Annotated in this window: 107 protein-coding genes, 3 tRNA genes and 1 pseudogene (2 of these 111 only partly in view); 66 read left to right on the top strand and 45 right to left on the bottom strand. The window is 69.0% G+C overall.

What is annotated here, in order from left to right:
* A protein-coding gene (locus tag ASD30_RS17350) for a glycosyltransferase family 87 protein (RefSeq protein ID WP_056684130.1) crosses the window boundary here: on the bottom strand, positions 1-445 show its beginning. 977 nt of this gene lie to the left of the window's left edge; the window shows 445 of its 1422 coding nt (coding positions 1-445); it begins with the start codon at positions 443-445; its stop codon lies off the left edge, out of view.
* 7 nt (positions 446-452) lie between these two features.
* Positions 453-2717 (bottom strand): transglycosylase domain-containing protein, encoded by a 2265-nt coding sequence (locus tag ASD30_RS17355; RefSeq protein ID WP_082563906.1) that lies wholly within the window; start codon positions 2715-2717, stop codon positions 453-455.
* A gap of 166 nt (positions 2718-2883) precedes the next feature.
* Between ASD30_RS17355 and ASD30_RS17360 the strand changes: the two genes are divergently transcribed.
* Together ASD30_RS17360 and ASD30_RS17365 are read left to right on the top strand one after the other, a co-directional pair.
* Entirely contained in the window at positions 2884-3456 is a 573-nt protein-coding gene (locus ASD30_RS17360) for a PadR family transcriptional regulator (protein WP_056684136.1), read from the top strand.
* Positions 3457-3534: 78 nt separating this feature from the next.
* Positions 3535-4617: an inositol-3-phosphate synthase gene (locus ASD30_RS17365; RefSeq protein WP_056684139.1), complete on the top strand. Its 1083-nt coding sequence runs from the start codon at positions 3535-3537 to the stop codon at positions 4615-4617.
* A 255-nt stretch (positions 4618-4872) separates the two neighbouring features.
* On the opposite strand, the gene rocD is transcribed toward ASD30_RS17365, so the two are convergent.
* From rocD to ASD30_RS17405, 8 genes are all read right to left on the bottom strand, one after another.
* Positions 4873-6114: an ornithine--oxo-acid transaminase gene (gene rocD, locus ASD30_RS17370; RefSeq protein ID WP_056684142.1), complete on the bottom strand. Its 1242-nt coding sequence runs from the start codon at positions 6112-6114 to the stop codon at positions 4873-4875.
* Between the two features lie 31 nt (positions 6115-6145).
* Entirely contained in the window at positions 6146-7015 is an 870-nt protein-coding gene (locus ASD30_RS17375) for a GNAT family N-acetyltransferase (protein WP_056684145.1), read from the bottom strand.
* Positions 7012-7725, bottom strand: a complete 714-nt coding sequence (locus tag ASD30_RS17380) for an AIM24 family protein (RefSeq protein WP_056684148.1) — start codon at positions 7723-7725, stop codon at positions 7012-7014. Before ASD30_RS17380 ends, ASD30_RS17375 begins: the two co-directional genes overlap by 4 nt.
* 10 nt (positions 7726-7735) lie before the next feature.
* Positions 7736-8410, bottom strand: coding sequence for an AIM24 family protein (locus ASD30_RS17385; protein WP_056684151.1), 675 nt, complete (start codon positions 8408-8410; stop codon positions 7736-7738).
* A gap of 101 nt (positions 8411-8511) precedes the next feature.
* A complete protein-coding gene (locus ASD30_RS17390; RefSeq protein WP_056684154.1) occupies positions 8512-8979 on the bottom strand; it encodes an SRPBCC family protein in 468 nt (155 codons plus the stop codon).
* A 57-nt stretch (positions 8980-9036) separates the two neighbouring features.
* Positions 9037-10260 carry a zinc metallochaperone AztD gene (gene aztD / locus ASD30_RS17395; protein WP_056684157.1) on the bottom strand — a complete coding sequence of 408 codons (1224 nt, stop codon included), beginning with the start codon at positions 10258-10260 and terminating at the stop codon, positions 9037-9039.
* Between the two features lie 50 nt (positions 10261-10310).
* Entirely contained in the window at positions 10311-10931 is a 621-nt protein-coding gene (locus tag ASD30_RS17400; protein ID WP_156393685.1) for a hypothetical protein, read from the bottom strand.
* Between the two features lie 29 nt (positions 10932-10960).
* Positions 10961-12409, bottom strand: a complete 1449-nt coding sequence (locus tag ASD30_RS17405) for a CCA tRNA nucleotidyltransferase (protein WP_082563907.1) — start codon at positions 12407-12409, stop codon at positions 10961-10963.
* Positions 12410-12452: 43 nt separating this feature from the next.
* Between ASD30_RS17405 and ASD30_RS17410 the strand changes: the two genes are divergently transcribed.
* From ASD30_RS17410 to trxA, 7 genes are all read left to right on the top strand, one after another.
* The gene (locus ASD30_RS17410) at positions 12453-14609 is read left to right on the top strand and encodes a DUF6049 family protein (RefSeq protein ID WP_056684163.1); all 2157 of its coding nucleotides are present in this window, start codon (positions 12453-12455) and stop codon (positions 14607-14609) included.
* A 52-nt stretch (positions 14610-14661) separates the two neighbouring features.
* Positions 14662-16290, top strand: a complete 1629-nt coding sequence (gene murJ, locus ASD30_RS17415) for a murein biosynthesis integral membrane protein MurJ (RefSeq protein ID WP_056684166.1) — start codon at positions 14662-14664, stop codon at positions 16288-16290.
* A 65-nt stretch (positions 16291-16355) separates the two neighbouring features.
* Positions 16356-18167, top strand: a complete 1812-nt coding sequence (locus ASD30_RS17420) for a protein kinase family protein (protein WP_056684169.1) — start codon at positions 16356-16358, stop codon at positions 18165-18167.
* Positions 18164-18820 (top strand): RNA polymerase sigma factor SigM, encoded by a 657-nt coding sequence (gene sigM, locus ASD30_RS17425; RefSeq protein ID WP_156388765.1) that lies wholly within the window; start codon positions 18164-18166, stop codon positions 18818-18820. Before ASD30_RS17420 ends, sigM begins: the two co-directional genes overlap by 4 nt.
* 70 nt (positions 18821-18890) lie before the next feature.
* Positions 18891-19649 (top strand): hypothetical protein, encoded by a 759-nt coding sequence (locus ASD30_RS17430; RefSeq protein WP_056684172.1) that lies wholly within the window; start codon positions 18891-18893, stop codon positions 19647-19649.
* Between the two features lie 80 nt (positions 19650-19729).
* Entirely contained in the window at positions 19730-20734 is a 1005-nt protein-coding gene (trxB, locus tag ASD30_RS17435; protein WP_056684175.1) for a thioredoxin-disulfide reductase, read from the top strand.
* A 115-nt stretch (positions 20735-20849) separates the two neighbouring features.
* Positions 20850-21176 carry a thioredoxin gene (trxA, locus tag ASD30_RS17440; RefSeq protein ID WP_056684178.1) on the top strand — a complete coding sequence of 109 codons (327 nt, stop codon included), beginning with the start codon at positions 20850-20852 and terminating at the stop codon, positions 21174-21176.
* Positions 21177-21178: 2 nt separating this feature from the next.
* On the opposite strand, the gene ASD30_RS17445 is transcribed toward trxA, so the two are convergent.
* Positions 21179-21898 (bottom strand): GNAT family N-acetyltransferase, encoded by a 720-nt coding sequence (locus ASD30_RS17445; protein ID WP_235530145.1) that lies wholly within the window; start codon positions 21896-21898, stop codon positions 21179-21181.
* Between the two features lie 46 nt (positions 21899-21944).
* Between ASD30_RS17445 and ASD30_RS17450 the strand changes: the two genes are divergently transcribed.
* Positions 21945-22715, top strand: coding sequence for a lysophospholipid acyltransferase family protein (locus tag ASD30_RS17450; RefSeq protein WP_056684181.1), 771 nt, complete (start codon positions 21945-21947; stop codon positions 22713-22715).
* A 205-nt stretch (positions 22716-22920) separates the two neighbouring features.
* Here ASD30_RS17450 and ASD30_RS17455 read toward each other — a convergent pair whose 3' ends face one another.
* The 8 genes from ASD30_RS17455 to rpmH all read right to left on the bottom strand — a co-directional run bounded on the left by ASD30_RS17455 (position 22921) and on the right by rpmH (position 28074).
* Positions 22921-23985, bottom strand: a complete 1065-nt coding sequence (locus tag ASD30_RS17455; RefSeq protein WP_056684184.1) for a ParB/RepB/Spo0J family partition protein — start codon at positions 23983-23985, stop codon at positions 22921-22923.
* Positions 23982-24962, bottom strand: coding sequence for a ParA family protein (locus ASD30_RS17460; RefSeq protein ID WP_200950102.1), 981 nt, complete (start codon positions 24960-24962; stop codon positions 23982-23984). The genes ASD30_RS17455 and ASD30_RS17460 overlap by 4 nt, the downstream gene beginning before the upstream one ends.
* A gap of 116 nt (positions 24963-25078) precedes the next feature.
* The gene (rsmG, locus tag ASD30_RS17465; RefSeq protein ID WP_056684191.1) at positions 25079-25750 is read right to left on the bottom strand and encodes a 16S rRNA (guanine(527)-N(7))-methyltransferase RsmG; all 672 of its coding nucleotides are present in this window, start codon (positions 25748-25750) and stop codon (positions 25079-25081) included.
* A gap of 70 nt (positions 25751-25820) precedes the next feature.
* Positions 25821-26339, bottom strand: coding sequence for a Jag family protein (locus ASD30_RS17470; protein WP_442938246.1), 519 nt, complete (start codon positions 26337-26339; stop codon positions 25821-25823).
* Between the two features lie 8 nt (positions 26340-26347).
* Positions 26348-27295 (bottom strand): membrane protein insertase YidC, encoded by a 948-nt coding sequence (gene yidC, locus ASD30_RS17475; RefSeq protein WP_056685222.1) that lies wholly within the window; start codon positions 27293-27295, stop codon positions 26348-26350.
* Between the two features lie 33 nt (positions 27296-27328).
* Positions 27329-27577: a membrane protein insertion efficiency factor YidD gene (gene yidD, locus ASD30_RS26135; protein ID WP_082563911.1), complete on the bottom strand. Its 249-nt coding sequence runs from the start codon at positions 27575-27577 to the stop codon at positions 27329-27331.
* The gene (gene rnpA, locus ASD30_RS17480) at positions 27574-27912 is read right to left on the bottom strand and encodes a ribonuclease P protein component (RefSeq protein WP_056684197.1); all 339 of its coding nucleotides are present in this window, start codon (positions 27910-27912) and stop codon (positions 27574-27576) included. Before rnpA ends, yidD begins: the two co-directional genes overlap by 4 nt.
* Positions 27913-27936: 24 nt before the next feature.
* Positions 27937-28074, bottom strand: coding sequence for a 50S ribosomal protein L34 (gene rpmH / locus ASD30_RS17485; protein ID WP_056684200.1), 138 nt, complete (start codon positions 28072-28074; stop codon positions 27937-27939).
* Positions 28075-28663: 589 nt separating this feature from the next.
* On the opposite strand from rpmH, the gene dnaA reads away from it, so the two are divergent.
* The 13 genes and pseudogenes from dnaA (at position 28664) to ASD30_RS17540 (ending at position 42679) form a co-directional block, all read left to right on the top strand.
* Positions 28664-30130: a chromosomal replication initiator protein DnaA gene (dnaA, locus tag ASD30_RS17490; RefSeq protein WP_056684203.1), complete on the top strand. Its 1467-nt coding sequence runs from the start codon at positions 28664-28666 to the stop codon at positions 30128-30130.
* A gap of 357 nt (positions 30131-30487) precedes the next feature.
* Positions 30488-31633 (top strand): DNA polymerase III subunit beta, encoded by a 1146-nt coding sequence (gene dnaN, locus ASD30_RS17495; protein WP_056684206.1) that lies wholly within the window; start codon positions 30488-30490, stop codon positions 31631-31633.
* Between the two features lie 62 nt (positions 31634-31695).
* Positions 31696-32670, top strand: a complete 975-nt coding sequence (gene gnd / locus ASD30_RS17500; protein WP_082563912.1) for a phosphogluconate dehydrogenase (NAD(+)-dependent, decarboxylating) — start codon at positions 31696-31698, stop codon at positions 32668-32670.
* Positions 32671-32676: 6 nt separating this feature from the next.
* Entirely contained in the window at positions 32677-33936 is a 1260-nt protein-coding gene (recF, locus tag ASD30_RS17505) for a DNA replication/repair protein RecF (protein WP_082563913.1), read from the top strand.
* On the top strand, positions 33926-34552 hold the full coding sequence (locus ASD30_RS17510) for a DUF721 domain-containing protein (protein WP_235530146.1): 627 nt from the start codon (positions 33926-33928) through the stop codon (positions 34550-34552). The genes recF and ASD30_RS17510 overlap by 11 nt, the downstream gene beginning before the upstream one ends.
* Before the next feature lie 349 nt (positions 34553-34901).
* Positions 34902-37049, top strand: coding sequence for a DNA topoisomerase (ATP-hydrolyzing) subunit B (gene gyrB, locus ASD30_RS17515; RefSeq protein WP_082563914.1), 2148 nt, complete (start codon positions 34902-34904; stop codon positions 37047-37049).
* A gap of 57 nt (positions 37050-37106) precedes the next feature.
* Positions 37107-39842, top strand: coding sequence for a DNA gyrase subunit A (gene gyrA / locus ASD30_RS17520; RefSeq protein WP_056684209.1), 2736 nt, complete (start codon positions 37107-37109; stop codon positions 39840-39842).
* Positions 39842-40354: a DUF3566 domain-containing protein gene (locus ASD30_RS17525; protein WP_056684212.1), complete on the top strand. Its 513-nt coding sequence runs from the start codon at positions 39842-39844 to the stop codon at positions 40352-40354. The genes gyrA and ASD30_RS17525 overlap by 1 nt, the downstream gene beginning before the upstream one ends.
* 129 nt (positions 40355-40483) lie before the next feature.
* Positions 40484-40557: transfer RNA gene (locus ASD30_RS17530), tRNA-Ile, on the top strand.
* Between the two features lie 38 nt (positions 40558-40595).
* Positions 40596-40721, top strand: a complete 126-nt coding sequence (locus ASD30_RS27600) for a DLW-39 family protein (protein WP_235530147.1) — start codon at positions 40596-40598, stop codon at positions 40719-40721.
* A 39-nt stretch (positions 40722-40760) separates the two neighbouring features.
* A tRNA-Ala gene (locus tag ASD30_RS17535) sits at positions 40761-40833 on the top strand.
* Positions 40834-40980: 147 nt separating this feature from the next.
* Positions 40981-41343, top strand: a pseudogene (locus tag ASD30_RS27985) (Ig-like domain-containing protein); the annotation flags it as partial.
* Positions 41303-42679: an Ig-like domain-containing protein gene (locus ASD30_RS17540; RefSeq protein ID WP_268788296.1), complete on the top strand. Its 1377-nt coding sequence runs from the start codon at positions 41303-41305 to the stop codon at positions 42677-42679. The pseudogene ASD30_RS27985 and the gene ASD30_RS17540, both read left to right, overlap by 41 nt.
* Here the strand turns inward: ASD30_RS17540 and ASD30_RS17545 are convergent.
* A complete protein-coding gene (locus ASD30_RS17545; RefSeq protein WP_056684219.1) occupies positions 42668-43060 on the bottom strand; it encodes a nuclear transport factor 2 family protein in 393 nt (130 codons plus the stop codon). The two genes, ASD30_RS17540 and ASD30_RS17545, sit on opposite strands and share 12 nt — an antisense overlap.
* 87 nt (positions 43061-43147) lie before the next feature.
* Between ASD30_RS17545 and ASD30_RS17550 the strand changes: the two genes are divergently transcribed.
* The 5 genes from ASD30_RS17550 to ASD30_RS17570 all read left to right on the top strand — a co-directional run bounded on the left by ASD30_RS17550 (position 43148) and on the right by ASD30_RS17570 (position 46424).
* Positions 43148-43705, top strand: coding sequence for a TetR/AcrR family transcriptional regulator (locus ASD30_RS17550; protein WP_056684222.1), 558 nt, complete (start codon positions 43148-43150; stop codon positions 43703-43705).
* Positions 43706-43755: 50 nt separating this feature from the next.
* Positions 43756-44787 carry a hypothetical protein gene (locus ASD30_RS17555; RefSeq protein WP_056684225.1) on the top strand — a complete coding sequence of 344 codons (1032 nt, stop codon included), beginning with the start codon at positions 43756-43758 and terminating at the stop codon, positions 44785-44787.
* Positions 44788-44833: 46 nt separating this feature from the next.
* A complete protein-coding gene (locus ASD30_RS17560) occupies positions 44834-45139 on the top strand; it encodes a hypothetical protein (protein WP_056684229.1) in 306 nt (101 codons plus the stop codon).
* 161 nt (positions 45140-45300) lie between these two features.
* The gene (locus ASD30_RS17565) at positions 45301-46077 is read left to right on the top strand and encodes an SURF1 family protein (RefSeq protein WP_162250997.1); all 777 of its coding nucleotides are present in this window, start codon (positions 45301-45303) and stop codon (positions 46075-46077) included.
* On the top strand, positions 46074-46424 hold the full coding sequence (locus ASD30_RS17570) for a DUF3817 domain-containing protein (protein WP_235529988.1): 351 nt from the start codon (positions 46074-46076) through the stop codon (positions 46422-46424). Before ASD30_RS17565 ends, ASD30_RS17570 begins: the two co-directional genes overlap by 4 nt.
* 20 nt (positions 46425-46444) lie before the next feature.
* On the opposite strand, the gene ASD30_RS17575 is transcribed toward ASD30_RS17570, so the two are convergent.
* Positions 46445-47386: a sunset domain-containing protein gene (locus tag ASD30_RS17575; protein ID WP_056684234.1), complete on the bottom strand. Its 942-nt coding sequence runs from the start codon at positions 47384-47386 to the stop codon at positions 46445-46447.
* Positions 47387-47531: 145 nt separating this feature from the next.
* On the opposite strand from ASD30_RS17575, the gene ASD30_RS17580 reads away from it, so the two are divergent.
* Together ASD30_RS17580 and ASD30_RS17585 are read left to right on the top strand one after the other, a co-directional pair.
* Entirely contained in the window at positions 47532-48047 is a 516-nt protein-coding gene (locus ASD30_RS17580; RefSeq protein WP_056684237.1) for a peptidylprolyl isomerase, read from the top strand.
* Between the two features lie 101 nt (positions 48048-48148).
* Entirely contained in the window at positions 48149-48988 is an 840-nt protein-coding gene (locus ASD30_RS17585; RefSeq protein WP_235532614.1) for a rhomboid family intramembrane serine protease, read from the top strand.
* Between the two features lie 570 nt (positions 48989-49558).
* On the opposite strand, the gene ASD30_RS17590 is transcribed toward ASD30_RS17585, so the two are convergent.
* On the bottom strand, positions 49559-50053 hold the full coding sequence (locus ASD30_RS17590) for a cell division protein CrgA (protein ID WP_056684245.1): 495 nt from the start codon (positions 50051-50053) through the stop codon (positions 49559-49561).
* 69 nt (positions 50054-50122) lie between these two features.
* Between ASD30_RS17590 and ASD30_RS17595 the strand changes: the two genes are divergently transcribed.
* On the top strand, positions 50123-50872 hold the full coding sequence (locus ASD30_RS17595) for a DUF881 domain-containing protein (RefSeq protein WP_082563917.1): 750 nt from the start codon (positions 50123-50125) through the stop codon (positions 50870-50872).
* Between the two features lie 10 nt (positions 50873-50882).
* Here ASD30_RS17595 and pknB read toward each other — a convergent pair whose 3' ends face one another.
* Genes pknB through ASD30_RS17625 form a run of 6 tightly spaced genes read right to left on the bottom strand, consistent with a single transcriptional unit; the run spans position 50883 to position 58381 of the window.
* Complete coding sequence (gene pknB / locus ASD30_RS17600; protein ID WP_056684248.1) at positions 50883-52646, bottom strand: Stk1 family PASTA domain-containing Ser/Thr kinase; 1764 nt, start codon at positions 52644-52646, stop codon at positions 50883-50885.
* A 28-nt stretch (positions 52647-52674) separates the two neighbouring features.
* Complete coding sequence (locus ASD30_RS17605) at positions 52675-54150, bottom strand: peptidoglycan D,D-transpeptidase FtsI family protein (RefSeq protein ID WP_056684251.1); 1476 nt, start codon at positions 54148-54150, stop codon at positions 52675-52677.
* A complete protein-coding gene (locus ASD30_RS17610; protein WP_056684254.1) occupies positions 54147-55529 on the bottom strand; it encodes an FtsW/RodA/SpoVE family cell cycle protein in 1383 nt (460 codons plus the stop codon). The genes ASD30_RS17605 and ASD30_RS17610 overlap by 4 nt, the downstream gene beginning before the upstream one ends.
* 11 nt (positions 55530-55540) lie before the next feature.
* On the bottom strand, positions 55541-57166 hold the full coding sequence (locus ASD30_RS17615) for a PP2C family protein-serine/threonine phosphatase (RefSeq protein WP_082563918.1): 1626 nt from the start codon (positions 57164-57166) through the stop codon (positions 55541-55543).
* A gap of 4 nt (positions 57167-57170) precedes the next feature.
* Complete coding sequence (locus tag ASD30_RS17620) at positions 57171-57644, bottom strand: FHA domain-containing protein FhaB/FipA (RefSeq protein WP_056684257.1); 474 nt, start codon at positions 57642-57644, stop codon at positions 57171-57173.
* The gene (locus ASD30_RS17625; RefSeq protein ID WP_056684260.1) at positions 57641-58381 is read right to left on the bottom strand and encodes an FhaA domain-containing protein; all 741 of its coding nucleotides are present in this window, start codon (positions 58379-58381) and stop codon (positions 57641-57643) included. Before ASD30_RS17625 ends, ASD30_RS17620 begins: the two co-directional genes overlap by 4 nt.
* Positions 58382-58524: 143 nt before the next feature.
* On the opposite strand from ASD30_RS17625, the gene ASD30_RS17630 reads away from it, so the two are divergent.
* Positions 58525-58608 (top strand) — tRNA-Leu (locus tag ASD30_RS17630).
* A gap of 1180 nt (positions 58609-59788) precedes the next feature.
* Positions 59789-60301 carry a hypothetical protein gene (locus tag ASD30_RS17635; RefSeq protein WP_056684264.1) on the top strand — a complete coding sequence of 171 codons (513 nt, stop codon included), beginning with the start codon at positions 59789-59791 and terminating at the stop codon, positions 60299-60301.
* 419 nt (positions 60302-60720) lie between these two features.
* On the opposite strand, the gene ASD30_RS17640 is transcribed toward ASD30_RS17635, so the two are convergent.
* Positions 60721-60969 (bottom strand): SHOCT domain-containing protein, encoded by a 249-nt coding sequence (locus tag ASD30_RS17640; protein WP_056684267.1) that lies wholly within the window; start codon positions 60967-60969, stop codon positions 60721-60723.
* 207 nt (positions 60970-61176) lie between these two features.
* Here ASD30_RS17640 and ASD30_RS17645 point away from each other — a divergent pair, with 207 nt between their 5' ends.
* From ASD30_RS17645 to ASD30_RS17660, 4 genes are all read left to right on the top strand, one after another.
* Positions 61177-62007 (top strand): alpha/beta fold hydrolase, encoded by an 831-nt coding sequence (locus tag ASD30_RS17645; RefSeq protein WP_056684270.1) that lies wholly within the window; start codon positions 61177-61179, stop codon positions 62005-62007.
* A gap of 159 nt (positions 62008-62166) precedes the next feature.
* The gene (locus ASD30_RS17650; protein ID WP_056684273.1) at positions 62167-62679 is read left to right on the top strand and encodes a SigE family RNA polymerase sigma factor; all 513 of its coding nucleotides are present in this window, start codon (positions 62167-62169) and stop codon (positions 62677-62679) included.
* Complete coding sequence (locus ASD30_RS17655; protein ID WP_056684276.1) at positions 62676-63971, top strand: hypothetical protein; 1296 nt, start codon at positions 62676-62678, stop codon at positions 63969-63971. Before ASD30_RS17650 ends, ASD30_RS17655 begins: the two co-directional genes overlap by 4 nt.
* A 34-nt stretch (positions 63972-64005) precedes the next feature.
* The gene (locus ASD30_RS17660; RefSeq protein WP_056684279.1) at positions 64006-64446 is read left to right on the top strand and encodes a VanZ family protein; all 441 of its coding nucleotides are present in this window, start codon (positions 64006-64008) and stop codon (positions 64444-64446) included.
* On the opposite strand, the gene ASD30_RS17665 is transcribed toward ASD30_RS17660, so the two are convergent.
* Both ASD30_RS17665 and ASD30_RS17670 read right to left on the bottom strand, forming a co-directional pair.
* Positions 64397-64789, bottom strand: coding sequence for a hypothetical protein (locus tag ASD30_RS17665; protein WP_056684282.1), 393 nt, complete (start codon positions 64787-64789; stop codon positions 64397-64399). The two genes, ASD30_RS17660 and ASD30_RS17665, sit on opposite strands and share 50 nt — an antisense overlap.
* Positions 64783-65151, bottom strand: a complete 369-nt coding sequence (locus ASD30_RS17670) for a hypothetical protein (RefSeq protein ID WP_056684285.1) — start codon at positions 65149-65151, stop codon at positions 64783-64785. The genes ASD30_RS17665 and ASD30_RS17670 overlap by 7 nt, the downstream gene beginning before the upstream one ends.
* Positions 65152-65212: 61 nt before the next feature.
* Between ASD30_RS17670 and ASD30_RS17675 the strand changes: the two genes are divergently transcribed.
* Together ASD30_RS17675 and ASD30_RS17680 are read left to right on the top strand one after the other, a co-directional pair.
* Positions 65213-65815, top strand: coding sequence for a nitroreductase family protein (locus ASD30_RS17675; RefSeq protein ID WP_056684288.1), 603 nt, complete (start codon positions 65213-65215; stop codon positions 65813-65815).
* 26 nt (positions 65816-65841) lie between these two features.
* Positions 65842-66504 carry a hypothetical protein gene (locus tag ASD30_RS17680; protein WP_056684291.1) on the top strand — a complete coding sequence of 221 codons (663 nt, stop codon included), beginning with the start codon at positions 65842-65844 and terminating at the stop codon, positions 66502-66504.
* On the opposite strand, the gene ASD30_RS17685 is transcribed toward ASD30_RS17680, so the two are convergent.
* The 3 genes from ASD30_RS17685 to ASD30_RS17695 all read right to left on the bottom strand — a co-directional run bounded on the left by ASD30_RS17685 (position 66501) and on the right by ASD30_RS17695 (position 70067).
* Positions 66501-66977 carry an SRPBCC family protein gene (locus tag ASD30_RS17685; protein WP_056684294.1) on the bottom strand — a complete coding sequence of 159 codons (477 nt, stop codon included), beginning with the start codon at positions 66975-66977 and terminating at the stop codon, positions 66501-66503. The genes ASD30_RS17680 and ASD30_RS17685 overlap by 4 nt on opposite strands.
* 78 nt (positions 66978-67055) lie before the next feature.
* Positions 67056-69425, bottom strand: coding sequence for an MMPL family transporter (locus tag ASD30_RS17690; RefSeq protein ID WP_056684297.1), 2370 nt, complete (start codon positions 69423-69425; stop codon positions 67056-67058).
* Positions 69426-69479: 54 nt separating this feature from the next.
* The gene (locus ASD30_RS17695) at positions 69480-70067 is read right to left on the bottom strand and encodes a TetR/AcrR family transcriptional regulator (RefSeq protein WP_162250999.1); all 588 of its coding nucleotides are present in this window, start codon (positions 70065-70067) and stop codon (positions 69480-69482) included.
* Positions 70068-70174: 107 nt separating this feature from the next.
* On the opposite strand from ASD30_RS17695, the gene ASD30_RS17700 reads away from it, so the two are divergent.
* The 9 genes from ASD30_RS17700 (at position 70175) to ASD30_RS17740 (ending at position 78396) form a co-directional block, all read left to right on the top strand.
* Positions 70175-71557 carry an NAD-dependent malic enzyme gene (locus tag ASD30_RS17700; RefSeq protein ID WP_056684303.1) on the top strand — a complete coding sequence of 461 codons (1383 nt, stop codon included), beginning with the start codon at positions 70175-70177 and terminating at the stop codon, positions 71555-71557.
* A gap of 22 nt (positions 71558-71579) precedes the next feature.
* Positions 71580-72224 carry a PadR family transcriptional regulator gene (locus ASD30_RS17705; RefSeq protein ID WP_056684306.1) on the top strand — a complete coding sequence of 215 codons (645 nt, stop codon included), beginning with the start codon at positions 71580-71582 and terminating at the stop codon, positions 72222-72224.
* Positions 72225-72241: 17 nt separating this feature from the next.
* Positions 72242-72997 (top strand): maleylpyruvate isomerase N-terminal domain-containing protein, encoded by a 756-nt coding sequence (locus ASD30_RS17710; protein ID WP_056684309.1) that lies wholly within the window; start codon positions 72242-72244, stop codon positions 72995-72997.
* Between the two features lie 164 nt (positions 72998-73161).
* Positions 73162-74187 (top strand): ATP-binding cassette domain-containing protein, encoded by a 1026-nt coding sequence (locus ASD30_RS17715; RefSeq protein WP_056684312.1) that lies wholly within the window; start codon positions 73162-73164, stop codon positions 74185-74187.
* Entirely contained in the window at positions 74184-74951 is a 768-nt protein-coding gene (locus ASD30_RS17720; RefSeq protein ID WP_056684315.1) for an ABC transporter permease, read from the top strand. Before ASD30_RS17715 ends, ASD30_RS17720 begins: the two co-directional genes overlap by 4 nt.
* 217 nt (positions 74952-75168) lie before the next feature.
* A complete protein-coding gene (locus ASD30_RS27990) occupies positions 75169-76626 on the top strand; it encodes a fatty acid desaturase (RefSeq protein WP_056684318.1) in 1458 nt (485 codons plus the stop codon).
* Positions 76626-76817 (top strand): ferredoxin, encoded by a 192-nt coding sequence (locus ASD30_RS17730; RefSeq protein WP_056684321.1) that lies wholly within the window; start codon positions 76626-76628, stop codon positions 76815-76817. Before ASD30_RS27990 ends, ASD30_RS17730 begins: the two co-directional genes overlap by 1 nt.
* 23 nt (positions 76818-76840) lie before the next feature.
* Complete coding sequence (locus ASD30_RS17735; RefSeq protein ID WP_056684324.1) at positions 76841-77431, top strand: TetR/AcrR family transcriptional regulator; 591 nt, start codon at positions 76841-76843, stop codon at positions 77429-77431.
* A 107-nt stretch (positions 77432-77538) separates the two neighbouring features.
* Entirely contained in the window at positions 77539-78396 is an 858-nt protein-coding gene (locus ASD30_RS17740; RefSeq protein ID WP_056684328.1) for a methylenetetrahydrofolate reductase, read from the top strand.
* A 6-nt stretch (positions 78397-78402) separates the two neighbouring features.
* Here the strand turns inward: ASD30_RS17740 and ASD30_RS17745 are convergent, their stop codons facing one another.
* The 5 genes from ASD30_RS17745 to ASD30_RS17765 are packed head-to-tail and all read right to left on the bottom strand — an operon-like array spanning position 78403 to position 83481.
* Entirely contained in the window at positions 78403-79119 is a 717-nt protein-coding gene (locus tag ASD30_RS17745; protein ID WP_082563919.1) for a DUF1638 domain-containing protein, read from the bottom strand.
* Complete coding sequence (locus ASD30_RS17750; protein WP_200949904.1) at positions 79046-81082, bottom strand: ASKHA domain-containing protein; 2037 nt, start codon at positions 81080-81082, stop codon at positions 79046-79048. The genes ASD30_RS17745 and ASD30_RS17750 overlap by 74 nt, the downstream gene beginning before the upstream one ends.
* On the bottom strand, positions 81079-81960 hold the full coding sequence (locus ASD30_RS17755; RefSeq protein ID WP_056684331.1) for a dihydropteroate synthase: 882 nt from the start codon (positions 81958-81960) through the stop codon (positions 81079-81081). Before ASD30_RS17755 ends, ASD30_RS17750 begins: the two co-directional genes overlap by 4 nt.
* Positions 81961-82009: 49 nt before the next feature.
* Complete coding sequence (locus ASD30_RS17760; protein WP_200951170.1) at positions 82010-82705, bottom strand: corrinoid protein; 696 nt, start codon at positions 82703-82705, stop codon at positions 82010-82012.
* Positions 82702-83481, bottom strand: a complete 780-nt coding sequence (locus ASD30_RS17765; RefSeq protein WP_056684334.1) for an IclR family transcriptional regulator — start codon at positions 83479-83481, stop codon at positions 82702-82704. The genes ASD30_RS17760 and ASD30_RS17765 overlap by 4 nt, the downstream gene beginning before the upstream one ends.
* Before the next feature lie 121 nt (positions 83482-83602).
* On the opposite strand from ASD30_RS17765, the gene ASD30_RS17770 reads away from it, so the two are divergent.
* Positions 83603-85042: a trimethylamine methyltransferase family protein gene (locus ASD30_RS17770; RefSeq protein WP_056684337.1), complete on the top strand. Its 1440-nt coding sequence runs from the start codon at positions 83603-83605 to the stop codon at positions 85040-85042.
* A gap of 149 nt (positions 85043-85191) precedes the next feature.
* Here the strand turns inward: ASD30_RS17770 and purU are convergent, their stop codons facing one another.
* A complete protein-coding gene (purU, locus tag ASD30_RS17775) occupies positions 85192-86079 on the bottom strand; it encodes a formyltetrahydrofolate deformylase (RefSeq protein ID WP_056684341.1) in 888 nt (295 codons plus the stop codon).
* A gap of 102 nt (positions 86080-86181) precedes the next feature.
* On the opposite strand from purU, the gene ASD30_RS17780 reads away from it, so the two are divergent.
* The 13 genes from ASD30_RS17780 to ASD30_RS17840 all read left to right on the top strand — a co-directional run bounded on the left by ASD30_RS17780 (position 86182) and on the right by ASD30_RS17840 (position 104054).
* Positions 86182-86952 carry an IclR family transcriptional regulator gene (locus ASD30_RS17780; RefSeq protein ID WP_056684343.1) on the top strand — a complete coding sequence of 257 codons (771 nt, stop codon included), beginning with the start codon at positions 86182-86184 and terminating at the stop codon, positions 86950-86952.
* A gap of 132 nt (positions 86953-87084) precedes the next feature.
* The gene (locus tag ASD30_RS17785) at positions 87085-88557 is read left to right on the top strand and encodes an aldehyde dehydrogenase family protein (RefSeq protein ID WP_056684346.1); all 1473 of its coding nucleotides are present in this window, start codon (positions 87085-87087) and stop codon (positions 88555-88557) included.
* Positions 88558-88606: 49 nt separating this feature from the next.
* Entirely contained in the window at positions 88607-90337 is a 1731-nt protein-coding gene (gene betA, locus ASD30_RS17790; RefSeq protein ID WP_056684349.1) for a choline dehydrogenase, read from the top strand.
* Entirely contained in the window at positions 90334-91383 is a 1050-nt protein-coding gene (locus ASD30_RS17795) for a quaternary amine ABC transporter ATP-binding protein (protein WP_056684352.1), read from the top strand. The genes betA and ASD30_RS17795 overlap by 4 nt, the downstream gene beginning before the upstream one ends.
* Positions 91380-93419: an ABC transporter permease gene (locus ASD30_RS17800; RefSeq protein ID WP_057294120.1), complete on the top strand. Its 2040-nt coding sequence runs from the start codon at positions 91380-91382 to the stop codon at positions 93417-93419. Before ASD30_RS17795 ends, ASD30_RS17800 begins: the two co-directional genes overlap by 4 nt.
* 45 nt (positions 93420-93464) lie before the next feature.
* Positions 93465-94454, top strand: coding sequence for an ABC transporter substrate-binding protein (locus ASD30_RS17805; RefSeq protein ID WP_056684356.1), 990 nt, complete (start codon positions 93465-93467; stop codon positions 94452-94454).
* A gap of 166 nt (positions 94455-94620) precedes the next feature.
* Positions 94621-97143 carry a GcvT family protein gene (locus ASD30_RS17810; RefSeq protein WP_056684359.1) on the top strand — a complete coding sequence of 841 codons (2523 nt, stop codon included), beginning with the start codon at positions 94621-94623 and terminating at the stop codon, positions 97141-97143.
* Positions 97143-97916: an electron transfer flavoprotein subunit beta/FixA family protein gene (locus ASD30_RS17815; RefSeq protein ID WP_056684362.1), complete on the top strand. Its 774-nt coding sequence runs from the start codon at positions 97143-97145 to the stop codon at positions 97914-97916. Before ASD30_RS17810 ends, ASD30_RS17815 begins: the two co-directional genes overlap by 1 nt.
* Positions 97913-98926 carry an electron transfer flavoprotein subunit alpha/FixB family protein gene (locus ASD30_RS17820; protein WP_056684365.1) on the top strand — a complete coding sequence of 338 codons (1014 nt, stop codon included), beginning with the start codon at positions 97913-97915 and terminating at the stop codon, positions 98924-98926. Before ASD30_RS17815 ends, ASD30_RS17820 begins: the two co-directional genes overlap by 4 nt.
* 98 nt (positions 98927-99024) lie before the next feature.
* A complete protein-coding gene (locus tag ASD30_RS17825) occupies positions 99025-100239 on the top strand; it encodes a M15 family metallopeptidase (RefSeq protein ID WP_056684368.1) in 1215 nt (404 codons plus the stop codon).
* Between the two features lie 20 nt (positions 100240-100259).
* On the top strand, positions 100260-101231 hold the full coding sequence (locus ASD30_RS17830; RefSeq protein WP_056684370.1) for an NADPH:quinone oxidoreductase family protein: 972 nt from the start codon (positions 100260-100262) through the stop codon (positions 101229-101231).
* 67 nt (positions 101232-101298) lie between these two features.
* Positions 101299-103257, top strand: a complete 1959-nt coding sequence (locus tag ASD30_RS17835; protein ID WP_056684373.1) for a M13 family metallopeptidase — start codon at positions 101299-101301, stop codon at positions 103255-103257.
* Positions 103254-104054, top strand: coding sequence for a 2-phosphosulfolactate phosphatase (locus tag ASD30_RS17840; RefSeq protein ID WP_056684376.1), 801 nt, complete (start codon positions 103254-103256; stop codon positions 104052-104054). The genes ASD30_RS17835 and ASD30_RS17840 overlap by 4 nt, the downstream gene beginning before the upstream one ends.
* A gap of 11 nt (positions 104055-104065) precedes the next feature.
* Here the strand turns inward: ASD30_RS17840 and ASD30_RS17845 are convergent, their stop codons facing one another.
* Together ASD30_RS17845 and ASD30_RS17850 are read right to left on the bottom strand one after the other, a co-directional pair.
* Positions 104066-104770, bottom strand: a complete 705-nt coding sequence (locus ASD30_RS17845; protein ID WP_056684379.1) for a calcium-binding protein — start codon at positions 104768-104770, stop codon at positions 104066-104068.
* A gap of 128 nt (positions 104771-104898) precedes the next feature.
* Positions 104899-106230 carry an MFS transporter gene (locus ASD30_RS17850; protein WP_056684382.1) on the bottom strand — a complete coding sequence of 444 codons (1332 nt, stop codon included), beginning with the start codon at positions 106228-106230 and terminating at the stop codon, positions 104899-104901.
* Positions 106231-106350: 120 nt separating this feature from the next.
* Between ASD30_RS17850 and tpx the strand changes: the two genes are divergently transcribed.
* The 4 genes from tpx to ASD30_RS17870 all read left to right on the top strand — a co-directional run bounded on the left by tpx (position 106351) and on the right by ASD30_RS17870 (position 111240).
* Positions 106351-106845, top strand: a complete 495-nt coding sequence (gene tpx, locus ASD30_RS17855) for a thiol peroxidase (RefSeq protein ID WP_056684386.1) — start codon at positions 106351-106353, stop codon at positions 106843-106845.
* 124 nt (positions 106846-106969) lie between these two features.
* On the top strand, positions 106970-107461 hold the full coding sequence (locus ASD30_RS17860; RefSeq protein WP_056684388.1) for a glutathione peroxidase: 492 nt from the start codon (positions 106970-106972) through the stop codon (positions 107459-107461).
* A 66-nt stretch (positions 107462-107527) separates the two neighbouring features.
* Positions 107528-109663 carry a RecQ family ATP-dependent DNA helicase gene (locus ASD30_RS17865; protein ID WP_056684390.1) on the top strand — a complete coding sequence of 712 codons (2136 nt, stop codon included), beginning with the start codon at positions 107528-107530 and terminating at the stop codon, positions 109661-109663.
* Between the two features lie 116 nt (positions 109664-109779).
* The gene (locus ASD30_RS17870) at positions 109780-111240 is read left to right on the top strand and encodes a hypothetical protein (protein ID WP_056684393.1); all 1461 of its coding nucleotides are present in this window, start codon (positions 109780-109782) and stop codon (positions 111238-111240) included.
* A 104-nt stretch (positions 111241-111344) separates the two neighbouring features.
* Here the strand turns inward: ASD30_RS17870 and ASD30_RS17875 are convergent, their stop codons facing one another.
* From ASD30_RS17875 to ASD30_RS17885, 3 genes are all read right to left on the bottom strand, one after another.
* Entirely contained in the window at positions 111345-112901 is a 1557-nt protein-coding gene (locus ASD30_RS17875; RefSeq protein ID WP_056684396.1) for a DHA2 family efflux MFS transporter permease subunit, read from the bottom strand.
* A gap of 158 nt (positions 112902-113059) precedes the next feature.
* The gene (locus tag ASD30_RS17880; RefSeq protein WP_056684399.1) at positions 113060-113554 is read right to left on the bottom strand and encodes a glutathione peroxidase; all 495 of its coding nucleotides are present in this window, start codon (positions 113552-113554) and stop codon (positions 113060-113062) included.
* A 30-nt stretch (positions 113555-113584) separates the two neighbouring features.
* Positions 113585-114117 carry the final stretch of a GTP-binding protein gene (locus tag ASD30_RS17885; protein WP_056684402.1) on the bottom strand. 592 nt of this gene lie beyond the right edge of the window, so 533 of the gene's 1125 nt are visible here — the last part of the coding sequence; its start codon lies off the right edge, out of view — the gene reads right to left on this strand; it ends in the stop codon at positions 113585-113587.

The raw sequence follows: 114117 nt of genomic DNA on the forward strand, positions 1-114117 counted from the left end.
CCTCGACCGGCACCTGCGGCCTCGTGCCGATGTCGGGCGAGCCGCTGACCCAGTGCGTCACCCACGCGGCGCCGTAGGCGAAGTAGGAGATGCCGACCGGGTACTCCATGACCTCGAAGCGGTCGCGGCTCTCCTGGTCGTCGGTGTAGGGCCAGTTCAGCTCGACGAACCCGCGCCCGACGTACAGATAGGGCAGGTCGGAGTAGCACATGTGCGAGTAGCGGGTCTCGCCGTCCATCCAGTTGTCGGAGTAGCACGGTGCCTTCTGCACCATCCCGAGCGCGAAGACGATCGCGGTCATCGCGAGGACGACGCGCACCGGCGTCCACCACGGGTGGGGGGCGGCGTGCTCGCCGACCGGGCCTCCGATGCCCTCGCTCAGCGCGGCCGCCACCGGGTCCTCGCGGGTCGGGGCGGCCACGCCGTCGTGGTCGGGAGCGGTCACCCCGCGGTCACTCGATACGAGCGGCTGGCTGTGCCGACTTCGTCTGTCCCGGCGGATCCTCGTCACAGCCACCGAGAATGGTGCAGCTCTCGGTCGGCGACGGTTCGGTCGTCGGAGTCTCCGACGGCGGACCCGGGGTCTTCGTGGGTTTCTCCGACGGAGTCTCGCTGGGCTCCTCGCTCTTCGTCTTCGAGGGCTTGGGCTTCGGCTTCGTCGTCTTCTTCGGCGGGGGCGGCGGCGGCACGTACGGCGCGTGGCCGTCATCGGGTGCCTCGCCGTCGACGTAGACGGGCTCCGGGAAGTACTCGACGTCCTTGCCGTCCATGAGGCGGCTCATGATCGCGGTCCACGTCTGGGTCGGGTAGTTCGCACCGTAGAACGGCTCGAGGTAGCCCTCGAGGCTCTCGTTGCCCTTGCCGCGGACGTACATCACGGCGGTGGCCATCTGTGGGGTGTAGCCGACGAACCAGGACGACGACACGTTGTCGTCGGCGTTGGTCGCCGTACCCGTCTTGCCTGCGGCCGGACGGCCGAGGGCCTGGGCGTTGGCGCCGGTGCCGTTGGTCACCACCTGCTGCATGGCATAGGAGACGTCGGCGGCGATGTCCTCGTCGAGCACCCGCTTGGTGTGCACCTTGTGGCGGTAGAGCTCGGTGCCGTCGCGGTCCTCGACCTTCTCGATCACGTAGACCGGCGCCGCCTCACCGCCGTTGGCGATCGTGGCGTAGGCGTTGGCCATGTTGATCGGGCTGACCGTCGCCGAACCCAGCGCGATGCCCGAGTTGGCCTCCAGGCCGGGCGAGTCACGAAGGTTGTTCATGGTGCCCTCGCGCTTCTTCGCCTTCGGAATGCCCAGCGCGTTGGCCATGTCGAGGATCCTCTGGGGGCCGTCGGGGATCGAGTCGGTGAGGTCGGCGTACACCGTGTTGATGGACTCCTCGGTGCCCTTGATCAGGTTCACCGACGAGCCGTAGTCATTGCCTTCGCCATCGGGGCCGGTGCCCTCGTTGCGCGGGCCCTTGGTGCCGTTCTCGAAGTAGAACGGCGAGTTCCCGTCGAAGGTGTCCTTCAGGGAGAAGCCGGCCTTGATGCCCGCGGCAAGTGCGAACGGCTTGAACGACGAACCGGGCTGGCCACCCGAGACGGCCCAGTTGATCTGCGACTTCAGGTAGTCCTGGCCGCCGTAGAAGCTGCGCAGCGCACCGGTGCCCGGCTCGACGCCGGCACTGGCGACGTGCAGTTCCTTGAGCCCGTCGGGACGGGCCTCGTCGACGCCCTCCTCGGCGGCCTTCATCGCGTCCTGGTCGAGCGTGGTGGTGACCCGGAGGCCGCCGCCGTTGATCTCCTGCTCGGTGAAGTCGAGGCGCAGGAGCTCCTTCTTGATCATCTCCAGCATGTGGCCGCGCTGTCCGGCGTACGACGACTCGGACTTGACCTTGGGGAACTTCGGCAGCCGCTTCTCGGCCCGAGCAGCCTGGTCCGCGGGGACGGTGTCCATGTCGGCCATCTCGCCCAGGACGTAGTGGTAGCGCTCGAGGAGCGCCTCCCGGTTGGCCTTGCCGTTGGCCGGGTCGAACAGTGTCGGGTTGTTGATCACCGACGCGAGTACGGCGCTCTCCCGCAGCTTCAGCTTCTTCGCGGGCTTGTCGAAGAACGCGTGGGCGGCGGCGTCGATGCCGTAGGCGCCGCGTCCGAAGTAGATCGTGTTGAGGTAGCCCTCGAGGATCTCCTCCTTGCTCTGCTGGCGCTGCAGCTTCAAGGAGACGATCGCCTCCTTCACCTTGCGGGTGTAGGAGCGCTCCTGGCTGAGGTAGAGGATCTTGACGTACTGCTGGGTGATCGTGGAGGCACCCTGCTGCGCGTTGCCCTTGGCGTTGCTGAAGGCCGCCCGGAGGATGCCCTTGGGGTCAATGCCCTTGTCGGTCCAGAAGCTCTGGTTCTCGGCCGCGACCACCGCGTCCTTGATCGTGTCGGGCATCTCGTCGAGCGAGATCGAGTTGCGGTTCTGGGTCGCGAAGCTGCCGAGCTCGGCCTTGCCGTCGTCGTAGTAGACCTTCGTGGTCTCGGTCTGGAAGTCGGCGTTGGGGTCGGGGACGTCGATGGTGCGGTAGAGCACGACGAACGCGATCGCGCCGACCAGGGCGAGCACCAGCCCGCTGATCGAGGTCCACTTCAACGTCTTCTTGAGGCGTCGCTTCAGCGGGCTCTGGTCCGGCTTGCCTGCGGCGGGCTTCTTGCGCGCGGGCACGCCAGCCTTGCGCTTTCCTGTCACGTGGTGGTCTCCGTGGGGTGCGTCGTACCAACGTCGGGCACGGGTACTTCATGGGCCAGTGGAAAAGAGTACGCGGACTGTCCTCGTTCACCCGGATCAGTGACGCGCAACACCCCGGATTCACCCGCAGTTCTCACAGAGCGCGATATATCGCTACGATAGGTCTGTGGCAAGGCGCGGAGAGACCATCGAGCTGGCAGTCCTCGGACTGCTGCACGAGTCACCCATGCACGGATACGAGCTCCGCAAGCGCCTCAACCTCATGCTCGGGTGGGGGCGCGTGCTCTCGTACGGCTCGCTCTACCCCGCGCTGAAGAAGATGCTGCGTGCCCAGTGGATCGAGGAACGCACCGTCAAGAACCCGGGTGCCGTGGTCAGTCGGCGGCCCCGGATCGTCTACCAGTTGACCGAGACCGGTGACACCGAGTTCGGCCGGTTGATGTCGGAGGTCGGCCCCACTGCGTGGGAGGACGACAACTTCGACATCCGCTTCGCCTTCTTCGGTCGCACCGACATGGAGATCCGTCTCCGGGTCCTCGAGGGTCGCCGTACCCGTCTCCAGGAGCGGCTCGACAGGGTGCAGTCGCAGCTGGCCCTGACCCAGAAGGAGATGGACCAGTACGCCTCCGAGTTGCAGAGACACGGAGTCGAATCGGTCGAGCGGGAGGTCCGCTGGCTCTCGGACCTCATCAACGCCGAGCGGAGCCAGCAGAAACCACCGGTCGAACCACAGACCTGAGCAGCACCAGCACGACAAGTCAGCAGGACAAGCCCGAGGCGATGAAAAGCCTCGACAAGAGCAGGAAGAGGAAACCGAATGGGTTCGGTACGCGTAGCAATCGTGGGAGTCGGCAACTGCGCCACCTCCCTCATCCAGGGTGTCGAGTACTACAAGGATGCGGACCCGGCCAGCTCGGTTCCCGGGCTGATGCACGTCAAGTTCGGTGACTACCACGTCTCCGACGTCGAGTTCGTCGCCGCCTTCGACGTCGACGCCAAGAAGGTCGGGTTCGACCTCTCCGAGGCCACCCAGGCCTCCGAGAACAACACGATCAAGATCGCCGACGTGCCGCCGACCGGCGTCATCGTCCAGCGTGGCCCGACCCTCGACGGTCTCGGCAAGTACTACCTCCAGACCATCGACCAGTCGGACGCCGAGCCGGTCGACGTCGTCCAGGTGCTCAAGGACGCCGAGGTCGACGTCCTGGTGTCCTACCTGCCGGTCGGTTCCGAGCAGGCCGACAAGTTCTACGCCCAGTGCGCCATCGACGCGAAGGTCGCCTTCGTCAACGCGCTGCCGGTCTTCATCGCCTCCGACCCCGAGTGGGCCAAGAAGTTCGAGGACGCCGGCGTCCCGATCGTCGGTGACGACATCAAGTCGCAGGTCGGCGCGACCATCACGCACCGCGTGATGGCCAAGCTGTTCGAGGACCGCGGCGTGACGCTGGACCGCACGTACCAGCTCAACGTCGGCGGCAACATGGACTTCAAGAACATGCTCGAGCGCGAGCGCCTGGAGTCCAAGAAGGTCTCCAAGACCCAGGCCGTCACGTCCAACCTGACCGGCTCGCTGGCCGGCCTCAAGGACAGCCGCAACGTCCACATCGGTCCCTCGGACTACGTGGCGTGGCTCGACGACCGCAAGTGGGCCTACGTCCGCCTCGAGGGTCGCGCCTTCGGTGACGTTCCGCTGAACCTCGAGTACAAGCTCGAGGTCTGGGACTCCCCGAACAGCGCCGGCATCATCATCGACGCCGTCCGTGCCGCCAAGATCGCCAAGGACCGCGGCCTCGGTGGCCCGGTCATCTCGGCCTCGGCGTACCTCATGAAGTCCCCGCCGGTCCAGATCGAGGACACCGAGGGTCGCATCCAGCTGGAGAAGTTCATCGCCGGCGAGTGACCAACCGTGCATCCTTGATGCGCGAACCGTGCATCCTTGATGCGCGAACCGTGCATTCTTGACGTTCGAGCCGTGGATTCTTGATTCATCAGAACCGCCGCTCACCCCCTCAGGGGTGGGCGGCGGTTTCGCATTTCGCCGTACGGCGTGCGCGACCCGGTGTCGGCGTACGTCGGCGGGCGTGCCGCGTCAACAATCCACGGTTCGAGGCGCAAGAACCCACGGTTCGCGCATCAAAAGGGCATGGTTCGTGGATCAGGCGAGGAGCTCTGCGAGGACCTCGCCGAACTGGGTGATCGCCCACTCGAGCTGCTCCTCGGTGATCACGATCGGCGGGGCCAGGCGCACGGTCTGGCCGTGGGTGTCCTTGGCCAGGATGCCGCGGGCCAGGAGTCGCTGGCAGACCTCGCGGGCGGTGGCCACCTCGGGGTCGATGTCGACGCCGGCCCACAGGCCCTGGCACCGCACCTCGGTGACGCCCTTGCCCTCGAAGGCGCGGAGCCCGGAACCGAGCCGGGCACCGAGCGTCTTCGCGCGCTCCTGCATCTCACCGGTCTCGAGGAGCTGTACGACGGCGAGCCCCACCGCGGCAGCCAGCGGGTTGCCACCGAAGGTCGAGCCGTGCTGGCCCGGCTTCAGCACCCCGAGCACGTCGGTGTTGCCGACCACGGCCGAGACCGGCACGATGCCCGCGCCAAGGGCCTTGCCCAGCAGGTAGAGGTCGGGCACGACGCCGACGTTGTCGCACTGGAAGGTCGCGCCGCACCGGCCGAGGCCGGACTGGATCTCGTCGGCGATGAACAGCACGTTGTGCTCGCGAGTGATCTCGCGGACCCGGGGCAGGTAGTCCGCCGGCGGGATGCCCACGCCGGCCTCGCCCTGGATCGGCTCGACGAGCACCGCGACGGTGTTCTCGTCGATGGCCGCTTCGATCGCATCGGCGTCGCCGTAGGGCACGGTGACGAAGCCGGGAGTGAACGGGCCGTAGTTGTCGTGGGCCTCGGGGTCGTCGCTGAACGAGATGATCGTGGTGGTGCGCCCGTGGAAGTTGCCCTCCATCACGATGATGTTGGCCTGGTCGGCGGCAACGCCCTTGACCTCGTAGCCCCACTTGCGGGCCACCTTGATCGCGGACTCGACGGCCTCCGCGCCGGTGTTCATCGGCAGGATCATGTCCTTCTTCGCCAACCGGGCCAGCGCCTCGGCGAACGGACCGAGCGCCTCGGAGTGGAAGGCGCGACTGGTCAGCGTGACCTTGTCGAGCTGTTCCTTGGCGACCTTGGTCAGCTCGGGGTTGCAGTGCCCGAAGTTCACCGCGGAGTACGCCGCGAGGCAGTCGAGGTAGACCTTGCCGTCGATGTCGGTGACCGTGGCGCCGGTGGCCTCGGCGACGACGACGGGGAGCGGGTGGTAGTTGTGCGCTGCGTGGGCATCCACGACCGCGATGGCGGCCTGCTGTGCCTCACTGACTCCAGCGAGTTCGTCGTGGTTCGTCATGGGAGTGACGATAGTCACCGACCGACCGAAATCACGAACTCAGCCGGGCCCCCCAGGTGCTCGCCGTACGCCGGTAGCCCAGCGCCTCGTTGACCGCGAGCATCGGGACGTTCGCGGCATCGTTCCCCGTGAAACATCGGGTGACGCCCGCGGCGGCCAGCGCGACCAGCGAATGCCGCTTGGCGAGCGTGGCCAGGCCCTGCCCGCGGTGCGTCGGGCGGGTGCCGGTCATCGAGTTCCAGGACCGGTCGTCGGCAACGGTCACCGACCCGTAGGCCAGCACCATGTCGCCCGACATCACGGCACGACCGAGGTCGGGGCGGTGGTCGGGCTCGGCCCACTGCCCGACGGCGTACTCGTCGAACGGGATCCGCCGGGTCAGCCCCGACGGGTCGTCGCCTGCGGCCGCCTCGTGGCACTGCCAGACCGCCTCGACCCCCGCCTCCGAGAGAGGTACGACGACCAGCCCGTCAGGCACCACGCCGGGAGAGGCGACCGTGGACGGGTCCACCACAGAGATCGTGTGCTCGCGTTCGAGGGTGACGCCCCAGTGCGCGGCGACCGCGGTCGAGTGCTCGTCACCGTTGACGATGCCGGTCAGGTCGACGTCGCCGGCGACCGCGCGCATCCGGGCCAGCAGCAGGGAGCCCACACCGCGACCGGTGTGCGCCGGATCGACCAGGATCATCAGCCTGGCCTCGCCGGTGGCACTCGTGCGGAGCCGGCTGACGCCGAGCACCTCGCCGTCCTCGACGACCACGAAGCGCGCGAGCGTGTTCGGGTTGTGCGCCATCTCGTGGAGCACCGACGCCTCGGAGGTGATCAGGTAGGGGCTGGCCGCACCGGCGACCCGGGCCCATCCTTCTGCCGCACCCTGGGTGGCGAAGCGCAGCTGCCTCACGGGATCAGGTCGCCGATCGTGCCGAGCACACCGCCGCCCTTCTTCTCCGGGGCCGGCGGTGGCCGCCACTCGTAGGCCTGCACGACCACGAACCCGGGGCCGTGGAAGACCATCTGGACGGCCTCGCCGGAGCCGCCGCGCAGCATCGAGCCCATGTTCATCGAGTTGTGCGTCGAGGGGGTCAGCGACGCCGACCAGCACACGGCCGCGTTGCGGTCGACGTAGACCGGCTGCTGCGAGCAGTCGAGCACGATCGGCTTGCCGACCACCGAGACCGCCGCCGTGCCGGTGCCGCCGACCGTGGTGTTGAACAGGCCGCCAGCCATGAGTCCCGCACCCTTGATCCGGTTGATGTCCCAGGTGAGCGAGGAGTCGAAGGCGAGCAGGTTGCGGAAGTTGACGCTGATGCCCTCGTTCTCGAGGTGCAGCAGGTGCACGTAGCCGGCCTCCTGGGCGAAGAAGACCTCGCCCTGCCCGGAGACCCGCATCAGCGAGACGTCCTCACCGGTGACGACCTTCTTGGCCAGCTTGCCCATCGAGCCGGACTTCTCGTGGTGGAAGGCGAGCTGCCCCAGGAAGCTGACCATCGCGCCCTTGGTGGCCAGCACGTCGGGGCCCAGCCCGACGCGGAGCGTGCGGTTGTTCTGCAGGGCCCAGCGTTCGTCGCTGCGCACCGGCATGTTCTCGGCGTCGAAGATGCGGCTCTTCATGCCGAACCCCTCAGCCGCGGGCGCCGGTCGAGACCGGCGTCCATTCGAAGGACTGTACGACGACGAAGCCGGGCCCGTGGAAGACGTACTGGATGGCCTCGCCCGAGCCGCCGCGCAGCATCGAGCCCATGTTCATCGAGTTGTTGATGCCCGGTGCCAGGCCGGCCGACCAGCAGACCGCGGAGTTGGGGTCGACGAAGACCGGCTGCTGCGAGCAGTCGAAGACGGTGGGCTTGCCGATGCAGGCCACCGCGACGGTGCCGTTGCCGCCGACGGTGGTGTTGAACAGTCCGCCGGTCATCAGGCCTGCGCCCTTGACCCGGTTGATGTCCCAGGTGAGTGAGGAGTCGAAGGCCAGCAGGTTGCGGTAGTTGAGGCTGATGCCCTCGTTCTCCAGCTCCAGCAGGAAGACGTAGCCGGCGTCGGAGGCGAAGTAGACCTCGCCCTGCCCGGAGACCCGCATCAGCGAGACGTCCTCACTGGTGACGATCTTCTTGGCGAGCTTGGCCATGCTGCCGGACTTCTCGTGGTGGAACTGCACCTGTCCGGTGTAGGCAACCATGGCGCCCTTGGCGGCCAGGACGTCCGGGCCGAGCCCGACGCGCAGCATCTGGTCGTTCTGGAGGGTGAAGCGCTCCTGGCTCTGCACGCGGAGGTTCGACTGGTCGAAAAGGTCGCTCTTCATGGCGCCAAGCATGCCCCCATCGGCCGCGCCGACAAACCCGCCACCGTTGATCGGCGCGGCTCGGCCTCCGCAGGCCGGGCCGCATCACCCAGGCGGCTGACTCAGCCAGTGCCCTCGGCGTCGGCCTTGATCCGCTTCAGGGTCTGGCGCATGCCGCCGCGCAGCTCCAGCTGGAACGACTCCTGCCCACCCATCACGGCCTTGATCAGGGTGTCGGAGATCTTCGTCGTGCCATTCGGCACCTGGCGCCGCTGCACCACCCGGGTGCCGTTGGCGATGGGGTCGAGGCTGAACGACCAGACGGACTTGTTGTCCTTGATCCGGAACGCGAACTCCCGCTCGGGCTCGAACCGGATCACCTTGGACCGGGTCGGCCAGACCAGGAGTCCGCGCCGGTTGATGTTCACCGTGCGGGTGCCGAGGGCGATGCCGTCGCCGCGCACGATCGTCTTCACCACCTGCGGGCTCCACTGCGCCATCCGTGGCATGTCGGTCACCAGCGCCCACACGGTCGCCGGGTCGGCGTCGATGTCGATGGACTCCTCGAGAAGCTCCAGAACCTCAGTCATGACGACGGACGCTAGTGCACCAACAGGAACCTGTTACTGACGGGTCACACAGTGGGATCAGCCCGCCGACGCGACCATCTCGTTCGGCACCTGAGGCAGGTCGAGCGTGTCCGTCACCTTCCCGCGGGCCAGGTCGATGACGTGGACCGCCGAGGTGGCCGGGTCGGTGACGTAGGCCGTGCCGTCGAGCACCTCGAGGGCCGGCCGCGGCTGCTGCCAGTCGACCGGCTCCCGCCAACGGTCGAGGACCGGGATCGTCGCGGTGGTCCGGCCCGTGTCCACGTCGATGACCCGAAGCCTGCCGTCGGTGCCCAGCACCAGGCCCTCACCCTCCGGCCCCCGGCCCAGCGAGCGGAAGGTGTAGCTCGCCTTCACGTCGACCAGCCGGATGGTCCCCTTCCTCGTGTCGACCAGGGAGACCCGCGTCGGCCGCTCGAGCTCCGCGTCCGGGTCGGTCTTGTAGTCGCCGAGCAGCACCGGTGAGTCCTCCGATCCGGCCTGGTTGCCGATTCGTCCGTAGGCGTCGGGGCTGTCGACCTTGGTGATGGTCCGTCCGTCCACCAGGAGCGCGCCGTCCTCGCAGCCGAAGACCGCCACCTCGCCCGCGAACGCCTCGCCATGGACGCCCGGGCACGCGTCACTTGCGGCCAGCTCGTGGCCGGCCGGGGTGACCAGGCGTACGCCGGTGCGGGTCTCGGCGTCTCCGACGGTGTGGACCAGGTTGCCGTTCCCGAGTCGTACGGCGACCCCGTGGTGCGCCTGGTCCGCGGCATCCCGGTCGGTCTCCGGAGTGCCGTCCGCGAGGTCGTGGGGGTCGAAGACGGTCCACGATCCGGTGCCGTCGTCGAACAGCACCGTGTGCCCCTCGTGGTGCACGACGTGGCCCGGCTCCTGCGCCTCGAACACCGTGCCGGTCAGGCGTGGCTCCCCGATCCACGAGTGCCCGTGGTCGCCGTGGCTGTGCGTCCAGCTGCCCAGGTCGAGAGCCTCGAAGCCACGGCTCGTCGAGAGCAGCACGTGGCGGTCGTCCCCGGCGGGGTTGGCCCGCACGAAACCCTCGGCCGGGTGGTCGAGCAGCACCTCGCCGTCGCTGGCCCGCAGCACGAGCACGCCGCCGTCGTAGGTGACGGCGAGGCGCGGCTCGGGCCCGGCCGCCTCGACGGCGCCCGGCTCGGTGTCGTCACCCGACCGGCCCTCACTCGTGGGTTCGCCGGTCTCGGTGCCGCACGCCGACACGATCAGGGTGGCCAGCAGGACTGGGATCATTCTCCATCGCTTCATGAGAACGATTCTCAGATTTATTGAGAATGGTTGTCAACTGCCGGGTGGGACTAGGCTGCCGGCTCCATGCCCGCGACGCGCCACGTCGACCCGTCGCGCAGCACCACGAGGTTCACGTCGCTCGCGTCGGCCCGTGCCTCGTCGGAGGGTGAGCACTCCTCGGCGTCGGGCTCGTCGTAGCAGTCTTCGGGAACACCGACGTGAGCGTCCTCGATGACGATCACGGCCAGGTCGTCGGCGCCGAGCCCGTCGATGCCGGCCTGGGTGCCGACGCCAGAGATCTGGTCGTCGGTGAGGCCGACCTCTCGGGCACCCAACACCTTGGTGGGTTCGTCGGGCAGCACCAACAGGTCGTGCTCGAGCGCCCAGTGCTGGTCGTGCACGTAGTCGGCCGTGTCGGTGCGTTCCGGCGAGAGGTCGCTCCAGAAGCCGTCGCTGATCACGTCCCGGAAGGCGTCCACGTCGTCGTCCCGCACGGCCTGCGCGTACGCCGCATACGCCTCTTCGGCGCTCGCCTGCCCTGCGCGCGACCGGCTGCCCGAGTCGTCACTCCCGCCGGATGAGTCGCCGTCACCGCACGCGGACAGCCCGAGGGCGAGGACGGCGCAGGCCAGCACGGCGCTCGCTCGTGTGGAAGTACGGCGGGCTGACACTGCGGCTCGATGGGTCACGAGCGAAGGGTGTCCACGCCGGACGGGGATCAAACGCGGGCGGCCCACCACGCCAGCAGTGCCGCCTTGGCGGCCTCCTCGGACTGCGGGCCCTCGTCCATGCGCAGCTCGAGCAGGAACGAGTAGGCCTCGCCCACCTCGCGGCCGGGCGGAATGCCGAGGATCTCCATGATCTGCGTGCCGTCGAGGTCGGGCCGGATCGAGGCCAGCTCCTCCTCCTCCGAAAGCCGCGCGATGCGCTCCTCGAGGTCGTCGTACGCCTTGCGCAGCCGGGCCGCCTTGCGCTGGTTGCGGGTCGTGCAGTCGGCCCGGGTCAGGATGTGCAGCCGCTCGAGCTGGTCGCCGGCGTCACGGACGTAGCGGCGTACGGCGGAGTCGGTCCACTCGCCGTCGCCGTACCCGTGGAAGCGCAGGTGCAGCTCGACGAGCTTGGCGACCGCGTCGATCTCGTCGTTGGAGAACCGCAGCGCCTTCATCCGCTTGCGGGTGATCTTCGCGCCGACCACGTCGTGGTGGTGGAAGGTGACGACCCCGCCGTCCTCGAAGCGTCGGGTCCTCGGCTTGCCGACGTCGTGCATCAGCGCCGCGAACCGGGAGACGAAGTCGGGTCCATTGCCCAGCCGCTCCTCCTGGTCGATCGACTGCTCCAGCACGATCAGCGTGTGCTCGTAGACGTCCTTGTGCCGATGGTGCTCATCGCGCTCGAGGGCCAGGGCCGGCAGCTCCGGGAGGACGTAGGACGCCAGGCCGGTCTCGACCAGCAGCAGCAACCCGCGGCGTGGGTACGGCGCACAGATCAGCTTCACCAGCTCGTCACGGACCCGCTCGGCCGAGATGATCTCGATCCGCCCGGCCATCGCGGTCATCGCGGCGACCACCTCGGGCGCCACGTCGAAGCCCAGCTGTGCGGCGAAGCGGGCGGCCCGCATCATGCGCAAGGGGTCGTCGGAGAAGGAGTCCTCGGGACGTCCCGGCGTGCGCAGGGTGCGCGCGGCCAAGTCGACGATGCCGCCGAACGGGTCCTCGAAGCCGCGGTCGGGCACGGTCAGCGCCATCGAGTTCACCGTGAAGTCACGTCGGCCGAGGTCGCCGACCAGCGAGTCGCCGTACGCGACGTCGGGCTTGCGGGAGGTGGCGTCGTACTTCTCGGAGCGGTAGGTGGTGATCTCGACCTGCCACTCACCCTTGCGGCAACCGATCGTGCCGAAGTCGCGGCCCATGTCCCAGAGCGCGTCTGCCCAGCCCTTGAGCAGCTTCTCGGTGACGTCGGGATGCGCCGACGTGGTGAAGTCGAGGTCGTTCTGCAGCCGGCCCAGCATGGCGTCGCGGACCGGCCCGCCGACCAGTGCCAGCTCGTGGCCGGCGTCGCGGAACCGGGCCCCCAGATCGTCGATCAGGGGGGCGATCCGCTCGAGTTCCCGGGCGACCGTCTCTTGGACGTCGCTGATCAGGATCGGGGAAGGTCGGGCGTCAGGCACGGGAGACAGGGTAGTCGCCCGGCAGGCCGATAGAGTCGGCGCCGTGATCCGACCGCTGGCTGCCCTTCGCACGCCCGTGGTCCCTGTCCTTGCGGTCGCGTTCGCCTCAGCGGCACTCGTGATTCCCACCGCGACCGCGACCGGCGCGGTCGCCGCCCCGGTCTCGGGCGCGGTGTCGGGCACGGTCGCCGCTCCCGCCCGGGTCGGTACGACGAGCGCCGCCGAGGCCGACCCGTTGTCGGTGACCATCGACTCGATGACGCCGTCGGTGATCCCCCGCAAGGGACCGATCCGGCTGACCGGGTCGGTCACCAACACCAGCGACGACCCCTGGCTCGACGTCAAGATCTATCCCCGACTGTCGTTCTCACCGTTCACCACCTCCGCCGAGGTCGACCTGGCCGCCGAGTCCGACCCGCGCCTGCCGTTCGGTGACCGCATCACCACCGAGGGCCACTTCGACGAGTCCATCGCGTCGCTCGACCCGGGCGAGACCCGGGCGTGGTCGATCCGGGTGCCCCGCGAGGTGTGGGCGGCCAAGATCAGTGGCGCCGAGGGGATCTACCAGATCGGCGTCCAGGCCCTGGCCGCCAACACCGACGGGGAGCGCCCCGACAACGCCATCGGTCGGGCCCGCACGTTCATCCCGCTGGTCGACGTCCGACGGCCGGAGGTGCCCACCTCGATCGTGGTGCCGATCCGCGGGCCGGTGGAGCGCCATTCGGACGGCCGCCTCGCCGACGTCGACGGGTGGGCCACCGCGCTGGGCCCCAACGGCCGCCTGGCCCAGCTGGCGAGCATGGTCGACGGCTCCGACACCCTGCCGGTGACCTGGGCGATCGACCCCGCGATCGTGACCGCGGTGGAGCAGCTCGCCGACGGGAACCCGCCCCGCGACCTCGGCGTCCCCGACGAGGAGGCAGACGCCACCGAGGACGAGGAGACCGTCGACGAGGAGGTGCCGACCGGCGCAGCCCAGGCCTGGCTCGACGACGTCACTGCACTGGCCGATGCCCACGAAGTGCTGGCCCTCCCGTACGGCGACCTCGACGTCGCGGCCGCGTCGGCCAATGACGGCTTGCTCTACGGGTTGTCGCGCAAGCTCTCGAGCGATGTCTTCAAGCGGCTGAAGGTCAGCGCCACGCCCGCCGTCGCACCGCCGTCCGGGCTCCTCCCCGGGGCCGCCATCGACGAGATCGACCCGGGCACCACGATGCTGATGTCCGACGAGGCGGTTCCCGGCGCCGCTGACGACGAGGAGGAGTCCGACCAGCCCTCCCGGCTGCAGCTGGGCGACCACCAGATGTCGCTGTACGACGCCACGATGCTCAACGTTCCCGCAGGCGATGTCCAGAACGCGCTGACCGTGCGCCAGCGGACCCTTGCCGAGGCCGCCGTGCGCTCCCTGGCCGACGACACCGACCCACTCCTGGTGAACCTGCCCACCGACTTCGACCCCGGCACGTCGGCGTCCGACTTCTTTGCCGGCCTGGATCGACCCTTCGTCGACGTACGCCGTCTCTCCACGAACACCGGTGGCCGGACCCGTGAGGTGAAGCAGGTCGACTACCCGCGGCGCCAGGAACAGCGCGAGCTGGGCTCCGCGTCGTTCACCTCGGCCCGCGAGCTGATGGAGGCCGGCGCCACCCTCGACGACATCCTGGCCGACACCGACGGCATCGAGCGGCAGACCGCCGAGGAGGCGCTCACCTACACCTCCTACATGGTGCGCGACGACCAGTTCGCCGCCGAGCAGCTGGCCGACGGCGCGACCAGCTGGCTCGAGAGCCGCCTGCGTCAGGTCACGATCGAGGCGCCGTCGTTCGTGATCCTCTCCGCGGCCAACGGGCCCTTCGCGGTCAAGATCACCAACGGCCTCGAGGTCCCGGTCACCCTCTCGATCAAGGCGCACACCCAGGACAACCTCGAGATCCGGGCGCCGGGCACCATCGAGATCGGGGCGAAGACCTCTCGCACCATCCAGCTCGACGCCACCGCCAGCTCGATCGGGGTGCACCCGGTCGACCTCGTGGCCACTGACAGCCAGGGGCGCCCGCTGGGCAGCTCCGAGGAGATGAGCGTGCGCTCCAACTCGGTCGGCAAGGTGATCTGGGTGATCCTCGGCGTCGGGGTCGGCATCCTCTTCCTTGCCATCCCGGTCCGCCTGATCCGTCGCTACCGGAAGTCACGCGCAGCATGACCGCCACCCCAGACAAATCCTCACTGCGCTGCGGTTTGCCCAGGGACCCCGGATGACCGCCCCGAAGACCGTCATCGGCAACAGCGCCGTCATGGCGGCCGGCACCATCGTGTCCCGGTTCAGCGGCCTGATCCGGTCGATCCTGCTCGCCGCGGCCCTGGGCACCGGCGGTCACGCCGACCTCTTCAACATCGCCAACACGATCCCGAACATGCTCTACATCCTGCTGGCGGGTGGCGTGTTCAACGCCGTCCTCGTCCCGCAGCTGATCCGGGCGATGAAGAACGACGCCGACGGCGGCGAGGCCTACACCAACCGGATCATCACCCTGGCCGGGCTGTTCCTGGCCGGCGTCACGGCAGTGCTGGTCATCGCGGCGCCCTGGGTGATGGCGCTCTACCTCGACGGCGGCCACGCCGGAGCGGAACGCGAGAGCGTGGTCGACTTCGCCCGCTACTGCCTGCCCCAGGTCTTCTTCTACGGCATGTTCGTGCTGGTCGGCCAGGTGCTCAACGCCCGCGGCAGGTTCGGGCCGATGATGTGGGCGCCGATCGCCAACAACATCATCTCGATGGTGGTGCTGGTGGCCTACCTCGTCGTCTTCGGGCCGTCCTCGACCGGCGCCTACAGCAGTGGCGAGGAGCTGGTGCTCGGTCTCGGCTCGACGCTCGGCATCGCCGCCCAGTTCCTGATCCTGGTGCCCTACCTCAAGCAGGCGGGGTTCACCTACCGTCCGCGCTTCGACTTCCGCGGCTCCGGCCTCGGCCACACGCTGAAGCTGGGCATCTGGACGGTGCTGTTCGTGATCGTCAACCAGATCGCGTACACGGTCGTCGTACGACTCGCATCCGGCGGCACCGCAGACGGTGCGGACGGCACCGGCTACACCATCTACTCCGGCGCGTTCCTGCTGACCATGGTCCCCCACGGCATCGTGACGGTCTCCCTGGCCACGGCTGTCCTGCCCACCCTCTCCGCCAGCGCGGCCGACGGTCGACCCGCCGACCTGGCCCGCACCCTGTCCGACACCCTGCGCACCAGCCTGGCCTTCATCGTGCCGTTCACGATGCTGCTCCCCCTGCTCTCCCACGACATCGCCCGGGTGGTCTGGGGGTACGGCGCGGCAGCCGACAGCTACGACGACTACGCGCCCACGGTGGCGCTCTTCGCCCCGGGCATCCTCTTCTTCACCGTGCACTACCTCATGCTGCGCGGGTTCTACGCCCTCGAGCGCACCCGCACGGTCTTCTGGGTTCAGTGCGTGATCGCGGTGGTCAACATCGCCCTGGCCGTCGCGCTCGTCGCGGCGACCAACGCAGACTTCACCGCCCCGGCGCTCGCCCTCGCCTACGCCGGTGCGTACGGCGTGGGCGCGTGCGGCTCCTACGTGTTGCTCCGCCACCTGCTCGGCGGCCTGCAGACCCCGCGCCTGGTGCGGTTCCTGATCCGTGTCGTGATCGCCGGTGGCGGTGCCGCCGTGGCGGCCTACGCCGTGGCCCGCGGGTTCGACGCCCTCGTCGGCACCGGGGACGGACTGGTCTCGTCGGTCCTCTTCCTGGCCCTCGTGGCCGCGGTCGACGGCCTCGTCTTCCTGGTCCTGGCCCGGGTCATGCACATCCGCGAGGTCAACGAACTCGTCGAGACCGTGTCGCGACGCCTGCCGGTCCCACGTCGCGGCTGAGAAGCGGCCTACGATGAGCCCCGGAAGCTCATCTGGTTGATCGCGCGATGGGGAGGGAAGCGACGATGACGGCGTACCGGCGACCGGGCGACGTGATTGTCGACCGCTACCGCCTCATCGACCTGCTCAACGAGGCGCGCGGCGCCCGGTTCTGGCTGGCGTGGGACAACATCCTGGCCCGCCACGTCGCGGTGCACCTGATCAGCGAGGACGACCCTCGGGCCGACGAGCTGCGTGCTGCGGCCCGGCGCTCGGCCCGCCTCCTCGACCCGCGCCTGCTCCGGGTGCTCGACATCGGCACGATCGCGGGCAACTGCTACGTCGTCAACGAGTGGGGCGAGGGCGTCTCCCTCAACAACATGCTCGCCGAGGGGCCACTGGCACCCCGCCGTGCGGCGTGGCTGATCGGCGAGGTCAGCGAGACCATCGCCGCGGCCCACGCCTCGGGAGTGGCCCACGGCCGCCTGGTCCCCGAGAACGTCCTGATCGACGAGCGCGGATCCGTCAAGGTGATCGGCTTCGCCGTCGACGCCGCGCTGCACGGCCTGCCCGAGGGGCGCACCTCCACCGAGGTCGTCGACCTCGCCGGCCTGCTCTACGCCGCACTCACCGGCAAGTGGCCCGGCATCTCGACCTCCTCGGTCAAGCCAGCCCCGCAGGAGCACGGCCGAGCCCTGCGCCCACGCCAGGTCCGCGCCGGCGTGCCCCGCATCCTCGACACACTCTGCGACGAGGTGCTCAGCCCCTACCCCGGACCCCATGACCACGGCTACGACTCGGCCGCAGCGATCGCGACCGCGCTGATGGAGTACGTCGGCGACCCCGCGGCGATGGCGGAGGCCGAGGCGGCCAGCCGTCGTGGCAACACCCACCCGCGCCTGCCACGCATCGAGGCACTGGTGCTCGCCCCGGACCCGGTGCCCGAACCAGATCCCGAGCCTGAGCCTGAGCCCGAGCCCGAGCCGACGCCGGAGCCCGAGCCGCCTGCGCGCCCGAGCCCGGCGGAGGAGACCGTCGCCGGCGCGCCCGTGTTCTACGACGACTCCGGCGACGTGGGCTGGGTCAGCCCCAGCCCCGCGCCGCCACCCCCGCCTCCGCCGCCGTTCGAGGAGCAGCCGGCGCGACCGCTCTTCGCCCCCGACCCGCCCGAGGGCCGGGCGGTCCGCACACCCCGGCCCGGCGCCGAGCAGGACTCCGCGCAGTACTGGCCCTGGGAGACCGGCACCGGCGCCGTACCCCCGGCCCCGGACGACACCCCCGGCGAGGACGACTCCGTCCCCGGCCGCAACTGGATGCGCACCGCCTGGATCATCGCCGCCTCACTGCTGATCCTGGTCGCGATGATCTACGCCTTCAACCGCGGCCGCGACACCGACGGTGCCTCCGACGACGACGAGGACAGCCGGGCGACGACCACCACCTCCGCGCGCGCCGTGCTGAAACCGGTCGGCATCTCCGACCTCGACCCCTACGGCGACCCGCCCGAGGAGAACTCAGACCGGGCCCCGCTGGCCATCGACGGCGACGCGGCCACGGCCTGGCAGACCTCCGGCTACGACCAGAACTTCGGACCCGGCGGACTCAAGCCCGGCGTTGGCCTGGTCGTCGACCTGGGCGAGGAGAAACAGGTCGGGTCGGCCGTGGCCACCGTGCTCAACGACCCCACGGCTGCCGAGCTGTACGTCGTCGGCGGCGACTCCGCCCCGGCGAGTGTCGACGACCTCGACCCAGTCGCCTCGGCGACCTCGAGCCAGGGACGTCTTGTGCTCAAGCCCGGCGACGCCGCCACCGGCCGGTGGGTCGTGCTGTGGCTGACCTCGGTGCCGAACGACGGCTCCTACCGGGGCAGGGTCGCCGAGATCCAGGTGCGCGAGTGACCCGCTCCGACCACGACCTCCTGCGCGCCCACGTCGACGGTGACCCGGACGCGTTCGGGGAGCTGTTCGGCAGGCACCGGGACCGGCTGTGGGCAGTGGCCCTGCGCACCATGGGCAACCCGGAGGAGGCCGCCGACGCCCTCCAGGACGGCCTGATCTCCGCGTTCCGCCGGGCCGGCAGCTTCCGGGGAGACGCCGCGGTCACCACCTGGTTGCACCGCGTGGTGGTCAATGCGTGCCTCGACCGGATCCGGGCCAACAAGGTCCGGGCCGCCGGGGCCCTGCCCGACGACCTCGACGAGTACGCCGGACGCGGCACGCTCAGCACCTCCGACCAGGGTCCACTCCCCGAGGACGCCGCCGCCGACGGTGAGCGCCGGCGCGTGGTCCTCGACGCCCTGCGCACCCTGCCCGAGGAGCAGCGCGCCGCCCTCGTGCTGGTCGACATGGAGGGGTACGGCGTCGCCGAGGCGGCCGAGATCCTCGAGTGCGCGGTCGGCACGATCAAGTCCCGGTGTGCCCGCGGGCGAGCCAGACTGGCCCCGCTGCTGGGCGTGCTCCGCGAACCCGACGTGAGCCCGCCCACGCCCGGGAACCCGCCGGCCTCCTCCCCCGTCTCATCCTCGGACCCACCGCGCGGGCCACCCGCCTGACCGGCCACCGACCCCGTCCCACCATTCGATCTCCCGCCTCGCCACCCATCCACCCAGGAGGTGAATCGCCATGACCGACCCGGAGCTGACCCCCGCCCAGAACGAGGCGGTCCGCCGCCTGCTTGCCGACGCCCGCCACGACGAGCCGATGCCGGCCGAGGTCGCGGCACGCCTCGACGACGTGCTGGCCGACCTCTCGGGTGAGCGCGCCACCTCTCCCGAAGCCACGTCTCCCGAAGCCGCCTCCTCCGACGTCACGTCGGACGCCGACGGGGCTGTCGTCGTACCCCTCGCGGAGCGGCGTGAGCGCAAGGCCCGCCGCTGGCCCGCCGTACTGCTCTCCGCCGCGGCCGTGGCGGCCATCGGCCTCGGCGTCACCCAGATGCTCGACAGCTCCCCCGACGGCGACAACGGCAGCGCCGAGTCCAGGAGCGCCGACGACGGCGCCGCCAAGGACTCGCTCCAGGGCGAGGACGCTCCCAGCTCCTCCGACTCCGCAACCGAGGAGCCACCGACCACGGCACGCCTGCCGCAGAACCTGGACGACCTCGAGAGTGAGCTGACCTCCGAGCTCGGCCCGGTCACGTTCCGGGACGGCCAGGCGTACAAGGCCGACGTCACCCCGCGAGAGACTGCCACCCTGACCCGGCGCTGCGGACCCGACAAGGCGGTTCCCGGCGCCTGGCTCCAGCCCGCGACGTACCGCGGTCGCGACGCCCTGGTCATCTTCCACCCCCCGTCACCGACCGGGCGCCGGGTCGACCTCTACGTCTGCGGCCCCAAGAGCGGCCGCTACGTCGATTCGGTCACCCTTCCCTCCGGGGAATGACCCGCCCGTAGGATCGGTTGCACCCGACGTACCCAGATCGACCCACGGGATCGACCAACGGCCAGGGAGGCCTGCGCACCATGAGCACCGACGTCCGCAACGTGATCATCATCGGCTCCGGCCCGACCGGCTACACCGCGGCCGTGTACGCCGCCCGGGCCAACCTCGAGCCCCTCGTCTTCGAGGGCTCGGTGACCGCCGGTGGCGCGTTGATGAACACCACCGAGGTGGAGAACTTCCCCGGCTTCCGCGACGGCATCATGGGCCCGGCCCTGATGGACGAGATGCGCGCCCAGGCCGAGCGCTTCGGCGCCGAGCTGATCCCCGACGACGTGGTCTCGGTCGACCTGACCGCCACCCCCAAGGTGGTGCGCACCGCCGACGGCGAGTTCCGCGCGCGCTCGGTGATCCTGGCGACCGGCTCGGGCTACCGCAAGCTCGGCCTGCCCAACGAGGAGGAGCTCTCCGGACGCGGCGTGTCGTGGTGCGCCACCTGCGACGGCTTCTTCTTCCGCGACCAGAACATCGCCGTGGTCGGCGGTGGCGACTCCGCCATCGAGGAGGCCACCTTCCTGACCCGCTTCGGCTCCAAGGTCACCCTGATCCACCGCCGCGACGAGTTGCGCGCCTCCAAGATCATGCAGGAGCGAGCCTTCGCCGACCCGAAGCTCGACATCGCCTGGAACTCCGAGGTCGCCTCGATCAACGGCACCGACTCGCTGGAGTCCCTGACCCTGCGCGACACGGTCACCGGTGAGGAACGCACCCTCGAGGCCACCGGCCTGTTCATCGCCGTCGGCCACGACCCGCGCTCCGAGCTCCTGACCGGCCAGGTCGACCTCGACGAGAACGGCTACGTCCTCGTCGACCAGCCTTCCACCCGCACCAACATCGAGGGCGTCTTCGCCGCAGGCGACCTGGTCGACCACCACTACCGCCAGGCCATCACCGCTGCCGGCACCGGTTGCTCGGCCGCTCTCGACGCCGAGCGCTACATCGCCGCCCTCGACCACGCGGCCGCCACCGGTGCCGCCGCCGTCGAGTCCGAGACGATCACCCAGGAAGTCCAGACCGCCGGCGCGTGAGGCCGCGATCACCGGTCTCGCCGGGAATGATCGTCGGTGGGGTCGTGTTGAGTCAGGTGCACGACCCAGTCCAAGCTTCCAGCCCGGACAGCCCGGGAACCAGAAAGGGATAACCGTGGGCAACATTGCAGCCGTGACCGACGCCGAGTTCGACGCCGAGGTCCTCAAGTCCGACAAGCCCGTCCTCGTGGACTTCTGGGCCGAGTGGTGCGGCCCGTGCCGCCAGGTCGCCCCGATCCTCGACGAGATCGCCGGCCAGCACGGCGACAAGATCGGCTTCTTCAAGCTGAATGTCGACGAGAACCCGGTCACCCCGGCGACCTACCGCGTCACCGGCATCCCGACGATCAACGTCTACCAGAACGGCGAGGTCGTGAAGTCCATCGTCGGCGCGAAGCCCAAGGCCGCGCTGCTGAAGGAACTCGACCAGTTCATCAACTGATCTCAGCTCAGTCCCCCACGCGCCGGAGGCAGCCCCCCAGGGGCGGTCTTCGGCGCTGGTCGTTTCGGGCGCACCACACCCAGCAGGCGCTCCACCGCCTGCTCCACCTCGTCCTTCCAGGTGAGCACCGACCGGAGCTCCATCCGCAGCCGCGGGTGGGTGGGGTGCGCCCGTTGCGTCTTGAAGCCCACCCGGGTGAGGAACCCCGCCGGTACGACGCAGTGCCCCAGGCCCTGCTCACGCGTCGAGCCGAACGCCTCCACGGCACGCACCTCCCCGCGCTTGATCAGGTCCTTGGCCAGGCCCTGGATCAGCAACCGTCCGATGCCGTGCCCGGTCCACGCCGGGTCGACGTACACCGTGGTCAGGACCAGCGCATCGGGTGAGACCGGCGCCGTCGGGAAGGCCGAGACACCCGGCACCCAGGCGGTCGGTGCGTAGATCAGGTAGCCCACGGCCTCGTCGTCGACCATGGCCACCCGCCCGCACGAGCCCCACTCCCGGAGAACCTCGGAGATCCAGGCCTCCTTCTCGCAGGCCGACTCCTCGGCGTCGAGCCGGTCACGGCGTACCGGGTCGAGCTGCCAGAACAGGCAGTGCTGGCAGGGCTGGGGCAACCCGTCGAGGTTGTCCAGCGTCAGGGGCACCGTCTTGCGTGACATCACCGGCTCTCCGGGGTCGCGCCACGGTGTCAGGGCTCCCTGCCTGTGCGCGACCGCCATGCATCCCTCATGCTAGTGGTCACCATCACCCGCCGAGGAGCATCCGTTGCGCGACTTCACGTACCCGTCGATCATCACCACCGCCAAGGGCCTGTTCCGAGCCCTCGGCCTCAGGTTCACGATGACCGGCACCGAGCACGTGCCCCGCGAGGGCGGCGTGCTCCTGGCCTGCAACCACATCGGGTACGCCGACTTCGTGTTCGGCGGCCTCGCCGCAAACCCGTCCGGCCGCAAGGTCCGGTTCATGGCAAAGCGCGAGATCTTCGACCACAAGATCGCCGGGCCGGTGATGCGCTCCATGCACCACATCCGCGTCGACCGGGCCGACGGCCTCGACTCGTTCCACGAGGCGGTCCGCTACCTGCGTGAGGGAGAGGCCGTCGGCATCTTCCCCGAGGCCACCATCTCCCGGTCGTTCCAGATCAAGGAGATCAAGAGCGGCGCCGTCCGCATCGCCGCCGAGGCCGGCGTACCCCTCCTCCCGGTGATCATGTGGGGCACGCACCGGATCATCACCAAGGACCACCCCAAGGACTTCTCCCGCGGCAAGACCATCGCGCTGGCCGTGGGTGAGCCGTTGCACCCGACCGGCGAGGACCCGGTCGCCGAGGCCGCCGAGCTGAAGGCGGCCCTGCAGAAGCTGCTCGACGAGACGATCCGGGCCTACCCCGCCGCCGAGCAGCCCGGGGGCTCCTGGTGGCTGCCCAAGTCGTACGGCGGCTCGGCCCCCACGCTCGAGGAGGCCGAGGTGCTCGACGCCAACGAGAAGCGCGAGCGGGCCGCCAAGCGCGCCGCCAAGCGGGCCGCCAAGAAGTGATGCTGCAGGTTTCCCCGGCGCGCCGGGGAAACCTGTACTTCCCACGAGAGATCTGCCGTGGGGAGCGCGTGCTTTCCGTGGGATGTTCCCCGTGAAACAAGCGATATGTGGTTTTGTCGACAAAACCACATATCGATATCGTGACTTGTGACGAAACCAGAACGCCCGACCCCGTCTGATCGCCGGGGCCGGGCCTTCACGGAACTCAGATCGGGCGGTCCTGGCGGTTGCGGGGGTCCATGACATCGACGATGCGGCGCAGGTCCTCCATCGAGGCGAACTCGACGGTGATCTTGCCCTTGCTGCGTCCCAGGTCGACCTTGACCCGGGTCTCGAAGCGGTCGGAGAGCCTCTCGGCGAGATCGGCGAGGCCGGGTGCCGTCGGCTTGTTGCGCGCCGAACGGGTGCCCTTGCCGCCATGGTCGCCCACGGAGACGATCTCCTCGAGGCCCCGCACGCTGATCCCCTCGGCCACCACGCGCTGGGCGAGCCGGTCCTGGATGTCGCCGTCCTCGACCGCGAGGAGTGAGCGAGCGTGGCCCGCGGAGAGGACCCCGGCAGCGACTCGGCGCTGCACAGCGGGAGAGAGCTTGAGCAGCCGCAACGTGTTGGAGATCTGCGGTCGCGAGCGACCGATCCGGCCGGCGAGGTCCTCGTGCGTGCAGCCGAAGTCCTCGAGCATCTGCGAGTAGGCGGCCGCCTCCTCGAGCGGGTTCAACTGCGAACGGTGCAGGTTCTCCAGCAGCGCGTCGCGCAGCATGTCGTTGTCGCCGGTCTGACGCACGATCGCCGGGATGAACTCCTGGCCGGCCTCCTGCGAGGCCCGCCACCGGCGCTCACCCATGATCAGCTCGTACGCCGGCTCACCGTCGGCGCCGTCCTCGTCGAGGCGACGTACGACGATCGGCTGGAGGAGGCCGACCTCGCGGATCGAGTGGACCAGCTCCGCCATCGCCTCCTCCTCGAAGACCTGGCGCGGCTGACGGGCGTTCGGGGTGATCGACTTGAGCGGGAGCTCGGCGAAGTAGGCCCCCGCGACCAGGGGAGCCTCCACTGAGGGAGTGTCGCCGGCGTCGACTGCTGCGGCGCCCGCACCGTCCTGCGGCGTGGCTGCCGACGACATGGCGCCGACGGCGTAGTAAGTAGGGGTCGACGCGTGACCCGGCGTGCCGTCTGTTGACGGTGCGTCCTGGGGCTCCGCGGGAGCGGTCGGGATCAGCGCACCGAGGCCACGTCCGAGGCCACGTCGCTGGGTCTGCTTCTGGTTCATGCCTTCGCTCCCTTGGTCGCCATCTCGCGCGCCGCTTCCAGGTAGCTGAGTGCCCCCGGTGATCCCGGATCGTAGGTCATCACGGTCTGACCGTAGGAAGGGGCCTCCGAGACCCGGACGGAACGAGGGATCGAGGTCTTGAGCACCGTGTCGCCGAAGTGTTCTCGTACCTCGTCGGCCACACCTGCGGCCAGTCGCGTGCGGGCGTCGTACATGGTGATCAGGATCGTGGTGACGTCGAGGCGGTTGTTGAGGTGCTTCTTCACCATGTCGACGGTCTCGAGCAGCTGTCCGAGCCCCTCGAGCGCGTAGTACTCCGCCTGGATCGGGATCAGCATCTCCGCGCCGGCCACGAGCGCGTTGAGGGTGAGCAGACCCAAGGACGGCGGGCAGTCGATGAGCACGTAGTCGAAGCGCTCCTCGCCGGCCTCCGCCTCGGTGCCGACGAGGGGGTGCGCGTCGATCGCCTTCTGGAGGCGGCTCTCGCGCGCCACCACGGAGACCAGCTCGATCTCCGCGCCGGCCAGGTCGATGGTCGCGGGGACCACCGAGAGGTTCTCGAACTCGGGGCTCTGGCTGGCGACCTCTGCGAGGGGGGAGCCCTCGACGAGCATGTCGTACGTCGAGGGCACGCCGCGGTGGTGCTCGACCGAAAGTGCGGTCGACGCGTTGCCCTGAGGGTCGAGGTCGATGACCAGGACACGCTGGCCGAGCTGGACGAGCGCGGCGGCCAGGTTCACGGTCGAGGTGGTCTTGCCCACGCCGCCCTTCTGGTTGGCCACGACCATCACCCGGGTCTGGGCCGGGCGACCGACCGACGGGCGACCGAAGGCCGAGCGTCGAGCCAGGATGGAGTGCTCGGCGGCTCGCGCCAGCGGCGTGCTCTCGCTCTGGAAGGTGGGCTCCGAATCCGCGACCTCCGCGGCCGTTCGGACCACGAATCCGGGGGTGGAGGCCGATGTTTCACGTGAAACCACGGAATCCTCTTCCTGTGGAGAATGGACCTGACTCTGTGGAGAACCACGCTCAGCAGAGGTGTTTTCCCCGGTGGATAACTCTTGATCGGGTGCTGCAGGTGACTCGAAAAGGCCGCTCATGAGCCACGCCGGGCCTGCCGGCGGGAACGCTTCGAGCCACCACCTGCCGGAGCGTCCAAACGTACCGTCGGGAGGCCTGCCCATGCCACTCTCACGGCATACGTGAGCGGATCGACCAGGCCTTCGCCCAGCACGACTGTCTCAGGGGGAGTGCAGCCCAGCTTCGCAAGCACGGGGGCGGCCTCGACGATCTCGTCCTCGACCGAGGATCCCTTCATCGCCACGAGGGCTCCCTCGGCGGAGACCAGCGGCATCGACCACTCCAGCAACCGACCCAGCGGTGCCACCGCGCGGGAGGTGACGACGTCGAAGGTGCGACGGCCGTGCAGGGCGTCTGCACGGCCGCGGACCACCTCGACGTTCTCGAGCGCCAAGGCTTCGACGACTTCATTCAGATAGGTCGTGCGACGCAACAGTGGCTCTACGAGCGTGATCTGGAGGTCAGGCCGCGCGATCGCCAGCACGAGCCCGGGGAGACCGGCCCCGCTGCCGATGTCGCAGACGCTCATGTTCTCGGGTATCGCGTCACCGAGCACGGCACAGTTCAACAGATGGCGCTCCCACAGGCGGGGCGCCTCACGGGGGCCGATCAGCCCACGGACCACGCCGGCGTCGGCAAGGGAGGCGGCGTACGCCTCGATGAGGGGGAGTCGCGAAGATGCGAACACCCTCCGCGCCGCCTCCGGAGTCTCCGGGGGCGCGGAGGGTGTTTCACGTGAAACCACGATCAGGAGACCGTCACGCCGGAAGCACCACGACGAAGCGACGCGGCTCGGCGCCCTCGGACTCCGACTGCAGGCCGCCGGCTGCCACGGCGTCGTGGACCACCTTGCGCTCGAAGGGGGACATCGGGTCGAGGGACACCGGCTCACCGGTCTCCTTGACCTGCGCGATGGTCTCCTCGGCCAGCTTCACCAGGCTCGTCTTCTGGTCGGCCCGGTAGCCGCCGATGTCGAGCATCAGGCGGGACCGGTCGCCGGTCTCGCGGTAGACCGCAAGGCGGGTGAGCTCCTGGAGGGCCTCGAGGACCTCGCCGTTGGAGCCGATGAGCTGCGAGAGGTCGGCGCCGACGATGGACACGGCGGCGCGGTCACCCTCGACGTCCATGTCCAGGTCACCGTCGAGATCGGCGATGTCGAGCAGTTCCTCGAGGTAGTCGGCGGCGATGTCGCCCTCCTGCTCGAGACGCTGGATGCGGGAGGGACGCGTGGCGTCCTCGGTCACTTCTTCACTCACGTGTGGAACTCCTTGGTGCAATGGGTAGGTCAGGGACGCTTCTTCGGCGGACTCTTCTTCTTGTTCGTCCGCTGGCTGCGAGGCTGCTTCTTCGGCTGCACGCGGGGTGCGACCTTCGGCTCCTCGACGGCCTCGGTGAGGGTGTCGGTGGACACCTCGGCGTCGGTCTTCAGGCCCTTGCGGGCGGCGTGCGCCTTGTCGCGTTCCGCCTTGGCGGCGGCCGCGGGCGTGCCGGGCACGGGGTTGTTGCGGATCACGTAGAACTGCTGACCCATGGTCCACAGGTTCGAGACGGTCCAGTAGATGAGGACACCGATCGGGAACGCGACGCCACCGACGGCGAAGACCACCGGGAGCACGTAGAGCAGCATCTTCTGCTGCTGGGCGTAGGGGCCGGTCATCGCCGAGGCCGGCATGTTCTTGGTCATCAGCTGACGCTGCGTGGTGAACGTGGTGACCAGCATGGCCAGCACGAAGACCAGCGCCATGACCTGCAGGCGGTGGTCGCCGTCAGCCTTGAGGAATGTGCCGGCGAGGTCGACGCCGAAGAGCTTCGAGTCGCCGAACTGACGCGCGGCGGTCTCGTCCAGGACGCCGTGCGCCTTGCCCTTCTTCGCCGCCTGGTCGAGCAGGCGGAAGAGGGCAAGGAAGATCGGCATCTGCAGCAGGATCGGCAGGCAGGAGGCGAACGGGTTGGTCCCGGCCTCCTTGTAGAGCGCCATCGTCTCCTGGGCGAGCCGCTCCCGGTCGTGGCCGTACTTCTTCTGCAGCTCCTTGACCTTCGGCTGCAGCAGCTGCATGTTGCGTGAAGACTTGATCTGCTTCACGAACAGCGGGATCAGGGCGGCACGGATCACGAGCGTCAGCCCGACGATCGACAACGCCCACGCGGCACCGCCAGCCGGGTCCATGAACGTGCTGAACAGCTTGTGGAAGCCCACCAGCACGACGGAGATCACGTAGTACAGCGGGACCATGATGAAGTGGCCGATGTCGCCGAGGAAGGACACTCAGGCTCCTTGGAGAGGGGCGGGTGGGGCAGGACGATTGGGTGGCACGGGGTCGTATCCGCCGGCGGCCCACGGGTGACAGCGTGCCAGACGGCGCACAGCCAGCCAGCTTCCGCGAATGCTGCCGTGACGGGTGACCGCTTCGAGCGCGTACGCCGAGCACGAGGGGTGATAGCGGCAGACCTGCCCGTAGAGCGGGCTGATCAACAGGCGATAGGCCTTGAGGAACCAGATCAGGGGGTACTTCACGCGCTCACCCGGCCGAGGGTTCGGGCGAGGTCGTCGGCCAGGTCGGCGTACGACGCCTCGGCCGAGGCGGGCAGCGCACGGACCACGAGCACGCCGAAGTCCGGGAGCGACGAAAGTTGCTCCCGGACGAGGTGTCGAAGTCGACGCTTCACGCGATTGCGGATGACCGCATTCCCGACTGCCTTGCTCACCACGAACCCGACACGGACCGGTGCGTCGGTCGCGTCGTCCACCCAGAGGTGTACGACGAGCGTCCGCGAACCGGCACGGCGGCCGTTGCGAGATGCGGAACGGAAGTCAGCGCCGGTGGTGAGGCGGTGCTCCCGGGGCAGCACGGCCGCGCAGATTCAGCAGCGGGCTCAGACAGCGAGCTTGCTGCGACCCTTGCGACGGCGCGTGGACAGGATGGCCCGGCCGGCGCGGGTGCGCATGCGCAGACGGAAACCGTGCACCTTGTGACGGCGGCGGTTGTTCGGCTGGTAGGTACGCTTGCTCACGAGCTTTATCTCCCCTGGAGGATGGGTGTTCAGGACTGACGTTCTGATCTGATCGTTCTGGACTGGCGTTGTGGCCATTCCGCTGTTGTTCACACGGTGCCCAACGCGACGGGCAGCTATTCGGCTGGCACCGCCCACCCACGCAAGGCCCTGCAGGCAGGGCAGTCGTGGACATGCGGCACCGGTCGACACCGGGGTGACCAAGTAACGGTACGCGTTGCGCGAAGAGAGGGTCAAACTCACCATCCACCAGCCTGTGGATGACGGGTTGATCCGGGGGCCTTCCGCTTGTTACGTTCGCCTCTACCGAGGTTCCCCACGACCCCGATTCCGGATCAACGGGCATGCGTCCGTGACCCCCGTCACATTGTCCCGAAAAGGGCCTCTGAACTGGGAAAACGCACCACGATCGATTGCTCCGGAGCGGAATGGGGCCGGGTTCTCCACAAGGAACACCCGGCGTTCACAGCCTGTGGACAAAGTTGTGGAAAGATTTCCGCCGACCTCGCCGAGGAACGGCGCAGCAGGACGATGTGAGGCAATCGGCGGCTCCGGCCGCCCCGCGAGCAACAAGTTGGGGGATCCACAGGTGGACAACAGCGACGGCGCAACTCCCGGGCAGCCCACGCTCCACGAGGTCTGGCGCACCCTCGTCGACGACCTGCAGCCGAACCAGCGCGCGTGGCTGCGCTCGAGCGAACCGGTCACCCTGCACGAGCACACCGCCATCATCGCCGTGCCCAACGACTTCACCAGGGGTCAGCTCGAGGGCCGGCTCCGCACCCGCCTCGAGGACTCGCTCACCGAAGCACTGGGCCACCGGGTCCGCATTGCGGTGACTGTCGACCCGCAGCTCGACGAAGCGACGTTCGACGACCAGGCCGTGACACCGCCGCCGGTCCCGGACACCCGCGACGACCTGCACCACCAGGGCGGCGGCCGCGCCGACCACCCGATCGACGACATGCAGACAAGTGGACTTGTCGACATGTCGACAAGTGTTCAGGGGAGTGTGCTCGAGACCCGGCTCAACCCGAAGTACACCTTCGAGACGTTCGTCATCGGCTCCTCCAACCGCTTCCCGCACGCCGCGGCGGTGGCCGTGGCCGAGGCCCCGGGCAAGGCGTACAACCCGCTCCTGGTCTACGGCGACTCCGGGCTCGGCAAGACCCACCTGCTGCACGCCATCGGCCACTACGTGCGCTCGCTCTACCGCGGCGCCAAGGTGCGCTACGTCTCGTCCGAAGAGTTCACCAACGAGTTCATCAACGCCATCAAGGACAAGCGCCCCGAGACGTTCCAGCGGCGCTACCGCGAGGTCGACGTACTCCTCATCGACGACATCCAGTTCCTCGAGGGCAAGACGCAGACGCAGGAGGAGTTCTTCCACACCTTCAACGCGCTGCACAACGCCAACAAGCAGATCGTGCTCACCTCCGACCGGGCGCCCAAGCGGCTCGAGGCACTCGAGGACCGGCTGCGCAGCCGGTTCGAGTGGGGCCTGATCACCGACGTGCAGCCGCCCGACCTCGAGACCCGCATCGCGATCCTGCGCAAGAAGGCCGCGATCGAGCGGATGACCGCGCCACCCGAGGTGCTCGAGTTCATCGCCAGCAAGATCCAGACCAACATCCGCGAGCTCGAGGGCGCGCTGATCCGGGTCACCGCCTTCGCCAGCCTGAACCGCCAGGAGGTCGACCTGACCCTGGCCGAGATCGTGCTCAAGGACCTCATCCCCGAGGGCGGGGAGCCCGAGATCACCGCGGCGGCGATCATCGCGCAGACCGCGGCGTACTTCGGGGTCTCCATCGAGGACCTCACCGGCCCGAGCCGCAGCCGGCACCTGGTCACCGGTCGCCAGATCGCGATGTACCTCTGCCGCGAGCTGACCGACCTCTCGCTGCCCAAGATCGGCGCCCAGTTCGGCAACCGCGACCACACCACCGTGATGTACGCCGACCGCAAGATGAAGACCCTGCTCGCCGAGCGCCGGTCGGTCTTCAACCAGGTCAGCGAGCTCACCAACCGGATCAAGATGCAGGCCCGCCAGACCTGACGACGTTGTGGACAACCGGGCCCGATCACCACGAAACACAAATGAGTGAGTTGTGGACTCGCACTGCAAGTTGTCATTCCACCCGGCCCGAATGCACACGGCCCAGCCGTTCGTCACGATTTGGCCCACAGGGACTGTGCACTCCAAAACCGCCTCTGACCAGCCACGATGACAGTTATGCACAATTTCCACCGAACCTACGACAACGATGAGACCTATCTGGACTCCCAATGCCCGTGAACTTCAAGCGAGCGGGCTTCTGGGGAGAACTACACCGGCCGATGACCACACACCCACCGTCATGGCAGGATGCACAGTCCAGACTTGTGACGACACCCATCCGGAGGCAGAAGAACCGTGAAGTTCCGCGTCGAGCGTGATGCTCTCGCCGATGCCGTGGCCTGGGCTGCCCGCAGCCTTCCGGTCCGGCCCAGCGTCCCTGTCCTGGCCGGTCTGCTCATCGAGGCGGGCGACGAGGGCCTGGTCCTCTCCACGTTCGACTACGAGACCTCGGCCCGCGCCACCCTCGCTGCCGACGTCGCCGACGAGGGCACGGCCCTGGTCAGCGGCCGGCTCCTCGCCGACATCTGCCGCAGCCTGCCGAACAAGCCGGTCGAGATGACCATCGACGGTTCCCGGGTCTCGCTGACCTGTGGCTCGGCGCGGTTCAGCCTCCAGACCATGCCGGTCGACGACTACCCGTCGCTGCCCGACATGCCCGCCGCCACCGGCACCGTGCAGAGCGACGTGTTCGCCCACGCCGTGGCCCAGGCCGTCACCGCGGCCGGTCGCGACGACATGCTCCCGGTGCTGACCGGTGTCCGCATCGAGATCGACGGCTCGGCCATCTCACTGCTGGCCACCGACCGGTTCCGGCTCTCCCACCGCGAGCTGGGCTGGTCGCCGCGCACTCCCGACGAGAGCGTGGCCGCCCTGGTGCCGGCCAAGGTCCTCGCCGACACCGCCAAGTCCCTGACGTCGGGCAGCGAGGTCAGCATCGCCCTGGCCGCCAGCGGCTCCGGCGACGGCATCATCGGTTTCGAGGGTGCGGCCCCCGGCGGTGTGCGTCGTACGACGACCCGGTTGCTGGACGGCGAGTTCCCGAAGGTCCGCAGCCTGTTCCCCAACGAGCACCTCACCGTCGCGAAGGTCGACAAGGCCGCGCTGATCGAGTCGGTCAAGCGCGTCGCCCTGGTGGCCGAGCGCAACACCGCCGTCCAGCTGGCGTTCAGCGACGGCGTGCTGACCCTCGACGCCGGCTCCGGCGACGAGGCGCAGGCGAGCGAGTCGATCGAGGCGACGATCGAGGGTGAAGACATCACCACCGGGTTCAACCCGCAGTTCCTGCTCGACGGCCTGACCGCCATCGAGGAGCCGGTCGTCGAGCTCGCCTTCACCCAGGCGTCCAAGCCCGTCGTGATGAGCGGCACCTCCGGCGACGGCGTCGACGGCAAGGGCAGCGGCTTCCGCTACCTGCTGATGCCGCGCCGCCTGCTCTCCTGACCCCGCGGGTCCGGCACCGCTTCCCGACAACGCACACCTCCCACCACCACTGAGGAGAAGGCATGGAAATCGGACTCATCGGGCTCGGCAAGATGGGCGGCAACATGCGTGAGCGGTTGCGCCGCGCCGGCCACACCGTCGTCGGCTTCGACCGCAATCCCGACGTCAGCGACGTCGCCTCGCTCGAGGAACTGGTCGAGAAGCTGCCCTCCCCCAAGGTGGTCTGGGTGATGGTGCCCGCGGGCGACCCGACCCGCGAGACGGTCACCGCGCTGGGCGAGCTGCTCGGTGAGGGCGACGTCGTGGTCGACGGCGGCAACTCCCGATGGACCGACGACATCGCCCACGCCGAGCTCCTCGCCGCCAAGAAGATCGGGTACGTCGACTGCGGTGTCTCCGGCGGCGTCTGGGGTCTCGAGAACGGCTACGCCCTGATGTACGGCGGCGACGCGGCCGACGTCGAGAAGGTCCAGCCGGCCTTCGACGCGCTCCGTCCCGAGGGCGAGTTCGGCTCGGTCCACGCGGGCAAGGTCGGCGCCGGCCACTTCTCCAAGATGGTCCACAACGGCATCGAGTACGCCATCATGCAGGCGTACGCCGAGGGCTGGGAGCTTCTCGAGAAGGTCGAGTCGGTCGACAACGTGACCGAGGTGTTCCGCTCCTGGCGAGAGGGAACGGTGATCCGTTCCTGGCTGCTCGACCTGCTCGTCGCCGCACTCGACGACGCCCCCGGACTCGAGGGCATTGCCGGCTACGCCGAGGACTCCGGCGAGGGCCGCTGGACCGTCGAGGCCGGCATCGAGAACGCGGTCGCCACCCCCGCCATCACCGCCGCGCTCTACGCCCGCTTCATCTCGCGCCAGGACGACTCCCCCGCGATGAAGGCCGTCGCCGCCATGCGCAACCAGTTCGGTGGACACGCCATGAAGACCGACGCCCCCAAGGGAGGCGACGCGGCAGGCGGCGGCGCCCCCGACCAGACCGGCGCCGCAGAGAAGGCGGGCTCGGGCGACCAGTCGCCCCCGTCGGAGAGATAGCACCACTTGCACGTCGCCCACCTCACCCTGCAGGACTTCCGCTCGTACGCCGCCATCGACGTACCCCTCGAGCCGGGGGTCTGCGCGTTCATCGGCCGCAACGGGCAGGGCAAGACGAACCTGGTCGAGGCGATCGACTACCTCTCGCGGTTGTCGTCGCACCGGGTGTCGAGCGAGGCGCCGATGATCCGCTCGGGCGCCGAGCGCGCGATCGTCCGCGCGGCCGTGGTGCGTGACGGTCGCACCGCCGTGCTCGAGGTGGAGCTCAACCCCGGCAAGGCCAACCGCGCTCGCATCAACCGCTCTCCCCTGCCCCGGGCCAGGGAGATCCTCGGCCTGGTCCGCACGGTGGTCTTCTCCCCCGAGGACCTCACCCTGGTCAAGGGCGACCCGTCCGACCGCCGCCGCTTCCTCGACGACCTGCTGATCCTGCGCACGCCGCGGCTGGCCGGCATGCGATCCGACTACGACCGGGTGCTCAAGCAGCGCAACTCGCTGCTCAAGACCGCCGGCAACGCGCGCCGCGGCTCGAGCTCGCAGGAGGGCGCCCTGGCGACTCTGGTCGTGTGGGACGAGCACCTCGCCCGACTCGGTGCCGAGCTTCTCGTCGCGCGGATCCGGCTGGTGGAGGCACTGCGTCCCTACGTCGGCAAGGCCTACGAGACCGTCGCCCGCGGCGCCTCGCGCGACGAAGCCGACCTGACCTACAAGCCCTCGCTCGACCTCGAGGGCGTGCTGGTCGAGCAGTCGTCGATCGAGGGGGCACTACTCGCTGAGATCGAGGTGCGCCGCAAGGACGAGCTCGACCGCGGCATCTCCCTGGTCGGGCCGCACCGCGACGAGCTGGTGCTCACCCTCGGCAGCACCGAGGCGCGGTTGCCGGTCAAGGGTTACGCGTCACACGGCGAGTCATGGTCGTTCGCGCTGGCACTCAAGCTGGCGTCGTACGACCTGCTGCGCAGTGACGGCGACGACCCGATCCTGATCCTCGACGACGTGTTCGCCGAGCTCGACGTACAACGCCGCCGGCAGCTGGCCGAGCTGGTCGCCGGTGCCGAGCAGGTCCTGGTCACCGCCGCCGTTCCGGAGGACGTGCCGGCCGCGCTGGCCGGGGTGCGGTACGTCGTGGCCGACGGCACGGTCACCCGCGAGGGGGCGGTCAGCGCGGAGCGCGCGGGGGACACCGGCCAGGCAGGTGCGGGTCAGGAAGACGGTCCAGTGGCAGACGGTGCGGCCGTGGAGGACAGTGTTTCCCGTGAAACCTGAACCGGAGGACGGCCCGGTCGACGAGGCGGCCGATCCGATGGCCGACTCCGTCGAGACCCCGGACGAGCCCACCCCGGACTCGACGTTCTGGGTCAGCCCCGACCACGACGACACCGGGCTCGACCTGGCCAGGTCGATCGCCAAATCGGTGGCCGGTTCGGCGCTGAGCCCGGCGCGCAAGAAGCGTCGTCGTCGCGACCTGCCCGAGGGCATGCCGCGCGGCCGGCGGCCCAAGTCGTCTGGCGCCTTCCCTGACGAGCGTGATCCTCAGACCCTCGACACCACGCTCGGCCGCCTGGTCTCCGACCATGGGTGGGCGCTCGACCTCAAGGTGCACGGCGTCTTCGGTCGGTGGGCCAGCATCGTCGGCGACGAGGTCGCGCAGCACTGCACGCCCACGACGTACGCCGACGGCCGCCTCACGGTGCGCACCGACTCGACGGCCTGGGCCACCCAGTTGCGCCTGTTGGCACCGACCCTGGTCCGGCGGCTCAACGAGGACCTCGGGCACGGGGCAGTGACCCTGATCGAGGTCGAGGGACCCAACCTCCCGTCGTGGAAGAAGGGCCGGCTCGGGGTCCGCGACGGCCGGGGCCCCCGCGACACCTACGGCTGACCATCCCCCTCCCCGAGTAACGCGCTGTCCACGACACTTTGCACCCCGCCCGCCGCGTGCAAAGTGTCAACAAGGGCGCACGAGTCGAAGCGCGTACGTCGAGCGCTGCCGCCCGCGCCGAAATGCCGATCTGCGGGGTCGCCGTACGTATGGGGACCCAGCCGACCCCCTGCCAACGCGTCCGCGCCGCCCTGCAGAGCCGGGAAATGGGCAATTTCATCCACAGATCCCCCGATTCCAGGGGTCACGCCGTGGATTCCCGGCTTCCGGCGGGTAATATGACGGTTGGGTCGCACGCTCACAGAAGCAGCGACCTTCTGCATGTCGAGGACGAACAGAAGAGGTACGCGTGCCGGACAACGACGAGGTCGTCGAGACCACTGAGGCAACCATCCCGCCGGACTCGGGGGCCCGCACCGTTTCCCACGACGCAGTCAACACGGCACCCGACGAGGGCACGACGTACGACGCCTCGGCGATCACCGTGCTCGAAGGCCTCGAGGCGGTGCGCAAGCGCCCGGGCATGTACATCGGCTCGACCGGTGAACGCGGCCTGCACCACCTGATCTGGGAGATCGTGGACAACGCGGTCGACGAGTCCCTGGCCGGCTACTGCACCCGCATCGTGCTCACGCTGCAGGCCGACGGCGGCGTCCGCGTCGAGGACGACGGCCGCGGCATCCCCACCGACACCGCGCCCGGCCAGGAGCTGCCGGCCGCCACGATGGCACTGACCATGCTCCACGCGGGCGGCAAGTTCGGCGGCGGCGGCTACAAGGTGTCCGGTGGCCTGCACGGCGTCGGCGTCTCGGTGGTCAACGCGCTGTCGACCCGCCTCGTGCTCCACGTCAAGAACCGCGGCAGCCTGTGGGAGCAGAGCTTCCAGCTCGGTGTCCCCGACGCCGACCTGTTCGAGGTCCGCAAGCTCAAGGAGGGCGAGGGCACCGGCACCACGGTGACCTACTACGCCTCCGAGGAGATCTTCGAGACCACGCAGTACTCCCTCGAGACGATCACCCACCGCATCCGCGAGATGGCCTTCCTCAACAAGGGCCTCGAGATCGTGATCCGCGACGAGCGTCCCTCGGCCGACGACGTCGCCGACGCGGTTGCCGACGACACGATCAGCAACGACATCGACCAGGCCGGGGCCGACGCGATCAAGCGCCACGAGGGCGGCGGCATCGAGCAGGTCTTCAAGTACGACCGCGGCCTCGTCGACTACGTCGAGCACCTCAACCGTCGCAAGGACAAGGCGAACCCCACGATCATCGCGTTCGAGGCCGAGAGCCCGGAGAACGCCACGAACCACATGTCGCTCGAGATGGCGATGCAGTGGAACACCTCCTACACCGAGTCGGTGCACACCTTCGCCAACGCGATCAACACCCACGAGGGCGGCACCCACGAAGAGGGCTTCCGCTCGGCACTGACCAGCCTGGTCAACCACTGGGGCGAGGAGTGGGGCCTGATCAAGAAGCGCGAGGACCGGGTCTCGGGTGACGACATCCGAGAGGGCCTGACCGCGATCATCTCGATCAAGATGGGCGAGCCGCAGTTCGAGGGCCAGACCAAGACCAAGCTCGGCAACACCGAGGCCAAGGGCTTCGTTCAGCGCACCGTCAACGAAGAGCTCGGTGCCTGGCTCGAGCAGAACCCGGCCGAGGGGCGCGACATCGTCCGCAAGTCGCAGGCCGCGGCATCGGCACGCATCGCGGCCCGCAAGGCGCGCGACCTGGCCCGTGGCCGCAAGGGCCTGCTCGGTGGCGGTGGACTCCCCGGCAAGCTCGCCGACTGCCAGTCGACCAACCCCGCCGAGTGCGAGGTCTTCATCGTCGAGGGTGACTCGGCCGGCGGTTCGGCCAAGCAGGGCCGCGACCCGCGCATCCAGGCGATCCTGCCGATCCGCGGAAAGATCCTCAACGTCGAGAAGGCCCGCATCGACAAGGTGCTGGCCAACCAGGAAGTCCAGGCGATCATCTCGGCACTCGGCACGGGAATCCTCCAGGAGGAGTTCAACCTCGACAAGCTGCGCTACCACAAGGTCGTGCTGATGGCCGACGCCGATGTCGACGGCCACCACATCAACACCCTGCTGCTGACCCTGCTGTTCCGGTTCATGAAGCCCCTGATCGAGCACGGCTACGTCTACATGGCCCAGCCGCCGCTCTACCGGCTGCGGTGGAACAAGCCGGCCGAGCACGAGTTCGTCTACTCCGACTCCGAGCGCGACGCGTTGATGAAGGACGGTCTCGCGGCTGGCAAGAAGCTGCCCAAGGAGAACCCGGTCCAGCGCTACAAGGGTCTCGGTGAGATGAATGCCGACGAGCTGTGGGAGACCACGATGAACCCCGACCAGCGCCTGATGCTGCAGGTCACGCTCGACGACGCTGCGCAGGCCGACGAGATCTTCTCGATCCTGATGGGCGAGGACGTCGAACAACGTCGGTCGTTCATCCAGCGCAACGCCAAGGACGTCCGATTCCTCGATATCTAGATCTCTAACACAGTTCCTAGATTCGGGTAGAAGCGACGAGAGAGACAAGAGACAGTCATGACCGAGACACCCACGGGCACCCACGGCGGCGGCAACGACAACGGTCGCATCCAGCCGATCGAGCTGCAGACCTCCATGCAGCGCTCCTACATCGACTACGCGATGGCGGTCATCGTCGGGCGAGCCCTGCCCGACGTACGCGACGGTCTCAAGCCGGTGCACCGTCGCGTGCTCTATGCGATGTACGACGGCGGCTACCGTCCCGACCGGGGCTTCAGCAAGTGCTCGCGCGTCGTCGGTGACGTCATGGGTCAGTACCACCCGCACGGCGACACCGCGATCTACGACACCTTGGTGCGTCTCGCGCAGCCGTGGGTGATGCGGGCGCCGCTGATCCTCGGCCAGGGCAACTTCGGCTCGCCGGGCAACGACCCCGCGGCCGCCATGCGTTACACCGAGTGCAAGATGGCGCCGCTGGCCATGGAGATGGTCCGCGACATCGACGAGGAGACCGTCGACTTCCAGCCGAACTACGACGGCCGCTCCTCCGAGCCGACCATCCTGCCCAGCCGGTTCCCCAACCTGCTGGTCAACGGCTCGGCCGGCATCGCGGTCGGCATGGCCACCAGCATCCCGCCGCACAACCTGGTCGAGGTGGCCGACGGCGCGACGTGGGCGCTCGAGCACCCCGACGCCACGCGTGAGGAACTCCAGGAGGCCCTCCTCGAGCGCATCAAGGGCCCCGACTTCCCCAACGGCGCGCTGATCGTCGGGCGCCAGGGCATCGAGCAGGCCTACCGCACCGGTCGCGGCTCGGTCACCCAGCGCGCGGTCATCGAGATCGACGAGGACGCCAAGGGCCGCACCTGCCTGGTGATCAAGGAACTCCCCTACATGGTCAACCCGGACAACCTGGCGCTGAAGATCGCCGAGTTGGCCGACTCCGGCAAGGTCCAGGGCATCTCCGACGTACGTGACGACACGTCCTCGCGCACCGGCCAGAGCCTCGTCGTCGTGCTCCGTCGCGACGCGGTGGCCCGCGTCGTGCTCAACAACCTGCTCAAGCACACCGAGCTGCAGACCAACTTCAGCGCCAACATGCTGGCCCTGGTCGACGGCGTGCCGCGCACGCTGAGCATCGACCAGTTCATCAGCAACTGGGTCACCCACCAGGTCGAGGTCATCCAGCGGCGCACCAAGTACCGCCTGCGCAAGGCCGAAGAGGCCGCCCACATCTACCGCGGTCTCGGCAAGGCGCTCGACGCCCTCGACGAGGTCATCGCGCTGATCCGCCGCTCCCCCGACGTCGACGAGGCTCGCGCCGGGCTGATCGCGCTGCTCGAGATCGACGAGATCCAGGCGCAGGCCATCCTCGACATGCAGCTGCGTCGTCTGGCCGCCCTCGAGCGCCAGAAGATCCTCGACCGGTTGGCCGAACTCGAGCTCGAGATCGCCGACCTCGAGGACATCCTCGCCGACGAGGCCCGGCAGCGCCGGATCATCTCCGAGGAGCTCGCCGAGATCGTCGAGAAGTACGGCACCGCGCGTCGCTCGCAGATCATCGCGGCGGACGGCGACCTGTCGATGGAGGACCTCATCCCCGATGAGGAGCTGGTCGTCTCGATCACCCGTGGCGGCTACGCGAAGCGCACCCTGCGCCACCAGTACCGCACGCAGAAGCGCGGCGGCAAGGGTGTGCGTGGCGCGACCCTGCGCGGCGACGACGTGGTCGACCACTTCATCTCGACCACCAACCACCACTGGCTGCTGTTCTTCACGACGGCCGGTCGGGTCTACCGCACCAAGGCCTACAACCTGCCCGAGGCGTCGCGTGACGCCAAGGGCGGTCACGTGGCCGGGCTGCTCAGCTTCCAGCCCGACGAGTCGATCGCGCAGGTGCTGGCGATCCGTGACTACGAGCAGGCGCCGTACCTCGTGCTGGCGACCCGCAACGGCCTGGTCAAGAAGACCCGCCTGGGCGACTACAACAGCCCGCGCCAGGCCGGCGTCATCGCGATCAACTTCCGCGAGGACGACGACGAGCTGATCGGTGCCGAGCTGGTCAACAGCGAGGACCACATCCTGCTGGTCTCCCGCAAGGGCCAGGCGATCCGCTTCCCGGCCGACGACTCGCAGCTGCGGCCGATGGGTCGCGCCACCTCCGGCGTCTCGGGCATGAAGTTCCGTGACGGCGACTCCGTGCTCTCGATGTCGGTGATCCGCGCCGCGCAGGTCGAGGCGGAGTCCGAGGCCGGTCTCGACGCTGACGGTGCCGCCGGCGCCGAAGCGGTGGAGGCCGCCGAGGCCGAGGCTGCCGCACCGGGCGCCTACTTCGGCGTCCACCCGCAGTACGTCTTCACCATCACCGCCGCCGGGTTCGCCAAGCGCACCCGGATCACCGAGTACCGCCTGCAGTCCCGTGGCGGCATCGGCATCAAGGCGATGTCACTGGCCAACGAGGACCGCGGCGGCCTGGTCGGCGCGTTCATCGTGGAGGAGGGCGACGAGGTCCTCTCGATCACCAACTCCGGTCAGGTCGTCCGCAGCCCGATCAACGAGAACTTCCGGTCGACCGGACGCTCGACGATGGGGGTCAAGTTCGTCACCCCGAAGAAGGGCGACGAGGTGGCCGTGGTGGCCCGCTCGGTCGAGGCTCGCGAGGAGGAGGAGCTCGCCGACGAGTCGGATTCCGTGGTCGAGGGTGCAACAATCGAGGCCGACGCTTCCGTGGAAACCCCCACGGACACCGACCCCGCCGAGGCAGACCCCGCCTCCGAGGAGAGTGATGACTGATGGCCGAGAGCCAGAAACCGGCCACCTTGGGCGCCCGCATCAGCACCGCCATCTCTTCGGCGGCCGACGAGATGCGGGCCAGCGCGAACCCTGAGTCGCCCAAGGCAGCCGAGCGCGCGGCCAAGACGTCGGGCGGTCGCCGTCCGCGTCGGGCGCGCCTGCGGCTCACCCGCATCGACCCTTGGTCGGTGATGAAGACGGCCTTCCTGCTCTCGGTCGCGTTCGGCATCGTCACTATTGTCGCGGTGACGATCGTGTGGGGTGTGCTGGGCATGGCGGGCATCTGGGACTCGGTCAACCAGATGGTCGAGACAGTCATCGGCGAAGACAGCACGAGCTTCGACGTCCAGGACTACCTCGGCATGTCGCGGGTCCTCGGCTTCACGATGCTGGTCGCGGTGATCGACGTCGTACTCCTCACCGCGATGGCGACCCTCGGTGCGTTCCTCTACAACATGGCCGCGGCCCTGCTCGGCGGGGTCGAACTGACCCTCGCCGAGGACGAGCGCTGACCCTCGCCCTCGTCGGTCGAGTAGGTCGCGCAGCGACCGTATCGAGACCAGGATCGCCCCGTTTTGTACGCCGCCCAGCCGGTGGGGTAATCTTCCCCGTCGGTTGGCCTTGGTCGACCGAAGCAGCACGGGCCTATAGCTCAGACGGTTAGAGCGCTTCCCTGATAAGGAAGAGGTCAGAGGTTCAAGTCCTCTTAGGCCCACCCAAAGATCCCACGTCGCAACGAAGGGGAGCACTCCCATGAAGAAGATCATCCTTGTCCTGCTGGCCGCCGCCGGCGCCGTCTTCGCGAAGAAGAAGCTCGACGAGTCGAAGAACGAGCAGGCTCTCTGGGCCGCCGCGACCGACGACGTCTCGAAGAACTGACCCACCCGACCGTTCCGGCCCCGACCGGCCCGGTCGTCCGGGGCCTTGGCGCAATTGGTAGCGCACCTGCTTTGCAAGCAGGGGGTTAGGGGTTCGAGTCCCCTAGGCTCCACTCACTGAAACCGCAGGCCAGCCTGCGGTTTCTGGCATTTCGGGTGGACTCGGCCGACGTCGTTGGGCGACACAACTTTTTGCATTCCGAGGGTGCGCAGGCCCGGATGTCGCTAGCGTGCTGATCGACTGCACTCGAGGAGCACTCATGACTGGCACCCTGCCCGCTCGCCCTGCACCTGTCCGTCAGCACCGAGAGTGGCTCCGTCGCCGCGTGCTGGTCGCCGCCCTGGCCGTCGCGTTGGCCTCCGGGTCCGCGGGTGTGTTCGCCGGCCCGGCCGCGGGTGCTCCGTTGCATCGGGCGAGCGTCGTGAATGCCGGCCCGGTCGCGACCGATGACTCGGTCACCGGCGACGAGGACGTCCCCACGACCGGGAACGTCCTGAGCAACGACACGGACCCCGAGGGTGACGGCCTCACTGCCGCGCTCGTGGGCGGCCCGACGCACGGGACGGTCGTGCTCAATGCCGATGGGTCCTTCACCTACACGCCCGACGCGAACTTCAACGGCGAGGACTCCCTCCCTCAACGACGCCCCGGTGGCGAACGACGACACCGCCACCGTGGAGGGGGGATCGGCGAATGGCAACGTCCTCACCAACGACATCGACCTGGAGGGCGATGGGCTCAACGCCGCCCTCTGGAGTGCTCCGGTGAACGGAACCATCATCCTCTGGCGCAACGGAGATTTCACCTACACACCGAACCTCGGTTTCCAGGGCACCGACACGTTCCTCTACAACGTGTGCGACGACGACACTCCGTCCCTGTGTGACGAAGGCCGGGCAACCATCACCGTGGATACAGCCAACCGGGCGCCCACCGCCGTCGATGACTCGGTCACCGGCGACGAGGAGGTCCCCACGACCGGGAACGTCCTGACCAACGACACGGACCCCGAGGGTGACGGCCTCACTGCTGCGCTCGTGGGCGGCCCGACGCACGGGACGGTCGTGCTCAATGCCGATGGGTCCTTCACCTACACGCCCGACGCGAACTTCAACGGCGAGGACTCCCTCGCCCCCGTCGCCACCGATGACCCCATCACCACGGTCGAGGACGTTCCGACCACGGGCAACGTCCTGACCAACGACAGCGATCCCGACGGAGACACCCTCACGGTCAGCGAGGTCGACGGTGAGGATGCCGGCATCGGAACCGCGATCAGCACCGGTAAGGGCGGCTCTCTCACCCTCGAGGCAGATGGCTCCTTCACCTACACGCCCGCGGCCGACCACTTCGGCCCCGATGAGTTCCACTACACCGTGACCGATCCCGACGGCCTGGAGGCGAACGGCCTCGCCACCATCGAGGTGGGCCCGTCACCGGACGCACCGGTCACGCGCGCCGACGGGTACGACGCCACGGCCGGGGAGACCTTGACCGTCTCCGACCGTGACGGAGTGCTGGGCAACGACTCCGACCCGGACACGGGTGCTCCGGCACCGAGCACGCGTCGAATCGCTCTTGCCCCGCGTGCTCTCGCCGGGCTGTCCGCAGCGGTCGACGTCGAGCCGCGCCACGGGAACCTCACCCTGAGCCCCGGCGGCGGCTTCACCTACACACCGACGCCTGGCTACGTCGGCTCCGACTCCTTCACCTACACCGCCAGCAACGCGGCCATGACGTCGGCGCCCCAGCTGGTCAGGCTTCGAGTCGCGCCGGCCGACACCAACCCCGCGCCCACCACCCCCGATGGGACGACGACGGTGAAGGGCCCGGCATCGGGAGCCGACGAGGCCGGCCTGCCCGACACCGGCGGTCCGCCACTGGGTCTGCTCTGGCTCGGACTGGCTCTGGTCGTGGGAGGCGGAGTCTTGATGCGCAGTCGAGGCTCACTCGGGTAGCGGCAGGCTGCCCGGGGTCTTGGTGTAGCCGAGCTGCTCGATGACCCGACCGTCACTGATCCGAGTCACGTTCACGCCCAGGACCGACTCCGCGTCGCTGGGACCGAACCGGTAGCGCCAGCGCACGGTCGCCCATTCCCCGTCCGCGAACACGTGCTCGACCTCGAACGTCGTGGACTCGTCGTCCATCAGCTCGGCCCAGAACGCGACGCACGCGTCCTTCCCGACGTACGCCGTGCCGTCGGGTGCCGGCTGGGCCGAGACCATCAGACAGTCGTCGTGGACCAGGTCGGCCATCGCCCGGGTGTTGCCGGTGCGGAACGCCTCGTTGAACAGCGCCACGGTCTCGGCGGTGTCGCGGGTGTCAGGTGCAGTGCTCATCTCATCCTCCAGAAGTAGATCGATTGGTCTATTTCCGAAGGTATAGACTGATCGTTCTACCGTCAAGGGAAGGATTCGGATCCACAGATGAGCGCCGACAAGGCACCCGGACCCAGGGAGCGACTCCTCGAGGCCGGGCAGGATCTCTTCTACTCCCAGGGCGCCTCGGTCGGCGTCGACGCCCTGCTGAAGCAGGCCAACGTCGCCCGCAGGTCGCTCTACGAGCACTTCGGCGGCAAGGACGGCCTGATCGAGGCGGTCATCCGTCGGGCTTCCGAGCAGGACATCGCGTGGTACGAAGAGGCGCTGGCCGGTGCTGAGGAGCCGCGCACCCGGCTGCTCGGACTCTTCGACCGCCTGGACGAGCTCGTCGCCAACGCCGACTTCCGCGGTTGCCGCTACTTCGCGACCGATCTGGCGCTGACCGACCCCCAGCACCCGGCCCATGCCGAGACCGACGCCTTCCGGCAACGCCTGCGCGCACTACTCGTCACGGAGCTCACCGCGCTGGGTCACGACGACCCGGGTCGGGCCGCCGAGCAGCTGCACCTGCTGATCGAGGGAACGCTCGTGATGGGCTCCACCCGGGGCAACCCGCACCCAGCCCGCGCCGCCCGCGACCTCGCCGCCCGCCTCATCGGCTGAGTGCGCGCCGGGCTCGGTCTTCCACGTCCGGTCCCGGGTACGATCCCGGCGTGACACCGACTCGGCTGGTTGCCTCACTCCTGCTCGTCGCGTCGTTGGCCAGCGGCTGCGGTGGGGACGACCGGCCGAAGCGCGAGAAGGCCGAGCCGACCACGCTCCCGACGACGGTGCCCGAGGAGCTGCAGCCCCCTGAGCACCAGGCAGTGAGTGACCCGCGCCTGGTGCTCGCGCTCGTTCCGGCCGAGGCGGAGATCCTGACGATCACCGACTACGACGAGATCCGGGCCCGGTTCGGCGTCGACGACCTGACCAGCGACTCGCTGATGACCGACCGTACGGCGTTCTGGGAACAGGCCGATCGCGAGAGCGTGATGCTGACCGCCGGCCTGCTGCGCGAGGAGCACTCCCGGCTGTGGCTCGACCACGGCTTCACCCAGGACGACGTCGACTGGGAGGCGCGCTTCACCGGGCCGGAGGGCTCCGGCTACGTGCTCGGCTTCCGGCCAGACCAGGACATGTCCGAGGTGAGCAGGGCCGTGAAGGACGACGTCGCACCGCTCGAGGACGCCACGGTGCTGGCCGACCAGCACCTGCTGGTCTCAGGCATCGCCGACGAAGGCGACCCGGTCTGGGCCGCGGAACCGTCGCTGCCGGAGCTGCTCGACGACGATGCCGCCGAGTCGACGTACCTCCGCAAGGGCTGCATCCCCGTCAACGATGCGCTCGGCCCGGACGCCGACTTCGAGGACCAGGACGAGCTCAGCAACAGGTACGACGTCAGTGACCTGCTGCCCCTCGGCGCGTTCTCCGTGACGTTCTCCGACGAGGTGGCGACCGCGCGGATGGACGTCGACCGCACCGACCTGCACGACCGTGCCGACCTGATGGACCTCTGGCCCGAGACCGGCACCATCACGTGGGACGACGCGTTCAAGGGCATGCCGGTGGGCGACCCCTCGACCGGGCGGGTCGGCTGGAAGGTGCGCAATCCGGTGGCGGCTGCGAACCTTGTCCTCGGCGACCACCTGCCGTTCGCCGTGTGCAACGAGCTGGTGCCGCTCGACGAGCCGACCGGTCTCTGACGGCGCGTCGTCCGTTCGCCCGACCCAGCCCAGGAGAATCCACCGAATGTCCCGGATCGACCAGCCGAACCCGCCGGAGGAGAGACACGAGCGGCGGCTCCGGTTCGCCACCCCGATCCGACACTGGCTGGCCTACGGTGCGGTGGCCGGGGCCCTGGTGGGGACCGTCTTCGCGCTTGCCTCCGGCCTCGGCGACAAGGTCAGGTTCACGTTTGACGTGACCGTCCTGCTGTTCCTGGTCGCGTTGATCCTGCGACGTCGCGCGGTGGCCACCTCAGTCTTCCTGGGTGCCTCCGCGGGTTGGGCCCTCGCCTCCCTCGGATGCCTGCTCCTGGTCTCCCTCTTCGGCTGAAGCAACCTGGAGCAACCTGGGCGTGCCGAAGAACGGGCACAACGACGCTCTCACCCTCGGAATCGGGCCAAATCCGGCCGTTGTGCCCGTTGGAAGGCACGACGGCGTCCGTCGATGATCCCGAAGCGGGCGACCGTGGTCACGCTCCGTACAGTTGGGGCGTGCCCGCCAGTCCCCTCCTTGCTCCACGCTATTGGGGATTCCACCTCCTGGCCCTGGTGCTCGTGGCCATCGCCGGCGCGCTCGGCGTCTGGCAGCTCAACGCCTGGCAGGCGCACCGCGCCGCCGAAGCGCGTGACCTGACCCGGGTCGAGCCCGAGCAGCTGACCGACGTGATCGGGCCCGACGCTGCCTTCCCGGGCCGCAAGGTCGGCCAGCCCGTCGTCGTACGCGGCACGTGGGTGCCCGACGCGACGCTCTACGTCAGCGGCCGGGAGCACGACGGCCACGACGGCTACTGGGTGATGACCCCAGTGGCCATCGACGGCCAGGACGGCGCCGCCCTGCTCGTCGTACGCGGCTGGACCGACGAGGTCGAGGACGCGCCGCCGGCACCGACCGGCGAGACCGGGTTCGTCGCGCTCCTCCAGCCGGCCGAGGGCACCGGCGCGGTCGACGACGACCCGAACGACGACGTGCTGCCGCAGGTGCGGCTCGCCGACGCGCTCCAGCACGTCGACCAGGACCTGTACGGCGCCTACGCCGTGGTGGCTGACGAGGTCGCCGACGGGGACTGGCCGCACGGCGACACGGCGATCAACGACGGCACCGACGGACTCTCCGCGGCCAGCCTGGACCAGCTCCCCGAGGTCGGGCGTACGACGGCCCTGCGCAACCTGCTCTACGCCATCGAGTGGTGGGTCTTCGGCCTGTTCGCCGGCTTCATCTGGTGGCGCTGGGTGAAGGACGAGACCGAGCGGTTAGGGTCGGCCGCGTGAAGAACCCAGCCCTGACCCGCTATCGCGTGATGGCCACCATCGTCGGTGTCCTGCTGATTGTCCTCATCCTGATCGGCGTGCCGCTGAAGTACCTCTTCGAGGACGGCACCGACCTGCAGCACCTGGGCGAATGGATCACGACGTACCTCGGCGTCGCCCACGGCTGGCTCTACATGATCTTCCTGGTGACCGCGTTCCTGCTGGCCCGCCGGGAGCGGTGGGAGCTGCCGTTCACCGTCGTCACGCTGATCTGCGGCACGATCCCGGTGCTCAGCTTCTGGGCCGAGCACCGGGCAACGCGGCGGGTGCGCGAAGAAGGGGCCCGGGCCGAGGCGCTCGACGCCTGACCCGGACCCCCACGCGGTGATCAGTGCTGCTGCTTGTGGTTCCAGGCCTTGAAGCCCGCGGCCGCCGCGGTCTCGGCGTCCGTGAACCACACCTCCGCCTTGGTGCGCGCGTAGGAGGGTGACTCCGGCGTGTGGTACAGCATCGAGTCGGCGTTCCCCTTGACGGTGAACGAGTCGTCGGGTCCCGCGCCGTCCTCGAGCGGGGCGGCCGAGCCCGCGCCGTACGGCCCCTCGGCGGGAACATCGGCGGGAGCCGGTGTGTCGGCGAACGCCTTCAGGTCGACCACCTCGGCCGGGTCGTCCGGCGTCGTGTCGGGGTGCGGGGACTCCACGGCGTCGGAGATGGCCTCGTCGGGAGTCGCGGCGGCCTGGTCGTCCTCGGCCCGCTCGGCCGGTGCACCCGGCTTCTCCGTGGGCTTGGCCGCGCTCGGTGCGGGTGCGGGGGTGTAGGTGGACTGCCAGTTGTCGCCGGGGCCCTGGGTGCCACGCAGCTTCTTGACCAGCACGCCGCCCAGAGCGACGAGGACGCCGAAGAAGAGCAGCTTCTTCAGCTTGCCGCCCTTGGGCTCGGGCTCGATGCCGCGCAGCTCGTTCACCTTGGCCACGGTCGCGTCGCGTCCGGCCAGGGCCCGTTCGGTGGCCAGCGCCCGGCCCTCGGCGAGCAGCGGAGCGGCCTTCTCACGTGCCTCGTGTGCTCGTTCGGCGGCCAGCGCCCGGCCCTCGGCGAGCAGCGGGCCGGCCTTCTCACGTGCCTCGTGTGCTCGTTCGGCAGCGAGCGCCCGCCCCTCGGCAATGATCGGCGCCGCCTTGTCGCGGGCGTCCTCCAGGAGGGGCAGGGCCCGGTCACGGGCGTTCTCGACCGCCTCCTTGGCGGTGTCGACAGCGGACTCGAGGTGGGGCCGGAGATTCTCGGCGGCCTCGGCTGCGGACTCGAGCAGGGTGTTCTTGTGGCGCTTGCCCATCGTGAATGCCTCCCGTTTCGGTTCGTTGTCTTCGATCCAACACCAAAGGTGGGCAGCAACCAACCGCGCGTCCGGCACCTGCTGTTTCCCCGGCTTGTCCGGGCCTGCGAAGATCGTCCCGAACACCACTCGACGAAAGGCAGTCATGGCTGACCTGCAGGCCACCCTGAAGACGAACAAGGGTGACATCACCATCAACCTGTTCCCGAACCACGCCCCCGAGACCGTCGAGAACTTCGTCGGCCTCGCCGAGGGCACCAAGGAGTACAAGGACGACGCCGGACGCTCCGGCGAGAAGTTCTACGACGGCCTGATCTTCCACCGGGTCATCAACGGCTTCATGATCCAGGGCGGTTGCCCGCTCGGCCAGGGCATCGGTGGCCCCGGCTACCAGTTCAAGGACGAGTTCCACCCCGAGCTGCAGTTCAACAAGCCCTACCTGCTCGCCATGGCCAACGCCGGCCCGGGCACCAACGGCTCGCAGTTCTTCATCACGGTGGGCCAGACCCCGCACCTGAACAACAAGCACACGATCTTCGGTGAGGTCGCCGACGAGGAGTCCCGCAAGGTCGTGGACGCCATCGCGACCGCGCCGACCGGTCGCATGGACCGCCCGACCGAAGACGTCGTGATCAACAGCGTCGAGGTCGTCCGGCCCTGAGCACACCGCCTGAGTCCTCCGTCCCCGTGTGCTACCGGCACACGGGGAGGGAGGCGTACATCAAGTGTCAGCGCTGCGAGCGCCCGATCTGCCCGGACTGCATGATCCCGGCATCGGTCGGCTTCCAGTGCCCCGAGTGCGTGCACCGGGGATCCAAGGAGACCCGCAGCGGGCGTACGCCGTACGGCGGCTCGCAGTCGGGGAACCCCGGGCTGACCTCGATGGTGCTGATCGGGCTCAACGCCCTGGTCTTCCTGCTGATCCGGGCCACCGGCGGTCACGACAGCGAATGGGTGGCGCGACTGGCCCTGACCCCGCTGGGCAGGTGCCTGGCCCCCGACCAGCCAGGGTCGTACTACCCCGGGCTCGATTCGGAATACGCGTGCGAGACGGCCAACCGTTCCGGGCAGGCGACCGAGTGGGCGGGCGGCGTCGCGGGCGGCGACGCGTGGCAGCTGGTCACCAGCATGTTCTCGCACGTCGACATCCTGCACATCGCCTTCAACCTCCTCGCGCTGTGGTTCCTCGGCCCCGAGCTCGAGCGACTCGTCGGCCGGACCCGCTTCCTGGCCGTCTACCTGGTCTCCGGACTGGCCGGGTCCGCGGCGGTCTACTGGCTCAGCGACACCGGCAGCCAGACCCTCGGCGCCTCCGGTGCGATCTTCGGCCTGATGGGTGCCCTGCTCGTGGTCGGCCTCAAGGCCGGCGGCAACGTCAGCCAGCTGCTGGTCTGGATCGGCCTCAACGTCTTCATCACCTTCTCCGGCGCCAACATCTCCTGGCAGGGCCACCTCGGTGGGTTCCTCGGCGGTGCCGCGCTCGCCGCGGTCCTGGCCTACGCGCCGAAGAACCGCCGGCCGCTCTGGCAGGCGCTCGGCGTCGGGTTGGTCCTGGTCGCCGTGCTCGGCATCATCGCCGCCCGCACCTCCGTCCTCGTCTAATTCCGCGGCGCTCGGCCTGGGGAGATCCGACGGGGCCGCGGCTGCGCGGGGGAACCGCGGGCGCTGCGGGGTCGCGTCGCTCGGGGGCCGCTCCTTGTGCCCGACCACCGCTGCCGGCGCCGCGGCCAAGCCCCTCGACGCCGCCCGCGGCTCCCCATTCCGCCACGCCTCGGCGCGTTCACGTGGGCATGGACCGGTCGCCGAAGACCAGGGATGTTCACCTGGGCATACAGTTCAGCCGCGGCAGTGCCAAGATCACGCTCTGCGGACGCACCTGCGGCGTGAACTGTAGGTCGAAGTGAACAACCACGGGCGTACGGCGTACTTCGAGCCCCTCCATGCTCGGCGTGCGCCAGCTTGTGCACCGTGCCGCTCGCATCAAACTGGCTGCAAGGCTGTGCACCGAGAACAGGGCTCCGCCCACCCACCCTCACCGCCACCGAGACGAGTTATGCACACTGTGGATAACTCCTGTGGAGAACTTACAGGCGTGTGATTCCGCAGGTCAGCGGCCTGAAATGCCAACAGGGCCGGTGGAGTACCGGCCCTGTCGTGTGGTTGAGCTGCTGGTCATTCCCAGCGGGTGGCGAAGGTGAATCCGACGGCCATGAAGCCGATGCCGACGGCCAGGTTGAGCTGGCCGAGGTCGCCGAGCAGCCAGATCTCGCCCTCGGGGCGGTCGGCGAAGACGTAGAAGGTGCAGATCCAGATCAGGCCGATCAGGAAGCAGCCGAGCATGCCGACCACGACTCCGCGGCCGCGGCCCAGCGGGGTCTTGGGGTGCGCCGCGGCGATCAGGCCGATGAAGATCAGGCCGAACCCGACGGCCCAGTTCCAGTCCTTGAGCTTGTCCATGCTGGGGATCAACGTGTCGGGCTCGCCGCCCTTCGGCTTCGGGAACGCCTGGTCGAAGTCGCGCAGGTCGCGGACGTAGAGCGTCCAGATCACGACGTACGCGATGCCCGCGGCGATCAGCAGCACGGACAGCAGGAGCCTCACTGAAAAGATGGGTCCCTTGACCGCATCCGGATCAATGAGCTCGTGCTTGTCTTTGGACTTCGACACCGACTTCTCCTCTGCATGTTTCACCGGGTGCGTCTGGACTCCCGGGCGCACCGGGTTAGCGTAGTCGCCATGACCCCGCCGACCCACGAGCACCGTGCCAAACGCGTCGCCTGGCGGCTGAGCACCCCTGCCGTGTTCGCGGCCGCCGGCGCGCTCTTCGTGGTCAGCGCGACCAGCAGCGGCGGCACCGACCTGCGTCCGGGGCGGGTCGAGGACCTGCCCTCACTGGTGCGCAGCGAGAGTCGCCAGTACGAACAGCTCCAGGACAAGGCCCGCTCCCTCAACGACGACGTCGAGCGGCTCTCCGCGCGCGTCGACGACGACCAGGTACGTCGCACCCGGGCCGGGGCCAGGCGCCTGGAAGGACCGGCCGGGTTCAGCGCGGTCCACGGCGACGGCCTCACGGTGACGCTCTCCGACGGGCCCGACGAGCTGCGCGACGACGTCGACAACGTCAACGACCTGGTGGTGCACCAGCAGGACATCCAGGCGGTCGTGAACGCGATGTGGCGGGCCGGCGCCCGGGGCATCATGATCCAGGGCCAGCGCATCATCTCCACGACCGGCATCAAGTGCGCCGGCAACTCCGTGGAGCTGCAGGGCATCCCCTACCCGCAGCCCTACGTGATCACCGCGGTCGGTGACCCCGAGGCCATGCAGGCGAGCATCGACGGCGACTACCGAGTCAACGTCTACCGCCAGTACGTCGAGGACGATCGCTTCCAGCTCGGCTGGGAGGTCCAGGACGAGCAGGGCATCACGGTGCCGGCGTACGACGGCCTGCGCGGCCTGGAGTACGCCCAGCCACTGACCTCCTGACCAACCCCCGTCAGGGAGTCGTCTCGTCGGTCGGGAGGCCCGTCGGCAGCTCCGTCGTCGTCGGTGTCTCGCTCGCCGTGGGTGTCTCGCTCGGCGCCTCGTAGGTGGAGACGGTGATCCGGATCTCGGTGCCCTGGTCGGCGGTGTCGCCCTTCGCGGTGCTCTGGTCGACCACCTCGCCCGGCTTGGCGTCGGACTCCTCGTCGGTCTCGTCGACGTACACCTTGAAGCCGGCGTCCTCGAGGGCCTTGGTGGCCTCCTCGCGAGTCTTGCCCACGACGTAGGGGACCTCCTCGGGGCCGTCGGAGACGAAGACCGTGACCGCGCTGCCGTAGCTCACCTTGGTGTCGGCGGCGGGGGTCTGGTCGACGACCTGGTTCTTGGGCTCGTCGGTGTCGCGCTCCTGGAAGGTCACCTTGAAGCCAGCGGTGGTCAGCTTCTCCTCGGCCTCCGCCCGGGTCAGGCCCAGCACGGTGGGCACCTGCAGGTCCGGCTTGCCCGTGGAGACCGTCACGGTCACCTCGCTGCCCGGGTCGACGTCCGTGCCACCCTCGGGGTCGGTGTCGATGACCTTGCCCTCCGCGACGGTGTCGTGGGCGGCCTCCTCGATGACAGGCACGAGCTCCTCGGCCTTGAGGGCCTGCACAGCGCGGGCCTGGGTCATGCCGGCCACGTCGGGCACGGCGACCTGCTCGACCGGGTCGTCACTGTTGTTGTTGTACATCCAGATCCCTGCGGCGACCAGCGCCAGCAGGAGCACTCCGAGCAGGATCCACAGGCCGGTGCGCTTGGGCGGATCCTCGTCCTCGCGCACGGGGGCCGCGGCGGTCGACGTACCGGGTCGGGGGCCGGCGGCCGGGAGCACGGTGGTGGCGCCGGCAACAGGGGCCGCTGCGGCGGCCGCCACCGACGGCGCCTGGACGGGACGGCCGGCCAGGTAGCGCTCGATGTCGGAGCGCATCGCGGCCGCGGACTGGTAGCGGTCCTCGAGGCGCTTGGCCAGCGCCTTCATCACGATCGCGTCGACCTCGGGGGTGAGCTCGGTGTCGTGGGTCGACGGAGGCTGCGCGGGCTCGCGGACGTGCTGGTAGGCCACCGCGACCGGAGACTCGCCGACGAACGGCGGGCGGCCGGTGAGGAGCTCGTAGAGCAGGCAGCCGGTGGAGTAGACGTCGGAGCGCGAGTCGACGGTCTCGCCGCGGGCCTGCTCGGGGGAGAGGTACTGGGCGGTGCCGACGACGGCGGCGGTCTGGGTCATCGTGGACGACGCGTCGGACACCGCACGGGCGATGCCGAAGTCCATCACCTTCACGTCTCCGCCGGGCGTGAGCATCACGTTGGCCGGCTTGATGTCGCGGTGGATGATGCCCGCGCGGTGGCTGTAGTCCAGCGCCGAGAGCACGCCGGAGGTGATCTCCAGGGCCCGCTCGGGAAGGATCTTGCGGCCCTCGCGGAGGATGTCGCGCAGGGTGCGGCCGGCGACGTACTCCATGACGATGTAGGGCTGGGCGACGCCGTCGTCGGACATCTCCTCGCCGGTGTCGTAGACCGCGACGATGGCCGGGTGGTTCAGCGAGGCCGACGACTGCGCCTCGCGGCGGAACCGGGCCTGGAAGGTGGCGTCGCTGGCGAGGTCGGTGCGCAGTCGCTTGACCGCCACCACGCGTCCGAGGCGGGAGTCGGTGCCCTTGCGCACCTCAGCCATGCCGCCACGCCCGAGCAACTCGCCGAGCTCGTAGCGGCCGCCGACCATCATCGGCTCCTCGTTCGTCATGTGCCCTTCTTCCTGTCCGAGGGGGTCATCAGTCGATCACTGCTTCCATGACCGACTTGGCGATCGGCCCGGCAAGCTTGCCGCCGGCGATCTCTGCGTTGCTGAGCTGCACCTTCTGCAGCATGACTGCCACGGCGACGTCCTTGCCGTCCTTCTTGGCATAGGAGACGAACCAGGCGTAGTCGTTGCAGGCGCTGCAGTTCTCCGCCGTACCGGTCTTGGCGCCGACTTCGGCGTCGGGGATCGCCGCGACACCGGCGGTGCCGTTCTCCACGACCGCGACCATCATCTTGCGGAGCTCGTTGGCGCTGTCGGAGCCCACGGCCTCGGACAGCTCCTCGGTCGACGTCTTGTCGAGCACGTCGAGATCGGGCGAGCGCACCTCGTCGACGAGGTAGGGCCGCATCACGACCCCGTCGTTGACGATGCCGGAGACGACCATCGCCATCTGCAGCGGCGTCGCCCGGACGTCCTGCTGGCCGATGCCGGACTTCGCGAGGAAGTCGTCGGAGATCTCCTCGGTCGGGAAGACGCTCTGGGCCTGGCCCTTGAGGTCCTCGAGCGAGGTGTCGTTGAAGCCGAACGCCTCGGCCTGGCGGCGCAGCTTGTCCTGGCCGAGCTCGTTGGCCAGCGCCAGGAACGTCGTGTTGCACGACTGCTCGAGCGCCTGGGTCATCGAGATCTTGTCGGTGCCACACGCGCGACCGCCGTTGCCGATGCTGGTGTTCGTGCCGGGCAGGCGGTACGACGGCCCGCCCGGGACCATCGAGTCGGCGTCGTAGTCGCCGGTCTCGAGCGCGGCGGCCGCGGTGACCAGCTTGAACGTCGAGCCGGGCGGCAACGTGGTGCTGATCGCACGGTTGAGCTTGGGCTCGTCGGCACGGTCGTTGAGCTTCTTGTCCTCAACCTCGACACTCTCGAGGTCGTGGGAGGCCAGCTTGTTCGGGTTGAACGTCGGGGCCGAGACCATCGCCAGGATCTTGCCGGTGGACGGCTCGAGGGCGACCACCGCACCCTGCACGTCGTTGCCGAGCTCGGGGTTCTGGAACAGTCCGTCGAACGCGGCCTTCTGGGCGTCGGGGTCGAGGGTGAGCTCGACGGTGCCGCCCTTGGGGGAGGCGTTGTTGACCAGGTCGACCAGGCGCGAGACGAACAGGCGCGAGTCGTCTCCGGAGAGCACGGAGTTCTGGGTGTTCTCGATGCCCGACTGGGAGTAGAACGAGAACCAGCCGGTCACGTGGGCATACATGAACGGGTTGCTGTAGGTGCGCTGGAAGTCGTACTTGTCGTCGGACTCCTTGGACTCCGCGATCGCGTTGCGCCCGACCAGGATCGCCCCGCGCTCACGCGAGAACGCGGCCTCGATGACCCGCCGGTTCTCGGGGTGCTTGGAGGCGTCGTTGAGGTCGCCGGCCGCGACGTACTGGAGATAGGTGACGTTGGCCAGCAGCCCCAGGAACAGCAGCATGCAGAACATGGCCATGGTGCGGATCGGCTTGTTCATCGCAGGCTCACCACCTGGGTGGTCTCGGCGTCACTGGTCTCGTCGCTGTCCTGCGAGAGGTCGGGCACCGGGCGACGGGCCTGGTCGGAGATGCGCAGCAGCAGGGCGATGATCACCCAGTTCGCGACCAGCGACGAGCCGCCGTACGACAGGAACGGGGTGGTCAGGCCGGTCAGCGGGATGAGGCGGGTGACCCCGCCGATGACCACGAAGACCTGGAGGGCCAGCACGCAGGCCAGGCCGCAGGCCATCAGCTTGCCGAACGCGTCGCGGCAGACCAGGGCGGCGCGCAGGCCGCGCTCGACGATCAGGCCGTAGAGCACGATCACCGCCATCACACCGGTCAGTCCGAGCTCTTCGCCGATCGCGCCCATGATGAAGTCGGACTCGGCGAACGGGATGCGTGACGGACTGCCCTGGCCGAAGCCTCGCCCGAGCAACCCGCCCCAGGCCATGCCGAAGAGCGACTCCCCGATCTGGTTGCCGGAGCCGTAGAAGTCGTCGAAGGGGTGCAGCCAGGCGTCGACGCGCACCTGCACGTGGCTGAACGCCTTGTAGCCGAGGAACGCACCGGCCAGGAACATGCTGGCGCCGACGACCAGCCAGCCCGGTCGCTCGGTGGCGACGTAGAGCATGGTCAGGAAGATGCCGAAGAACAGCAGCGAGGAGCCGAGGTCGCGCTGGAAGACGAGGATGCAGAGGCTGAGCAGCCACATCATCAGGATCGGGCCGAGGTCGCGGCCGCGGGGCAGGTCGACGAACACGAGGCGGCGACCGGCCAGCGCCAGCGCGTCGCGGTGGAGCACGAGGTAGCCGGCGAACGCGACGACCAGCAGCACCTTGGCCACCTCGCCGGGCTGCATGCCGACGGGGCCGAGGTTGATCCAGATGCGGGCGCCGTTCTTCTGCACGCCGATGAACGGGAGCATCGGCATCAGGAGCAGCACGATCGCGGCGAGGCCGCTGGTGTAGGTGAAGCGCTGGAGCACGCGGTGGTCGCGCAGGAAGATCAGGGTCAGCGCGAACAGGCTGACTCCGATCGTCATCCAGACCAGCTGCTGGCGGGCGAAGGTCGTGCCGTCGGCGAGGTCGAGGCGGTGGATCACGGCCAGGCCGAGGCCGTTCAGGGCGGCCACGACCGGCAGCAGCACCGGGTCGGCGTACGGCGCGGTCAGCCGGACCACCACGTGGCAGGCGATGGTCAGAGCGGCCAGCCAGCCGCCGTACCCGATGATGTCGGCGGGCACCTCACCTTCGACGCCGAGGCCGACGGCGGCGTACGCACCGATGCCCACGAAGAGCGCGAGGATGAGCAGGAAGAGCTCCGCGCCCCGGCGGCGCCGGTGCACGAACCCCAGGAAGCTGTTCTGCTGCGTCATCGGCAACCGCCTCAGTCGCAGTCCGCGGCCGGGGCCGCCGAACCGCTGGTGGCGCCGACCCGGCTGGACAGCTCGACGACGGTGTCGAGCGGGGACGTCGTGGCCGCGTTGAGCCTGGCCGTGTCGAGGATGGCGTTCTCCTCGGCCGGGCCGCCACCGGAGCGGAACGTGCCGGTGCTCGTGGCCGAGCTGGTGTCACTGGGGTCGGAGACTGCGCCGCCGGTGCCGCCCTGGGTGCCGCCTTCACCGCTCGGCGGCGTCGACTTCGGCGTCTTGGTCGGGTCGGGCGACGGCTCGGTGGACTCGTCCGACGGGCAGTCTGTCTGCGCCTCGCCGAGGTTCTCCAGGGTGCGACGCGCGTCGTCGAGGCTGTCGGAGTCGATGCCCTCGCGCACGGCCCGTGCGTCGATGTCGCGCAGCCGGTCGAGCGAGATGTCGGACTCCTCGTAGGGCCGGTTCATCTCGAGGCCGGGCAGGCTGGCGTCGACCCCGCGGAAGATCGTGACGTGACCGTCGTGCTCGCCGACGTAGTACTGGCGCTGGGTCCAGGCGTACGCCGCGCCGGCGGCCGCCCACAGCAGGCCGACCAGGATCGCGAGCACGCCCAGGCGCTTGAGCCATGCGAAGCGACGAGGGGGCCGTGGTGCGTAGCGGGCCAGCTCGGGGTCGATCGGGTCGTTGGGGATGGCGTGGCCGGGCGCGTCGACCGGGATCTCGGCCGGGACCGGCTCGAGCTCGCCGGTGTCGCCGGAGCGGTGGCCGCGGAACAGGCTGCCGGCCGTGCCGCGGGTGGCACGCCGGGGCAGGTCGGCGGCGGCACCGACGAGCAGCGGCACCTGGTCGTCGATCTCGGCCTTGGTCGGGCCGGCGCCCTCACCGGTCGCATCGGGCTCGACGACGTCGGCGACCAGGCAGGTCACGTTGTCGCTGCTGCCCGCCTCGAGGCTGGCGCGGACCAGCTCGACGACGGCGTAGTCGGGGGTGCCGGTGGAGAGGATGTCGGCGAGGTGGCTGTCGTCGAGCACGCCGCACGCGCCGTCACTGCACAGGAACAGCCGGTCGCCGGGCGCCAGGTCGACGAAGAAGAGGTCGGGCTCGGTCTCGTGTATCCCGTCGACGGCCTTGAGGATGAGGTTGCGGTGCGGGTGGACCCGCGACTCCTCCTCGGTGATGCGGCCCTCGTCGATCAGCGACTGGACGAACGTGTGGTCCTTGGTCAGCTGGCTCAGCGCACCCTCGCGGTAGAGGTAGGCGCGGCTGTCACCGACGTGGCCGATCGCCACCCGGTTGCCGTCGAAGAGTGCGACCGTGGCCGTCGTACTCGTGCCGTTGATGCTGGGGTCCTGCTCGACCAGCTCGCTGATGCGGTCGTGGGCCCGGTGCAGGGCACCGGCGACCAGGCCGAGCATGTCGTCGCCGGGACGCTCGTCGAGCTTGCGGAGCTGTTGTACGGCGGTCGCGGACGCGATGTCGCCACGTGCGGCGCCACCGACACCGTCACACACGGTCAGCACCCAGGGTCCGGCATAGCCGGAGTCCTGGTTGTCCTTGCGGACCCGGCCCACGTCGGAGAGCGCGGCGAAACGCAGCACCAACTCCGCGGTGGCCCCGGTCTCCGTGGTCGTCTCGTCGCCCATGCGTCTACTTCCTCAACTCGAGGACGGTCTTGCCGATCCGCACCTGGGTGCCGAGTGCCAGTGTCGTGGGCTGGGTGATGCGCGCCGAGCCGACGTACGTGCCGTTGGTGGAGCCGAGGTCCTCGACGAACCACTGCTCACCCGAGGCCGCGATGCGGGCGTGCCGGGTGGAGACGTAGTCGTCGTCCAGGCGGATCGCGGCGTCGGGGCCACGGCCGATCAGGATCGGGGCCTGGGCGAGGTCGGCGCGTTCGCCGGCGTTGGAGCCCTCCACCACCGCGACATGGGTCGGCGAGCCGCGGCGCCGGGGCGGGGCCTTGGGCGCCTTCGGTGCCCGGCCGTTGGCCTGGCGGTTGGCTCCGGCCGGCAGGCGGGCGCCGAACATGTCGGTGCGGATGACGCTGATCGCCGAGAGCACGAAGATCCACAGGATCGCGAGGTACGCGAACCGGATCAGGAACAGGGTCAATTCACTCATGGGCCTGCGCTTCCGGGGGCCGGGGCTTCGTCGACCACGCGGATGGTCATCGTGGTGTTGCCGATCTTGACCGTGGATCCGTTGTAGAGCGTGGCCTGCTCGACTCGGCTCCCGTCGACCTGCATGCCGTTGGTGGAGCCGAGGTCGTGGACCGTGATCTCCGGGGTCTGGCCCTGCGCGACGTGGCTGCGGGCAGTGCGGAACTCGATGTGCTGGCGGCTGATTCCGGGGTCGTTGATGCGCAGGCCGGCGTCGGTGCCGCGGCCGACGACGAGTCCGGGCGGGTTCAACGGGTGCCGCACGCCGTTGACCTCGATGACGACTGTCGCACGTCCGACCTGCGTGTCGGTGGCGTTGGTGGTGACCTTCGCCTGGGCGGTGCTGCGCACCCGGAACCGGCCGGTGGTGAGGTCGTCGGCCTGCTCGAACTCGATCTTCACCGGGCCCGGGAAGACGTAGCTCTGCTGGTCGGCGTGGTCGCGCAGCGAGTTGGTGAGCTCGCCGGCCAGCGCCGAGTCGTACGGCGCGAGGCGCTCGAGGTCGGTCTGGCTGAGCTCGACGTGGAAGCTGTTGGGCACCAGACGGCGCTCACGGCTGAGGATCTGCGCGTTGTTGTCGACCTCCCGTTGCAGGGCCGCGGAGATCTCGACCGGCTGCACCGCACTGCGGAAGGCGCGCGCGAAGACACCGGAGATCATCTGCTCGAGCCTGTTCTCGAAGCGTTGCAGTCCGCCCATCGGTGCCTCCTCTCGGTCATGCGTCAGGGCCGTCGGCCACTGACGGTTGCCGTGATCGTATCGGGGTCGGGGTGACCCACCTTGCGTATGGCACCGCGGTTTGGGCGATTCCTCGTTGCTGGGATAACCTTGGCCCGCTTCACGCGCGAGTGGCGGAATAGGCAGACGCGCACGGTTCAGGTCCGTGTGTCCGAAAGGACGTGGGGGTTCAACTCCCCCCTCGCGCACGTTGAGCAGAAGGCCCCGGTCTCCCGGGGCCTTCTGTCATTTTTGGAGCGACCAGGATCCGACACCTGCACGATCGTGGTCGCGTGTTCGCGGAAACCTGTGTCCAGACTCTGCACCTGCACGATCCGGGTCGCCCGCTTGGGCGCCGTGGGCTGGGACCGGCCGCCACTTCCTCGGAGCGCCTTGCCGAGCGGCCGTGTGACTTATCCACAGTGCTGTCGCCACGCCAACCGGCAGTCGAGTTCTCGGACTAGTGTCATGTCTCGCGATAACGACTGCAGCATTGGACCCACTCGGGGGCGACGATGAAGGAACGGAAATACCAATCAGACGCTGACGAAGCCCGGCAGTGTTCACACCCATCTGGCCGTCAGTGGAGACGCGAAGACCATGACGGGACTTCCGCCCCGTGCGCCTTGGATACGGCCATGATTGTCAGTCTGGTACGCGTGATGGCCCTAGCGTTCGTCCTCGCGATGCTCGGAGTGGCAGTTTCTCCGGCCTCTGGGGACTTCGGTTCGACACCACCCTCTCGGGCTCGACCTCCTCAGCAGGTAAGCCTGGCGAACAACGACATTCACCGGGTCGATTTCCACAGCACAACGAGTGCGACAGGCGGAGCCATGAAATGGGCGCTCAACCGTCAGTTCCCTCGCCTCGGGTTTGGCTGGCACTGGGTAGATGGAACCAATCACGACGTTCGTATCAGTGACTTCCGCGCGTCAAACAACCTGCTTGGCTGGGTCAACTGCCCGAACTCGGCGACTGAGCGTGGACGCAACCCCAACAGGTGGTGTTATGGCCAACGCCTGAATGTGAACTTGCGGTTCTCCCTGCCCCCGGCGGGCAAGCGGTATCTCGCCTGTCACGAGCTCGGTCACACAGTGGGTTTGCGACACGAGACCGAGCTTCACTCTGACTCGTGCATGCGAGTAGTTCGGGACACGACTACCAGCTATTCCATGGAAGACGTTTACGCGGTCCGCCGCCACTACTGACTGAGGGGTGCCAATGAACTTGATGACATTCGGGCGTGGCCCAGTTCTGGCGACTGTGGCCACGCTTCTCGCACTGAGTGCGTGTGGCGGCGAGACAGGTTCGGAAGCGTCCGAACGCGACCGCACCACGACTCCTACACCGAGCGCCTCCGCCACTCCGAACCCTTGGGCCCAATTCCGCATGACAGGGCTGGAGGCCGAGCAGTTCGCCAATCTTCGCTCGATGGTCCGGTCCGCCAACGTGACGGTGCTCGGCACGGTGCTGAGTGGCGGACCGGGTGAACGGATCAACGACGCCGAAGGGTCGGACGTCGACACGGAGGTGATGATCGACCTGGAGGTGCGGGTCGACGAGGTGCTGGCCGGGACTCTGGGCAAGAACTCGGAGACGGTGACCGTCACGTTCGGCCCGGTTCCCGCGGCTGACGTCTCACCAGCCATGTGGAGGCCCGTGGTCGGGGAGCAGTCGATCTTCGCGCTCCGTCGCGCAGGAGCAGCGATCCCCGGCCTGGCCGAGAAGGATCCACGGGTGTTCGCTCAGAACATCTATTACGTCGTGTACAGCAAGGGCCTGATTGACGAGGAGGCCGACAAGACGGCCTTCCCGACTGCGGACCAGGACGGGTTTGCGCGCAAGTTGCGCGGCCAGGACTTCGACACCACGCTGCAACAAGTCAGGGCCGCCGCGCGTTAGGTCAGCAGACAAGAGGCGCTGAGCGACCACGATCCGACACATGCACGATCCGGGTCGCCTGCTTCGTGCTGGCAGCAGTTTGGACGAAATTGGGGCGCCGCAGCGTTCGACGGTGGCATCCCGATCGGCTTTTCACTCGAGACAGCACCCGCTGCCGTCGTACCCGTTCCTCGTCCCACGCTGGCTCGGCGCAGTGGTGGCCGGTCACGGCGAGTAGCAGTTCAGCCTCCGGCGGACCATCGGACATGCAGTTCGAGCGTGGGTGGCCCATGCTGAGCGTGGCGGCGCGGCGTCGTACGCCGAACTGCATGTCGAACGGTCCGCGGACAGGGCCGGGCGTACGTCGACCACACCGCGAGCGACCACGATCCAGGTAGTGGATCGTGGTCGCCCGGCGCTCGAAGAAGGCCCGCCGTGGGTCACTTCTCCTGCAGGACTGCCCGCTTGGTGCGGTACTCCTCCTCGTCGATCTCGCCGGCCGCGAAGCGCTCGGCGAGACGGGACTCGCCCGAGATCACGCCGCACTGCGCGCGGTTGCGGCGACCCCAGCGGATCACCAGGTACGCGAAGGTGACGATCATCAGGAACCAGAAGATCGGGAAGATGGGCCAGAAGGCCGGGGCGTCGCCGTCCCAGCGGTCGGCGGACATGACGAGTGTGTTCAACATCGGTGAACCTCCTTGATTGACGGTGCTTCAAGGCTCGTCGGATCGGCCCGTTTCCACGTCAGCGCCAAGGCGTAACCGGCGTACGCAACGCTGCGTAGGAAGCCGGAGGACGGAGCGCGCCGGTCGGGCCGTGCGCGCAGCAGGGTGCATCCCGTACGTCGATGGGTACCGCCGGGGTGACCCGCCCGCAATCGTGAAGGGAAGCCGATGAGCACCGAGGACAACGAACAGAGCACGGACCAGGGCAACCTGCATGTCGTCGACTCCGGCGGTGACGGGCGCCCGGTGGTGCTGATCCACGGGTGGCCGCTCTCCGGAGCGTCCTGGGCGGAGCAGCTGGAACCACTGCGCTCTGCCGGCTACCGCGTCGTGACCTATGACCGCCGCGGCTTCGGGGAGTCCGGTCCCGGTGACGGCTACGACTACGACCGCCTGGCCGGCGACCTGGACAACGTGCTCAAGGACCTGGACCTCCAGGACGTCACCCTGGTCGGCTTCTCGATGGGTGGGGGAGAGGTGGCGCGTTACGTCGCCTCCCACGGTGAGGACCGGCTGCACAGCGTGGTGTTCGCGGCCGCCGTCCCGCCGTACCTGCTCAAGACCGACGACAACCCGGACGGTCCGTTGACCGAGGAGGCCGCGGCCGAGATGCGGGCCTCCCTGGAGAGCAGCCGCGACGAGTTCTTCCCGGGCTTCGTCGACCAGTTCTACTCGGTCGACGGGGAGCTCAAGGTGAGCGACGACCAGCGAGAGCAGGCCCTGGCGCTGTGTGCGAAGTCCGACCAGGACGCCGCGCTGGGCTGCATGGACGCCTTCGGTGGCACCGACTTCCGCGAGGACCTGAAGAAGGTCACCGTCCCGACGCTGGTGATCCACGGGGACAAGGACGCCATCGTTCCCTTCGAGGGTTCCGGGAAGCGCACCCACGAGGCCATCGAGAACAGCGAGCTGGTCCTGGTCGAAGGCGGCCCGCACGGCCTGAACGTGAGCCACGCCGACGAGTTCAACCGGTCGCTGCTGCACTTCCTGGAGCAGTGAGGCCCCGCCCGATCACTCGCTGCTCAACGCTGCGTTGAGCCGACGTGCAACCTGATCGTGGTTGCCTGCGTGTGGTGAGTGCAGGAGGTGGACATGCACTCGACAATGGCAACAGGCCATGGCGCACAGACGCGGGCACGGCAGGGCAGGGGAGCGACGATGCCATCGTCAAGGGACGAGGAGTTCACGGAATGGATGACCGCCCGCCAGGGCGTGCTGTTCCGCACCGCGTTCCTGGTTGCCGGTGACAAGCAGACCGCGGAGGACCTCGTCCAGACCGCGGCGGCGAAGCTCTACCTTGCCTGGGACCGGGTGCATGCCCGCGGCAACGTCGACGCCTACATGCGGCGCATCATCATCAACGAGAACAACTCGCTGTGGCGGCGGCCGTGGAAGAAGCGCGAGCACGTCACCGAGGAGCTGCCCGAGAGCGGGTACGTCGACCAGGTGGGCGACCCCGTCGAAGCGGCCGGTCTCTGGTCCGCCGTGCAGCAGCTGCCGGCGCGGCAGCGGGCAGTGATCGTGCTGCGCTACTACGAGGACCTCTCCGAGGCCGAGATCGCGGAGACCCTCGAGATCAGCCCCGGAACCGTCAAGTCGCAGGCCAGTCGGGCGATGGCCACCCTCCGCACCCTCGTCGGTCCGGAGTTCCAGCTCGAGGAGCACTCATGAACAACCACGGGAACGACAAGCTGCACAGCGCACTGTCGAGCAGCAGCGACGTGATGGCCGACTCCCGGCTCGACTTCGGCGCCATGGAGAAGCAGGCGCGTGGCATCCGCCGTCGCCGCCGGATCGGCACCGGGGTGGCCGCTGCCGCCGTACTCGCTGTGATCGCGGTGCCGACCACCCTGGCGCTCAACCAGGGCGATGACCGCGGCTCCGAGCCGGGCCCGGCCGACGGCACCTCCCAGGTGCCCGACGCGTCGGAGTCCCCCGACAAGGGCTCGGACAAGGGTTTCGACAAGGGCGGCGCGCAACTGGCCGACGACAAGGCCGCGGCCACCCAGGCCCTCGAGGACCTGCCCGCGGGCGATGCTCCCGGCGTCGACTACGTCTACGAGAACACGGTGCACGTCGCCGACGGCAGCGCGCTCCCCCTTCCGCAGACCCAAGCCAGCATCATCACTGCGGCGGGGTACCACGGCGGTTGGCTGGTTGGCACCGCCGACAACGAGGGCATCAACGGCGACGTGACCCTGCGCCAGTTCGACGCGCAGGGCACCGAGGTCAGCGCCACCGAGGCTGCCGGATCACTCGTGGTCAGCAACGACGGCACCCAGCTCGCGTGGTGGACGTGGAACCAGAAGGACAAGGTCGGCGAGCTGCACTCGGCCGGCGCCAGCGGCATGGGTGAGGGCGACGGCGCCGTCCAGGAGACCGGCAAGGCGTCGTACGTCCTCCCGGTCGGGTACGTCGGCGTCGGTGAGCTGGTCTTCCAACCGACCGTCGAGGGGGTCGGCCCGACGGTGAAGGTGGCCGACTTCACCGACAACGTGCGTGACATCGACACGTTGGGCTCCGCGTCCGGTACCGACCAGATCAACAACCGCATCGCCGGGCAGGCCCCCGGCGACGGCCTGACCGGCCGGGTCGTCGACGGCACCACCGGGGAGGAGATCTGGCACAAGGACGGGTGGCGCCTGGGTCGGTTCAGCCCCGACGGCACCCACCTGATCGCCTACGAGGCCAACTCCCCGGACCCGCAGCCGATCGCGATTCTCGACGCCGCCACCGGGGAGGTGGTCACCCAGATCAACCTGCACGACGAGCACGGCCTCGGCTACGGCGACGTGGTCTGGGAGGACGACGACTCGCTGCTGGTAAATGCCTACGTGTTCGCCGGTACCGATGCCGAGCCGCACCCCGGAGCGCTGCTGCGCCTGGGTCTGGACGGCGACCTCGAGCGGGCCACCGACGTCGACCCCGGCACCGACTTCTGGTTCTTCCTGCCCCGTTCGTGACCGACGGCACGGGCCCACCTGAGAAGGTGTGCCCATGCGCCGTGCTCTGATGGCCGCCCTCGCGGTCTACCTGGGAGCTGCGGCGTACCTGGTGCTCTGGCCTCAGCCGGACGCCCCGGCCGACGCGATCGCGCGGATCGTTGACGAGCTCCAGGCGCGCGACATCACGTCGATCACGGCGTCGATGGTCGAGTTCATCCTGAACGTCGTGCTCTTCGTGCCGCTCACCCTGCTCGGCATGCTCATCTGGCGACGAACCTCCGCGCTGCTCTGGATCGTCGTGGGAGTTGGCGTGAGCGTGTTGATCGAGGTCGTGCAGACGGTCGCGTTGCCCGACCGCGACGGCACCTCGACCGACCTCGTCGCCAACACGATCGGTGCGCTGGCGGGCGTGGCCGTGGGCGTGGTGCTCCGATGGATCGCGGTCAGGTTGCGGCGTGGTCGCCGTACCGCCACAGCCACCACAGGCCGATGACCGGCAGCACGAGTGGCACGAAGCCGTAGCCGATGCCGAAGTCGGACCATACGGTCGCGTCCGGGAAGAGGTCGGGGTCGGCGACGCTGAGCGCGCCCACGCCGAGCACTCCGGCCAGCTCGATCGAGCACGCGGTCACGGCCACGTGCGTGGCGCGCGGCCCCCGGTAGCGCAGCGCCACCGTGGCCACGACGTAGATCAGCGCGGCCAGGGCCGAGAGCAGGTAGGCGACCGGCGCCTCGTCGAACTTCGTGGCGAGCTGTACGGCGGAGCGCGCGCCGGCGGCGACGGCGAACACCGCGTAGACCGCGACCAACAGTTGCCGCCCGGGCGACCTCACCATGTCTGCTGCAGCCTGATGACCAGCACCATCGACGTCACCGCGGCGACGGCGATCACATAGAGGTGGGGCGGCTCGACCGGCGCACCGGAGGGGTCGGGCTGCCGATTGAGCAACAGCACCGGGACGCCGAGGGCGGCGACTCCGTAGCCCACCGAGATCCACAGCTCGTCGGGATCATGCCCACGCAGCAACGCGATTGCGGCGAAGAGCACCACGATCGCGATCGCGCCCTGGGCGATCTTCATGCCGAGTCGGGCGATCGGCTCGAGGGGTGCCATCGTCGGCGATGCGGCCGCGCCGACGGCGAGTGCTGCGATCACCAGCAGGTAGACCGCGACGACGGAAGTGAGGAGCCAGGACACGGGCTGAGCGTATCGGTGCCGGGCGGGAATCGTCGGCCCGGTGCGCGCGTTGGCAAGGGACATGAACACCGCGGTGAGACAAGGTGACCTGTCCGACCTGTTGCGCAACCGGCGAAGCACCCGCGTCTACGACCCCGGCCACGTGCTCGCCGACGAGGACCTGGCCAGGCTGATGCGAGCCGCCCAGTGGTCCCCGAGTGCCGGCAACAGCCAACCGTGGGCGTTCCTGGTCGGGCGACGTGGCGACGAGACGCACCGACGGTTCCTGCCGCACCTCTCGGCCGGCAACACCTCGTGGGTGCCGCACGCGAGCGCCGTGCTCGTCTCTGCCCATCAGGCGGCATCGGGTCCCGAGGACGATGCGTTGACCTTCTCCGACTACGCGATGTACGACCTCGGCCAGTCGGTCGCCATGCTCACCGTCGAGGCCGAGCTGCTGGGCCTCACCGTGCACCAGTTCGCCGGCTTCGGCCACGACGCGGTGGCCCGGGAGTTCGGCGTACCCCCGCACTGGCGGGTGACCACGGCCCTCGCGATCGGTGCGTACGGCGACCCGCGGGCCGCCGACCCGGTGCTCGCCGAGCGCGACGAGCGGCCACGGGTCCGCAAGCCGATGGACGACTTCGTCTTCGCCGGGTCGTGGGGCGCGGGCGCGGGGCTGTAGCACTCGGCCTGTAGTTGAATGGCCGGATGCCGAAGACCAAGCGGTTCTGGCCGATCGTCGCGGTCGTCGTCCTCCTCTTCCTCGTCAACCTGCCGATCGGCCACCTCTGGTGGACCAACCACCGGCTCGACACCGATGGGCAGGTCACGCAGGCCAGCGTGGACAAGGTCGAGGAGATCGGCAGCGGGGACACCAAGCGCTACTTCGTCACCTTCACGCTGCCCAGGGACGTCGACCCCGAGCGACACGACTACGCGGAGGAAGTGACCCGCGCGACCTGGCAGACCGCGAAGGAGACCGACCGCATCGAGGTGACCTACCTGGTCGGCCATCCGTCGGCGAACCGCGCGGCCGGCAACGTGCCGCCGGGCAACGTGGGCCTGGTCCTGACCCTCCTCGCGGACCTCGCCATCCTCGGGATGTTCGCGCTGATGCTGTGGGTACGGCGCCACGACGTGCTCGAGCTCGTGGCCACCCGTGACGTGGCGCGGTGCAAGCCGGGCGATCTCATCGAGGAGCTCGAGGGCGGCCACGTCATGGTGCGCGGCGACGTGCTCGAGATCGAGGATGACCACGTGGTGCTGGTCAGTGGGGGCAAGCGGGTGAAGGTGATCCTGGCCGGTTTCGCCAACCCGGTGGGCCATCAGCAGCCCGCCGAGGCCCACGGCCGCAAGGTCCCACCGCGTTAGTCGGGTCGTACGGCGGCCAGCACCGCCGGGTCCGCGCAGGCCTTGGCGAACGCGTTGATCCGGGCCCTGATCTCGCGGCCGAGCAGCCACTGGCCGATCGGCTCGGCGACGAAGCGCAGCCAGCCGGGCCGGATCGAGTAGGTGTACTTCCAGGTCGCCTCCGTGCCGCCGTCCGCCGACGGCTTGAACCGCCAGCCGCCGCCGAAGTTCGCGAAGAACCACGGGCCCTTCACCATCGTCATGCCGACGCTCGTCGGCGGCCGGTAGGAGGAGTACTGGCTGATCATCGTGGGCCCGACCCGCGCCTTCGTGAGCGTCTGCACGCCCTTGTCGGGTGCGGTGGCGCCGTGCAGGAAGTGCTGCTCGCGGATGAACGGGTCCCACGACAGGCGCAGCTTGCCGGTGGTCTGGGAGACCGCGAACGCGGTGTCCGGATCGCAGGGCACGGTCACGCTCGCGGTCACCTGGGGCATGACGCCGAGGCTACCGGGACGGCGGAGGGCCGACCCCGCGCGTGGTGCGCGGAGCCGGCCCTCGTCGTACGACGCAGGTCAGGCGTCGACCAGCTCGCGGTCCTCGTCGTCGTCATCGGAGGCGATGCCGGCGTCGGTGCCCTCGGCGAGGTGCGGACGGTGCAGGTTCTCACCCTCGACGTCCACGTTCGGCAGGATCCGGTCGAGCCACTTGGGGAGGTACCAGGCCTTCTCGCCGAGCAGGTACATCACCGCCGGGATCAGCGTCATGCGTACGACGAACGCGTCGAAGATGACCGCGACGGCGAGCGCGAAGCCCATCGACTTGATGATCGGGTCGTCCTGCAGCATGAACGCGGCGAACACGGCGGTCATGATCACCGCGGCCGCGGCCACGACGCGGGCCGAGTTGCGGAAGCCGTCGATGACGGACTCGCGCGGGTCGGCGCCGTGCACGTGGGCCTCACGGATGCGGGTGACCAGGAAGACCTGGTAGTCCATCGCCAGCCCGAAGACCACGCCGATCAGGAAGATCGGCATGAAGCTCACGATCGGCTGGCCCTCCATGAGCCCGAACGCGCCCTCCTGGAAGACCGCGACCGTCGCACCGAGGGTGGCCAGCACCGAGAGCAGGAAGCCCAGGGTGGCGGTGAGCGGCACGAGGATGGAGCGGAAGACCAGCATCAGCAGGATGAATGCGAGACCGATGACCACGGCCAGGTAGACCGGCAGTGCGTCGGCAAGGCGCTCGGACACGTCGGCGGTGATCGCGGTCAGGCCGGTCACGCCGGTCGTCGTACCCGTCTCGGCCTCGATGTCGGACTGCCCGTCGCGCAGGTCGGCGAGCAGGTTCTCGGTGGCGACGTCATCGGGTCCGGAGGCCGGGATGACCATCACCATCGCGCCGGTGCCGGTCTCGTTGACCTGGGCGACCGAGGCGTTGACGACCTCGTCGCCGCCCACCTTCCTGGCCCATTCGGCCACGTCGGCGAACGCCTTCTGGCGACCCTCGGAGGCGACGTCGCTCGCGTCGACGACCAGCAGCATCGGCGCCTCGCGGCCCGGACCGAAGTTGTCGGTGAGCAGGTCGGAGGCCTTGCGCTGCGTGGTGTCGGTCGAGGAGGTGCTGTCGGTCGGGAACGCGAGGTGCAGGTTCTTCAGCGGGATCGCCAGCGCACCCAGTGCCACGACCACGAGCAGCACCACGGCGACCGGACGCTTGCCGACCAGACGGGCCCAGCGGACGCCGTTGTTGAGGATCTTGCCGTCGGCGTCGCGCGTGGGGTTGTACTTGCGGACCCGGCCACCGAAGGCCTTCGACTTGAGCAGGCCGAGCACGGCCGGCAGCAGGGTCAACGCGACCATCACGGCGATGAAGACGGTGCCGGCCGCGGCCAGACCCATGGCGGTCAGGAACGGGATGCCCACGACGGCGAGGGCGGCGAGCGCGATCAGCACGGTCAGGCCGGCGAACACGACGGCCGAGCCGGCGGTGCCCACCGAGACGCCGACCGCTTCCTCACGGTCTTCGGTGTGGTGCAGCTCGGTTCGATAGCGGGCCAGGATGAACAGGGCGTAGTCGATGCCGACGGCGAGGCCGATCATCGTGGCCAGCATCGGGGTCGAGGAGCCGATGTCCATGAACGCGGTCATCGCGGTGATGCCGGTCATGCCCAGGCCGACACCGAGGACGGCGGTGATGATCGGGAGGCCGGCGCCCACGAGGGAGCCGAAGGTCAGGATCAGCACGAGCAGGGCCAGGCCGATGCCGATCAGCTCGGAGGCGCCGCCGGGCGGGGCCATCGAGCTCATGCCGGCGCCGTTGGCCTCGACGGTCAGGCCGGAGTCACGGGCCTTGTCCATCGAGTCCTTGACCGCGTCCTGGGAGTCGACCTTGACGTCCATCGGGGTCTCGACGTCGAAGTCGAAGGTGATCACGCCGACGCGTCCGTCCTCGCTGGTCGGCAGCATCGTGGCCATGCCCTCGATCTGGGCGTCGGTGCTCTTGACGGCCTCCGCCTTCGTCGCGCCACCCTCGACGGCGGCGTCGATCATCTGCTGCCGCTGGCCGGCCATCGCGGCGACCGGGTTCACCGGCGCGGTGGGGCTCTTCGCGTCGGGCATCTGCGGGTTGTCGGCGAGGTCGGCGACCAGTGCGTCGACCGCGTCGGCGTACTTCTTCTCCTCGAGGGTGTGGCCCTCGGGCGCGGCGACCACGACGTTGACGCTGGCCTGGTCGAACGCGTCGACCGCGTCGGGGAACAACTTCTTCTGGAGGTCGGCGGCCTTCTCCGAGGGGATGCCCGGGATGGAGAAGGCGTCGGTCATGGGCTTGGACATGGTGGCGGCGAAACCAGCCACGCCCACCATGGCGATCAGCCAGGCGGCGAGGAAGATCGGCCACCGCCGGTAGGCGGTCTTGCCGAGTCGATAGAGCAGCGTTGCCATGGGTGGTGGCTCCTGTGGTCGGTGTTTCGGGACGAGATTGGGAAGAGTCTCTGCTCAGGCGAGCAGGGCGCGCAGCGTGGAGAGGGCTTCCACGAACGCGACGTCGAGGGCGAGCCCGTCGGCGTCGTTGGCGAGTACGTCGTTGAGCGCCACGCCGTAGAGGCACGCGACCATCGAGATCAGCAGGTGGGCGCGACGGGTGCCGAAGTCCTCACCCTCACGTTGGACGATCAGCGCGGCGAACTTGTCGGCCATGCCCTCGAAGCGCTCGTGGGCCGCGGCCATCAGGCGGGGGTTGGCCTTCACCACGCGGCGGGCCACCTCGGCCTCGTCGCGGGTGAACTCCTTGGTGCTGACCATGTGCACGAGGATCGAGCACAGGTCATCGACCAGGTTGCCTCCGGGGCCACCCTCGGTGAACTCTTCGAGAAGGTCCTCGGGGAGGGCCGGCATGTTGCCCAGGACGGCGTCGATCTTGCCCGGGAAGTAGTTGAACAGGGTGCGGCGGGAGACGCCCGCGGCCTCGGCCAGCTCGTCCATCGTGAAGCCGTCGAAGCCGTGCGCGTCGGTGAGCTGCTGCGCGCAGACGGTGATCCGGTGACCGGTGGTCACCTTGCGTGGGGAAGTTGCACTTTCGTTCACAGAGTGCAGTTTTGCACTTTCCTGGACAGAGTGCAATTCCGGTGCGTGTGACCCTCCGCACCCGAGCCGACTTGCTGGTAACCCGCGCCCGGGTGGAGGGTTGCCACATGGCAGCCACCGCGTCGTCGTACTCGATCACCATGCGCCTTCACACGGCCCCCGACCATGGCGTGGTGGGCACCGTCGCCACCGAGCTGGCGAAGGCCGGTGGCATCGTCACCGCCATCGACGTCGCGGAGTCCAGCCACGACCGCCTCGTGGTCGACGTGACCTGCTCCGCCGCCGACGAGGCGCACTCCCTCGAGCTCGTCGCGGTGGTCAAGGCGATCGCCGGCGTCGAGGTGCACAAGGTCTCCGACCGCACCTTCCTGATCCACCTCGGCGGCAAGATCGAGGTCACCTCCAAGGTGCCGCTCAAGACCCGCGACGACCTGTCGATGGCCTACACGCCCGGCGTCGGCCGCGTCTCCATGGCGATCGCGGAGAACCCCGAGGACGTGTCGCGCCTGACCATCAAGGGCAACTCGGTTGCCGTGGTCACCGACGGCTCCGCGGTGCTGGGCCTGGGCAACATCGGCCCCGGAGCGGCGCTGCCGGTGATGGAGGGCAAGGCCGCGCTGTTCAAGAAGTTCGCCAACATCGACGCCTGGCCGATCTGCCTGGCCAGCCAGGACGTCGACGAGATCGTCAAGGCCGTCGAGATGATCGCCCCCGGGTTCGGCGGCATCAACCTCGAGGACATCGCGGCACCCCGCTGCTTCGAGATCGAGGCCCGGCTGCGCGAGTCGCTCGACATCCCGGTCTTCCACGACGACCAGCACGGTACGGCGATCGTCGTGCTCGCGGCCCTCATGAATGCGCTGCGGGTGGTGGAGAAGAACCTGGCCGACGTACGCATCGTGGTGGCCGGCGGAGGAGCGGCCGGCTCGGCGATCGTCTCGCTCCTGCTGGCCGGCGGCGCGGTCGACGTGAGCGTGTGGGACCGCGAGGGCGTGCTCTGTCGCGACGACACGGCCCTGTCCCCGGCCAAGGCGGACCTGGCGGCACGCACGAACCCCAACCTTCGGCGCGGCGACCTGCAGGCCGCACTCGACGGCGCCGACGTGTTCATCGGGGTCTCGGGACCGGGCGTGTTGCAGCCCGAGTGGATCAAGACCATGAACGACGGCTCCATCGTGTTCGCGCTGGCCAACCCGGACCCGGAGGTCGACCCGGCCGAGGCCGCGAAGTACGCCGCCGTGGTGGCCTCGGGCCGCTCCGACTACCCGAACCAGATCAACAACGTGCTGGCCTTCCCCGGCGTCTTCCGCGGGCTGCTCGACGCACGGGCCAGCGAGGTCACCATCGACATGCTGCTGCGCGCCGCCGAGGCGATCGCCCACGTGGTCAAGGACGACGAGCTGCACCCGTCGTTCATCATCCCGAGCGTGTTCCACCCCGACGTGCCCAAGGCCGTCGCCGCCGCGATCAGCGGCAAGCCGATGGCCTGACCGCACGCCCTACACTCGCCCCATGGCCGGGTCCGAGACACGCATGCTGCTGTTGGGGGCAGTGGCGATGTTCGAGCCGATCAACGGCTACCAGATCCGCCGCGAGCTGGTCTCGTGGGAGATCGACAAGTGGGCCCACGTCAACCCGGGCTCGATCTACAACGGCCTGACCACGCTGACCCGGCAGGGCCACCTGAAGCGCCACGACCTCCGCGACGGCACGCGTGAGGTGGCGGTCTACGAGATGACCACCAAGGGTCGCGCCGAGCTGCTGCAGCTGCAGATCAGGGCGCTGGAGGAGGTCGACCCCTACGACCGGGTCGCCTTCCACACCGCCTTCTCGATGCTGCCGCTGCTCGACCGTGCGCAGGTCGTGCACAGCCTGGGCCGCCGCAAGCGCGTGCTGCAGGAGACCCTCGACGGCTTCCCGTCGCCGCGGCACGTCGGACCGGAGTACGGCCCACCGCATGCGTTCCGCTCGATGCTCCTGTGGCGCGACTCGGTGGCGACCGAGCTGGCCTGGCTCACCTCGACGCTGCGCGACATCGAGTCCGGCGCCCTCAAGTTCGAGCAGGGTGACGACTGGGGCTGGGAGCCGCCGTCCGACGACCCGGGCTGGCAGATGAACGTCGACCGGGAGAAATATCGCGCGCTTCTCGGGCGCTGACCTGCCACGCTTGGCGCATGGCCACCGATCTCTCCCTGCCGCAGCACCTCGAAGGGCTGCGCGCTGCGCTGGTGGCCTTCGTGCGGTACGCCGATCGCGCCGGCCTGCGTGCCGCCGTACCCACCACGCCCGACTGGACCGTCCGACGCCTGGTCGCGCACCAGGGCATGGTGCACCGCTGGGCGGCCGCGATCCTGAGGGGCGAGCCGGCCGATCCCGACCGCTACCAGCGAGAGGGCCAGTCGGCTCCCGACCCGCTCGAGTGGCTGCGTGACGGGGCGATCGAGCTGGCCCAGGCGATCACCGAGGCGCCCGACGACCTCGAGGCGCTGGTCTTCCTCAACGACGCGCCCCCGGCCCGGCGGTTCTGGGCCCGGCGCCAGTGCCACGAGACGACGATGCATGCGGTCGACGCGCTCTCCGCGGCGCTCGGCCGGCAGCCCAGGGCCGCCGACACCTGGATCACCGACGAGGTCGCACTCGACGGCATCGACGAGCTGCTGACCGGTTTCCTGACCCGCACGACGTCCCGGCTGCGCAGTGACGAGCCGCTGACGATCGCCGTACGCCCCGAGGGCAGCGCTGTGGGCTGGCAGGTCGCGGTCAGCGCCGACCCCGCCGTGACCACGCGTACGCCGGACGCGGACGGCGACGTGGTCCTCGCCGGGTCGCCGGTGGCGCTCTACCTGACGCTGTGGAACCGCTCCGACGAGATCACCGCCCTCGAGTCGTTCGCCGACATGTGGCGTGACGGGTCGCAGATCAGCTGGTGAACCGATGAGTTCGTCGGTGGCAAGTGGTCTGATTCGCGGTGGGGCGAGATCGGCGCGCACCCAGCGCCCACGAAAAGCAACTTGACGACGGGGTGTTCAATCTTGAACACTGTCGCTGTTCAAACTTGAACACAGCGTTTGAACCTGGATCTAGGGAGCATCGGATGATTCATGCACGGGGACTCGTGCAGACCTTCATGACGGGTCAGGGCAAGAAGAAGACGGAGGTCCATGCGGTCGACGGCGTGGACATCGACGTGGCCGAGGGCGAGGTCGTCGGCTTCCTCGGCCCCAACGGCGCGGGCAAGACCACCACGCTGCGCATGCTGACCACGCTGCTCAAGCCGACCGCGGGCACTGCCACAGTGGCCGGCTACGACGTGGTCACCCAGTCCCAGGACGTACGCCGCAGCATCGGCTACGTCTCGCAGGCGGGTTCCACGTTCTCCAGTGCGATCGCCGGCGACGAGGTGATGGACCACGGCATGCTCTACGGCATGTCGCGGCGCGACGCCGAGCGCAAGGGCAAGGAGCTCTTCGAGCAGCTCGACCTGCCGGGCCTGTGGCGCCGCATGCCCAAGAACATGTCGGGTGGCCAGAAGCGCCGTCTCGACATCGCGATGGGCCTGATCCACGAGCCGAACCTGGTCTTCCTCGACGAGCCGACCACCGGCCTCGACCCGCAGGCGCGGGCGAACCTTTGGGAGCACATCGCCGGGCTGCGGGCCAAGCAGGGAGTCACGGTCTTCCTCACGACGCACTACCTCGACGAGGCCGACCACCTGGCCGACCGGATCGTCATCATCGACAAGGGCCGCATCGTGGCCAGTGACACCTCCGACAACCTCAAGGCGCAGGTCTCCGGTGACCTGGTGGACCTCGAGGTGGCCGGCGACGAGCAGATCGCCGTCGCGCGCGACAAGCTCGGCTCGATCGCCCAGGGTGTCGAGGTCGAGGGACGACACGTCCGCGGACGCGTCGAGCGCGCCGGCCGGGTCGTGCCCGGCCTGCTGCGCGACCTCGACTCCGGCGGTGTCGCCCTCGACTCCATCGAGGTGCACCGTCCGACGCTCGACGATGTGTTCCTCACCCTGACCGGCCGTTCGCTGCGTGACGCCGATGCCGCATCCGATGCCGCCGGCGCCGCCGACGGCGAGTCCACCGACGAGCTCGAAGGAGCAACCCGATGACCCCGTTGTTCTGGCGTGAGTCGTTCATCGTCTTCCGCCGCCAGATCCGCATGAACCTGCGCAACCCCGCGTGGGTGCTGATTGGCGTGCTCCAGCCGGTGCTCTACCTCGTGCTGTTCGGCCCGTTGCTCAAGCCGCTGGTCGCGCAGTTCGACCTGCCCACCGACAATCCCTACACGTTCCTGGTGCCCGGCCTGCTGGTGCAGCTGGGCATGTTCGGGGCGTTCTTCGCCGGCTTCGGCCTGATCGCCGAGTGGCGTGAGGGCGTCGTCGAGGCGGAGCGCGTCACGCCGGCCAGCCGTACGGCGCTGCTCGTCGGCCGCCTGATGCGTGACCTGCTGCAGCTGCTGGTGCAGGCGCTGATCCTGATCGGCCTCGGCTTCTGGATGGGCATGCGGGCACCGTTCGCCGGAGTGGTCGTGGGCGTCGTGCTCACCCTCTGTGTGGGTGGCGCCTGTGCGGCGGCGTCCAACGCGCTGGCCCTGACCACTAAGAGCGAAGACGTCATGGCGCCGCTGATCAACATGATCATGATGCCGGTGCTGCTGCTCTCCGGAATCATGCTGCCGATGACGCTCGGCCCGTCGTGGCTCGAGCGGATCAGCGACTTCATGCCGTTCCGCTGGATCACCGACGCCGTGCGCGACACGTTCGTCGGCGACCTCGGCACCTCGGCCATGGCCTGGGGTGTGGGCTGGGCGGCGCTGCTGTTCGTGCTCGCTCTGTGGTGGGGCACCAACGTGTTCCGCAAGGAGAACGCCTGACCTGTCGCCAGTTCCGATCGATCCGTCGTGAGCTTTGATCGACCTGTCGCCAGTTCCGCGCTCCCGGGCAGAACTGGCGACAGGTCAGTCAGAACTGGCGACGGGTCGACGAGGCGTGAGGGTTGACAGATCGCACTGTACAAAGCATCCTGTTTTGTAAAGCGACGCCGATCACACGACACATTCGACCACGGCGTCCCTTACGAGGAGGCTCGCCATGGCGATCAGGACAGCAGGAACGGTTCCCGACGGATCCACCGAGGTGTGGCGCGACAAGAAGCGCCACCTCTGGCTGATCGGCCTGGTCGTGCCCTCCCTGGCCCTGGTTGCGATCGGCATCTTCACGCTGACCGAGTTCACCCCGATCCTGTGGCTCGGCCCGATCATCATCCTCGTCGTCGTGCCGGCGATCGACCTGCTCACCGGTCTGGACCGGTCGAACCCGCCGGACGACGTGATCGAGCAGCTCGAGAACGACAAGTACTACCGGTGGATCACCTACCTGTTCCTGCCGATCCAGTACATCGGCTTCGTCGGCGCGATGATGCTGGTCAGCGGCAGCACGCTCTTCGGACTGCTCGACGACCCGATGACGCTGTGGCAGAAGGTCGGCATCGCGGTCTCCATCGGCTGCATCGGCGGCATCGGCATCAACACCGCGCACGAGCTCGGCCACAAGAAGGAGGCCAACGAGCGTTGGCTCTCCAAGATCGCGCTGGCCCAGGTGGCCTACGGACACTTCTACATCGAGCACAACCGCGGTCACCACGTGCGCGTCGCCACGCCCGAGGACCCCGCCAGCAGCCGGATGGGCGAGACCTTCTACCGGTTCTGGCCGCGCACCGTCGGCGGCTCGCTGAAGAGCGCGTGGAACCTCGAGAAGAGGCGCTACGCCCGCAAGGACAAGCACCCGTTCCGCCTCGGCAACGACGTGCTCAACGCCTGGCTGATGACCGCCGTCCTGTGGGGTGGCCTGACCATCTGGCTCGGCTGGGAGATCCTGCCGTTCCTGGTGCTGCAGGCCGTCGTCGGCTTCAGCCTTCTCGAGGTCGTCAACTACATGGAGCACTACGGCATGCTGCGCCAGAGGGTCGGCAAGCCCGGCAAGGAGCGCTATGAGCGGGTCGCCCCGTCGCACAGCTGGAACTCCAACAACATCGCCACCAACGTGCTGCTCTACCACCTGCAGCGGCACAGCGACCACCACGCGAACCCGACCCGCCGCTACCAGACGCTGCGTGACTTCGAGGAGTCCCCGGTGCTCCCGACCGGGTACGCCGGCATGATCGTGCTCGCGCTCCTCCCGCCGGTCTGGCGACGCGTGATGGACCCCCGCGTCATCGCCCACTTCGACGGCGACCTCACGCTGGCCAACCTCCAGCCCGGCAAGCGCGAGAAGATCCTGGCCCGGTACGGCGTCGCGATCGACGCCGCGAAGGCCGACCGCCAGGCCCGTGACGACGAGGCCGCTGCCCTCCAGGTGCTCCTGGCCGAGGAGGTCCTGGCCGCGCGGTGCCCCGGTTGTGACTACGTCTACGACGTCGACGCGGGTGACGAGCACGAGGGCTTCGCCGCCGGTACGGCGTGGGCCGACATCCCCGACGACTGGTGCTGCCCCGACTGCGGGGTGCGCGAGAAGATCGACTTCGTCCCGATCGACAAGGCGGCCGTCTGATGCGCATCGAGGTGGACCGCGACAAGTGCGAGGGTCTCGGCATGTGCGAGGCGATGGCGCACGAGTTCTTCGAGGTCGATGACGACGACGTCATGCACGTGCTCGACGAGAACCCGGGGGAGGAGCACCGCAAGGAGCTCACCGCGGCGGTGAACTCGTGCCCGGTGCTGGCCCTGACGCTGGCCGGTTGACCACGCTTACCTACGATGGACGCATGGCGTCCGTCACCGACCTCGACGACGAGCCGGTCACCACGCGCGACCGGATCGTCGACAAGGCTGCCGAGCTCACCACGCAGCACGGGTGGGCCTGGGTGACCATGTCGAAGCTCGCCGACGCGGCCGGGGTCAGCAGGCAGACGGTCTACAACGAGATCGGCACCAAGCCGGCCCTCGCCGAGGCGATGATCCTGGGCGAGCTGGCCCGGTTCCTCGACCTGGTCAACCGGGCGTTCGACGAGAACCCGACGGACCTCGTGGCGGCGATCCGGGGTGCGTCGCAGGCAGTGCTCGAGTTCGCCGAGGGAAACCCCCTGCTCCATGCGGTCGTCTCCGCCACCCATGGCGCCGACACCGAGCTGCTGCCGCTGCTGACCACGCACTCGCAGTCTCTGCTCGGGGTGGCCAAGCTGGTGGTGCACGAGCGCGTCGAACCCTTCGAGATTGCCATCTCGCCGGCCAGGCTCGAGGCGGCCATCGACATGGTCGTCCGCGTGGTCCTCAGCCACGTGATGCAACCCTCGGCCACACCCGCGGAGACCGCCGACGACGTGTCGTGGATCGCCGAGCGCGTGCTGCGCCCCTGACCTCCGCCACGTCGTCGCAAAGTGGTCGGTGCCGACCCCTGTTCCGGGCCGGTCCGCGGGTCTACGCTGAGTCCACCGTGGTGCGTATGACGAAATCAAGGTGCACGATGCGCAACAAGTTGGACGTGGGGGGAAAGACTCGGAACCAGACGATGCGTCGTCTGCTCGAGCAAGCGAGGTACGAGGTCCTGCCGACCGAATCGACCGAGCAGAAGGTCGTCGAGAACGTTCCGCTCGACCGGATGATCACCGTGACCGCGTCGCCGAGCAAGGGCCTGGGCGCGACCTTCGACCTGGCGGAGCGGCTGACCGGCCATGGGTACGCCGTCGTACCCCACCTGGCAGCGCGCATGGTCAGCGGCCGCAGTGAGCTCGCGGAGATCTGCGAACGGCTGACCTCCGGCGGCATCACCCGTGTCTTCGTCCCTGGTGGTGACGCCGAGCCGGCCGGCGACTACCCCGATGCCCTGTCGCTGCTGGAGGACCTCGTCGCGTTGGGGCGGCCGTTCGCCCACGTCGGGATCACCGGCTACCCCGAGTCGCACCCGCAGATCAGTGACGACATGACCGTGCAGGCCATGTGGGACAAGCGCCGGCACGCCACGCACATCGTCAGCAACCTCACCTTTGATCCGGCTGTCATCAAGGTGTGGCTCGAACGCATGCGGAAGCGCGGCATCACCATGCCGTTGCTGCTCGGGATGCCCGGACCCGTCGACCGCACCAAGCTGCTGGGCATGGCGACCCGCATCGGGGTCGGTGAGTCGACCCGGTTCCTGGCCAAGCACAAGGGCACGTTCGCTCGTCTGGCCGCCCCCGGCGGGTTCACCGGCGAGCGGTTCCTGGCCAGGTGCGCCCCGGCGCTGGGCGCCCCCACCGCGTTCGTCGAAGGGCTGCACGTCTTCACGTTCAACCAGATCGCGGAGACCGAGGCGTGGCGCACCGACCTGTTGCAGCGCCTCTAGCTGCCGCTACCGAACAGTCCGCATGCTTCTGGTGGAAATTACCTGAGGACTGTTCGGTAGCGCGGCGGAGTCGAGCAGCCCGGCAAGTGCGCCTTCGAGGCCGGACAGGCCGGTGGGTACGACGGTCAGTGGCAGCCCGATCCTGGCGGCGGCCTCGGCGGCGAGCGCGTACAGCTCGTCATCAGGCTCTTGGGCGAGCCAGACGACGCGGGTGTAGCTGCCGAAGTAGTCGTCGCGCAGCTCGGGGTGGCGATCGAGGCCGAGCTCTCGCACGACGCTGCGCTCGAACGATCGCACGAGGAAGTCGGTCAGCACGTAGGTGCCGGGCTGCTCGGAGAAGAACTCCTCGATCCTCGAGGCTCCCCCGAAGACGTCGTAGCAGTGCAGTCCCGGCAGCCGCTCGAGCCCGAGCTCGGCACACACCTCGTCGAGGGCGCCGTACGTGCCGCAGTCGGCGTACCCCACAGCCACGCGGGCGCCGCGGGCCCGCAGCTCAAGGGCCAGGGTGCGCACCTGGTCGGCGATGAGGTGCGGCTGGTTGTGCAGGAGCGGCGGAAGCGGGTGTATGTCGAGGGGCCATCCTCGGAGGTCGGCGATCTGCGCGGCCGGCTGGGCGAGGGCGCCGCACGCGATCAGGACCGTGCGTCCGTCAGGAGCCCTTGGCGAAGCCGAGGTGCTCGACGAAGCGGTCGTTGAAGTCGGGGCGGTCGGAGAGCTCGACATAGGTCACCTCCTCCACCAGGGTCAGGGCGCCGGCCCGCTCCGGCAGGGAGAGCAGCGCCATCTTGGCGCCCTCGCCGGCGACGTTGCCCGCCGAGACGATCCGCAGCAGCGGCAACGAGGGCACGAGGCCGATGCGTACGGCGGCCGCGGGGGAGAGGTAGCTGCCGAACGAGCCCGCGAGCAGGACCTGTTGTACGTCGCGGTGCTCGAGACCGAGCTCGTCGAGCAGGAGCGACCACCCCGTGGAGATCGCGGCCTTGGCGAACTGCAGTTCGCGGACGTCGCGCTGGGAGAGCACGACGCAGTCGGCCGGGTCGGCGTCGGGCGTGGGCCGGTGCAGCACGAACACGCGTTCTTCGCCGATGCGGGTCAACCGGTCGACCAGGCCCGGAGCGACGTCGGCCGCGGCCTCGTCGGGAATGAAGCGGCCGGAGTCGTCGAGGAGCCCGACCCGCACCAGCTCGGCCACCGCATCGACGAGGCCGGACCCGCAGAGACCGCGGGGGGCCACGTCGCCGATGACCTGCAGCTCGACCGGGTCGGTCGCCCCTGCCTCGGGGTGCAGCCTCACCACCTCGATGGCGCCGTCGGCGGCGCGCATGCCGCAGCGGATGGCGCCGCCCTCGAATGCCGGCCCGGCCGGGGCCGCGGTGGCCACAATCGTGTCGCCGTCGCTGAGCACGATCTCGCAGTTGGTGCCGACGTCGATGAAGAGGCGGGTCCGCTTGTCACGATCCATGCCGGTGGCGAGCATGCCGGAGACGATGTCGCCCCCGACGTACGCCCCGAGCGCGGGGAACATGACGGCTCGGGCCCGCGGGTGCAGCGAGAGGCCGAGCTCTGCCGCCAGCACGGTGGGTGGCAGTGCCGTGGTCATCACGAAGGGAGCGACGCCGATGGGCTCGGGGTCGATCCCGAGTGCCAGGGCGACCATCGTGGCGTTGCCGGCCACGGCGACCTCGTAGACCGACTCCGCGGCCACCCCACCCTCGCGGCAGACCTGCTCGGCGAGCTCGGCCAGGGTGGCTCCGGCGGCGTCCTGCAACCGGGCCAGCGCACGGTCGTCCATCATCGTGGCGCTGATCCTGCTGATCACGTCGCCGCCGAAGGGCTGCTGCTTGTTGAGCATGGAGGCCACGGCGACGGGGGTGCCGGTGGTCAGGTCGAGAAGCGTGGCGACCACCGTGGTCGTGCCGAGGTCGAACGCGATCGCGTGACGTTGCCCGGTGGTGTCGCCGGGCTCGACCTCGACGAGCGCCTCGTCGACGATCACCGCGGTCACCTTGAAGTCGGCGGCGCGGAGCACGCCGGGCAGTCGGCGCAGCACGTGCAGGTCGGGGGACGGCACCAGGTCGGTGATCGCGTCGAGCAGCCGCACGATGTCGCTGCGCTGGTCGGCGAGGGTCGGCTCCTCGAGCTCGACGTACCGCTTCTGCACGGCCGGTCGGAGGATCACCTGGCGTCCGACGCCGACGGTGGCGGCCTTGGGGCGGGTGGTCAACGGCGGCACGAAGACCTCGAGGTCGCGCGTGGCCGGCACCAGGCAGGCGAGTCGCCATCCCTCGTCGAGCTGATCCGGGGTGAAGGTGCGTACGTCGTGGCGGGTCACCGGCGTGGCACCCTCGACGCGTACTCGGCACTTGTGGCAGGTGCCGTGGCCGCCGCAGGTCGAGTCGACGGCGATCCCGTTCCACGACGCGGAGTCGAAGACACTGACCCCCGGCGGCACCCGGACCGAGCGTTGCGCGGCGGGACTCTCCGGACCGGTGTCGACGGTGAACGAGAGCGTCACCCGACCGAGTCCGTCGTGCGGCGGGGCGTCGGCCCCGGGCGCCTCGAGCAGCCCCTCGCGGTGGATCTCCATGACGGAGACCTCCGGGGGCTCCGCGTCGGGAGGCAGCTCCTGGCCGTCGGGCACGCCCGGATCGAGGGCCACCTCGGACTCACCCTCTGCCCGGATCACGCCGACTCGTCCCTCCTCGCGCGGTGTACGGCGATCCAGGCGGAGCCCCACTCGTCGTGGTCGAGGAGCAGGTCGGCCGCCTTGACGGCGTCGACGATCTGGGGTGCGCGGGCATCCATGATGGCGCTGGTCAACCCGGAGACCATGGCCATCGGCAGGAAGGCGGCTCCCAGGGTGTGGCGGTCGGGCATGCCGAACGAGACGTTGGAGGCGCCACACGTCATGTTGACGCCGAACTCGTGCCGGATCCGGCGCATGGTCTCCAACGTGGTCAAAAGCGTGGAGGTGTCGGCGCCGATCGGCATCGCCAACGGATCGATGACGATGTCGGCGGCGGCGATGCCGTACTCGGTGGTGGCGACCCGGATGATCTTCTCGGTCAGCTCGAGCCGTCTCTCCACCTCCATCGGGATCTCGTGCTCGTCGTTGGGCAAGGCGATGACGGCGGCGTCGTGCTTCTTCACCAGCGGCAGGATCTGCTCGAGACGCTCGTCCTCAGCGGTGACGGAGTTGACCAGCGCCCTGCCGTCGTACGCCGCCAGCCCGGCCTCGAGGGCCTCGACCACGCTGGAGTCGATGCAGACCGGCAGGTCGGTGAGGCCCTGCACCATGCGGATCGCCCGGACCAGCAGGTCGGCCTCGTCCGTCAGCGGCACCCCCATGTTGATGTCGAGCACGTCGGCCCCGCCCGCGACCTGGGCGTGGACGTCGCGTTCGATCGCGGACAGGTCGCCGGCCCGCAGCTGCTCCTGGAAGATGCGGCGACCGGTCGGGTTGATCCGTTCCCCGATCAGGCAGAACCGGCGCCCGTGGCCGATCACGACCTCGCGGCTCGCCGAGCGCAGGACCGTCTCGAGAGGCTCCGCGGGCGCGCTCATGCGGGGTCCCTGGGCAAACCGCAGCGCAGCGAGGATTTGGCTGGGGTGTTCATGCCGGCACCCTGGCGCGCCGTTCCTTGATCAGTGCCTTCGCCTTCTTCACGCACGCTGACGCGTCGGGAGCGTAGCCGTCGGCGCCCACCGCGTCGGCGTACTCCTGGGTCACCGGCGCGCCGCCGACCATCACGATCACGCTGTCGCGCACGCCGGACTTCTCCAGGGCGTTCATGTTGGCCTTGAACATCGGCATCGTGGTGGTGAGGAACGCGGAGAACCCCACGATGTCGGGCTGATGCTCCTCGATGGCGGCGACGAACTTCTCGGGAGCGACCTGGACACCGAGGTCGATCACCTCGAAGCCGGCGCCCTCGAGCATGATGTTGACGAGGTTCTTGCCGATGTCGTGCACATCGCCCTTGACGGTGCCCATGAGGAACTTGCCGATGGTCTCTGCGCCGGTCTCGGCGAGCAGGGGTCGCAGCACCTCCATGGCCCCGGCCATGGCCCGGCCGGCGATCAGCATCTCGGGGACGAAGAAGTCCCCGCGCTCGAACCGGGCACCGACCTCCTCGAGCGAGGGGATCAGTGCGTCGAAGAGCAGGGTCTGTGGCTCCATCTGGAGCGCGAGGCCCTGATGGGTGAGTTCGAGGACATGCGGGGCGTTGCCGACGAGGGTGTCGTCGTAGAGGCCCTGCAGGATCTCTTCGGGAGTCAGTTCTGGGGAGGTCAGCTTCGGGGAGGTCATGCCACCCCCTCCTTTCGGGTTCGCCGTCGGAGCAGCACGGAGAGCTGGTCCGCCCGGTCGATCAGGGTGCGCCCGACGTCATCGAGCCGGCCTTGCAGCCGTTGGGTGGGGCCCGAGATGCCGAGCGCGGCGATCACCGTGCCGTCGGCGCCACGCACGGGGGCGGCCACGCCGGTGAGACCGATCTCCAGCTCGTCGACCGTGGTCGCGTAGCCGCGCCGACGCGCCTGGTCGAGGTGGCGGCGCAGGCCGTCGACGTCGGCGACGGTGTGCTCCGTGAGCTGGTCGAGGGGGCCGGACGGAAGGTCGAGGACGCCGTGGGTGAAGAGGATCTTGCCCAGAGCCGAGCAGTGCGCCGGCACCTCGACCTCGGTCCAGTCACGGGTGCCGAGCATGTAGGCCGTGTCGACCTGGGCGACCTGGACCACGCGGTCACCGCGCGTCACCGCGAGGTTGACGGTCTCGAGGCTGTCCTTTCCGACCTTCTGCATGGTCGGACGGGCCAGTCGGACCAGCTCCTCCCAGGGATCGTGCCGGGTGGCGTAGAGCCAGAACAGCGGGCCGGCGACGTAGGAGCCGTCGGCAGTGCGCTCGAGCAGCTCCGTGCGCTGGAGGGCCGTCAGCAGGCGTGAGGTGGTCGACTTCGGGAGGCCGCACTCCTCGAAGAGGTCGACGAAGCTCAGCGGCTCGTCGGCCTTCACCACGGTGCGGATCAACGCGGCCGCACGGTCGAGGGCCTGGGTTCCGGTGACGGGCTCACTGCCGGTGTTGCTCACTTGTGCCTTTCTCGCGGTCGACTGGATCGGTTTCCGAGTGTTCCACATTATGGAACCACTGATCCATATTATGAGGTTAGGATCTCGACAAGGGCAGGTCAAGAGCGACACAGGAGGACGCATGTTCCGGAACCGCATGCCGCGCTACGAAGTGCTGTCGGCCGATGCGATGTCCACCCTCGACGGCGGGTGGCGACGCATCCTCACCGAGATCGGTGTGGAGTTCATGGACGCGCGGGCACTGGAGCTCTTTCGCGCTGCAGGCCAGAAGGTCGAGGAGAACACCGTCTTCCTCGATCCGGAGTTCGTGCTGGCCCAGGTGGCCAAGGCGCCGGCCGAGTTTGACGTACAGGCCCGCAACCCGGACAACACCGTCCACATCGGTGGCGACGCGATGGCGTTCGCCGCCGTCTACGGCCCGCCCTTCGTCCGTGAGGGAGAGATGCGCCGTGACGCCACGATGGCCGACTTCCGAAACTTCAGCCGGTTGGCGCAGACGTTCCCGGTGCTCGACTCCGCCGGCGGAGTGATCTGCGAACCCAACGACACTCCGCTCGACAGTCGACACCTCGACATGACGCTGGCCCTGCTCACCGAGACCGACAAGGTGTTCATGGGCAACGTCGTCTCGGCGGTCAACGCCCGTGACGTGTTGTCGATGTGTGACATCGTCTTCGGCTCGCGGGAGGCGATCGAGAAGACGCCGGCCACGATCTCGCTGATCAACTGCAACTCGCCACTGCACTGGGACGACCGGATGCTGGAGTCGATGTTCGAGTACGTCGCGGCCGGTCAGCCGGTGATCCTCACGCCCTTCCTGCTGATGGGGGCGATGTCGCCGGTGACGGTGCCCGCGGCGCTGGTGCAGCAGATCGCCGAGGCGCTCTCCGGCATCGCGCTGGCCCAGCTGATCCGGCCGGGGACACCCGTGGTCTTCGGGTCGTTCCTCTCGAACATCGACATGCAGTCCGGCTCACCGACCTTCGGCACGCCGGAGTCCGGGATCGGGCTGCTGTGCACCGGCCAGATCGCCCGCCACTTCGGGCTGCCCTTCCGCACCGGTGGCGGGCTGACCTCCTCCCAGGTCCCCGATGCGCAGTCCGGCTACGAGGCGCTGATGACCATGCTGCCGACCTTCCTGGCCGGGGCGAACTGGGTGATGCACGCGGCCGGCTGGTTGGAGGGTGGCCTGGTCTCGGGGTACGAGAAGTTCATCATCGACACCGAGATCCTGCAGATGCTCGAGGCGGAGTTCACCCCGCTCGAGATCGACGAGGCGTCGCTGGCCTTCGACGCCCACAAGGAGGTCGGCCACGGCGGCCACTTCCTGGGCGCGCAGCACACCATGGAACGCTTCCGCACCTGCTTCTACCGACCGATGCTCTCCTCGTCGGAGAACTTCGAGCGCTGGACTCGAGGCGGCGGACTCGACACCGCGGCGCGTGCGGGAAACATCTACCGCACCAAGCTCGAGGAGTTCGAGCCGCCGGCGCTCGACGACGGCGTACGCCTGGAGCTGGAGGAGTTCGTGACCCGCCGCCGCAAGGAGCTCGGCGACTGACTCTCTGCCACCTCACGATGTTCACTTGAACATGCAGTTCGCGCACGTGCCCGCCCGCTCGCGCTCGGACAACGGCACGTCGGGCTGAACTGTATGTCCAAGTGAACACTTCGCTGGCGAGGGCCGACCAGCAGTGCCCGGGACCAGGGTCAGCGGAAGACGACGGTGCGGGGGCCGTTGAGCAGCACCCGGGACTCGGAGTGCCAACGGACCGCCCGTGAGAGCACCTGGGCCTCCACGTCGCGTCCGGCGGAGACGAGCTGTGCCTGGTTGTGGTTGTGATCGACCCGCATCACGTCCTGTTCGATGATCGGCCCCTCGTCGAGGTCGGCGGTGACGTAGTGGGCGGTGGCGCCGACGAGCTTCACTCCCCGGTCGAAGGCCTGGTGGTAGGGCTTGGCGCCCTTGAAGCTCGGCAGGAACGAGTGGTGGATGTTGATCGCCTTGCCGGACAGCGCACGGCACATCGGATCGGAGAGCACCTGCATGTAGCGCGCCAGTACGACGAGGTGCACCTCGTGCTCGGCGACGAGGCGCAACACCTCCGCCTCGGCCTCGGGCTTGGTCGCGGCAGTCACCGGAATGTGGTGGAAGTCGATGTCGTAGGACCGGACCAGGGCCTCGGCGTCGGGGTGATTGGAGACGACGGCGGGGATCTCGATCTGCAGGGCCCCGGTGGACGTGCGGAAGAGGAGGTCGTTGAGACAGTGGAGGTGCCTGGAGACCATGATCAAGGTGCGGTACGGCGCAGCGGCGTCCCACATCTCGAAGGTCATCGACAGCTGCGCGGCCACGGTGGCGAAGTCCTCGCGGAGTGTGGCGACGTCGGGCACCGCACCCTCGACCTCGAAGTCGATGCGCATGAAGAATCGATTGGTGAGCCGGTCACCGAACTGCTGGCTCTCGATGATGTTGCCACGGTTGCGCACCAGGAACTCCGACACGGCGTGCACGATGCCGGGGCGGTCGGGACAGACCAGGGTGAGGACGAAGTCACCGGCCGGGTCGCCGGCGTTGGCGGAGTAGCGGAGAACCATGGTGACCCCTGTTCGGTGCAACGACGGACTGTTGCGTAGTTCGCGTCATCAGTCTGCGATACGCAACAGCGGCTGCGCCAGTGCCTGCGCTAATGTCGCGTCATGGACAAGCCCCGCACCGTCGACGGAGTCCAGTCCGTCGACCGCGCGTTGAGCATCCTCGAGGGCATTGCCCGCGTCGGGGTGGCCGGAGTCACGGAGATCGCGGGCGAGCTTGGGGTCCACAAGAGCACCGCGTTCCGCCTGGTGGCCACGCTCGAGTCGCACGGGCTCGTGGAACAGACGGCCGAGCGTGGCAAGTACCGCCTCGGCATGGGCATCCTGCGCCTCGCCGGTGCCGCCACGGCCCGGCTCGACGTGGTCCAGGAGGCGCGTCCGGTCTGCCGGAACCTGGCCGCCGAGACCGGGGAGACGGTGAACATCGCGGTGCTCTCCGAGCACTCGGCGCTCTATCTCGACCAGGTTGCGGGGTCCTCGGCGTTGCAGTCACACAACTGGGTCGGCCAGCACATCCCCCTGCATGCGACCAGCAACGGCAAGATCCTGCTCAGCAGTCTCGACCCGGACGAGCTGGACGACTTCCTCGGCGCCCTCCCGGCGTACACCGAGCTGACGATCACCCGGAAGGGCAAGCTGCGCAAGGAGCTCGATCATGTCCGCGAGGTCGGGTATGCCGTGGCGGTCGACGAGCTGGAGGTCGGCCTCACGGCCGTGGCGGCACCGATCCGCAACGCCCACGACGACGTCATCGCCTCGATGAGTGTCTCGGGCCCCACGCTGCGGCTGCAACAGCAGCGCGTGGACGAGGTCGTCGAGCAACTGGTGGCGGCGGCCACCGAGGTGTCGTACCGCTTGGGCTGGGGTCACCGTTAGGGCAAGTTTCGTCGACCCACTTGACGCCGTCCGGTGAGGGGGCAATCCTGCAAAAGGGTGACCTGGTCGTTGCGCGACATGAAACCTGTTGCGTGATACGCGATCACATCGTCCGGAGAGGTGGGGCCAGAGGTGCCGGAGATCTACATTGACGGCGAGTGGTGTGCCGCGCGCGGCGGGGGGCGGCGCGAGATCCGGTGCCCGGCCGACGGCAGCCTGGTCGCCGAGGTGGACGAGGGAGACTCCGCCGACACCGACGCCGCGATCGCGGCCGCGCACCGTGCGTTCCATGCCGGACCATGGCCCGGAACGGTGGCCCGGGAGCGTGGCGACCTGCTGCTGCGGGTGGCCGACCTGCTCGAGCGGGACAAGGATGCCGTGGCGCGTGCGGAGTCCCTCGACACCGGAAAGCGCCTGGTCGAGAGCGAGTACGACGTGGCCGACGTGGTGGGCGTGTTCCGTCACTACGGTCACGTGGCCGCCGAGGACGCGGGCCGGGTCGTCGACACCGGGAACCGCGACGTGGCCAGCTCCGTCGTCCACGAACCCCTCGGCGTGTGCGGGCTGATCACCCCGTGGAACTATCCGCTGCTGCAGACCTCCTGGAAGGTCGCGCCCTGCCTGGCAGCCGGCAACACGTTCGTGCTCAAACCGAGTGAGATCACGCCGCACTCCGCGATCCACCTGATGCGCATCCTCGGCGAGGCGGGCCTTCCGGCGGGAGTGGGCAACCTGGTCCTCGGCGACGGTCCCGGGGCCGGCAGTCCGTTGAGCACCGACCCGCGCGTCGACCTGGTGTCGTTCACCGGGAGCCTGGCGGTCGGCAAGCTGCTGATGGCCAACGCCGCCGGCACCGTGAAGCGGGTCGCGCTCGAGCTGGGTGGCAAGAACCCCAACGTGGTCTTCGCCGACGCACCTCGAGAGGCAGCCCTCGACATGGCGCTGACCGCGGTCTTCCTTCATTCGGGCCAGGTCTGCTCGGCCGGCGCCCGCCTGGTCGTCGAGGAGTCGATCCACGACGAGTTCGTGGACGCCCTGGTCGAGCGGGCCAGGCTGATCCGGCTCGGCGGACCCTTTGACACGGAGGCCGAGACCGGTCCGCTGACCAGTGCTGCCCACCGTGCCAAGGTCGAGGCGTACGTCGAGGCGGGAATCGCCGAGGGGGCGGTGCTCCGGTGCGGTGGAGCCAGGCCCGACGACCCGGCGCTGGCCAGCGGGTTCTACTACCTGCCCACGGTGCTCGACGGATGCACAAGCGACATGTCGGTCACCCAGGACGAGTCCTTCGGTCCGGTGCTCACGGTGGAGACCTTCACCGACGAGGACGACGCGGTGCGCATCGCCAACGACAGCATCTACGGCCTGGCCGGCGCGGTGTGGACCGGTGACGCCGGCCGCGGCCAGCGGATGGCGCGCCGACTGCGCATGGGCACCGTGTGGATCAACGACTACCACCCCTACGTGCCGCAGGCCGAGTGGGGCGGGTTCAAGCAGTCCGGGATCGGGCGCGAGCTCGGTCGCGCGGGGCTGGAGGAGTACCAGGAGACCAAGCACATCTGGCAGAACCTGCGACCAGAACCACAGGGGTGGTTCGACGGGGCGTGACAGCGTGACAGGCCGCGGAGAGCCGAATCGTGAAAGGGAGTGGGTGCGCATGACCGATCGCTACGACTTCGTCATTGTCGGAGGCGGCTCCGCCGGGTGCGCCCTCGCCAACAGACTCTCGGCCGACCCCGCGACCACGGTGCTCGTGCTCGAGGCAGGGCGCAACGACTACAAGATCGACCCCTTCATCCACATGCCGGCGGCGCTGCCGTTCCCGATCGGCAGCCGGTTCTACGACTGGAAGTACGAGTCGGAGCCCGAGCCGCACATGGATGGCCGACGGGTCTACCACGCCCGCGGCAAGGTGCTCGGCGGCTCCAGCAGCATCAACGGCATGATCTTCCAGCGCGGCAACCCGCTCGACTACGAGCGTTGGGCCGCCGACGACGGCATGGAGACCTGGGGCTACGCCCACTGCCTGCCCTACTTCAAGCGCATGGAGACCCTCCTGCTTCCCGACGGCAGCGTCGGCGCGGACCGGTGGCGTGGGGGCAGCGGGCCGCTCCGACTGGAGCGTGGCCCGGCACTCAACCCGCTCTTCGGGGCGTTCTTCGAGGCGGCCCAGCAGGCGGGTCATCCGCTGACCGACGACGTCAACGGCTACCGCCAGGAGGGCTTCGCCCGTTTCGACCGCAATGTCTTCCACGGCCGTCGCTTCTCGGCCGCGCAGGCCTATCTGCACCCGGTGATGCATCGCCCCAACCTCGACGTGAAGACCTATGCGTTCGTCGGGGGCCTGGTCTTCGAGGGTCAACGTGCCGTGGGCGTCGAGTGGTCGCGTGGCCGCAGCAGGCACACGACGTACGCCGACGAGGTCATCCTGTGTGGTGGGGCGATCAACTCGCCGCAGCTGCTGCAGCTGTCCGGCATCGGCAACGCCGCGGAGCTGGAGGCGCTCGGCATCACGCCGCGCCACGACCTTCCCGGGGTCGGGGAGAACTTGCAGGACCACCTCGAGGTCTACATCCAGTACGCCGCCACGCAGCCGGTGTCGATCGCCCCCGGACTCAAGTGGCGCAACCGTCCCAAGCTGGCCGCCGACTGGCTCTTCCGTCGCAAGGGCCTGGGTGCCACGAACCACTTCGAGGGCGGCGGGTTCGTCCGCGGGAACGACCGGGTCGACTACCCGAACCTGATGTTCCACTTCCTGCCGATCGCGATCCGGTACGACGGCAGCGCTCCGGTGGGCCTGGAGAAGGGTGCCCACGGCTACCAGGTGCACATCGGGCCGATGTACTCCGACGTCCGGGGCAGCGTGAAGGTCACCTCCACCGACCCGTCGCGGCATCCGGCACTGCGCTTCAACTACCTCTCCACCGAGCAGGACCGCCAGGAGTGGGTGGAGGCGATCCGGGTGGCCCGCGACATCCTCGAGCAACCGGCGTTCGCCCCGTTCAACGGCGGCGAGGTGTCACCGGGACCGGGGGTGGAGACCGACGAGGAGATCCTCGACTGGGTGGCCAAGGATGCCGAGACCGCGCTGCACCCGTCGTGCACGACCCGCATGGGCACCGACCCGATGAGCGTGCTCGACCCGACGTCGTTGCGGGTGCACGGCATCGACGGGCTGCGGGTGGTCGATGCGTCGGCGATGCCGTACGTCACGAACGGCAACATCTATGCGCCCGTGATGATGCTGGCCGAGAAGGCCGCCGACCTGATCCTCGGGAACACTCCGCTGGCGCCGGACCCCGCGCCGTACTACCGCTACCGCGACGGCACGCCGCTCCATCCACCGGGCGACCCACGCAACTCCATCGATGAGGCAGGTACACGATGAGCCAGCAGAACTCGACCGAGACGGCTGCCACGGTCAGCGTCCGCGGACTGTGGAAGATCTTCGGCAACCGCGCGGACCGGATCATCGGCACGCCGGACGCCGACCTCTCTCGCGCCGACCTCAAGGAGAAGACCGGCTGCGTGGTCGGTGTGAAGGACGTGTCCTTCGAGGTGGCACCCGGCGAGGTGTTCGTGGTGATGGGCCTCTCCGGGTCCGGCAAGTCGACCCTGGTCCGGTGCCTGACCCGGCTCATCGAGCCGACCGCGGGCGAGGTCGAGATCGGCGGCATCGACGTGACCGCCGCCAACGCGGCCGGGCTGCGGGACCTGCGCCGTAACCAGGTCTCGATGGTGTTCCAGCACTTCGGGCTGTTGCCGCACCGTCAGGTGATCGACAACATCGCCTACGGCCTGGAGATCAGGGGCGTCGGCAAGAAGGAGCGGCGTGCCAAGGCGGCCGAGGTGGTCGACCTGGTGGGACTGACCGGCTACGGGAACTCCTACCCCGACCAGCTCTCCGGGGGCATGCAGCAGCGGGTCGGCCTGGCCCGCGCACTGGCCGGAGACCCCGCGATGATGCTGTTCGACGAGCCGTTCTCGGCACTCGACCCGCTGATCCGCCGGGACATGCAGAACGAGGTGATCCGGCTCCAGGAGGAGCTGAAGAAGACGATGGTCTTCATCACCCACGATCTCGCCGAGGCACTCAAGCTGGGTGACCGGATCCTGATCATGCGCGACGGCGAGATCGTCCAGATCGGCACGCCCGACGAGGTGGTCGGAGCGCCCGCCGACGACTACGTCCGGGACTTCACCTCCGACGTACCCCGTTCGCACGTGCTGACCCTGAAGTGGGTGATGCGCGACCCGCGGCCCGACGACTCGAGCGAGGGGCCGGTGATGAGTTCCGACACCATCGTGCGGGCTGCAGCGCAGGCGGCGCTGGCCTCCGACCATCCGGTCCGCGTGATCGATGACGGGAAGCTGGTCGGGATCGTGGACGACGACGCGATCCTGCGGGTCGTGGTGGCCGAGGAGTCGGTGTGAGTCTCGGCCGGATGCCGCGCTGGGCCTGGGCGCTGGTCGTGGTCGGGGCGTGGATCCTCGCCTGGTGGCTCATGAAGGGCAGCCACACGCTGGCCCTTCCCGGCCGCGAGCACACCGACCTGCACAACGAGATGACCGGGTGGCGCAACGACCTGATCGCCGGCCGCGACGACAACCCGCTGATGCAGTTCACCGGAAACGTCGCCGAGGGTGCGCTCAACGCGGTCGACTGGCTGCAGCGAATGCTCTCGAAGCCGAACTATCCGCGACCCGTGCCGGAGATCGGCTGGCTGGGCCTGCTCGGCATCATGATGTGGATCGCGCACGCGGTCGCCGGCTGGAAGTACGCCGTGCTGACCGGCTCGGTCATGTTCGTCGCCGCGGTGATGGGTCTCTGGGCCGATGCGGTCGACACCTTGATCGTCACCCTGCTGTCGGTCATCTGCGCCGTGGTGATCGGGTTGCCCATCGCGGTGCTGATCGGCACCAGCGACTGGGCGAACCGGATCATCGGCGTGATCCTCGACCTGATGCAGACGATGCCCACCTTCGTTTACCTGATCCCGGTGGTGCTCTTCTTCGGAACCGGTGCACCCGCCGCCATCGTCGCGACCCTGGTCTACGCGCTGCCTCCGCTGATCCGTGTCGCCGGGTTCGGCATCCGGCAGGTCTCGCCCACGGCCATCGAGGCCACCGACTCGATGGGTCAACGAGCCTGGCAACGCCTCTTCAAGGTGCAGCTGCCGATGGCCCGGCGCACCATCATCGTGGGGCTCAACCAGACCACGCTCGCCGCGTTCGCGATGGCGGTCATCGCCTCCTACGTGAACGGACCCGGGCTCGGCAGGCCGGTCGTCGCCGCGCTGCAGATCGCCGACATCGGACGCGGGCTGGTTCCGGGGGCCATGCTGGTGCTGCTGGCCATCATGCTGGACCGCACCACCACCGCCGCCAGCGAACGGCCGGAGCAACTTGCCCGAATCGGGGGAGGCAACCGCCGACTCAGGTGGGCCGGTCTCGCCGTCGGTCTGGTCGTGGTGGTCGTGATGATCCAGATGTCGCGGTTCTACTCGTGGGCGGCGACGTACCCGTCCACCGGCTGGTCCTCCGACCTGGCCGACGGCATCAACAAGTTCTCGAGCTGGGTGGTCGACGCGATCGGAGGGGTGAGCGAGGCATTCAAGGACCTGGTCAGCTATGGCCTGCTCAACCCCATGCAGAGCGTGCTCGCCGAATCGCCGTGGTTCGTCAGCGGCGCCGCGATCCTGCTGCTCGCCGTGGTGATCGGCGGTTTCCGCACGATGGCCACCACGGTTGCCGTGGTGGGCTGGGTCGTCGCCTGCCTGGCCGGCATCTGGTACCTCGACCTGTGGCACGACACGATGATCACCCTGAACATGGTGCTGGTCGCCACCCTGCTGACGATGATCCTGGCGGTGATCTTCGGGGTCTGGATGGCCCGCCGGCCCACGGTGGACCTGCTCCTGCGGCCAGTGCTCGACATGGGGCAGACCATCCCGCCGTTCGTCTACCTGGTGCCGGTGCTCTACCTGTTCGACCAGACGCGGTTCACCGCGATCTTCGCCGCGATCGTCTACGCCGCCCCGGTGGCGATCAAGCTGGTCGCCGACGGCGTACGCGGTGTTCCGGAGACCACCCTCGAGGCCGGCCGGTCCGCAGGGTCCACAGCGTGGCAGGAGATCACGAAGGTGCAGTTGCCGATGGCCTCACGCTCCCTGGTCCTGGCCGCGAATCAGGGGTTGCTCTACGTGCTCTCCATGGTGGTGATCGGAGGGATGGCCGGAGCCGGGGCGCTGGGGTACGACGTCGTACTCGGCTTCTCGCGGTTCGAGGAGTGGGGCAAGGGACTGGCCGCAGGCCTGAGCATCGTGCTGCTGGGCATCATGCTCGACCGCATCTTCCGGGCAGCCGCCGTGACGGGGTCGGCCGCTCCGGTCCGTCGCCGGTCACGACGCAACGCAACTGCGGAGGAGGAATCGACCGACCGTGACGCGCCGCTGGCCGTCACCGGATGAAGCGACTCGGCCAAGCGACTCGGCCATGAGAAGAAGGAGATCCAGATGAAGAACAGATGGAACAGGGGAGTCCAGCTCCTGGGAGTGTCGGCATGCCTGGCCCTCGTCCTCGCCGCGTGTGGTGACGGGTCGATCGACAAGGCGACCGACGAGAACAAGGACGCCCAGGCCGAGTGCGGTGGCGACGGCGAGCTCAACCTGGCGGTCAACCCGTGGGTCGGGATGGCGGCCGACGCCTACGTGGTCGGCACCCTCGCCGAGCAGGAGCTCGGCTGCAAGGTCAACTACAAGGAGCTCAAGGAAGACGTCTCCTGGCAGGAGTTCAAGAGCGGCGGCGTCGACGTGGTGATCGAGGACTGGGGCCACCCGGCGTTGGAGAAGCAGTACTTCGCCGAGAAGGGCGACGGCTCGGCCGAGGACTTCGGGTCGACCGGCAACATAGGCATCATCGGCTGGTACGTGCCGCCGTGGCTCGCCAAGGAGCACCCGGACATCCTCGACTACAAGAACCTGAACAAGTACGCCGACAAGTTCAAGACCTCGGAGTCCGGCGGCAAGGGACAGTTCCTGGGGTCCGACCCGTCCTACGTCCAGTTCGACGAGGCGATCGTCGCCAACCTCGACCTCGACTTCAAGGTGGTCTTCTCCGGTGGTGAGGCGGCCAGCATCACCGCCTTCCAGAAGGCCGAGAAGAACCACGAGTGGCTGATCGGCTACTTCTACGACCCGCAGTGGTTGCTGGCCGAGATTCCGTTGGAGAAGGTGGCCCTGCCCGAGTACACCGATGGCTGCCAGGACGACCCGGCCAAGGTCGCCTGCGACTACCCGGAGACCGACCTGAAGAAGGTCGTCTCCACCAGCTGGTCCAGTGACGGCGGAGCGATGGTCGACCTCGTCAAGAACTTCACCTGGAAGAACGAGGACCAGAACCTGGTGGCCAAGTACATCGCCGACGACAAGATGTCGCCGGAGGACGCCGCCAAGAAGTGGATCAAGGAGAACCCCGACAAGGTCGACGCATGGCTGGGCCGCTGAACCAGCCCTGACCGCGTCGGACGCGCACGACAGCCCCACGGTGATCTCCGTGGGGCTGTCGTGATTTCGAGGGCGATTCCCTTGACACACAAGGCGCCCGGGCGGACGCTGGTGGTGTTCCTTAATGCGCATTACGTTGCGCATTGCGCAACCGATAGGCGGATCCATGGCAGACGTTCCGAACCACGCCCGTGTCGTCGTCATCGGCGCCGGCATCGTGGGCAACAGCCTCGTGCACCACCTCGCCCGCCTGGGCTGGCGAGACATCGTGCAGATCGACAAGGGCGCGCTGCCCAACCCGGGCGGCTCGACCGGTCACGCCTCGAACTTCATCTTCCCGGTCGACCACTCCCGCGAGATCACCGACCTGACCCTCGACTCGGTGCGTCAGTACAAGGAGATGGACGTCTTCACCGAGTCGGGCGGCTACGAGATCGCTCGCACCGAGGAGCGCATGGAGGAGCTGCGTCGCCGGATGTCCAGCGCCAAGGCTTGGGGGATCGAGTCGGAGCTGGTCGGCCCGGAGCACGTGAAGGAGAAGATCCCCTTCATCGAGACCGACGAGATCCTCGGCGCCTTCTGGACGCCGTCCGTCGGTGTCGTCGACTCGCTGCGTGCCGGGACCATCATGCGTGAGAAGGCTCTCGAGCTGGGCGCCCTGACCGTAGTGCCCAACGTCGAGGTCACCGACCTGGTGGTGACCGACGGCCGGATCACGGCCGTCGAGACCTCCGGCGGCACCATCGAGACCGAGACCGTCGTGGTCGCCTGTGGCGTGTGGAGCCCGCGCATCGCGAAGATGGCCGGCGCGGCCATTCCGCTCACCCCGGCAGTGCACCAGATGATCTCGGTGGGCCCGATCCCGCAGCTCGCCGAACGGCCCGGAGAGATCAGCTTCCCGATCGTGCGTGACATGGACACCTTCTGCTACGAGCGCCAGCACGGCGCCGACATGGAGGTCGGCTCCTACGCCCACCGCGCGATCCTGCACGAGCCCGACGACATCCCGTCCATCGAGCAGGCCCGCCTGTCGCCGACCGAGATGCCGTTCACCCAGGAGGACTTCGATCCCCAGCTGGAGCAGGCCTTCGACCTGATGCCCGAGGCCCTCGGCGCCGACGGTGCCGAGATCCGCTACGCGATCAACGGACTCCTCTCGCTCACCCCCGACGGGGCACCGATACTCGGAGAGACCCCCGAGGTGAAGGGCCTCTGGTCGGCCGCGGCCGTCTGGATCAAGGAGGGGCCCGGCGTCGGGCGTGCGGTCGCCGAGTGGATGACGCACGGCAGCTCCGAGATCGACGTGCACCACAGCGACATCGCCCGGTTCTACCCCCACCAGCGCACCCGCTCCCACGTGAAGGCGCGCACGTCCGAGGCGTTCATCAAGACCTACGGCATCGTGCACCCCGGCGAGCAGTGGGAGGGCGAGCGCGGCAAGCGGCTCGCGCCGATGCACGCCCAGCAGCAGGAGCAGGGCGCCCGGTTCTTCGAGACCGTCGGCTGGGAACGACCGCACTGGTACGACGGCAACGAGGCGCTCCTGGGCGAGTACGGCGACCGCGTGATGCCGCGTGAGCACGAGTGGGACAGCCGCTGGTGGTCGCCGATCATCAATGCCGAGCACCTGGCCATGCGGGAACGCGCCGGCATCGTCGACCTGACCGCGTTCGCGATCTTCGACGTGGTCGGCCCCGGCGCCAAGGACGCCGTGCAACGCATCGTCGTCGCGCAGGCGGACGTGGCCCCCGGCAAGGTGATCTACACCCCGGTCCTCGACGAGCGGGGTGGCTTCAAGTCCGACCTGACCGTGATGCGGCTGGCCCACGACCGCTACCGGGTGGTGACCGGCGGGCTGCACGGCATGGCCGACAAGAAGTGGTTCAGCGACCACCTGGCCGGTGACGGCTCGACGGGTGCCGCGGCTGTCGTCGACCTGACCTCGGCGTACTCCACGATCGGACTCTGGGGCCCGCGGGCCCGCGACATCCTCGGCCGGCTCACCGACGACGACATCAGCGACGGCGGCTTCGGCTTCCTCAGCTGCCGCGACATCGAGGTCGGCAACCTCGGGGTGCTGGCCTCCCGCATCTCGTACGTCGGCGAGCTCGGCTGGGAGCTCTACGTCCCGATGGAGGAGGGTGCTCGCCTCTGGTCGCTTCTCCACGAAGCCGGCGAGCCCGACGGCGCGGTCCCGGTCGGGATCGGCGTCTACGGCACCACCGGCCGGATCGAGAAGGGCTACCGTGCCTTCGGCTTCGAGCTCGACGGCGAACGCACCATCGTCGAAGCCGCCATGCAACGGCCCAAGGTCAAGCAGGCCGACTTCATCGGGCGCGAGGCCTACGTGAAGCAGCGGGAGGAGGACCCGAAGACGGTGCTGTGCACGATGACCGTCGACGACCACACGTCCTCGTCCGGCGTGAAGCGCTACATGCTGGGCGGGGAGCCGATCCTGACCCGAGACGGCGGCACCCTCACCGACGGCCACGGACACCATCCCCATGTCACCAGTGCCGGCTCCGCGCCCAGCCTGGGCAAGCACGTGCTGATGGCCTACCTGCCACCCGACCAGGCCTCCCTGGGCAACCGGTTGGCGGTCTCCTACATGGAGGAGCTCTACCCCGTGACGATCGAGTCCGTCGACTCCACGCCGTTGCTCGACCCCGAGAACGCCCGGATCCGCTGATGGTCGACATCCTGGTCTGCGTCAAGCGGGTGCCGGACTCGTCCGGCGAGGTGCTGCTGACCCCCGACGCGCAGGCGGTCGACTCGCGCTACGTCGGCTGCACGCTGAGCGACCACGAGAACTGCGCGGTCGAGCTGGCCACCCAGCTCGTGGAGGTCCACGGCGGCACCGTCAGCCTGGTCTCGGTCGGACCGCCCGAGTCGGTCGAGCAGCTGCGCAGCGCCCTCTCCGTGGGTGCCTCCGCGGCCACCCTCGTCGAGACCGACCTGCGTGACTTCGGGCCTGCTGACATCGCCCACGAGATCGCCGAGGTGGTCCGGGCGCACGCCGAGCAGGGCCGCGACCACGACCTTGTCCTGCTGGGCAACGACGCCGCCGACACCGGCGACTTCCAGGTGCCGGTGCGGTTGGCACACGCACTGGGACGCCCGGTGGTCACTGGCATCAAGACAGTGGCGATCGAGGAAGGCCGGGCGACGGCGCACGGCGACTCCCCGGACGGGGGTCGGGAGACCTACGACCTGCCGCTGCCTGCAGTGGTGGCGGTCTCCGAGGGCGGTGTCTCGCCGCGCTATCCGACGATCAAGGGTCGGATGGGGGCCAAGAAGGTGGAGATCGAGATGCGTACGCCGACCCGTGCCCCGCGCGGCTCGGGCCGGGTCCGGCTGACGCTCCCGCCGCCGGCTCCCTCCACCGTCCAGGTGCTGGGCGAGGGCCCGGAGGCGGCTCCCGCGGTGGTCGACCTGTTCCAGTCCCTGGGAGTGCTCCGATGATCCTGGTCCTGATCGAGACCGGTGCCGACGGAGTCGCCGACACCTCCCTGGAGACGATCCGCTTCGCCCGCGACCTTGCCGCCGAAGGTGGCGGGGTGCCGGTCCACGGGTTGGTGGTCCCGACCTCGCTCGCTGACGGTGGCTCGACCACCGAGGTGACTCCCGAGGTGCTGGTCGACGAGCTGGGCAAGCACGGGATCTCCACGCTGTTCGTGGCTCGTGGCGAGGGCTTCGCGTCGTACTGCGCCGCCGCCTGGGCCGCGGCGATCATCGAGGCGCGTGACCGTGCGGGTGCGGTGGTGGTCACGGCCGCCGGGACGCCGCGGGGTAACGAGGTGCTTGCCCACGTGGCCGCGCGCCTCGACGTACCCATGGCCGCGAACGCCGTGGCGTTCGACGGGCTGGCACCCCTCGTCGTGACCCGGCAGGTGGCCGGCGGTGCGGCGCTGGAGGAGATGCAGCTGACCGCGCGCCCGGCCGTGTTCACGGTGGCCGGCCACGCCGTCGAGGCCAGACCGGCTGACGCCGCCACCGAGGCAGTGGTCGAGGAGCTCGAGCCGGCGCTCGACGCCGGAGACCTCGTCGCCCGGGTGGTGTCCACCGAGCCCGGCGTCCCCGACCGGTCCGGAGACCTGAGGTCGGCGCGCGTGGTGGTGGGAGCGGGGCGTGGCGCCGGCGGACCCGACGGCTTCGGCGCGGTGAGCGAGCTCGCCGACCTCCTCGGTGGGCAGCTCGGGGTCTCCCGCGTGGTCACCAGCCTCGGCTGGCGTCCGCACCACGAGCAGGTGGGGCAGACCGGCAGCCGGATCGCCCCCGACCTCTACGTTCCCTGTGGGATCAGCGGCGCGATACAGCACTGGGCCGGGTGCGCGAGCTCGAAGACGATCCTCGCCGTCAACACCGACGCCGAGGCTCCGATGATGGCCAAGGCGACCTATGCGGTGGTGGGTGACATGCACGAGGTCGTGCCCGCGATCGTCGAGGAGATCCGGCGCCGCTCCGGCTCCTGAGACCGAATCAGCGGGCCACTCGTGGATTGCCGAGCACGTCCCGCGCCCACGAGGCCACTCCCTCTACACTCTTCACGACTCGGGGGAGGACCTGACGGATGTTCGTACGTCGACGCGCGACCGCGGCAGCACTGACGCTGGTGTGTGCAGCGACCCTGCTGGGTGCCTGCGGCGACAAGGGTGACGGCAAGGACGAGCCCGGCGACGCGAAGTCGTCGCCGACCAGCACGCCGAGCCCGTCCCGGTCCGGGTCAGGCGTTCCGGTGGCCGACCCCGACCACGCGGTCGACCCGCCCGGGCCGCTCAAGGAGTCGCTCGAGATCGCCGACATCCTCGTCTACAGCACGAAGCCGCTCTCGGACGACATGATCCAGCGGATCAAGGACCTCAAGGGCGTCGAGGCCGCCGAGCAGTTCTCCCTTGCCTCGGTGCCGATCGAGAACCGTGTGGTCACGCTCGCCGCGGTCGACCCCGCCACGTTCCGCCGGTTCACGATCTCCGGCAAGCAGGACGAGATCTGGACCCGCGTCGCCGGCGGCGAGCTCGCCACCTCGCAGGCGACCGGCAAGCGGATCCAGGACAAGCAGGCCTTCGTGCGCCTCGGTGCCGACAAGGAGGCGCCGTCCGTGCACGTCGGCGCCTACACCGACCAGCCCTACGGCGTCGACCTCGTGGTCAACCAGAAGTGGGGCGAGGAGCTGAAGATGGTCGAGGGCAACGCCCTGGTGATCGCCACCGGCGCCACCTCGCCGCAGTCGGTGCGCAAGCCGATCCAGAAGATCATCGGCGACGACGACGTCTCGATCCAGATGCTCGACGCGGTCGCCCGCTACGGCCTCGACCCCGGCGCGCGACTGACCGCCGTGCCCACGGGGACCTCGGTAGGTGCCGCGGTCGGGGTCTACAACTACCGGGTCATCGGTGGCCGGGTGACCCCGGACGCGGCCTGGGTGGCGGCCAACATCCGCACCGAGGAGGTGCCGATCCTGGGCCGGGTGACCTGCCACAAGGCGATGCTCCCGCAGCTGCGCGCGGCCCTCCAGGAGGTCGTCGAGCGCGACCTGGCCGACAAGGTCTACCAGACCGCGGGCTGCTACTACCCGCGCTTCATCGCCGGCACCACGTCGTTGTCCAACCACGCCTTCGGCATGGCGATCGACATCAACTCCGCCGAGAACGGCCGCGGCACGGTCGGCCAGATGGACCGCACCGTCGTCGACATCTTCAAGAAGTGGGGCTTCGGCTGGGGCGGCGACTGGAACTACACCGACCCCATGCACTTCGAGCTGAACCAGGTGCTCGAGGTCCGCTGAACCCGGTTAGGGTCGGGTCCATGCGCGCAGTCCAGGTGGTCAGCAACGACGGTCCCGAAGCCCTTGTCGTCAACGAGGTCCCCGAGCCGAAGCCGGGCCCCGACGACGTCCTCATTGACGTGCACCGGGTCGGGATCTCCTTCCCCGACCTGTTGCTCAGCCGGGGTGAGTACCAGATGAAGCCCGAGCCGCCGTTCACGCTCGGCGTCGACTTCGCCGGCACCGTGGTCGAGGCCGCACACGGGTTCGAGGCGGGCCAGCGCGTGGTCGGCGTACTGCCCCATGGCGGCGCCAGCGAGCGCGTCGCCTGCCCGGCGATCTTCACCTTCCCGCTGCCCGACACGCTCTCGTTCGACGAGGGTGCCGCGCTGCCGATGAACTACCTCACCGCCCACTTCGCGCTCGACGTACGCGGCAACCTGCGCGAGAGCGAGACCGTGCTCGTGCACGGCGCGGCCGGCGGCGTCGGCACCGCCACGCTCCAGCTGGCCAAGGCGTACGGCGCCCGCACGATCGCCGTCGTCTCGACCGACGAGAAGGCCGAGATCGCCCGGCAGGCCGGGGCCGACGAGGTGATCCGCCCCGAGGGCTTCAAGGACGAGGTCGCGCGACTCACCGACGGCAAGGGCGTGGACATCGTCCTCGACGTGGTGGGCGGCGACCTGTTCACCGACTCGCTGCGCTCCCTGGCTCCACTGGGCCGACTGCTGGTGGTCGGCTTCGCGGCCGGGCAGGGCATCCCCGAGGTGAAGGTCAACCGGCTCCTGCTCAACAACATCGACGTCCGGGGCGTCGGGTGGGGCGCCTACGCGATGGTGCGCCCCGGCTACATGCAGGAGCAGTGGACGGCGATCATGCCGTTCCTCGAGTCGGGGGCGGTCAAGCCGCCGATCGGCAGGGTCTACCCGATCGAGGAGTTCGGGCAGGCCCTGGTCGACATGGACGAGCGCCGCACGCTCGGCAAGTCGGTCGTCGTCCTCCAGGACAAGTAGACCTACTCGCGAGTTCGGCCCCAACGGGTGATTCCCGCACGCACACCCCTCAGTTAGTGTCGTCGCCGTGAGCATTCTCGATGACGCCCGCGAGGGCATGAACCCCGACATCCGCCCGCAGGACGACCTCTTCGGTCACGTCAACGGGCGCTGGCTGGACGAGGCCGAGATCCCGAGCGACCGGTCGAGCTGGGGGCCGTTCGTGCAGCTGGCCGACGTGGCCGAGGAGCAGGTGCGCGAGATCATCCAGGACTTCGCCGCGACGCAGCGCGACACGCTGTCCGAGAACGGCGCGAAGATCGCCGCCCTCTACGCCTCCTTCATGGACACCGACACGGTGAACCGTCGAGGGCTGACACCGGCCGAGCCGCTGCTCAACGCCGCCTCCGCCCTGCGCGACGTACGCGACCTGGCCGCCTTCATCGGTGAGTTCGAGCGCCTCGGCGGCGCCGGCCTGTTCGGCTCGTTCGTCGACACCGACGACCGCAACTCCGACCGCTACCTCTTCAACATCGGCCAGGGCGGCCTCGGCCTGCCCGACGAGTCCTACTACCGCGACGAGAAGTTCGCCGAGATCCGCGAGAAGTACGTCGGCTACCTCGAGCGCCTCTTCACCCTCGGCGGCATCGCCGACCCGGCGGGCGCGGCCCGTGCCGTGCTCGACGTCGACACCCGCCTCGCCAAGGGCCACTGGGAGCGCGCCGAGACCCGCGACGTGCAGAAGACCTACAACCTCACGACGTACGACGAGCTGCAGGCGCTGGCTCCCAACTTCGACTGGAAGGCCTACGCCACCAACCTCGGTGGCAACGAGCAGACGCTGGCCGAGACCTGCGTGCGCCAGCCGTCCTACCTGCAGCACCTCTCGACCGTGCTCGAGGAGGTGCCGATCGAGCAGTGGCGCGCGTGGATGCTCAGCCGGGTGCTGCGCTCGGCCGCGCCCTACCTCCCCGACGAGTTCGTCGAGGCCAACTTCGACTTCTACGGCCGCACCCTCAACGGCACCCCCGAGCTGCGCGAGCGCTGGAAGCGGGCGGTGGCCTTCGTCGAGGGCGCCATCGGCGAGGCGGTCGGCGAGGAGTACGTCGCCCGGCACTTCCCGCCGCGTTCGAAGGAGCTGATGGACGAGCTGGTCGAGAACCTGCTCAAGGCCTACCGGGTCTCCATCGAGGCGCTCGACTGGATGACCGAGGAGACCAAGCAGCGGGCCTACGAGAAGCTCGACACCTTCCGCCCCAAGATCGGCTACCCCGAGAAGTTCCGTGACTACTCCGGCCTGCTGGTCACCTCCGACGACCTGATCGGCAACGTGGCGGCCTCGGCGGCGTTCGAGACCGACCGCCAGCTGGCGAAGATCGGTGCGCCGGTCGACCGCGACGAGTGGTTCATGCTGCCGCAGACCGTCAACGCCTACTACAACCCCGGCACCAACGAGATCTGCTTCCCCGCGGGCATCCTGCAGAAGCCGTTCTTCAGCCCCGACGCCGACCCGGCGGAGAACTACGGCGGCATCGGCTCGGTGATCGGTCACGAGATCGGCCACGGCTTCGATGACCAGGGCGCACAGTACGACGGCGCCGGCAACCTCAACGACTGGTGGACGCCCGACGACAAGTCCGCCTTCGAGGTGAAGAGCAAGGCCCTGATCGCGCAGTACGACGGATTCTCCCCGCGCAACCTCCCGGGCGAGAAGGTCAACGGCGCCCTGACCGTCGGCGAGAACATCGGCGACCTCGGCGGCCTGACCATCGGCCACAAGGCCTACCAGATCTCGCTCGGTGCGCCGGTCGAGGGAGCGCCCGCCGACGCCAGCGGCTCGCAGCGGCTCTTCATGAACTGGGCCTACTGCTGGCGCACGAAGCGTCGCACCGAGCAGGAGCAGCAGTACCTCACCATCGACCCGCACAGCCCGCCGGAGTTCCGCGCCAACATCGTGCGCAACCTCGACGAGTTCCACGTGTCGTTCGGCACCAGCGAGGGCGACGGGCTCTGGCTCGACCCCTCGCAGCGCGTGCGCATCTGGTGAACACGGAGTTCGATCCGGAGCACGGCCAATCGGCGTACCCGGTCCGGTTCGACTGGGGGCCGACCGGCGCTGAGGCGACGATCGGCCCGGCCGGGGCGGCGTACGCCGTGGTGGTCGACGTGCTGTCGTTCACCACGACGGTGACCGTGGCCGTGGAGCAGGGCATCGAGGTGTTCCCTCATCCGTGGCGTGACGCCCGCGCCAAGGAGCTGGCGATGCGGCTGGGCGCCACCCTGGCCGTGGGTCGCTTCGAGGCTCTCGCCCTCGAGGGTCGGCACGTGTCGCTGTCGCCGGCGTCGCTGTTGCAGAGCCACGACATCACCAGGCTGGTGCTGCCCAGTCCGAACGGCTCGACGATCAGCTTCGGCCTGGCCGACTCCGGCTGCACCGTGCTGGCGGCCAGCCTGCGCAACCGTCGCGCGGTCGCTGCACACCTGGCCACCAGGCTCTGGGCGCCGTCGGCGGTCGGCCACGCCCCGAGCCTGACCGTCATCGCCGGCGGGGAGCGGTGGCCCGACGACTCACTGCGGCCCTGCGCCGAGGACCTGTGGGGTGCCGGCGCCGTGCTGGCCGCCCTGGTCGACCTGGGTGTCGAGGGACTCTCGCCGGAGGCCCGGGTCGCCGAGCAGGCGTTCCGCGCGGTCGAGCCCGAGCTGGTCGGGGAGGTCGCCGCGTGTGCCGGCGGGCGCGAGCTGGCGGCCAAGGGCTTCGCCGACGACGTCGAGGTGGCCTCTCAGCTCGACGTGAGCGACGTCGTGCCGGTGCTCACCGACGGCTGCTTCGCCTCCGTCGACTGAGCTCGCCCGGATCAGCAGCTGTAGCGACGCTCCACGTCTCCCCGGCACCGGTCGGTGCCCGCGCCACCTCGGCCGATGTCGAACCCCTGGTCGACTATCTCCCGCAGCACGTCGTTGCCCTCGCCCCCGAACATGAGGTCGTCACCCTGGCCGCCGAGGAACTCGTCGTTGCCGTCCTGGCCGTAGAGCAGGTCGTCGCCGGACCCGCCCTGGAGCTCGTCGTGGCCCCGGCCGGTGCTGATCACGTCGACCCCGTTGCCGCCGTCGACGTACTGCCAACCGGCGCCGGTCTGGACCCGGTCCCGGCCGCCGCCGGCGCTGATGACGGCCGAGTCCGGAGCCGTCATCGTCAGGAGGTCGTTCCCGTAGCCGAGGACGAACTCGGCGTAGTCGGTGACGACCCCGCGACGGTGGAAGGAGACCTTGTCGTTGCCGGTGCCGGACCTGACCAGGTGGGAGCCACAGATGCGGTCAGCGCCCCCGAGGCTCGACACGCTGGCGTGTCCGAGCACCACGATGACGTCGGCGCCCGCTGTGCCCCGCACGAAGGATCCGGTGCGCGACACGATGGTGGCCGGCTTGCCGAAGCAGGTCGGCGGCGCGGTGACGGCACGGGTCGAGGGGTTCGCGGCAGGTGCCGAGGCCAAGGCAGGTGCCCCCACGGCGATCAGCGGTGCGGTGGCGGCGAGGAGCGCGAGAGTCCGGAGCGAACGCATGGAGGGACCTTCCGTAGGCGCGGACAGCCCCCGTGACTGCCCTACACACACCTAGACACCCCACGCGGTCAAAACGTTGCGGCGGAGCGAACGATTTCTCCGGGCGTTGCTCCGGCACGGGCACCGATTCAGGCGTCGACGAGCTCGTCGTGCCCCGTGGGAACCCGCGGTGCGAGGTCGACGTGCAGGTCGCGGCCACGGGTCTCGGGCAGGAAGTGCGCGCAGGCCAGGCTGAACAGCGCGATGGCGGCGTTGTACGGCGCCACGAGCCAGAGCGTCCCGTCGGAGAGAGAGACGAGCCAGGCCGCTATGAGGGGCGTGAACCCCGACGCCACGATCCCGGAGATCTGGTAGAGCGTGCTGAGCGCCGAGTAGCGGTAGCGGGTGTCGAACAGCTCGCTCCAGAAGGCGGCCAACGGTCCGTAGATCACGCCGTACAGCACGCCGAGGCCGCCGATGAACGTCGCCGCGACCGCGACGGTGTTGCCGGTCTGCAGCAGCCAGGCGGCGGGGAAGGCGAAGAGCAGGGCGGCGACGGTGCCGGTGTTGTAGACACGTTTGCGGCCGAACCGGTCGCTGAGGTGGCCGGAGAAGACGGTCAGCGCCACGCCGAGCAGGGCACCGACCATGATCGCGTTCAGCACGGTCGACTTGGGCACGCCGACCTCCTTGACCGCGTAGGCCAGCAGGTAGACCGAGAACAGGTTGAACGTGAAGCCCTCGATGAAGCGGGTGCCCATGCCGAGCAGGAGGTGGCGCGGTTGGCGGCGGACCAGCTCGGTCACCGGCATCGCGGAGAGCTCCTTCTCCTCCTGCACCTTCTGGAAGGCCGGGGTCTCGATGACGCTCATCCGGATCCAGGTGCCGATGCCGAGCAGCAGGATGCTGAGCAGGAAGCAGGCCCGCCAGCCCCACGACAGGAACGCCTCGTCGGGCAGCTGGCTGGCGATCGCGAAGGCGCCCGAGGCGAGGAACAGCCCGCCCGGGACTCCGATGTGCGCGAAGCTGCCGAAGAACCCGCGCTTCTCGGGCGGGGCGAACTCGACGGCGAGCAGCACGGCGCCGCCGTACTCGCCGCCGACGCCGATGCCCTGGAGCACGCGGAGCACGACGAGCAGGATCGGTGCCCACACGCCGATCGAGTCGTAGGTGGGCAGCAGGCCGATCGCGGCGGTGCCGACGCCCATGATGACCAGCGTCCAGATCAGCATCGTCTTGCGCCCGATGCGGTCACCGAAGTGGCCGAAGATGACGCCGCCGAGCGGACGTGCGAGGAACCCCACGGCGAACGTGCCGAAGGCGGCGAACTGGGCCGTCGGCCCGCTCAGGCCGTTGAAGAAGAGCTTGTCGAAGACCAGCCCGGCGGCGGTGCCGTAGAGGAAGAAGTCGTACCACTCGATCGTCGCGCCGACCGCCGAGGCGACCGCGACCTTCCGTGGGGAGGCTGCGGTGGGTGCCATGTGCTCACTCCCTGAAGATAGTCAATAAAGATCATTGACTTAACAGAGTAAGGGGTGAACGTGAGTCTGAGGAGTGGACCCGCGCGGCGTGGACATGGACGATCCCTGTAGGAATGGGGCATGGCTACCACTGCTTTCAAGGGATCCCCCGTCAACACTGTCGGCGAACTGCCCGCCGTAGGCGCCGGCGCCCCGGCGTTCGACCTGGTGGGTGAGGGCCTCTCCTCGCTCGCCTCGTCCGACGTCCAGGGCCGCACCGTCCTCAACATCTTCCCCAGCATCGACACCGGCATCTGCGCCGCGAGCGTGCGCAAGTTCAACGAGCTCGCCGCAGGCCTCGAGAACACCACCGTCGTCAACGTCTCCAAGGACCTGCCGTTCGCCCAGGCCCGCTTCTGCGGCGCCGAGGGCATCGAGAACGTCAAGGTCGGCTCGGCGTTCCGCTCCTCCTTCGGCGAGGACTTCGGCGTGACCATGGCCGACGGCCCGATGGCCGGCCTGCTGGCCCGCTCGGTCGTCGTCCTCGACGCCGACGGCCAGGTCGTGCACAGCGAGCTCGTCCCCGAGATCACCACCGAGCCCGACTACGACGCCGCGATCGCCGCGCTGGCCTGACCCGACTCCTTCTCTCCGAGCCCCGGTCGCCCGACCGGGGCTCGGCGCATTTCCCGCGGGGCCCATCCAATGAGCGGTCGGTGCCGAATGACCACTGCCCGCCGAATCGGACAAGGAGTCCCGCATGCCCTCCCCGCACACCCTCTCTGACTTCAACGCCAGGTTGCTCGACGGCACCGACCAGCCGCTGAGCGCGTACGCCGGCAAGGTCGCCCTGATCGTCAACACCGCCTCACAGTGCGGCTTCACCCCGCAGTACAAGGGGCTCGAGGAGCTGCACGAGGCGTACGCCGACCAAGGCCTGGCCGTGCTCGGCTTCCCCTGCAACCAGTTCGGCGGCCAGGAGCCCGGAGACGCGGAGGCGATCGGCAGCTTCTGCGAGCGGAACTTCGGGGTCACCTTCCCGATCTTCGAGAAGGTCGAGGTCAACGGCGACGACGCACACCCGCTCTACCAGTGGCTGCGCGCGGAGAAGCCCGGCGCGCTGGGCAGGAAGATCCGGTGGAACTTCACCAAGTTCCTGGTCGGCAAGGACGGCACCGTGATCAAGCGTTACGGGTCGACCACCAAGCCGGAGAAGATCAGCGCCGACATCGAGAAGGCGCTGGTCGCCTGAGCCCGGCCGCCTGACCCTGTGGACGGCGGTCACGGACTGTCCGGGGCCGCTGGTAGACATGCGGACATGACTTCCCCCGATGTCGAGACCGCCGCCCCCGACGACGTACGCCGCTCTGCGCGCGCCGACGCCGAACGCCACCTCAAGGCGCTGGTGGGCAGCGACGACGCGGAGCTGCGCGACGACCAGTGGACGGCCATCGAGGCGCTCGCCGTCGACAAGCGGCGAGCCCTGGTCGTGCAGAAGACCGGGTGGGGCAAGTCCGCGGTCTACTTCGTGGCCACCGCGCTGCTGCGTGCCCAGGGAGCGGGGCCGACCGTGATCGTCTCGCCGCTGCTCGCCCTGATGCGCAACCAGATCGCCGCCGCCGAGCGCGCCGGCATCCACGCGGTGACGATCAACTCGACCAACAACGAGGACTGGACGCGCATCGAGACGGCGATCAACGCCGGCGAGGTCGACGTGCTGCTGGTGTCGCCCGAGCGGCTCAACAACCCGTCGTTCCGCGACAACGTGCTGCCCCGGCTGGCCGCGACCACCGGCCTGCTGGTGGTCGACGAGGCGCACTGCATCTCCGACTGGGGCCACGACTTCCGGCCCGACTACCGGCGCATCCGCACCATGCTCTCCGACCTGCGCCCGGGCATCCCGGTGCTGGCCACCACGGCGACGGCCAACGAGCGGGTCACGCTCGACGTGTCCGAGCAGCTGGCGGTCAGCGAGGGCGAGCCTTCGGGGCCGGGCGTGCTCGTGCAGCGCGGCTCGCTCGACCGTGAGTCCCTGCATCTCGCGGTGGTGAGGCTCAGGACCGCCGAGCAGCGCCTGGGCTGGCTGGCCGACCACCTCGGCTCGCTCACCGGCTCCGGCATCATCTACTGCCTCACCGTCGCCCAGACCCAGGAGATCGCGGCGTTCCTGCGGGCCCGCGGCCACACCGTCGCGGCGTACTCCGGGCAGACCGAGACCACCGAGCGCGAGGCGCTCGAAGCCGACCTCGCCGCCGGGCGGGTCAAGGCGCTGATCGCCACCAGCGCGCTCGGCATGGGCTTCGACGCCACGCTCGGCTTCGTGATCAACGTCGGCGCGCCCTCGTCACCGGTGGCCTACTACCAGCAGGTCGGCCGTGCCGGACGCGGCACGCCGCGGGCCGACGTCGTGCTGCTGCCCGCCATCGAAGACCGCGACATCTGGAAGTACTTCGCCTCCCTCGCCTTCCCGCCCGAGCCGCAGGTGCGGCAGGTGCTCTCCGCCCTCGAGGGCTCCGAGAAGCCGCTCGGCACCCCGGCCCTCGAGACGTACGTCGACCTGGGCCGCTCGCGCCTCGAGATGATGCTGAAGGTGCTCGACGTCGACGGTGCCGTGCAGCGGGTCCAGGGCGGGTGGGTGTCCACCGGCCAGGCGTGGAGCTACGACCAGGAGCGCTACGACCGGGTCAAGGCCGCGCGTGATCGCGAGCAGCAGGCGATGCTCGACTACATCTCCTCGACCGAGTGCCGCATGACGTTCCTGCGCAGCCAGCTCGACGACGAGGTCGGCTCTGCGTGCGGGCGGTGCGACAACTGTGGCGGCGTCTCCTTCGACTCCGAGGTCTCCGACGCCTCGCTCGACGAGGCGCGCACCCAGCTCACCAGACCCGGTGTCGAGATCGCGCCCCGCAAGATGTGGCCGACAGCCCTGGCCAACCTCGGCATCGAGCTCAAGGGCAAGATCGCCGACGCCTCGTCGACCGGACGCGCGGTGGCCCGGCTGACCGACCTCGGCTACGGGCAGGCCCTGCGCGACCTGTTCCGTGACGACGCCGATGACGGCCCGGTGCCGGTGCCCCTGGTCAAGGCCGTCATCGAGGTCCTCGGCGACTGGCGGCCGCAGGTCGCGGGCATCGTCTTCGTCGAGTCCCAGCGCAAGGCAGCGCTCACCGCCGACTTCGCCGACGGGCTCTCCCGGTTCCTCCAGGTGCCGGTCGTAGGCCGCTTCGCGATCGTCGACCCGTCGGTCGAGCCCGGGCACGGGTCCGCCAACTCCGCCCAGCGGGTGGCCGCCGTGCTGCGGCGCTACGCGCTGCAGGGCGAGATCCCGGCCGGTCCGATCCTGTTGCTCGACGACCTGGTCGGCACTGGCTGGACGATGACCATCGCGGCCCGTGCGCTCAGGCAGGCCGGCGCGACCGACGTACACCCGCTGGCCCTGGGCACGCAGGCCTGATCCACCCGGTCGGCAGGCGCTCGCGAACTTTTCCCGGAGTGTCGGCGTCACCTCCTGTGTGTCCGGAACCCCGGACGCACACCGGGAGCTGACGCTCCGTCTCGGGAAGGAACCCCATGTCGACGTACGACGCACTCGCCAGCACCGTGGACGACATCGTGACGCAGGCGATCCTCGCCGAAATGCGCCTTGCCACCAAGTTCCCGAACAACTGGTTGGCCGACGATCAGGAGAACCCGACACGCGTCACGTACACCTTCGCGGCGCGACCCGCACTCGGATGCCAGGTCGAGTTCGACTGGTCGACCGGCGCGGTGATCCGCACGTCTCACGACAACGGCGTGACGCCCCCTCTCGACCCGTCGGGCACCTTCCTGGCCTGGAAGTCGAAGTGGGAGACCGCGATCCCACCCCTGTTCGACAAGTACCTGGGCATGCCCTACCCCGAACACTTCGCACGGGAGTCGTCCGACCTGGACCTGACCGGCACCACGCTCAACGGTGGCGGCTTCAAGATCGGTGACACCAGGTTCGAGGGCACCAACCTCGACTACCACCTGTGGCAGGTGGGCAGTGAGAGCGGCAAGATGCTCGGCTGGTCGGGTGCGGCGGCGACCGCGTTCCGCGACAAGTACCTCAAGACCTGGCCCGCCAACCTCGCCAACCAGTTCGCTGCCCTGGCCATGCTCAAGGGCAACATCGAGCGTGAGAAGGCGATGTGGACCAAGGCGCGGGAGCAGATCGCCCTGACCGCCGACCACGCCGTGTCCGCGATGAAGGGTGCCGACGGCCCGGAGCCCGACGACAAGGTCGCGCTTGCGATCTTCGCCGCCGCGGCAGGTGTGGTCGGCGTGGCCATCCCTGTCGCCGGGCAGGTGGCCCTGGCCGCCGCCGTCGGGAGCCTCGCCGTCGCCGATTCCATGAAGGGTGAGAAGAAGCAGGCGAAGGAGTTGAGCTTCGGCGCAGAGACTCCCGACGCGGTCTTCTCCAGGCTCGACGCAGGGCTGACCACCTTCGAGAACGAGATCTGGGACGCCGAACACGCGATCCACACCGACCTCAAGGCGCTCCAGGACAAGCTCCACGTGCGCACCGCCTTCATCGGCACGGGTGCCGATGCCCTGCTCGGATCGACCGACCCCTACGACGTGGGCGTGCGGGGTGACCAGTTCGAGGTCTCGGAGATCAAGGACCTGCGCTCGTTCGCCCAGACCTGCATCGACGCCGCCGGCGATGCCCGCACTGCCTCGAGCGCCTGCGCGATCAACTCACCCTCGGCCACCCGCAACCGCGTCGCCGGGCTGGGCTACGGCTACACCGGGGCCGCCGACCAGTACGCCAACTGCGTGACGATGCTCCAGGACATCATCGGCGACAACGGCATCATCATCGGTGACGCAGGGGTGCAGCTCGACGCGGCCGCCAACGCCTACTCCGACGCCGACCAGGACTCCGAGAACAAGATGCGCAACCACTCGGCCGAACTCGTCGACATGCGCAAGGACGACGGCAGCATGCCGGCGCCGCCGCCTCCGCCGCCGGTGCACCGGGGGCCGGGCCACGAGGTGCCGGTCTGAGGCCTGCAGCCGACCTGTCCAGCCGAAATGCGGCAAAGGATGCGATCCGCAGTCACCAGGTGAGTGCGGATCGCATCCTTGTCAGTGCAGCGTGAGCCCAGACCTCAGTGGCCGACCATCGCCGTCGGGTCGACCGGCTTCTCCGGGGGCTTGCGGGGCAGGAAGAACGACGGGATCAGCACGCAGCCGACCAGGACCGTGCCGACGATGAAGACCGTCGCGAACGCGGACGCCAGGTCGGGCAGTGCGTCAGGAGCAATGGCGTCGAGCTGCGCCTTCAGCTGGGTGGCCTTCTCCCCTGAGGCCTGAGAGAGCTTGGACCTGAGGAACACATACATCCCGGCGTCTCGGCTGCCCTTGATCTCGTTGGTCAGGATCACCGAGAAGAGCGCCGTACCGATCGAGGCAGCGACCTGCTGGGTGATGTTCATCAGCGTCGAACCACGGGCGATGTTGTGGTCGGTCAACGTGGCCAGCGCCGAGCTCATGATCGGCATCATCGTGGAGCCCATGCCGAGGCCCATCACGAACAGCGAGCCGAGGATGTAGGCGTACGACGTGTCGTCGTCGAGCTGGGTGAACATCGCCATGCCGATCGTGACCAGCGTGATGCCGACCATGACGACCTTGCCGGGACCGCGCTTGTCGGCCATGAACCCGGCGATCGGCATGGTGATCATCGCGCCGATGCCCTGGGGGGCCAGCAGCAGCCCGGCACCCAGCGCGGTCTCGTCACGCACCTGCTGGAAGTAGAGCGGGAACAGCAGGCTGGCGCCGAAGAAGGCGATCGCGAAGAGCGCCATGGCGACCACGGCGATCGTCATCTGCACGTTCTGGAAGAGCCGCAGCTCGACCAGCGGGTGGATGTTGCGCCTGTTCAGCGCCCACGGCACGAACGCGATGATCAGCACGGCGCCGATTCCGGCGGGGATGAGCACCTCGCGGTCCCACATGGTGCCCGCCTCGGGGATCGACGAGACGCCGTACAGGAAGGCGGCCAGACCGGGGGAGAGCAGGATCATGCCCAGCCAGTCGAAGGTCTCCGACGGCTCGACGTTGTCCTTCGGCAGCACGATCTGGGCGTAGACGAACGCGAGGATGCCCAACGGCAGGTTGATCAGGAAGATCCAGTGCCACGAGGCCTTGTCGATCAGGAGCCCACCGAGGATCGGGCCGAAGATCGGTCCGAGGAGCATCGGGATGCCGAGGACGGCCATCACGCGGCCGACGCGGTGCGGGCCGGCGGCGCGGGTCAGGATCGTCATGCCCAGCGGCATCAGCATGCCGCCGCCGAGGCCCTGGAGGACGCGGTAGAGCACGAGGGTGTTGAGGTCGCCTGCGGTCGCGCAGAGCACGGACCCGGCGGTGAACAGGGTCACCGCGATCAGGTAGAGGCGCTTGGTTCCGAAGCGGTCGGCTGCCCAGCCGGTCAACGGGATCACCGAGGCCAGGGCGAGGGTGTAGCCGGTCATGGTCCAGGCAACCTCGGCCGAGGTGGCGTCGAAGTCGTTCTGGAACGTCTCGAGTGCGACAGAGACGACCGTGATGTCGAGGATGGACATGATCGCGCCGAGCACGACCACACCCGCCACCATCAGGACCTTCTTGTCGAGCTTGTCGTCTTGAGGAGCGGCGGTGGGCTCCGGGATGGTTGTAGACACCCAAGAAGAATACGGAAGCGCTCAGGTCCGGCGCACCCTACTTTTGTCTGTCCGGGGGCGTGACCTCACTCACCTCCCACGGAAGACAATCGCTCCCCACGGCAGATGTCCCGTGGGGAGCGAAGGTTTCCCCGGTGCACCGGGGAAACCTGCAAGGCTCAGGAACCCGAGGTGAGCCGCTCCACGCCGTCGACGAGGCGCTGGTCGTCGGGGGTCACGCCGGGACGGAACCGCGAGATGACCTTGCCGTCGGCGGCGATCAGGAACTTCTCGAAGTTCCACTGCACGTCGCCGGCCTCACCCTCCTCGTCGGGCACCTTGGCCAGCTCGGCGTAGATCGGGTGCCGGCCGTCACCGTTGACCTCGACCTTCTCGGTCATCGGGAAGGTCACGCCGTACGTCGCGGAGCAGAACTCGGCGATCTCGTCCGACGTGCCGGGCTCCTGGCCGCCGAACTGGTTGCAGGGGATGCCGATGACCGAGAAGCCGCGGTCGGCGTACTGCTCGTGCAGCTGCTCGAGGGCGGTGTACTGCGGGGTGAGACCGCACTTGGAGGCGACGTTGACGAGCAGCGCGGGCTTGCCGCCGGTGATCTCGCCGAGGGTCGCGCTGGTGCCGTCGAGGCGGGCGATGGGGGCGTCGAGGATGCTCATGCGGCGAGCCTAGCCGGAGTCCGGAAGGAGTCAGGCGCTGGCCGAGCGGGCACCCAGCCACGGGCCGAAGCCGTCGTCGCGACCGACCCAGCGGGCCAGGCCGGCGGCCAGCTCGGCGTCCGTCATCAGGGCGGCGTCGAGGTCGTGGAGGACCTGGTCGCGCCGCTCGTCGCATCCGGTGATCACCAGGCGCGTGCGCGGCCCGCGGACCGGGCGGTGCTCGGCGGTGCCGATGCTCAGCTGGCCACCGGAGCCGGCCCACAGCGCGACGCTGTCGGGATGGGTGGGCAGCCAGAAGGTGCCGCGACCGATGTAGGAGTGACCGCCGAGGGACTCGATCGAGTCCATCAGTCGTTGCGGGTGGAAGGCCCGCCAGGAGTCGAGCATCACCGTCCAGACGCCTGCCTCCTCGGCCGCGGGGGACGTGCAGTCGGTGACCCCGTCCTCGTCGACCCGGGCGGGGAGGAAGGCCGGCTGTTGCGCGTCGTACGACGACGGGGCGGTGCCCGGGGTGAGCAGCTGCCCGACGGTCAGCTCGGTGCACTCGGGGACGAGCACGGCGC

Source organism: Nocardioides sp. Root140, assembly GCF_001426745.1.
In the GTDB taxonomy this organism is placed as follows: Bacteria; Actinomycetota; Actinomycetes; order Propionibacteriales; family Nocardioidaceae; genus Nocardioides.

Bases quoted from the DNA above. Each gene is read 5' to 3' on its own strand.
- betA (WP_056684349.1), top strand. From the start codon at position 88,607: ATGACCGATCGCTACGACTTCGTCATTGTCGGAGGCGGCTCCGCCGGG.
- ASD30_RS17540 (WP_268788296.1), top strand. From the start codon at position 41,303: ATGGGTCCTTCACCTACACGCCCGACGCGAACTTCAACGGCGAGGACT.
- ASD30_RS17805 (WP_056684356.1), top strand. From the start codon at position 93,465: ATGAAGAACAGATGGAACAGGGGAGTCCAGCTCCTGGGAGTGTCGGCA.
- ASD30_RS17760 (WP_200951170.1), bottom strand. From the start codon at position 82,705: ATGACCTCCCCGAAGCTGACCTCCCCAGAACTGACTCCCGAAGAGATC.
- ASD30_RS17780 (WP_056684343.1), top strand. From the start codon at position 86,182: ATGGACAAGCCCCGCACCGTCGACGGAGTCCAGTCCGTCGACCGCGCG.
- ASD30_RS17525 (WP_056684212.1), top strand. From the start codon at position 39,842: ATGGCCGAGAGCCAGAAACCGGCCACCTTGGGCGCCCGCATCAGCACC.
- ASD30_RS17445 (WP_235530145.1), bottom strand. From the start codon at position 21,898: ATGGCGGTCGCGCACAGGCAGGGAGCCCTGACACCGTGGCGCGACCCC.
- ASD30_RS17420 (WP_056684169.1), top strand. From the start codon at position 16,356: ATGACGGCGTACCGGCGACCGGGCGACGTGATTGTCGACCGCTACCGC.
- ASD30_RS17870 (WP_056684393.1), top strand. From the start codon at position 109,780: ATGTCGACGTACGACGCACTCGCCAGCACCGTGGACGACATCGTGACG.
- ASD30_RS17710 (WP_056684309.1), top strand. From the start codon at position 72,242: ATGGCCACCGATCTCTCCCTGCCGCAGCACCTCGAAGGGCTGCGCGCT.
- ASD30_RS17845 (WP_056684379.1), bottom strand. From the start codon at position 104,770: ATGCGTTCGCTCCGGACTCTCGCGCTCCTCGCCGCCACCGCACCGCTG.
- ASD30_RS17745 (WP_082563919.1), bottom strand. From the start codon at position 79,119: ATGTCGAGCTCTCCGACCGCCCCGACTTCAACGACCGCTTCGTCGAGC.
- ASD30_RS17685 (WP_056684294.1), bottom strand. From the start codon at position 66,977: ATGCCCCAGGTGACCGCGAGCGTGACCGTGCCCTGCGATCCGGACACC.
- ASD30_RS17860 (WP_056684388.1), top strand. From the start codon at position 106,970: ATGCCCTCCCCGCACACCCTCTCTGACTTCAACGCCAGGTTGCTCGAC.
- ASD30_RS17380 (WP_056684148.1), bottom strand. From the start codon at position 7,725: ATGAAGAGCCGCATCTTCGACGCCGAGAACATGCCGGTGCGCAGCGAC.
- murJ (WP_056684166.1), top strand. From the start codon at position 14,662: ATGACCGCCCCGAAGACCGTCATCGGCAACAGCGCCGTCATGGCGGCC.
- ASD30_RS17730 (WP_056684321.1), top strand. From the start codon at position 76,626: ATGCGCATCGAGGTGGACCGCGACAAGTGCGAGGGTCTCGGCATGTGC.
- ASD30_RS17610 (WP_056684254.1), bottom strand. From the start codon at position 55,529: ATGACGCAGCAGAACAGCTTCCTGGGGTTCGTGCACCGGCGCCGCCGG.
- ASD30_RS17365 (WP_056684139.1), top strand. From the start codon at position 3,535: ATGGGTTCGGTACGCGTAGCAATCGTGGGAGTCGGCAACTGCGCCACC.
- yidC (WP_056685222.1), bottom strand. From the start codon at position 27,295: ATGGTCCCGCTGTACTACGTGATCTCCGTCGTGCTGGTGGGCTTCCAC.
- ASD30_RS17575 (WP_056684234.1), bottom strand. From the start codon at position 47,386: ATGGGCAAGCGCCACAAGAACACCCTGCTCGAGTCCGCAGCCGAGGCC.
- ASD30_RS17690 (WP_056684297.1), bottom strand. From the start codon at position 69,425: ATGGCAACGCTGCTCTATCGACTCGGCAAGACCGCCTACCGGCGGTGG.
- ASD30_RS17645 (WP_056684270.1), top strand. From the start codon at position 61,177: ATGAGCACCGAGGACAACGAACAGAGCACGGACCAGGGCAACCTGCAT.
- trxB (WP_056684175.1), top strand. From the start codon at position 19,730: ATGAGCACCGACGTCCGCAACGTGATCATCATCGGCTCCGGCCCGACC.
- gnd (WP_082563912.1), top strand. From the start codon at position 31,696: ATGGAAATCGGACTCATCGGGCTCGGCAAGATGGGCGGCAACATGCGT.
- ASD30_RS17580 (WP_056684237.1), top strand. From the start codon at position 47,532: ATGGCTGACCTGCAGGCCACCCTGAAGACGAACAAGGGTGACATCACC.
- ASD30_RS17680 (WP_056684291.1), top strand. From the start codon at position 65,842: ATGCCGAAGACCAAGCGGTTCTGGCCGATCGTCGCGGTCGTCGTCCTC.
- ASD30_RS17595 (WP_082563917.1), top strand. From the start codon at position 50,123: ATGACCCCGCCGACCCACGAGCACCGTGCCAAACGCGTCGCCTGGCGG.
- ASD30_RS17830 (WP_056684370.1), top strand. From the start codon at position 100,260: ATGCGCGCAGTCCAGGTGGTCAGCAACGACGGTCCCGAAGCCCTTGTC.
- ASD30_RS17660 (WP_056684279.1), top strand. From the start codon at position 64,006: ATGCGCCGTGCTCTGATGGCCGCCCTCGCGGTCTACCTGGGAGCTGCG.
- ASD30_RS17700 (WP_056684303.1), top strand. From the start codon at position 70,175: ATGGCAGCCACCGCGTCGTCGTACTCGATCACCATGCGCCTTCACACG.
- purU (WP_056684341.1), bottom strand. From the start codon at position 86,079: ATGGTTCTCCGCTACTCCGCCAACGCCGGCGACCCGGCCGGTGACTTC.
- ASD30_RS17675 (WP_056684288.1), top strand. From the start codon at position 65,213: ATGAACACCGCGGTGAGACAAGGTGACCTGTCCGACCTGTTGCGCAAC.
- ASD30_RS17825 (WP_056684368.1), top strand. From the start codon at position 99,025: ATGTTCGTACGTCGACGCGCGACCGCGGCAGCACTGACGCTGGTGTGT.
- ASD30_RS17665 (WP_056684282.1), bottom strand. From the start codon at position 64,789: ATGGTGAGGTCGCCCGGGCGGCAACTGTTGGTCGCGGTCTACGCGGTG.
- tpx (WP_056684386.1), top strand. From the start codon at position 106,351: ATGGCTACCACTGCTTTCAAGGGATCCCCCGTCAACACTGTCGGCGAA.
- ASD30_RS17865 (WP_056684390.1), top strand. From the start codon at position 107,528: ATGACTTCCCCCGATGTCGAGACCGCCGCCCCCGACGACGTACGCCGC.
- ASD30_RS17615 (WP_082563918.1), bottom strand. From the start codon at position 57,166: ATGGGCGACGAGACGACCACGGAGACCGGGGCCACCGCGGAGTTGGTG.
- ASD30_RS27990 (WP_056684318.1), top strand. From the start codon at position 75,169: ATGGCGATCAGGACAGCAGGAACGGTTCCCGACGGATCCACCGAGGTG.
- ASD30_RS17755 (WP_056684331.1), bottom strand. From the start codon at position 81,960: ATGAGCGCGCCCGCGGAGCCTCTCGAGACGGTCCTGCGCTCGGCGAGC.
- ASD30_RS17810 (WP_056684359.1), top strand. From the start codon at position 94,621: ATGGCAGACGTTCCGAACCACGCCCGTGTCGTCGTCATCGGCGCCGGC.
- ASD30_RS27600 (WP_235530147.1), top strand. From the start codon at position 40,596: ATGAAGAAGATCATCCTTGTCCTGCTGGCCGCCGCCGGCGCCGTCTTC.
- ASD30_RS17385 (WP_056684151.1), bottom strand. From the start codon at position 8,410: ATGAAGAGCGACCTTTTCGACCAGTCGAACCTCCGCGTGCAGAGCCAG.
- ASD30_RS17735 (WP_056684324.1), top strand. From the start codon at position 76,841: ATGGCGTCCGTCACCGACCTCGACGACGAGCCGGTCACCACGCGCGAC.
- ASD30_RS17715 (WP_056684312.1), top strand. From the start codon at position 73,162: ATGATTCATGCACGGGGACTCGTGCAGACCTTCATGACGGGTCAGGGC.
- ASD30_RS17650 (WP_056684273.1), top strand. From the start codon at position 62,167: ATGCCATCGTCAAGGGACGAGGAGTTCACGGAATGGATGACCGCCCGC.
- ASD30_RS17625 (WP_056684260.1), bottom strand. From the start codon at position 58,381: ATGGGCGGACTGCAACGCTTCGAGAACAGGCTCGAGCAGATGATCTCC.
- ASD30_RS17585 (WP_235532614.1), top strand. From the start codon at position 48,149: ATGATCCCGGCATCGGTCGGCTTCCAGTGCCCCGAGTGCGTGCACCGG.
- ASD30_RS17620 (WP_056684257.1), bottom strand. From the start codon at position 57,644: ATGAGTGAATTGACCCTGTTCCTGATCCGGTTCGCGTACCTCGCGATC.
- pknB (WP_056684248.1), bottom strand. From the start codon at position 52,646: ATGACGAACGAGGAGCCGATGATGGTCGGCGGCCGCTACGAGCTCGGC.
- ASD30_RS17560 (WP_056684229.1), top strand. From the start codon at position 44,834: ATGTCCCGGATCGACCAGCCGAACCCGCCGGAGGAGAGACACGAGCGG.
- ASD30_RS17720 (WP_056684315.1), top strand. From the start codon at position 74,184: ATGACCCCGTTGTTCTGGCGTGAGTCGTTCATCGTCTTCCGCCGCCAG.
- ASD30_RS17640 (WP_056684267.1), bottom strand. From the start codon at position 60,969: ATGTTGAACACACTCGTCATGTCCGCCGACCGCTGGGACGGCGACGCC.
- ASD30_RS17550 (WP_056684222.1), top strand. From the start codon at position 43,148: ATGAGCGCCGACAAGGCACCCGGACCCAGGGAGCGACTCCTCGAGGCC.
- ASD30_RS17605 (WP_056684251.1), bottom strand. From the start codon at position 54,150: ATGAACAAGCCGATCCGCACCATGGCCATGTTCTGCATGCTGCTGTTC.
- ASD30_RS17795 (WP_056684352.1), top strand. From the start codon at position 90,334: ATGAGCCAGCAGAACTCGACCGAGACGGCTGCCACGGTCAGCGTCCGC.
- rocD (WP_056684142.1), bottom strand. From the start codon at position 6,114: ATGACGAACCACGACGAACTCGCTGGAGTCAGTGAGGCACAGCAGGCC.
- ASD30_RS17880 (WP_056684399.1), bottom strand. From the start codon at position 113,554: ATGAGCATCCTCGACGCCCCCATCGCCCGCCTCGACGGCACCAGCGCG.
- ASD30_RS17390 (WP_056684154.1), bottom strand. From the start codon at position 8,979: ATGACTGAGGTTCTGGAGCTTCTCGAGGAGTCCATCGACATCGACGCC.
- ASD30_RS17705 (WP_056684306.1), top strand. From the start codon at position 71,580: ATGGCCGGGTCCGAGACACGCATGCTGCTGTTGGGGGCAGTGGCGATG.
- ASD30_RS17635 (WP_056684264.1), top strand. From the start codon at position 59,789: ATGACAGGGCTGGAGGCCGAGCAGTTCGCCAATCTTCGCTCGATGGTC.
- ASD30_RS17430 (WP_056684172.1), top strand. From the start codon at position 18,891: ATGACCGACCCGGAGCTGACCCCCGCCCAGAACGAGGCGGTCCGCCGC.
- ASD30_RS17545 (WP_056684219.1), bottom strand. From the start codon at position 43,060: ATGAGCACTGCACCTGACACCCGCGACACCGCCGAGACCGTGGCGCTG.
- aztD (WP_056684157.1), bottom strand. From the start codon at position 10,260: ATGAAGCGATGGAGAATGATCCCAGTCCTGCTGGCCACCCTGATCGTG.
- ASD30_RS17655 (WP_056684276.1), top strand. From the start codon at position 62,676: ATGAACAACCACGGGAACGACAAGCTGCACAGCGCACTGTCGAGCAGC.
- ASD30_RS17820 (WP_056684365.1), top strand. From the start codon at position 97,913: ATGATCCTGGTCCTGATCGAGACCGGTGCCGACGGAGTCGCCGACACC.
- gyrA (WP_056684209.1), top strand. From the start codon at position 37,107: ATGACCGAGACACCCACGGGCACCCACGGCGGCGGCAACGACAACGGT.
- ASD30_RS17770 (WP_056684337.1), top strand. From the start codon at position 83,603: ATGTTCCGGAACCGCATGCCGCGCTACGAAGTGCTGTCGGCCGATGCG.
- ASD30_RS17740 (WP_056684328.1), top strand. From the start codon at position 77,539: ATGCGCAACAAGTTGGACGTGGGGGGAAAGACTCGGAACCAGACGATG.
- ASD30_RS17815 (WP_056684362.1), top strand. From the start codon at position 97,143: ATGGTCGACATCCTGGTCTGCGTCAAGCGGGTGCCGGACTCGTCCGGC.
- ASD30_RS17455 (WP_056684184.1), bottom strand. From the start codon at position 23,985: ATGAACCAGAAGCAGACCCAGCGACGTGGCCTCGGACGTGGCCTCGGT.
- ASD30_RS17850 (WP_056684382.1), bottom strand. From the start codon at position 106,230: ATGGCACCCACCGCAGCCTCCCCACGGAAGGTCGCGGTCGCCTCGGCG.